This is a genomic window from Fluviicola sp. (genome assembly GCF_029266855.1).
Lineage (GTDB): Bacteria > Bacteroidota > Bacteroidia > Flavobacteriales_D > Crocinitomicaceae > Fluviicola.
Genome location: NZ_JAQSWB010000004.1, coordinates 1 through 115,343, shown reverse-complemented (window position 1 = coordinate 115,343; position 115,343 = coordinate 1). Strand labels below are relative to the sequence as shown.

The following is a 115,343-nucleotide window of genomic DNA, read 5'->3' as shown; positions in this document are numbered from 1 at the left end:
GTGTTTCGGCGGATCGGATGGATCTGTTACGGTTCAGGCTACTGGAGGTTATGGTACTTATTCTTATGTTTGGAATACCAATCCTGTTCAGGTCACCGAAACAGCATCCGGTTTGGTTGCCGGTAATTATACAGTTACTGTAACTGATGAAAACGGATGTACAAGTGATTTGGTATTGATAATTACCGAACCTCTGCCATTAATGAATAATTTCAGTATCGTTCAGCCGAGTTGCAATGGGTTTAATGACGGAAGTATTCAGACATCAGTTTCAGGAGGAACAGGTCCATATCAGTATAGCTGGAATACGGGTGCGAATACAGCTTCTGTAAACGGATTGATTTCGGGAACTTATTCAGTAACAATTACGGATTCAAACGGATGCATTTTGAATCAGAGCACTTTTGTTGCTCAGCCGGCACTTTTGACGATGACTATTTCTCAAGACACTGCTATCTGTCCAGGTAGTCCGGTTATTATAGAAACTCAGGTAAGTGGTGGAAGCAGTCCCTATTCATTCAGCTGGTCACCACAAAGCGGAAACGCTGGTCAGTTAACGGTTTCACCGCTTGTTCAGACAACATATACCTGCAGTGTTACAGATATAAATGGCTGTGTAGTTAGTTCTTCCGCCACCATTACCATGATAACATTAGACCCGGCAGATATTTATGCAACTATTTCGGATTCAATTATTTGTTCGGGAGAAAATGTGCTGATTAATGGCGCTTATACAGGCCCGGATCAAACAGTCGTACTTTCCTGGGCACATTGTTCTTCCTGTCCGATCAATCAAACACTCACACCATCCGCAACAACCACCTATACCATTTCTGCGGTGAATCAGTGCAATCAGCAAATTACATCTGAAGTATCAGTTATGGTAGTCGATCCTCCGGTTGTAGATTTGAATCCGGATTTAGGAACATATTGCCAAGGAGAATATTTCTCTGTTTCCAATTCCGGAACGAATGATCCTTTGTGGACTTATACCTGGGATTTTGGTGATGGGACAATTTCCCACGATGTGGTAGGAGTACATGTGTTCAATACTCCGGGACAATACGAGATCAACCTGACTATTGTTAATCAGTATGGCTGTCAGAGTGCCTCAGCTGCAAGTGGTACGGTAACAATTAATCCTCGGGCGATAGCCTCATTTACATCAGACAAACTGGAAGTAACTACAATTGATCCTGAGTTCCATTTCACCAATTCATCCCAGAATGCTTCGGAATATGAATGGCATTTCGGAGATAACGAGATGAGTTATGTAACTAATCCGACACACAGTTACGATACTTATGGAGAATTTTCAGTTATACTGAATGCAAATAATCAATACAATTGCCCGGATCAGGCTCATTTGGTGGTGATCGTAAAACCGTCTTTTGAATTGTTTGTTCCGAATGCGTTTACACCAGACGGAGATGAATTCAACAATACATTCACAGCAAAAGGATATGGCATTTTAGAAACTGATTTTAGCATGGAGATATACAACCGCTGGGGAGAATTGATTTTTGAATCCCACAATATGGAAATAGGCTGGGATGGTTCCTACGGATCAGGCACGGAGCAAGTTCAGGACGGGACTTATACGTGGGTAATCCGTTTCAGGGATTTGACGAATACCAAACATGAGAAAAACGGACATTTGAGTTTGTTAAGATAGTTTCACAGGAAAACAAAACACAAAAATCCCCCGTTTAATGAGGAGGATTTTTGTGTTGCTGGTTGCGAATTCGCGATATCGCGAACAGCCCAGTGTTTACGAGGATTTTGAAAGCTTTTGGATTCGTTCTTCAAACTGTTTTAAGGGCTCAGAATTCAGGTGAAGTACATCGTAGTGAATGCGATACTTGTTTAGCAAAAGATTTGCACGCCTTAAACAATTGATATGTCTGTGAATAGAAGCTTTATTAAGATTAAGGTGAGAAATAAGTGAGGTTTGAGTAACTAACATTTCCTCTTGAATTAATTCAATAATTCTGGTTCTTGCAGGATGTCCTAAGGCATTTGCGATTTTTGAAAACTTAAGTTCCTCTTTGCTGTAATTGTTCGGTTTAATTAGTCCCATTTTTAACTGATTTCTATTTAAGTTAGGAAATATTGGGCTTTATCACAATAGGATTTCAATTTTTTTTCTATCCTTGGTTGCAAGTTCGCGATATCGCGAACAGCCCTTATTTTAATTGGCTTTTAGCCAAAAAACGAAGGAAATTACACCGACTTTTTTTTGTGAATTATATGGAAACAATCATTTTGTGTAATTTAGTCTCATGCTTAGAATCCCCCCTTTTCTAATACTGCTTGCATTCCTTCTGTCTTGCGAAAGCAAGCTGGGTAAGTTTGAAGAAGATATTCTGTTTTCAAAAGCTACCAATGATTCTGTGCAGAACTTACTTCAGCAGTTAGACACCAACCAGGTCCTGAAACTGCGCGGCAAATCAAAAATGATGTTGTTGAATTTCAACATCGAATTGGGAAATGATACCCTTGATATCGAAACAGCAAAGGAAATCGATGGATTTATTCAGGCCTACAGGGCAACGGACTTCTTCACAACGGAGGTCAGACAGTTGAGAAAAGCCAACATGGAACAGCGGGAAAGGCTGCAAAAATTGCAATCGGATATTGAAACCGGTGCAGGCGACAGATCAACTTATTACGAACACGTTCAGCTGGAACGAAAGGAAGCAGGACAGATCCGGGCACATAGTTTGATATTGGAAAAACAATTTATAGATTTTAAACAATCTTACGAGCAATTTAAACCTACATTTGAGCGTTTTAAAGTTGTACACTAAATAGATCATGAAACAAGCCCTAATTCTGTGTTGTATTTTTTTGTCATTTGCATTATCCGCTCAAACGAGTACCGATCAGCAATTGGCAAATTTGTATTACAACAATGGCGAGTTTGAAAAAGCACTTCCGTATTTTGAAAAGATAATTAACAAGCAAAGCACCAAGTTTGATCAGCTGCGCTATGTGGATTGCCTGGAAAAAACAAATCAGGTTAAGGATGCCGAAAAGTTTCTGAAAAAACTGGTTTCCGCCAATTCAACCGATTTTGATTATACCATTGCATTAGGTGATCTATACGAACGGACCGAACGGATTTCCCAAACAGAAAAACTGTATAATGACCGGATTAAACAAGTCGCTTCGAATGGATATGAAGTGATTGAGTTGTATAATTCATTCATCAAAAAAGGAAAGGTAGACTGGGGTTTAAAAACCCTGGAAACGGGAAGAAAGGAACTGAAGAAAAGTTATCCCCTGCAGATTCAATTTGCTGAAGTTTATTCCATGCTTGGCAGAACGGACGAAATGATTGATGAGTATTTTGATATTCTGGATCAGTATCCGAATTATGCCAGCAATATTCAGAACGCACTTACAAAACAAATCGATTTTTCGGAAGATAAAACGGGTGTCTACCAAAAGCTGAAAGAAAAACTCCTTGTCCGGATTCAGAAAAAGCCCAACGATTTTGTGTATTCCGAAATGCTTATTTGGCTCTTTATTCAAAAAAAGGAATTCAAATCTGCTTTGACACAGACACAAGCCCTGGATCGCAGGGAGAAAGGAAACGGGAACCGTGTGATGGATTTGGCTGAAACCTGTGTGGAAAACAGTGATTATGCAGTAGCACGGTCGGCTTACAACTACGTTATTGACCAGGGATCCCAAAACCCGAATTATTATTCGGCTTACAGTGCTTTACTAAATATACGTTACCGCGAAATTACGGTGGAAAAGAAATACCAGCCACAGGATATTATTGACGCTGAAAAAGAATACCGTAAAGGCTTAAAATTATTAGGCTGGGGAAGAAATGCGGTTTACACGGCAAAGGAATTGGCTGAAATAAAAGCTTACTACGGAAATGATGCCGAGGGTGCGGCAAACTTGTTGGATAGTTGCCTGGCAGTGCAGGGATTGTCTGATTTGGAGAAAGCACAGATTAAGATGGCTTTGGCAGATGTGTTGATTTTAAAAGATGACATTTGGCAGGCGTCACTTTACTACATGCAGATCGACAAAGATTTCAAATTCGAAACCATTGGTTCGGAAGCTAAATTCAAGAATGCACGTATTTTCTATTACGACGGTGATTTCAGATTTGCCCAATCTCAACTGGATATATTGAAAGAATCTACCAGTAAGTTGATCGCCAATGATGCGATGAAATTATCTGTGCTCATCACAGACAACTTAGGCCTGGATAGCAACTATACCGCAATGTATCAATTCGCCCAGGCAGATTTACTCCTGGAGCAACATCAGTACGAACGGGCGTTTAAACTCTACGATTCCATCAATGCGGCTTTTCCTGATCATGGTTTGGCAGATGAAATCCTTTTACGAAAAGCACAAGCAATGCAACACCAGGGAAGATGGCAGGATGCCCTGGATTACCTCAATAAAATTATCACCTACCACATGGATGATATCCTGGCCGACGATGCGATTTTCACGATTGCCGAAATCTACGAGAACAATCTTCACGACAAGGAAAAAGCAACCGAGTACTACAAGAAGATCTTATTCGAATGCAAAGGAAGCTTACTGACAGTTGAAGCTCGTAAACGCTATCGTGCATTGCGCGGAGATGTATCCGATTCGGAAGATTTGTAACCTCTGTCTTGATCTGTCTTCCCCAAAGATTGGTTTGTAAATAGCTTAAAGAGGTACTATTTCCCCACCTCTTACACTGCGAAACTTTAGTGCTGAAAGCCCTGACCAAAGCGTCAGTGGAAGCAGTGTTTCACTTTCAAACTACGAAGCTCGAAAGAGCGAAGTAGGGAATAACCTACGAAGTCGAGGACGAAGTAGGTTTCACATTGTAACCTCGTGCTCCCGATGGCTATCGGAATCGTTTGCTTTGTGCTTAAATAATTACAAGTACGGAAAATCGCAACTCACATTCCAATCAAAGGACCTTTCTTTGTCTAATATCTTATGCTGGAACGGATGAAGCTTAGTATCCTTATCTTTTTATTCTTTGGTCTTGCTCTCAATAAGGTAAGTGCACAGAATGCGTTTAGAGAATTAGTGGTTTCCCCGGATGATCTGATTGGAGGGCCGCGTATCAATTACATGCAGGGAAAAGATGGATTCCTGGGACTTGCGTTTAATCTGGGATGGCATGAAACGGGTTATCTTCCGCTTAAACATGTTGGATTTGCAATTGGTTCGGACATAAAACTGTCCAACTCATTGCTTATGGCCCCGAAAATTACCTTAGAGTACAGGTACCTGGTCGGGATAGTAAGGCTCACTTATCTCTATTACACTGATTTCAACCGCACATTTGAAAATCGGGTTTCTGCAGAGATCGGATTTTCCCTGCTTGGTTTTGCCGACTTAACTTATGCCCACACTTTCGGATTCAATAATGATCCCTTCAATTTAGGGAATGACTATTTTAACTTAACTATTAGTTTTCCACTGATAATGAAGGGTCTTTGAACCGGGTATTTTTTAAAAGATCACTTTTAACATTTTAATTTTAGAATCAAAACAGGAACTAGCTGTCTCATCAATAAGCCTTTATCATCGCTCTACAAATACTTTTCTTCGACCAACGTTTTTACTGGGTTTCAAATGTGTTTTACCTGTAATTTAGATTAAATCTAAATAGGATTTTGCGCCATTTGTTCTTGTTAAAAAGTATTAAATTCGCGTGTCTTAAAAACTAGAGATTATGTCTTCTGCAGAAGATTACTTACCGATATTACTCCAGGCAGGTGTTGCCCTGGGTTTTGTTATACTTGTATTAGTAGTGGCTCCTATGCTTGGGCCAAGACTAAGAGGTAAAAAGAAAGATGCCAACTGGGAATGTGGTATTGAAGAAGTTGGAAACGCTCGTTTTCCGATCTCCATCCGTTATTTGTTAACCGCAATTTTATTCGTTCTGTTTGATGTGGAAGTAATCTTCTTCTATCCTTACGCTGTGAATTTCAAAGTTTTACAGTCAGACGGTCTGATAGCGGTAATTGTTTTCGTGGCATTCTTCCTTACAGGATTTTTCTACGTACTTAAAAAAGGTGCTTTAGAATGGGAAAAGTAGAAATTATCAATGGTGTAGAAACCATTAACGGAGAAGGGTTTCAATTGACATCGCTTGACAAAGTCATTGGAGCAGCTCGTGCAAATTCTGTTTGGCCTCTGCCGTTTGCTACCTCTTGCTGTGGTATCGAATATATGGGGACGATGGGAAGTAACTACGACGTTGCTCGTTTTGGAATGGAACGCATGTCTTTCTCTCCGCGCCAGGCAGATCTGTTGATCGTTGCCGGTACGATCTCGAAAAAATTAGCTCCGATCCTGAAACAGGTTTACGAACAAATGGCTGAACCGAAATGGGTTTTGTCTGTGGGTGCTTGTGCTTGTTCAGGTGGAATTTTTGATACTTATTCCGTGTTGCAGGGAATTGACCGCGTTATTCCGGTAGACGTTTACGTTCCCGGATGTCCGCCAAGACCGGAACAAATCATCGAAGGCTGTATGAATATTCACCGCCTGGTGAAAAGCGAATCACTTCGCCGTCGTTATTCGGACGAATACAAGCATTTGTTGAAAAAATATGATTTGAACGATGAGTAATTTGACAAACGAAATGGTTTTAGCTCGTCTGCAGGAAAAGTTTGGCGATGCTATCCGCAACCATGAAGAACCATACGGATTATTGACGATCGAAATTCAATCCGATAAAACACACGATCTGATCGCTTGGCTGAAAACGGATGAGGTATTAAAAATGTCCTTTCTGACATTGATCGGTGGAGCTCATTTTCCGAATGATAAAGGCCGTGAGATCTGTGTAAACTATCACCTTCATTCCTTAGTGAATAATGTGCGTTTGCGCGTTCGGGCATTTCTTCCGATCGAAAACCCAAGTATTCAATCCATTATTGATATTTACATCGGTGCAGATTGGCAGGAGCGTGAAACATACGATTTCTTCGGAGTGATCTTCGAAGGACATCCGAATCTGACTCGAATCCTGAACGAAGACTCAATGGATTACTTCCCGATGAGAAAAGAATATCATTTGGAAGACGCAACAAGAGAAGATAAGGATGATCGCTACTTCGGTAGGTGAGAAAGCGCAGCTTTCGAAGACCGGGCAATAGCAATCGCACATTGCGTTATGCGAGGGAAATGAGACATAAACCAAAAAGAAATTGAGTAGCTAATAAAGAAACTATGAGCGATACTCCTAATAAAAATAAAAGTTTGTTTGCCGATGAAACCATCGACGGGCAAATTGCAACACTAAACCTTGGGCCAACTCACCCTGCAACACACGGAATTTTCCAGAACGTGTTGACAGTGGACGGAGAGAAGATCCTGGGTTCGGTTCAAACTGTAGGATACATTCACCGCGCTTTTGAAAAACTGGCGGAGAGAAGACCTTACAATCAAATTACACCTATTACAGACCGGTTAAACTACTGTTCTTCTCCAATCAACAACATGGGTTGGGAAATGACAATGGAGAAACTGATCGGGGTGCAGGTTCCTAAGAAAGTAGATTACATGCGTGTGATCATCATGGAATTGGCGCGCATTGCAGATCACCTGGTTTGTAATTCGGTAATTGGTGTGGATACCGGAGCATTGACGGGATTTACCTACATGTTCCAGCAGCGCGAGTTGATCTATGAATTGTATGAAGAGGTATGTGGTGCACGTTTGACAACAAACATCGGTCGCATCGGAGGTTTCGAAAGAGATTTCTCTCCGACTTTCCACGTAAAGCTGAAAAAGTTCCTCAAAGAATTTAATAAGCACTTCCAGGAATTCGACGACTTATTGTTGCGCAACCGTATTTTCATGGATCGTACGATCGGTGCAGGCCCTATTTCAGGAGAACGCGCTTTGGATTATGGATTCACAGGTCCTAACCTGCGCGCGGCAGGAGTGGATTATGACGTACGCGTTATGACACCTTATTCTTCTTACGAAGATTTCGATTTCATAATTCCGGTTGGAACGCAGGGAGATACTTATGATCGCTTTTGTGTTCGCCAGGAAGAAGTGCGCCAAAGTTTGAGAATCATCGAACAGGCATATAACAACATGCCGGAAGGAAGCTATTTCTCACCGGATGTTCCTGAATTCTATTTGCCTACGAAAGCAGATGTTTATACGAAAATGGAAGCATTGATCTACCACTTCAAAATCGTAATGGGAGAAACACCTGTTCCGGTCGGAGAGGTTTATCATGCAGTAGAAGGAGGAAACGGAGAATTGGGATTCCATTTGATTTCAGATGGAGGAAGAACACCATACAGACTTCAGTTTAGAAGACCTTGTTTTATTTATTATCAAGCATATCCGGAAATGATTACCGGTCAAACCATCTCAGATGCCGTATTGACATTAAGTAGTTTGAACGTGATTGCAGGAGAATTGGACGCATAAGATGAGTATATCAGTTACACATAATAATACAGATCAGGCTGAACCGCAATTCAGTGCTGAGAAATTGGTTGAGGTACAACGTATCATCAACATGTTTCCGGAAGGGAAGCAGAAAAGTGCATTGATGCGTATTCTTCATTTGGCAGAAGAAGAGTTCGGAGGATGGCTGAGTGTGCCTACAATGAATTACGTTGCCGGCTTGTTGAATATTCAACCGATCGAAGTGTATGAAGTAGCAACTTTCTATACCATGTTTAATATTGAGAAACCTGGAAAAGTTGTTTTGGAAGTATGCAGAACAGGACCATGTATGTTGGTCGGTTCGGATCAGATCATCGAACACATCGAACAAAAATTAGATATCAAAGTTGGTCAGACTTCGGCAGATGGAATGTTTACATTAAAAACTGCAGAATGTTTGGGAGCTTGTGGTTACGGACCGATGCTGCAATGCGGGAAACACTACCACGAACACTTAACTCCTGCTAAAGTAGACGAGTTATTGGATACCTTGCGTAAAGAACATTCAGAGAAATAGGAATGGGAAGAAAATTATTATTGGAACATGCAAACGTTCCCGGAATTGAAACTTTTGAAGTCTACCGCAGAAACGGGGGTTACCGTTCTGTAGAAAAGGCTTTGAAAACGATGTCACCGCAAAATGTGGTAGAAGAAGTTCAGGCATCCGGATTGAGAGGTCGCGGAGGGGCAGGATTCCCAACAGGAATGAAATGGTCTTTCCTGGCAAAACCGGAAGGAGTTCCACGTTATTTATTATGTAACGCGGATGAATCCGAACCGGGAACTTTTAAGGACCGTTACCTGATGGAAAAGATCCCGCATTTGCTGATCGAAGGAATGATCACTTCTTCTTATGCTTTGGGATGCAACCAATCATACATTTATATCCGCGGAGAATACATGTGGGTTTTGGAAATTGTGGAGAAAGCAATTGCTGAAGCGTACGCAAACGGATTCCTGGGGAAAAATATCCTGGGTTCGGGATATGATCTGGACCTGGCAATTTGTCCGGGTGGCGGAGCTTATATCTGTGGTGAAGAAACTGCATTGATCGAATCGTTGGAAGGAAAACGTGGGAATCCGCGTATCAAACCACCGTTCCCGGCTGTAAAAGGTTTGTGGGGATGCCCGACGGTAGTAAACAATGTAGAATCCATCGCAGCAGTTGTTCCGATCGTAAATGACGGAGGAGCTGAATACGCAAAGATCGGTATTGGAAAAAGTACCGGTACAAAACTGATTTCTGCTTGTGGAAACCTAGTAAAACCGGGTGTTTACGAAATTGAATTGGGATTGTCTGTCGAGGAATTCATTTACTCTGACGAATGGTGCGGTGGAATCGCAAACGGAAAGAAAATCAAGGCTTGTGTGCCCGGAGGATCATCAGTTCCGATTTTGCCTGCAAACCTGATCACAAAGACAGCGGAAGGAACGGATCGTTTAATGACTTACGAAAGTTTGGCAGAAGGTGGTTTCGCTTCAGGATCGATGTTGGGTTCCGGAGGTTTTATCGTATTTGATGAAGATCAGTGTATCGTAAGAAATACATGGAATTTCGCACGTTTCTACGCACATGAATCATGCGGACAATGTTCACCTTGCCGTGAAGGAACCGGATGGATGGAGAAAGTTCTTCGTCGTTTGGAGTACGGGCAGGGTCACATGCACGATATTGATTTATTGGCTGAGATCAATAAGAAAATAGAAGGAAATACGATTTGTCCGTTGGGTGATGCAGCAGCATGGCCGGTAGCGGCGGCGATTCGTCATTTCAGAGAAGAATTTGAATGGCACGTAACTCACCCGGATGAAGCTGTAAAACGCAACTTCGGAATTGCGTCAAGTCACATGCCTTTAGTATAAAATAGAGATTCCATTATGGTAAAAGTTATCATTGACGATATCGAAGTAGAAGTAGAACCGGGAACAACGATCTTGAATGCTGCTCGTATGATCGGTGGAGATGTAGTTCCTCCTGCAATGTGTTATTACAGTAAACTGCAGGGAAGTGGAGGTAAATGCAGAACGTGTTTGGTTGAAGTAGCCGCCGGTTCTGCTGCAGATCCGCGCCCGATGCCCAAATTGGTTGCTTCTTGTTCCACTCCGGTAATGGATGGAATGATTGTGAAAAACAAAACCTCAGAACGCGTTTACGATAATCGCGCAGCTGTAACAGAGTTCTTGTTGATCAATCATCCCCTGGATTGCCCGATTTGTGACCAGGCAGGTGAATGTCATTTACAGGATCTTGGTTTTGAACACGGAAAAGAAGGAACACGCTACGAAGAGAAACGCAGAACGTTTGATCCGATCGATATCGGTGATAAGATCAAGTTGCACATGAATCGCTGTATTTTGTGCTACCGTTGTGTTTACGTGGCAAATCAATTAACGGATAAACGTGTTCATGGTGTGATGCACCGTGGAGATCATGCGGAAATCTCAACCTATATCGAGCAGGCAATTGATAACGATTTCTCCGGGAACGTAATTGATGTGTGCCCGGTTGGAGCATTGACGGATAAAACATTCCGTTTCAAAAGCCGTGTGTGGTTCCTGAAACCAATGGAAGCATCTTGTGAATGTACGAAGTGTGCAGGTAAAGCGGTTGTTTGGATGTTTGGTGATGAGATTTACCGCGTTACGGGTCGTAAAGACAGATACGGAGAGATCGAAGACATCGACGGAAAAACTGCCTGGATTTGTAATGAATGCCGTTTCGACAAAAAAGATAAAAGCATGTGGAATATTGCAGGACCACGTGTGATTAATCGTCATTCGGTGATTTCTCAAAATCAATACCTTGTTGACGAGCGAATCGAATCCAAAAAATTAACAGGAAAGTAAGATGATCATAAAATTAATCATAGTTGTTGCCTTATTCGCAATTACACTGGGGATTGCAGCTTATCTGACTCTAATGGAGCGAAAGGTTGCTGCCTGGATGCAGGATCGTATCGGACCGGATAGAGCCGGACCTTTCGGTTTGCTTCAACCGCTTGCAGATGGTGGAAAAATGTTCTTTAAAGAAGATTTCCGTCCGACAAATGCAGATAAATGGTTGTTTATTATCGGGCCGGGAATTGCCATGTTTACCTCGCTCATTACGGGTGCGGTAATTCCGTGGGCACCAGCTTTAAAAACGGCAACTGAAACAATTGCAATTCAGGTTGCGGATGTAAATATTGGAATTCTCTTTATTATGGGAGCTGTTTCCGTCGGGGTCTACGGAATCATGATCGGGGGCTGGTCTTCCAACAACAAGTTCGCCTTATTCGGAGCAATTCGTGCAAGTTCTCAGATGATCTCTTATGAATTGGCAATGGGAGTTTCAGTCATTACAATTGTAATGATGACGGGTTCATTGAGCCTGACTAAAATCGTTGATATGCAGCATGGCTTTTGGGATAACGGATGGTTTACCTGGAATGTATTCAAACAGCCGATCTGTTTCGTTGTATTCTTAATTACTGCTCTGGCAGAATGTAACCGCGCTCCGTTCGACTTACCGGAGTGTGAATCGGAGTTGATCGGGGGTTACCACACGGAATACGGTGCAATGAAATTAGGATTCTTCCTTTTTGCAGAATATGTAAATATGTTCATTTCCTGTGCAGTGATATCAGCTTTGTTTTTTGGAGGGTATAACTTCCCGGGAATGGACCATTTTTCTGGACTTACACTGACTATTCTTGGCGGAGTGGCTTTCTTCGTAAAAACATTCTTCTTCATCTTTGTATTCATGTGGATCCGCTGGACTTTACCACGCTTCCGTTACGATCAGTTAATGCACATTGGTTGGAAGAAAATGATTCCGATTGCATTGATCAACTTATTGATCACCGGAGTTGTGATTGCTTATACGGAAGGCTGGTTTTCCAAAAGCAAGGACGCTGAATCTGCAAGCAATGCCAAAACAGAGCAACCCTTAGGTGTGAATACATCCTTTGAAAAGACAAAAACTGGAAATAGCTTATAAATATTCGAATGGAAAGTTTATCAAATCGTAAAAAAGTTGTTTCGAACAAGAAGATGAGCTTCATGGAGAAACTTTACTTCCCGGCAATTTTGGGAGGTATGTGGATCACATTGAAGCATGTTTTCAAGAAACACAATACTATTAAGTACCCGGAAGTAAAACGTGAGTTTGCTCCCGTTTATCGTGGTCAGCACGTACTGAAACGCGACGAACAAGGCCGTGAAAATTGTACTGCTTGTGGATTGTGTGCAGTTGCATGCCCCGCTGAAGCTATTACAATGACTTCGGAGGAACGTAAAAAAGGAGAAGAGCACTTATACAGGGAAGAAAAATACGCATCTACCTATGAGATCAATATGTTGCGTTGTATTTTCTGTGGTTTGTGTGAAGAAGCATGTCCTAAAGAAGCAATTTTCCTGACGGATAGAATGGTTCCTACCTTTTTTGAGCGTAACGATTTTATCTATGGAAAGGATAAATTGGTTGAACCGGTGGATCAGCGTGTGGATATTAGTAAAAGACAATTAACCGGAAAAAGACCTGCGTAATGAGTTTAGATATCCTATTTTATATTCTTGGTGGACTAACAATCGGAACAGCTTTGATGGTTGTTTTAAGTAAACACCCGGTAAGAAGTGTTTTGTACCTCGTACTTACGTTCTTCCTGATTTCAGCAAACTACGTATTGATGAATGCCCAGTTTATTGCAATTGTAAACATCATTGTTTATGCAGGAGCGATCATGGTACTTTTCCTCTTCGTGTTGATGTTATTAAATCTCAATAAAGAAAACGAACCGAAACATTCTCCTTTGATGACCATTGGTGCGGCCATTGCCGGAGGAGCTCTGTTCCTGGTAGTCGTTGCAGCAATGCGGGAAGCAATTTTGGCTACTCCGATGATCGATACAAATTCCGAAAAAGTGGGATTGGTCGAAAATTTGGGTCAGGTTCTATTTACAAAATACGTGCTTCCTTTTGAAGTTTCTTCCATCTTGTTCTTGGCCGCAATGGTCGGAGCAGTTCTTTTAGCAAAAAAAGAAAAACAAACTATAGAGTAATATGTTATTAGCGACATTATTTGAATCAGGAGTAAAGATTGAACATTACATGGTACTTGCTACGGCATTGTTTGTCATTGGTGTTTTTGGAGTGCTTTACAGAAAGAATGCAATCATTTTATTGATGTGTATTGAATTAATGCTCAATGCGGTGAATTTGTTACTCGTAGCGTTTTCAACTTATTTCGGACAGGCCGACGGTCAGCTTTTCGTATTCTTCATCATGGTGGTTGTAGCCGCTGAAGCTACGGTTGGTTTATCGATCCTCGTGCTTCTTTTCCGCAATACCCGCTCAGTGGATATTCGATTGTTTAATAAATTAAAAAACTAAAACATGTCGGTATCACAAATACTTCCTTTGATTCTGCTGCTTCCTTTAATTGGGGCTTTTATTAACGGTACAATTGGAAAATCACTTTCGAAAGTTGTTGTTGGAACAATTGCAACCGGAGTAATGGCTATTTCTTTTGTGCTTGCAGTAATGGCTTTTATGAGTGTTCAGCACGGTGAACCCGTGACGGTTCAGTTGTTTACAATGATAAAAACAAGCGGTTTTTCTTTGAATGCGCGTTTGTTCGCAGATAATTTATCCTTATGGATGACTTTGATCGTAACAGGTGTCGGAACATTGATCCACTTGTTTTCCATGGGATATATGAAACACGATGCAGGGTATTATAAGTTCTTTACTTATTTGAATCTCTTCATCTTTGCTATGTTAACCCTGGTTTTGGGAAGCAACTACTTCATGTTGTTCTTCGGATGGGAAGGTGTAGGAATTTGTTCTTACCTCCTGATCGGATTCTGGTACCAGGATTTCAAAAACACATTAGCTGCGCGCAAAGCATTCATCATGAACCGTATTGGTGACTTAGGTTTATTGATCGGTTTATTTTTAATCCTTGGAAAATTCGGAACCCTGGAATATGTGGAAGTTGCGAAGGCAGTAATGATGGAAGGATTCGAAATTTCAGAATACCTGATTTTCGGAATTACGATCTGTTTGTTTATCGGTGCAACCGGGAAATCTGCACAGATTCCTTTATTTACCTGGTTACCGGATGCAATGGCAGGCCCAACTCCCGTTTCTGCATTGATCCACGCCGCAACGATGGTAACGGCTGGTATCTTCCTAACGGTTCGCTCGAATTTTTTATTCGAACTCGATGGAGCGCACCTGACAAAAGACATTATGCTGTATGTTGGTTTGGCAACTTCTATCATTGCGGCAATTATTGCAATGCGTCAAAACGATATCAAGAAAGTATTGGCTTATTCGACCGTTTCTCAGTTGGGGATGTTATTTGTAGCATTGGGAATGGGAGCTTATACAGCTGCTATGTTCCACGTTACAACTCACGCATTCTTTAAAGCATTACTGTTCTTAGGTTCGGGAAGTGTGATCCACGCTATGTCTGACGAACAGGATATCCGCAAAATGGGTGGTCTGCGCAAGAAAATTCCAATCACGCATTTCACTTTCTTGATCGGAACCTTGGCCATCTCGGGAATTCCTTTACTTTCAGGCTTTTACTCGAAAGATGAGATTATCGGTCATGCATTTGAATCGCATAAGTTTGTATACTTTGCTTTAATGTTCAGTTCTGCGTTGACTGCTATTTATATGTTCCGTTTGTATTTCGTAACCTTCTTCGGAACATTCCGCGGAACACACGAACAAGAACATCATTTGCATGAAGGACCTGCATCTATGACTTTGCCTTTAATTATTTTGGCAGTTCTTTCAATTTTTGGAGGCTTGTTGAACTTACCTGGAGTTTTCCTTCACAGCGGAACGCATTGGCTCTCTCATCATTATGCATTCAATGTAACAGGTCCTGGAATGGAGCTTGGTGAACACGGAGATCCGAATACGACTTTGATGTTGATGGCTGCTGCCGGAGCTATGGCGGTAATTATCTCAATCATCACTTACATTGTATATGTGAAAAGAAATAGCGTTCCGGTTGCCGATGATCAATTGAAAGGACTGGAGAAAGCTTCTGCAATGAAATTATACTTTGATGAGATCTATGATTTCTTATTCGTAAAACCGGTTCTTTGGCTTTCAGAAAAAGGAGCACATTACTTTGAGGGAGCATTTTTGCACCGCGGCGTAGTCGGTTTAGGAAAAGCGATTGGAAAATCGGGCGATATAGTGCGCAAAATTCAAACAGGAAGAACAGACAACTATATTTTATGGATGGTTTTTGGAATCATCGGGTTGATCGTTTATTACATTATCTATTATAAAAACTAAGACGTGGAACTACTTTTATTTATTTTACCAGTTTTCTTTGCGTTATCGGTATTAATTGTCCCGAAAAAGGGCGTTCGTGCATACGGAATTATCGGTTCGCTTGCCGTTTTAGGTGTTGTAATAGCATGTATGATGCAGTACAGCAACGATGGAACAGTTCATCTTTTTGCTGATAAAAAGGATTGGCTCTCGGGAATTACTCTGAGTTTCGGGTACGACGGGATCTCTTTACTGATGTTATTATTAACAGCCGTTTTGGTTCCCTTGGTATTGGTTTCCAATTTCAAGAATGAATTGGCTGAGAACCGCTTGTTTACAAGTATGGTTTTCTTCATGCAATTAGGTTTGATCGGTGTATTTATTTCGATGGACGGATTGTGGTTCTACGTTTTCTGGGAGATCACATTAATTCCGATCTTCTTAATTTCCTGGTGGTTTGGTGCCCCGGAAAGAAAGGCGGCATTGATGAAATTCTTCATCTACACTTTTGTAGGATCTCTTGCAATGCTGGCGGCTTTGATTGGTATCAAGGTAAACGCTGCTTCATTCTACATTGAAGATCTGAAAGCGGTTGTTTTCACTTCCAAAGCGGCTTGTTGGTTAGCGCTTGGTTTCTTCCTGGCTTTTGCAATTAAAATTCCGATTTTCCCTTTCCATACTTGGCAACCGGATACATATACAAAATCTCCGATGGCCGGTACGATGTTGCTTTCAGGTATTATGCTGAAAATGGCATTATATGGAATGATCCGGTGGATGATTCCTTTGTTCCCGGAAGCAATGGCTTGTATTCAATATCCAATTATTGTGTTGGCGACGATCGGGGTTGTTTATGCTGCAGTTATTGCAATCAAGCAAAAAGATATGAAGCGCGTATTCGCATTTGCCTCCATGTCTCACGTTGGTTTAATTGCTGCTGCGATCATGACCTGGGATTTCGATGCATTGTCGGGAAGTATGGTTCAGATCATCAACCACGGTTTGGTGGCAGTTGGCCTTTTCCTTGCGGTTGAGATCATTGAAAGAAGAACGGCGACAAGAAATTTAGCTGATTTGGGTGGATTCGCGAAACAAGCTCCGAAATTTGCCTTCTGGTTTGCAGTTTTGGCATTTGCTTCCGTTTCTGTTCCTTTAACAAGTGGTTTCATCGGGGAATTCCTGATGTTAAAAGGCTTGGTTCAGTTTGATATGATTATCGGGATTATTGCTGGAACAACGCTGATCCTCGGAGCGGTTTACACCTTCAGAGCTTACCAATTGAGTATGTATGGTCCGGTTACGAGAGATCAGTTTGCAGATCTGCATTGGTCAGAATTGATCGTACTGGCAATTATTGTTATTGCGGTAGTGATTCTGGGTATTTACCCGGCTGCGATCACGGATTTTGTAAATCCAAGTTTAAAAATAGTATTAGAAACAGTTTCAACACCTTCAGGTTTATAATATGGATGCATTATTAATTGTTTTTGCCAGTGGATTGATTTCCTTATTTGCTGCTTTTGCAAAGAAACCTTGGTTAGTTGTAAGCTCTGCAATGGCTGGTCTTTTGGCTGCCATTATCGTTATTATCGTTCAGCTTCAGACAGGAAAGGCATTTTTTGACTTCCTGACATATGAAGGATTGTCATTTGATCAGTTTGCATTACTGTTTAGCTTAGCTATCTGCGTTTTATCACTATTGATTATTGGAATCGGATACGAACGATTTAAGGAAAATCCAACACATACCGGAGAATATATCGGCTTATTGATGTTTTCTGCTACAGGTGCAATGATCATGACTGCTTATACGGACATGTTCATGTTCTTCCTGGGCTTGGAGATCCTTTCCATTCCGATTTATGTAATGGCCGGAAGTAACAAGGCAGACGTGCGATCTTCTGAAGCATCCTTGAAGTATTTCTTGACAGGTTCATTTGCGACAGGTATTTTCTTATTTGGATTGGCCTGGGTGTATGGAGCAACCGGCACATTTAAATTACAGGAAATTCAGATGAAGATCGAAGAAATGGATACCTTAAGTCCAATCCTGATGATCGGTGTTTTGTTGATCATGGCTTCATTTATCTTCAAGATTGGCGCGGCACCATTCCATTTCTGGAGCCCGGATGTATACGACGGAGCGCCACCGGCAGTAACCGGATTTATGGCATCTGTTGTGAAGATCGCTGCATTCTATGCATTCCTTAAAATGTTTGCGCTTTGTTTCGGACAAGGAGAATTATTCCTGTTCTGGAAAGGCGCTTTGGTTGTAATGATCATTATCACTTTGTTCGTTGGTAATTTATCTGCTTTGCGACAGGTGAGATTTAAACGCTTATTGGCTTATTCTTCGATTACACACGTAGGATATACTTTGCTTCTTTTCGTGTCTCAGGTTGATTTCTTTTTCTCTTCTCAATACTTGTGGTTCTACATGTTTGCATATGGATTCTCTATTGTGGGAATCATTGCGGTTGCAATCGCTGTAAATGATTCGGAAGATCGGATCGATGCACTAAGAGGATTGGGCAAAAGAAATCCATTCCTGGCGATAGTCGGAATTGTTTCCTTGCTATCCCTTGCAGGAATTCCACCAACATCCGGATTCTTCGCAAAATATATTTTATTCTCAGCAGCATGGAAAAGTGCTGCCTGGCTGGTGATTATTGCATTAATCAATTCAGGGATCAGTATTTATTATTATCTGAAAGTGATCGTTGCTATTGCTTCTCCCGCGGATCAGGAACAAGAGAAAATTAAGTTATCACCTTTAACAATAGCTGTTTTAGTAATCGCATTGGCAGGCATGCTCGGATTTAGCTTTGTGCTTCCTTTGCTTTAATTAGATTCCAATTTATCTTAAAATACTAGCTATGCTTCGAAATTCACACCATTTTTGTGTTATGTTTTTGAAGTATAGCTTTTTTTTGTTTTCTTTTTTTATTGGGTTACAGTCTTCCGCGCAGCTTTTGGAGAATACGAAAGGTCTTGCTTTCACTGATATTCCCTTCTTTAATACCCATTTTGTAAAAGGAAGTAAGATCAAAGAAATTCATGGCAAGTTTACCTTTAAGAAACAAGGTGATATCATGCGTGAATCGAATTACGTGTATGTATTCAATTTTGATACACTCGGAAATCTGGTAAGACATTACCAAACTTCAAAAGGAGATTTGGGAGCCGATACGAATGTGCGTTTTTACGATTATACCCAGGACGGAAGAATCGTTCGAAAAAGAATCAGTCAGAAGAAGGGATTTCTTTCAACCTATTACACCTATAATTCCAACGGACAAATCGTAAAGGAAGAAGTATACCGGGATATTGACACCATGAACAGCTTGTTGAACCCTTCCATCGAACGAAGTATTCTCTGGAATACGGAAACAATGGATTACCAGCTTTATGAAGGACAGTATAAAAAGAAAGTGTTCAACAGCTACGGGAATCAGTACCTTGAAGTGACGAAATACCTGGATAGTCTGGGTTATTTGGCTCGGGAAGAAGAAGTATTTACGATTACCCGTAATCGAATCACCACCAATTATAAGTATTCGGACAAGGGATGGATCGAGAAGATCTCTGTCTTTAAGAATACCGAGAAGGTTCCAACTTCTGAATCACATTTTACTTACGATACTTTTGGGAATCTGCAATCCAAATTAATTTACAAAGACGGGGTTTTTATTACGGAGTACCAGATTATTTACAGCGGATTAACAGGTTTGTTATATTCCATTATAATCCGGGACGTCAGTACGAATTTTATTTCGATCATTCGATTTTCGGAACCCACTTTCTGGGACAAACCCGCCAAATAATATGAGAACTTCCTTTTCACTGGCCGCACTGTTTCGAAACCCGATTTTTTGGTTGGGTGTGGCGATGTGTTTATTTGGGCTTGTCATCTTGCGTTTTAACGGCCCGAATTGGAAAAAGAGTATCATTAATTCGGATGGAAGAGGATATTATTATTTCCTGCCTGCATTAAGTACAGCGGATAAAACATATCAGTCTACACTGGAATCTGAAAAACAAATCGTTGGAAATTCAGCACCACAGTTATACATCCTTAAAACGGATGAGGGAAAATACACCAATAAGTGTTATCCAGGTGTTGCGGTTCTTCAAAGTCCTTTTTACCTTCTTGCAACTGGATTAGACTACTTAAGCGGAGCTGAGTTTAATGCTTATTCCGATACTCACTTATTGGCTTTTTTCTGGGCTTCAATGCTGTATGTTTTTCTCAGCATGGTGTTTTTTCAGAAAAGTCTCGCTCTGTTCTTTGGTTCTGTTAAATATACCTGGCTGATCAGTATTCTGCTTGTTTTCGGGACAAATGTTTGGTATCAGGCAGTTTTTTATTGTGGTTTATCTCATCACTACAGTCTTTTCCTGTTCTCCGTTTTTTGTTGGAATGTCCTTCGTTATAAGCGCGATCCCCATTTGAAACACCTCGTATATACCGGTATCATCCTGGGCTTGTTATTTTTGGTTCGGCCAACAAACGTAATGGTTTTGGCTTTCCTTCCTTTTTTATTGGGAAGCTGGGAATCCTTTGTGAAAGTATGGAAGCTTTTGCTTCAGTTTAGAAACACCCATTTGATCTCATTTGTGATTTCCTGTGCTGTGGTTTTATCAATATTACCATTCATTACTTATTGGCAAACCGGACATTTTTTTTACTGGTCGTATCAGGGTGAAGGTTTTGATTTTAAGGGAAAGCATTTGATCGATACCTGGTTCAGTTATCGTGTGGGAATCTTCGTATTAACACCACTTGCTTTACTGGCGCTCGTCGGGTTGTTTCATTGGTTGCGGAAAAACAGCTACTTGTTTATTACCTGGCTGCTGCCATTTGTTGCGATCACTTATATCTTATCTTCCTGGTGGTGCTGGGATTATCAGTCTTTCTTCGGGCATCGTGGGTTTACCGAATTCCAGTTCTTGTTCTCTTTTCCACTGCTGTTTTCATTTCAGGTGATCAGGAGTTCGGGATTGAAATACACCCTTTTGGGGTTGGTGTTAATGTATATGGGAATTCGTTCCTATCAAAAACTCACGGGAATTTATAATCAACAGCGGTTTACTGCTTATACATACTGGAAAAGTATGTTTGATTTTAATAGCAGGATTGGTGATAAATACTATGTTTTTGCAAATTGCCAGCCGTACGGAAGAGTTGTTTCTTCCAAAGAACTGGTTCCGGAGAAACTCCGCTACGAAGAATTTGATGAGAATAAAGAATTCGGTTCCGGGACAGATTATTTTTTCACGGATAAAAGCAAACACATTCGTTACTTCTGTGAAGTACATATCAATAAACAATTGCTGAACGACGGTGATTGGAAGGGTGTGAATGTCGTTTTTGTAGGTGAATCAGTAGCAGGAGAAATTGTTCACTACTCCTCTTTCCCGATGTACCATTTTTATAAAGAAGGCAGGAAAGAATGGAGTGTTTTTGATATTCAGGAAGAGTACTATCCCTTCTTTGATTCAAGTCACAAAATGATCGTGTACATCTGGAACAAAGGGAAGAAACAGTTTAAAGTGGATGATTTCCGGATACAGCTTAAAAAGATCGACAGTCGGAAGTAAGACAGGTCAGTTTCCGAAACGGTAACGAATAACACACCAGATAACTTTCATCCCGTCTTTCCACGATATTTTTTTTCCTTCGCTCTTTGACCGTGCTTCATATGAAATAGGAACTTCGGTGATTTTTAAGCCTTTTATTTTAGCCAATTTCATGGTTATCTCCGGTTCAAAACCAAAACGCTTTTCTTTGAGTTTTAAGTCCTGGATAATCTCTCGTGGAACCAGTTTATAACAAGTCATCATATCCGTAAGTCTCAATCCTGAAAAAAGGTTGGACAATCGGGTTAGAAAGCCATTTCCAAGGATATGCCAGACATATTTGGTTTTTGTATGTTTATCTTCAAGGAACCGGGAACCATATACAATTCTTGACGGACCTTCTAAACTTTCTTTTAAGAGGTCATTAATTTCTTCCGGTATCAATTCCAGGTCAGCATCCTGGATAATGATCAGATCTCCGGTTGCCTCCGTGATTCCGCGATGAATAGCAGCACCTTTTCCCTGATTGTATTCCTGCTTAAAATAGCGTATTTCACCGCTTTGATTTTCTTCAATAAACTGTTGAATAGCCGTTTCAGTTTGATCTTTCGAACAATCGTTCACAACGAGAATCTCCCGTTTAAGTTCTTTATATAAAGGTAGATTTGCAATTCGACTCAATACTTCTGCTATTGTTTTTTCTTCATTATAAGCAGGAATGATGATTGAAAGTTTACTGATTTCACTGGACATGGAACGAAAATAACGAATTTCCCCAATATAACGGATGGGCTTGCTTAAAACGTGCCCTTGAATTTATTATTGCAGCTAGAGCCAGACATCTCAAATAATTCTTTTAAGGTTAGATGCAATTATACAATCTCAAAAAGATTCTATGTTTTTATTTATGTATTGGAAATATGCATAGTTTTAGGACAATAAATAAACCTAAGAAGCTATGTCACAATCATTCCTGTTTCATCGAAATCGGTTAGCTCTTTTAACATCCTTTTTGATAGCATTCGTAAATGTGGGATTCTCCCAGCAGATTTCTGTTTTTGACGAATATTACAGGCAACCCGTTTTCGAGGTTCGTTTTGTTCAGGACGGACTTTTATTAGCTACCACGGATGAAAAAGGGCAGTGCATTTTGGAAAATCTGAAAACTGATAAGCCTGTAAAAGTGTACCATCCGAATTATTTTACAATTGAGGTTCTCAAAAATGATTTGAACAGTACAGATACAATTTGGCTTAGAGAAAAAGTGATTGATCTCGATGAAGAGGTGGTTTCTGCAAGCAGGTTTAGAGAAGTGAAACAGGATGTTTCCAAAAGAATCGAAATCATCAGGAAGACCGAATTGGATGAGATGAATCAGTCAAATAGTGCGGATGTATTAACTGCCAGTGGAAACGTTTTCGTGCAAAAATCCCAATTGGGAGGAGGTTCTCCGGTAATCAGAGGATTCGAAACCAATAAAGTCTTGCTTGTGGTGGATGGTGTCCCGATGAATAACGCCATTTATCGAGGAGGCCATTTGCAAAATGTCATTACAATCGATCAGGCTTCGCTGGAAAAAATTGAGATTGTCTATGGTCCGGGATCCGTGGTTTACGGTTCGGATGCCTTAGGTGGTGTCATGCATTTCTATACGCAATCACCGGAGTATTCAACGGATTCGAAACTTGTTGTCAAATCAAGAAGCTATGGACGTTACTTTTCAGCTGCAAATGGCTTTTCAGCAAATTCTACTTTAATACTCGGGTCGAGAAAGTGGTCGTCTGTTACCAGTTTCAGCTACTCTCAATTCGATGATCTTATGCAGGGAAGTAAACGAAAGTCAAAATACCCTGATTTTGGTGAGCGAAGTTTTTATGTGGAACGAATGAATGACACGGATTCTGTAATGAACAATCCGAATAAAAACCGGCAGCTTGGTTCGGGCTATTCTCAATACGATATTCTCCAGAAAATTGGCTTCAAACAAAACAACTTTGTTGAGCATAAATTGAATTTTCAGTTTTCCAACTCGTCCAATATTTCAAGATACGACCGGTTAACACAGACTAAAAACGGTTTGCCAAGATTTGCAGAATGGTATTACGGCCCACAACTAAGAGTAATGGGAAGCTATGAACTGAATTACAGTAAGAAAACAGTAATTTTTGATCGTCTCAAAGTGATTTTGAGCCAGCAGTTGGTTAAGGAAAGCCGCCATGACCGCAATTTTAACTCTGATTTTTTGAATCATCGGAATGAGCAGGTTGCGGTAAGTTCCTTGCTCCTTGATTTTGAAAAGCGGATTAAGAAGCAGGAAGTTCGGTATGGAATTTCGGGAAGTTATAATGACGTTAAATCCACCGCATTTGTTGAGGATATCATTAACGATACGACAGGAAACCTGGACACAAGATATCCTGACGGAGGTTCAAGTATGACAAGTATTGCAGCCTATCTGACTGATGCATGGCATATAAATAATAAATGGATCGTTAACGGAGGTGTTCGCGCAAACTATGTCAATCTGAAAGCCGCTTTTAAGAGTAAAGAATTTTTTCCGTTTCCTTTTGAGAGAGCAAACACATCTAATTTTGCTGTAAACGGAAATGTCGGAGTTGTTTATTTGGCAAATAAGAACCTGCGATTTTCACTTTCGGAATCTTCCGGATTCAGAGCTCCGAATGTTGATGATCTGGCGAAAGTATTTGAATCTGTTATAGAGACTAACAGCGAACAGGGGAAATTGGTCATGCCTAACCCTAAATTGAAACCGGAATATGCCTATTCAACTGAATTTTCCATTGGCTTAAGATTCAATGAAAAGTATCAGTTTTCAGTTGTGGCTTATTACACGTATATCAATAATTTAATTGCTATTTTGCCAAGTACGTTTAATGGCAGCGATACTATTTTATACAATAACAATTATGTGAATGTATATTCTGCTCAGAATGCAAACCAGGGAAGTATTTATGGTTTTGAAAGTACATTGAAGATCCAGCCCTTTAAAAATACGATCCTGACTTCCTCCATAACTTATACAAAAGGACATTTGACATTTAATGGTTCCCAGCAACCGCTGGATCATATTCCGCCTCTTTACGGAAAAACAAGTATTCAGCAGATCATTAAAAAGTTCAGAATTGAAGTGTATAGCTTGTACAATGGCTGGAAAAGATTAAAAGATTATTCGAACAGTGGTGAAGATAATTTACCGTATGCCACTGCTGACGGAATGCCCGCTTGGTTCACCTTAAATGCAAAAGTTGGTTGGCAGATCAACAAGTTTTTCTCCGTTCAGGCTGCTTGTGAAAACATTTTTGATGCGAACTATAGAACGTTTGCCTCCAATATCAGTGCGCCAGGTAGAAATTGGATTTTTACTTTGAGAATTAACACATTCAATAAATAAGACAGATTTATGAAAGCAGTTCGGGATAATTTTGGGAATTAATCACACTGCCCAATGTTCATGTTTTCTTCTAAGAGGTACACGGGGAGGACAGAAAACGGAATAAATTTAGTCCGGGCAAAATAAACGCTTTATCTGATCTAAGCCTTATTTCTATTGATCAGAGTGTGAAACTTTGTATTCTTCAGTGTTCGTCTGTGGGTAAGATAAAATATTGTGCTTTGAAAAAGCTTGGTGAGGGGATATATAATATCCAATTTTTTGCACTATTTATTCCAAATAAAAAAGGCTTCCGGAAATGGAAGCCTTTAAGATAAGATCGTCGTATTGTTATAATTGTCCGTCGGAATGATAGACACCACCTTTGTAAACTTTTACTTTAAGAAGAATTCCGTCATTGTCGTAGACATATACTTTTCCATCCCAAAGAGCACCGTTTTTAAACTCTCCGTCTTGCCAGATTTCTCCGTCATTGTTATAAACTTTGTTGTAGCCGTTCGGAGCCCATTTTACACCTTGTGTTTTTGGTGTACCGCCAATCATAGGAGCTTTTTCTTTTGATTGTCCCGGGTCTTTCACTTTAACCATCGGATTTACAGGATCCTTAGCTTCAGATTTTGTCTGATTACCTGAACCGTCATAGTAAGAGATTTCTTTTACATCACCGTTCTCATAATAACGGACTGCTTTTCCCGAAATCACTCCATTATTAGAATCATATTCGTATTCCAGTTGACCGTTCGGATAGTAATAACGGATTTTTCCGTTTTCTTTTCCTATTTCGTTATAATATCCCTGGTAAGAAGCCTGTCCGTTTTCGTAATAACGAATAAGCGAATCCTTATAAATATTCTTTTCAAAATTACCCTTTTCTTTCGGTCTGCCGTTTGCCCAATAGCGGGTAAACTGACCTTTCGGACGGTTGTTTTCGTAGTTTCCTTTGAGAGATGGAGTCATTCCATCGGTATGATATTTAATCCAAATGCCTTCTTTACGGTCATCTACGTATTTGCCTTCTTCGACTTTACCGTTTGCAGGAATACCAGAATCTGGACGGTCTTTACCGTAGTAAATCCACTTGCCTTGTTTTCTTCCCTTTTCATCTGTAACATTCAATTTGCCATCTTGATCTGTGGTTGGAGATGCTTTGGCAGTCATAAGTAGTGACAGGAAAAAAACAACGAGTCCGGCTTGTTTATACTTCCACATGTTTTGAATTAGTTTTGTAGCGCATTTTAAAGATAGAATTATTTTGTTATAGTTACCCAAATACCTTTAAAATTTCGCTGAAGTGCTTTTTTTTTTCGATTAACAATGAATAGTTTGATTTTTTTAAACTAAAATCACAAGTTATTTAACATTTCGTTAGTGGTTTTGTCCAGATCGTAGCTCTCTTTCCAGCCCCAGTTCTCGCGTGCATATGAATCATCTATTGAAGCAGGCCAGGAATCTGCAATTGCCTGTCTGAAATCCGGTTCGTAATTTATTGTAAATGAAGGTATTGCTTTTTGGATGCTTTCGAATATCTGTTTTGGGGTAAAACTTAAAGCGGAAAGATTATAACTGGAGCGGATCTTTACTTTTTCAGCAGGGGCTTCCATCAGTTCAATAGTTGCACGAATCGCGTCATCCATAAACATCATTGGAAGTGCAGTGTCTTCTTTCAGGAAACAGGTAAAATGTTCTCCTGCTTTTGCTTTATAATAAATGTCGACCGCATAGTCAGTGGTACCACCTCCCGGTAAACTCTTGTAAGAGATCAATCCGGGGTAGCGGATACTTCGCACATCCACGCCAAATTTGTTAAAGTAGTATTCACACCATCTTTCCCCGGCCTGTTTGGATATTCCATAAACAGTGCTCGGTTCCATGACTGTATATTGAGGGGTGTTAAATCGTGGAGTTGTGGGACCAAAAACAGCAATGGATGAAGGCCAGAATATCTTTGAGATATGTCCTTCTTTTGCAAGGTCAAGTATAATGAACAAGCTTTCCATGTTCAATTTCCAGGCAAAATCCGGGTTTTTCTCTGCAGTTGCTGAAAGCAATGCAGCAAGTAAATAAACATCCGAAAATTTCTGTTCGATAATATATGCACGAACCCCTTCCTTATTTAAGGCGTCTAGCTGAATGTAAGGTCCGTTTGAAAGATTCTCAGGACATTCGTCTTTTAAATCGGCTGCGACAACATTTTGAGAGCCAAATTTTTCTCTTAGCGCAAGTACTAATTCAGTACCGATTTGTCCACAGGAACCTAAAACCAGAATTTTTTTCATGGGGTGCGATTTGTCCGCAAATATACTTTTTTTTCCCACCAATAAAAGTGTTCACTTTGGTATAAAAACTGACAATTCTCATTTTTTATAACTCTTTTTGTCGGTATTTTTGCGTAACTTTCAGATACTATGTGGTTGGAATTGACGATAAAACTCATGTGGCTTCTTATTCGAAAACCCGAATGAGAGGAGCATCTTTTTGATCGTTTTACAGTTAACATTTAAATAAATAAAAGATGCCTTTTTACTATAATTTGGGGAAAATCCCGCCTAAAAGACATACTCAGTTCCGCAAGGAATCCGGTGATTTGTACTATGAACAGTTATTCGGAACAGAAGGTTTTCATGGATTTTCATCCTTGTTATACCATGTGCACCGACCTACCATGGTAAGATCCGTCAAAGAATTCAAAGATCTGACACCTGTTCCTGCAGTCAATAAAAACATTACTTCCCGCATGTTGAAGGGATTTAATGTAACTCCGAAAGATGATTTTTTAGAGTCGCGCGAAATAGTTCTCTTTAATAACGACTTGAATATTGCACTTGCTGCACCTAAAAAGTCGATGGAAAGTTATTTCTACAAAAATGCGGATGCAGATGAAGTGATTTTTATTCACGAAGGAAGCGGAAAGTTGAGAACAATGCTGGGCAACATCCCGTTCAGCTACGGTGATTATTTGGTTGTTCCCCGCGGAATGATTTACCAAATGGAATTTGAGACGGAGAAAAACAGGTTGTTTATCGTAGAATCATTTTCTCCGATCTATACTCCCCGAAACTACCGCAATAAGTTCGGACAGTTGCTCGAGCACTCTCCCTTCTGCGAAAGAGATTTCAGAGCCCCTTCCGAGTTGGAAACACACGATGAGTTGGGAACATTTAAAATCAGGATCAAAAAGGAAAACATGCTGCATGAATTGGAATATGCTTCTCATCCTTTCGATGTCGTTGGTTGGGATGGATACAATTTTCCATATGCATTTTCCATTCACGATTTCGAGCCGATTACCGGACGCGTGCATCAGCCACCTCCGGTTCATCAGACATTTGAAGCCCACAATTTTGTGATTTGTTCGTTTGTGCCGAGAATGTATGATTATCACCCGCTTTCGATTCCTGCACCGTATAATCACAGTAACATTGATTCTGATGAGTTGCTTTATTATGTGGATGGCGATTTCATGAGCAGAAACCATGTGGAAAAAGGATATATTTCTTTACATCCGGGAGGAATTCCTCACGGGCCACATCCGGGAGCTTATGAAAGAAGTATCGGACAAACGGAAACAAAGGAGCTGGCTGTTATGGTAGATACTTTCAGACCGCTAAAATTAACACAGGCAGCTGTCGATATGGAAGATGATTCCTACGCGACAAGCTGGCTGGATAAATAATTACAAATTATTTCCCCCTTTGAAGGGGGACTTAGGGGAATGGCCACCCCTCTTGATCTCCCCTCAAGGGAGAAAAGATTAAACATTTAAAGAATAACATTATGAGTAACGAGATTAAAAACGTTGAGTACGGATTAGAAAAGATATTTGAAGGAGCACAAGATTTTTTACCCTTGTTGGGAACCGATTATGTAGAGTTCTACGTAGGAAATGCAAAACAGGCTGCGCATTTTTATAAAACAGCATTTGGTTTCCAGGATTTAGCTTATGCTGGTTTGGAAACTGGTATAAAGGATCGAGCATCTTATGTATTAAAACAAGACAAAATCAGAATTGTATTAACAACTGCACTGAAGAGCGATTCACCAATTGGAGAACACGTAAAAAAGCATGGCGACGGAGTAAAAGTGATTGCACTTTGGGTAGAAGATGCCAGAAAGTCATACGAAGAAACGACCAAAAGAGGTGCGAGATCTTTCTTTGAGCCAATTGTTGAATCCGATGAGCATGGAGAAGTTGTTCGTTCCGGAATTTATGGAGCTTATGGCGAAACGGTTTTTGTATTCGTTGAACGCAAAAATTATACAGGTATTTTTATGCCGGGTTATGTGGAGTATAAGTCAGATTATAATCCGGCTCCGGTTGGATTAAAGTTCATTGATCATATGGTTGGAAATACCGGGTGGAATAGAATGAATGAAGCTGTAAAATGGTTTGAGGATGTCATGGGATTTGTCAATTTCTTATCGTTCGATGATAAACAAATTACTACTGAATATTCCGCTTTGATGTCAAAAGTAATGTCGAACGGAAATGGACGCATTAAGTTCCCGATCAACGAACCTGCGGAAGGAAAAAAGCGATCTCAAATCGAAGAATACATTGATTTTTATGAAGGTGAAGGTGTACAGCATATAGCTGTTGCAACAGATGATATTATTACAACAGTAGCAGATATGCGTTCCCGTGGAATTGAATTCTTATCAACTCCTCCTCAAGCTTATTACGATGCAATTCCGGAGCGTTTGAAAGATCACATGTCGAAATTCAAGGAAGATATTAAAGAGTTACAAAAGCTTGGTATTATGATCGATGCGGATGAAGAAGGTTATTTGTTGCAGATTTTCACCAAACCGGTAGAAGATCGTCCGACTGTCTTCTTCGAAGTTATCCAGAGAATGGGGGCCAAGGGATTCGGCGCAGGAAACTTCAAAGCCTTGTTCGAATCAATCGAAAGAGAGCAGGAGAAGCGTGGAACGTTATAATAGACTTTAGACAAAAGACAGAGATTATAGATAAAAACCTCGACTCCAATTTGATGGATTGTCGAGGTTTTTGAATTTTAACAAATCTGTCTTGAGTCTTTTGTCTTTAAAGTCTTTTCTATCCGATCATAACACCTTTGCCGCCAAGCATAGGAATTGTCGTCATGTTCTTTTCGTTAATAGTTTCCGGCAGGAAAATAAAACGTTTGTCGTACATCACATCGTCTGCCCAGAAAGATACCCAATACTCATTTGTAAGACCAAATACTTCTTCCATGATAGGTTCGATTTTAGCGGCTTCATTTGGTAAAAGGACTTCCAAAGAATGACGCAATGTGGAAGTTTTAATTTTCTCGCCCGTGTTCACATCTTCTCCATAACCACGGCTGGTGATTATAATTCCTTCCATGATATCGTCCCTTAAGTTCAAAAGATAGACGTAATGCTGTGTACCGCCTTCTTCATTGATTTCGGGAACGATTACAACTTTTACGTTTTCAACTACAGGGCCTTTCAATTCTTCTCGCATTGCTCATCCGATTTTGAATTGCAAAGTTAATCATTTGTTGGCAGTTGCTGCTTCTCTTGCCATTCGAATGTATTCAAACAAATCAGAAGGGTGCCCGATTTTTTCCTGGTTTTCTTTTGTGTTGGCAGATTTCAGAATGTCTTTTTCAATATTTGGAGCCCGGATATGGCCTGTTCTAACGATCACTAACTGTTCGCCGGGAATTGCGATAATGTATTGACCTTTGATTCCACGACAGTAATAAACGGGGTGGCCATTACTTACATAGGTCCAGATATGTAAGCCGTAACGGGTATTCGGAACGCCTTCTTCTGTGGTCATTTCCGGGTTTTTGACCATTTCATCAAAGTAAGATGCCGGAATCACTTGTTTGTCATTCCATTTCCCATGATTGGCCAATACCTTTCCGATTCTGGCAAAATCACGCGTGGTACTGTAAAGACAACAAAAGGCTTTTTCAGCACCGTTTTCCTTGTCTAAGCTCCAAAAGGCATCAGATTCTGCACCAATTGGTTTCCATAATTTTTCGGAAGCATAGTAGGAAAGATCTTTCCCAGTTGCTTCTTCAAGAATAAAAGCGAGAAGCTGAGAGTTTCCGCTTTGATAAATGAAGTCTTTTCCCGGAATCCGCTCAACATGCTGGCGCGTAACCAAACCTCTTAAATCCCATCCGTAATAAGATTCGGCATTTTCAGATAAGGGATTTTTACCGCTTTCCGTCCAGTCTAAGCCGGAAGACATGGCGAGTAAATGCCGGATGGTGATTTTTTCTTTTCCTTTTCCTGAAAATTCGGGGATGTATTTTCGAACAGGTTCATCCAGGCTTTTGATGTCGCCTTCTTCGAGTGCAATTCCTATAAGGATACTTACAATGGTTTTGGCTGCGGAAAAAGAATTGGAAACAGTTTCAGGATGATGATCGTCCCAGTACCTTTCATAAATGACCTGGTCATTTTTCACAATCAGAAAGGAAGAGGTCATCCAGGTTTCCATGTATTTCAGGTCTTTTTTATCGAGCAATTCGTTTTTGGACGTTTTAAAAACCCAGGGCTGAGTTTTCTTGGGAGCCTCTACGGTTGAATTGTAAAATTTATTCAAATCATAGATGGTTGGAGAGGTTTCTCCCTGCAAATAAGTATAATAGACGCCCTTGTAAAGGTAGAAGCGGCCACTTAGAAGAATAAAAATATTGACGGATAAAAACAGGATTAAGACAAACCAACCGGTTCGTTTTAACCATTTGAGCAGGGTGTGTTTCATGACTATTGTGCGTAAGTAAATCCGAATTGAGAGGCTAATTTTTCTTTCAAGAGGTCTTTTACCTCATGCATGTCAATAGCTCTTCCAAGTTCCTGTTGCAAGGAAGTTACAGATTTATCTTCAATTCCGCAAGGCACAATATGAGAAAAATAGGAAAGATTTGAATTTATATTGAAACCAATTCCATGCATCGTAACCCAGCGTGATGATTTCACACCCATTGCACAAATCTTTCGGGCAGTTGGTTTGTCAGCATCGATCCAGACACCGGTAAATCCTTGTGAACGTTCGCCCTTAATTCCGTAATGTGCCAGGACTTGGATGACTGCTTCTTCCAGGTATCGCATGTACTTGTGGATATCCGTGAAGAAATAGTCCAGGTCGAAAAGGGGATAGGCTACTAATTGCCCGGGTCCGTGGTAAGTAATATCTCCGCCGCGGTTGATCTTATAGAACTTTGCATCATGTTCTTCCAGCCCGGTTTCATTTAAAAGTAGATGATCTTCCGTACCGCTTTTTCCAAGTGTAAAAACATGTGGATGTTCACAGAAAAGAAGGTGATTTTGAGTTTCTTCGGTAGTAGTTTCATTTCTGCGCTCAATTTTAAGCGCAATGGTTGCTCCAAAGAGTTTTTCCTGGTAATCCCAGGCTTCCTGATAATCAATCAGTCCCAAATCTTGAAAGCGTACTTCAGGTAACATATCTTTAAATCTCGCTACTTGTTTTAATAAAAGGGTGATTGAGCGGAGTCGAAATCACCTTTTCAATTTTAGAACTCCAAATATACGAAAGGATGGAACGAATCGGAAGCTGCCTGATACAGGATAACGATAAATACTGCAATTATTAACATCTGGACAACCATATGCGTTTTTACAAAACTTGCGACCATAAAATCTTTCCATTTTTGGGGCATCCAGTGAATGAAAAATCCTAAAAGCATGACCAAAAGTGCCGGATAATAAGTATTGATCATGGCTTGGAAGGTTTCCCACCCAAAGTTGAAATTATTGAAAATGCGATCCAGCATATTACCGGGTGCTCCTTCGGTTTTTAAGCGGAACCAGATACGTGTAAATGTTATGAAGTTGAAGGTCAGCAAGATCTTCCAGAAATGGACTATCCACCAGGAACTCTTTTCATAGGGTGAAACTTTTTTCCAGTGATTGTAAATGACGAGTGCCAGACCGTTCATTGCTCCCCAGATTACGAAGTTTTGCGAAGCTCCATGCCAAAGACCGCCCAGGATCATGGTAATCAATAAGTTTAAATCGCGGTACATGAATGTTTTTACTTTCGGGCTGATAAGGATTGCAATTCCATATAAACTCATCAAACCGATATAAACGAAGATCAACTCAAACCAACCGGTGATGAAAATCAGGAAAACGAAAATGACAATAATCGCAATGAAGGTTCCAATAGTTCCCTTTTTGTTTCCTCCTAATGGAATATATAAATAATCCCGCAGCCAGGATCCCAATGATTTGTGCCATCTTCTCCAGAAATCTGCAACACTGTTTGCTTTGTACGGAGAATTGAAGTTCGGTAACAATTCGAAACCCATCAGTTTGGAAATTCCGATTGCAATATCTGTGTAACCGGAGAAATCACCGTAGATCTGCAAAGAATAACCCCACATAGCAATAACACTCCAATATCCCGGGTAAACATCCGGATTATCAACTATTGCATCAATAAAATGTGTTGCAATGAAATCAGCCAGTACAATTTTCTTGAAAAGGCCTTTCATGATCAGGAAAACCGCTTCACTGAATTCCTTTTGACTCAGTTTGAATTTTTGGTAGATCTGGGGAATAAAATCACGTGCACGAACGATCGGGCCCATAAGCACGTGCGGGAAATAAGTCACGTAAAAAGCATAATCCCAAATGTTCTTCACAGGCTCAATTTCCTTCCGGTAAATATCAACCACATAACTAATCGACTGGAAGGTGAAAAAGCTTATACCTGCCGGCATCAGGATCATTTCTTCAAAAGTCCCGGCGCCGAAAAATCCGTTCCCCCATTGAGCAAAGGTGTTGAATACTTCATATTTTGTATGAAACATCTTATTAAAGGAATCGGTAAAGAAATGTGCATATTTAAAGAAACCCAGGAAGAATAAATTGAATGTTGCGGAAAGTGCAATGATCCATTTGCGGGCCAATTTACTTTCAGACCGGAAAATCCATCTCCCGAATAAGAAGTTGACCACCACCGAAAGAATCAAAAGTGTTACGAAAAAACCGGAAGTTTTAAAATACAGGAACAAACTGGCTACAGTAATGAACATGCTTCGCACCAATTGATGTTTGTGTAGAAAACTAAACAGCACCATGAACGCCAGAAAGAAGATCCAAAAATCAAGGCGGTTAAACGCCAGATCATTGGCTGACATAGGTGTGAAACTAAAAATGCGGTGCAACGATTCCATAAAGGGACTTAAACTATTTTTTAATTGATGTATTTTCTCTTCTCCATTTGTTCCAGCCATTTTTCAAAAGCATCTATAAAAAGGTCTGCTTTTAAATGGTACCCCGGTACTGTAAAATGAACTAAATCTCCTCGCATCAGTCCATGACCTTTCCAAATACGGGAAGAACCCAATTCACCCATGATTCCGTAAAAATCCCAAACAGGACACTGATATTTTTTTGCCAGTTCGATTATTACTTCACGTTCGCGGGCTACGTTTTGGTTGAGGTATTTCTTTTTGTAGCCTGCATCATTCGGAACAGTCAATAGAATAGCACAATCCGGGTTTGCAGCCAATACTTTGAGCATCATGGCTTCCAAATTCTTCTTATATACTTCCGGGTTAAAAGAGGAGTAAGGAACATTGGCGTCATTGGTTCCAACAGAAAACGCAAAGAAATCCGGCGGGGATTCTTTCAGCTGTTCTTCAAAATTCTCATTTCCCAGGTAGGTATATAATCCTGCACCGTTGATGCCGATTGCTGTGTAGGAAATTCCCGGTGCAGCATTGCTTAACTGGAATGCATGAAGCTGAAGGTTATACGGTCCTGCGATTAACCTGGTAAATTGAAGATTGAAAGTGTCAACCGCGTCTGCAAAAACCGCTTCGGTATAACCCAGGGATTCGTTCCGGAATTTATTGACGATTAAGATCTCATCCGGACCGAAATTCAATTCATAGGGAAAAATCCCTTTGTTGTGATACACGCGTAACCTGGTGAAACCGGGCTTGACGTCCGTTTTATCATACTTAAAAGTAATTTCAACAATGGAATCGGGTGTTTCAACTACGGCACCAAGCAGTCCGAAGTTAATTCTTTCCGGATTATTGAAGTTTACGCTTCGATAAGTATTCCAATGATTTCTTGATTTGAATTCGTAGTTCCACGGATTGTTGGTCTTTGCCAGGTCAAATGGAAAAATCAGTCCCCGTTCTCCGGGAATATCCAGCCAATGTGTTTGCAAATAGGTTCGGATATCGTGAGTATAAACATCTGCCTGAAGATGCGATCCGCCGATGTGGTAAAAATTCAGCTTGCAGTTCTTTTCAGTGATCATGTTTCTGAAATCCTGGAACAAATGCTCCCAATTGGGACTTTGTGCACTGTAAAACCGGAAACAGTTGTTTTCAAAATTAATGAAAGGGTATTGGTGTTTTAAATTGCTGTCGAGATGATGAAAATTGGAATAGATATAAGTGTCCAATGGAGTTTTATCGCGCAGGATCTCCACTTGCGACTGACTGTTGCAGGCAATAAGGGAAGTAACTAATAATGCGGTATAAAAACTAAACTTCATCCAATATTTCATTTGTGCAATGAGCATGCCGCTTTTATTGAGCTCTTTGTTTCCATTTGACATACTCAGCTGCTAAAGCATCAAAGAAAAGCTGTGACGCGATACTGGCGCCACGGTTCGTGAAATGTATGTAATCATTCCCGGCTAAGCCTTTTTCAACCCAGCTGGGCATGGAATTTTCTCCACCCATTGCACTGAAAAGATCCCAGTAACAGGCACCGACTTCTTTTGAAACTTTTGTCATTTCCTGCACCAGGAAAGGCAGCATTTTATAAGTAACCCGTCCGGCTATTGATTGCATAGACATGTCACTTGGTCCGATCACCAAAATAGAAGCTGATGGACGTAGTTTTTTTATAGTGTATAATTGACCTTTGAATTGTTTTGCATATCTGCGCACAGAAGAAGAATCGCTCATATATGGAACGCCATTTCCTCCGAATTGCATAATAACCATTTCGACGTTCAGGTCTGCATACATTTTAGATGCCATGTTGTGGTCGATTTTACCAAAGAAAGTACCACTGGAACCGCGCATTCCGATATTATCTACAAAAACTCCGTAATCACTTTCTAATGAGAAACCAATAATGGTCGGGCTCACCGATGCTGAAAATTCGTACCTCAACTTGCTTGGCGTAGAAGGGAATTGCAGCGAAAGAACGTGGTATTTTCCATCATTTTCCAGACTGTCTTCATGAACCAGTGTGGTGCCGCTGTAAACTTTAATTTTACAGGGTTTGAAACAACTGGTATAGAACATTTTTGCATTGTTGTATGATCTGGCTCTCGAATAGGCTGTTTTAGTTGGTTCAATTTCAATGAACGCTTCCTTAATAGTTGTGGAAGCTGCCATTTGTGCACTATCCATTTCCGGGGTAAAGCGTGCGGCAGTATTCATCGATCCGTATTTGCGTGATTTTAAACTGGCACCGCCAAAAGCCGTGTAACGGATGAAATTAGGTGAACAGGTTTGTTTGAAAGTAATGGTGTTGTATTCGTTTTTGGCAGGAATTGTTCCCGGCCCGAATCCACCGAATTGAGTTTGCAGGCGCTGACGGATATAGGATGTCATGCGGTCTCCTTCGATTTGTGAATCACCATAATGCAAAATGCGCACCTTTTTTCCCTTTGCTGCTGCATCCAGTTTTTCGAAGAAAGTATAAAGGGCTTCCTGGCCTTTTTCATTGTACTGAATGGTTGTTGCGGCCTCTGCAGATAAAGTTCCTCCTGCCGGAGCTCCCATTTTTCCGTCAGACTCGAAGGTGTTTTTGATTGTTGTATCGGCTGAAGCTCCTTCAATATCCAAGGTATCTACTTGTACAATATTGGTAATGTTTTTCTTTTCTACCGGTTTTGGAGGAGTTAATGCTTCATTGAATGTAAGGAACCGGACATCCATACCAAAAAGGTCGATTTTGTCTCCTTTGACCAAAAAACTAATGCCGGTGAGTAATACCAGGATTCCGGCAAGGTAAATAAGAACATGAAATGGTTGTAATTGCTTCACTTACATTAAAAATTGAGGTACAAAATTAATCCAAATCCGGAATAGACAAATGATTGTTTATTATCTGCGATCATTTGGGAATTATTTGAGGGCTCAGGACAGCATCTGGTTGCAAGTTCGCGATATTGCGAACAGGCCAATGTTTATAAAGCTTTCAGAGCTTTTTTTTTAGTTTTTGAGATAAGAGTAAGATTATCCCCCATTTACCATGGTAACTAATTATTGTTTGCAAAAATCCTTCTGGAAATCCACGAATTCATTCCCCGACTTTCGTAACTTTATCTTATGGAACAGTACACAAACGAACTCATTCACGAAAGCAGTTTATACTTGCAGCAACACGCCCATAACCCCGTAAATTGGGTCCCGTGGTCGAAGGAAGCTTTTGACCGGGCGGAAGAAGAGCAGAAACTGGTACTTGTTTCCATTGGTTACTCTGCCTGTCATTGGTGTCATGTGATGGAGCACGAATGTTTTGAAGATGAAGAAGTGGCTGCCTTGATGAACAAGCATTTTGTGTGTATCAAAGTGGATCGCGAAGAACGTCCGGATGTGGACCAAGTATATATGACGGCTGTTCAATTGATGACTCAAAGAGGCGGATGGCCATTGAATTGTTTCACCATTCCGAACGGACAACCGGTTTATGGTGGAACTTACTTCCCGAAAGAACAATGGATGCATGTATTGAAATCATTACATCATACCTATACTTCTGAGCCGGGAAAAGTGTTGGAATATGCAAAAGAACTTTCTGAAGGTGTTCAGCAATCGGATCTCATTGCTGTTGCAGAACCAGTGCAACCTTTTCCAGCTGATAAATTATGGGAATTGGTTCGGAGATGGCAGCCACGGATGGATATGGTGGAGGGTGGTCCCACTTCTGCTCCTAAGTTTCCTCTTCCGAGTAACATAGAGTTTTTACTGCATTACGGAACATTGGAGAAAAACGAGTCCATTCAAAAGTACGTGGATCTGACACTCCATAAAATGGCTTTGGGAGGAATTTACGATCAGCTTGGTGGTGGTTTTTCGCGATATTCAGTTGATATGTTGTGGAAAATCCCTCACTTCGAGAAAATGCTTTATGATAACGGACAATTGCTGAGTGTATATGCCCAGGCTTATGCTCAAACCAAAACTCCGGAATATAAGCGGGTATTGGATCAAACGCTCGGATGGCTTGAACGCGAAATGCAGAGCGAAGAAGGAGGTTTGTTTGCTGCGCAGGATGCTGACTCAGAAGGAGTAGAGGGCAAGTATTATGTTTGGACAAAGGAAGAGATCGAAGCAGCTTTGGGTGAAGATGCATCCTGGTTTTGGAAATTATATAATCCTGGAAACAAAGGATTCTGGGAACATCAGCAATGGGTTCTCTTGAGAAATGAGACATGGGAGGAATTTTGTGAAATGAACCCGTCTGTAAATCCAGCAAAGATTCAGGCACAATTGGATACTTTGCTGCATATCCGCAAAAAACGCATTGCACCGGTAACGGATACGAAATGTTTAACAGCTTGGAATGCGCTTACAATAAACGGTTTGATTGAAGCATTTAAGGCTACGGAAGATCACGGATACCTGAAAATAGCTCTGCAAATCGCTAAGTGGCTCCGGAAGTACCAGGCAGCAGGTGATTTTCAATTATTCCATACCAGGCAAAACAACCGTTCGTTTATCACCGGTTTTTTAGACGATTATGCAACGGCAATCCAAGCCTTTCTTGCGCTTTATCAAATTACGGGTGATGAAGAAGATCTGGATTTTGCAAAGCACTTATGTACTTACACCCTGGAACATTTCTATGACGAGAAATCCGGGATGTTCTATTTTACACCGGATAATCACGACCTGATTGCCCGGAAAATGGAGATCAACGACAATGTGATTCCTTCCACAAATAGCATCATGGCACATAACCTCTTAACGCTTTCATTATTGATCGATAATCTCGATTACGAGGCAAAGTCAAAGCAAATGCTTCAGAATGTAATTGACGGAATGGAACAATACGGTTCGGGATATTCGAACTGGGCTTTGTTATTGCTTCGATTCCAAAAAGAGGTGCGCTTACTCACGCTTCCCTTAACTCCGGAATGGAATATGTTCAGAAAACAGAGTTCCCCGTTTTTAGTCATTCGGTATACCCGGGAAAGTGAAGCAACCGTTTGCGCCGCAGGATTGTGTTCCATCCCAATGGTACATACAAGAGAAGTAGAGGATTATTTGGAGAATTTGAATTGAATTTTTCACCGCAAAGACGCTAAGAACACAAAGGGAATATTAATCCGATCTTTGCGCTCTTTCATTCTTTGCGGTTATAATTAAGTCTGTATTGGCTTTCACTTCTTCTTTTCTTCCGTTTTCAACATTTCCGGAGCTTTAATCTTAAACTGTTCCAGTCTTGGCTGTGAAACTGCCTGCACATACCCGTTATTCGGATTCCGGCATTCGAAATTTTGATGATATTCTTCTGCCTTGTAGAAAGCGGTGTATTTAACTACTTCTGTGGTGATGGAAGGAAACTTTTTCTCCAGTAGCAATTTCTGAATGTAAGTCTTGGCATGATCGCGCTCGAAGTCGTTTTGATAAAATATTGCAGAGCGGTATTGTGTGCCTGCATCAGGTCCCTGGCGGTTTAGTGTCGTCGGATCGTGGGAGTCGTAAAAAACTTTCAATAACTCATCATATGATACAATGCTTGAATCGTAGTAAATTTTCACTGTTTCTGCATGGCCCGTTGTTCCGGTACAAACATCTTCATAGGTCGGATTTTCAACATGGCCTCCTGCGTATCCGCTTTCCACTTCGGCTACTCCTTTAACGGATTCGTAAATGGCTTCGACACACCAGAAACAGCCGCTTCCGAAATAAGCTACCTGGTATTTGGACAATTCCTTGTTGCTTTTTGGAGTTTTAGCGATTTCCTGTGATTTATCCTTCTGTCCGCAGGCACTCAAAGACAAAACTGTAACGATTAAAAAGAAAATGATGTGTTTCATAAAATATTTTTTTCAAGTTACGACACAGTTCCGAATCCGGATTTAGTTCACCGGCTTTTTAACCTTTCTTAAGGGTTTTAAGAAGGTCAAGTAATGCCGTTAAACAGGTTTTGGTAATTGCAAATCATCTGCGGAAATCTGCGAAATCTGCGGGCAAAAATAACTCACCCTCTAACTTTCACCGCAGCGGATTATACAAATTATTGACCCTGAAACAACAAAAAAAAGTAGAAAGGTTTAAAAAGTCGGCTCAACTGATTATATTCGCACCCTTAAAAGAAATTATAGAATGGCAATTATTGGGAAAATAAGAAGCATGCGTTACCTGCTTGTAGGTATTACAGGATTGGCTCTCTTGACTTTTATTCTTACAGGATTATTTGATAAAATCGGTTCTTCGGTTGATAGAGGTACACTTGGTACAATCGATGGAAACGAAGTGGATACTGCAATTTACAATGCGAAAATGAATCAGTTTGAGTATTCGGACAGACAACAGTTTCAGCAGCAGCAACGTGAATATACAGAAAAAGACCAGGAACAATCTGCTGATAAAGCATGGTCTGCAACTGTAGATGAAATTATCCTTAAGCGTGAATATGAAGCGCTTGGTTTGGCCGTTTCTGAAAAAGAATTTACTTCTTTCCTTTATGGAGAAGAAGGTTTTACCTTGTTACCTGAAATTCAGCAGGCATTTACAGATCCGGCTACGGGTCAGTTCAACGCTGCACAATTGGAAAAATATGTTCAGGACCAGGAGAAATCTTCAGATCCGACAGCAATTGAAAATTGGAAAAAGACAAAAGAAGCTATCCGTATACAGCGCATGCAGGAAAAATACTTCCAGTATTTAGGCCAGGGTTCATATGTGACAAAATTGGAAGCTAAAAATGAATATTTGGCTAAGAACGAATCCAAATCTATTTCATTTGTAATGGGTGCTTACCGCGATATTACGGATGATCAGATGAAGATTTCTGACAAAGAGGTTCGTGCTTTCTATGAAAAGAACAAGGACAAACCGAAATACCAGGTAATGGCAGGTCGCGATGTGAAGTATTTTGATGTAACAATCTTGCCGTCAAAGAAAGATTCAAGTGTTTTCAATAAAGAATTGTCCGTGGTGAAAAAAGCATTCGCTACATCAACAAATGATTCTGTATTTATTCTTGAAAACTCGGAAGTACCTTTCTCAAGAGCGTATCCTTCCGGTAGCGCGTTGACTTTACGCCCTGAAGGCGATCCGAAAGCTCGTCCGGATTTGACTTATCCTGCAGCAATGGATACTGTGTTTAAATCTGCAGCTATCGGTCAATTGGTTGGACCATACGATGACAAAGGAAAAACACGCCTTGCGAAAGTGGTTGGGTTCAATTCAACAGTGATGAAAGTGCGTCACATTTTGATCAGTGCTCAAAAAGGAGATACCAAGAAAATTGCTTCTGCTAAGAAATTAGCTGATAGTTTGGTGAAAGTGGTGAATAAGACCAATTTCGAAGAATTCGTGAAAAAATATTCGGAAGATCCGGGATCGAAAGACAAAGGAGGTGTATACGAAGATTTCATGGATTACGAAATGGTAACACCTTTCTCTGACTTTGCAAAAGAAAAACCGGTAGGAACGATCGGAGTTGTTCAGACTGATTTCGGTTTCCATATCATGGAAGTTTTGGACAGAAAGAACGATGTGAAATTCCCGATTGTAGCTTTAATTCAAAAGACATTGCTTGCATCCGAGGATACAAAAATCAAATTGAAAGATAAAGCGTACAGCTTGCTTTCGAAAATTGACAGAGAACTTTCCAAAAAAGAAGACATTACGGATAAGATCATTTTGTTTGATACGATTGCCCGCAGAGAAGGCTTCTACTCCAGACCACTTCGTATGTTCGATGAGTCTCCGAGAGTTCAGGGATTCACAACTAAAATGGCTGCTCAGTCAATTTTAGAGTTGGCATACAACGATGAAGCTGAGGTTGGTGATCTATGTTCTTCACCGATCCAGGACGATAACCGCCTGATCATTGCAATCGTTTCTTCTATCCGCGAAAAAGGTGCACCTGCATTGGTTGATACGTATGAGCGTATGAGAACGGATGCTTTGAACGAGAAAAAAGCAAATTCAATCTTGAAGAAGATCGGATCTGTTACAAACCTGGAAGTATTGGCTAAGAAATTGAAAACGGACGTGAAACAGGCAGAGGTAACTTTTGCTTCACCAAGTATTCAGGGTGGTGGTTATGAGCCGGAAGTTATCGGAGCCTTGTTCTCAGGTAAAGTAAAGGACAAAAGATCATCCAAACCAACTGTTGGTCAGTCCGGAGTTTATGTGATCCGTGTAAACAAAACAGTTAAAGCTCCTGCAGCGAAAAACTACGATGCGGAAAAAATGCAGATGTTGAGCCAGATCAAAGCAGGTATTGCTAACTCTTCTCGCCAGGCATTGCAGAAAAAATTGAATGTAATGGATAACAGAGCTTTATTGGAAGCAGGAATTGTCCGCTAATAAATAAGATTGAAAGATGAAAAGGTTGTGCGCTTCGGTGTACAACCTTTTTCATTTTCTGCATCCTTATATTGATCAATAATAGTTTATTTTCATGCTAAGATTGAAAACAAGAATGATAAGACCCCTGAAACCGGTTAATTTACTTGCCCTTACAGCGCTTGTTTCCTGGAATACTGCTTTTGCTCAGTGTTTCGACGATACCTATGCAACGATTTCCCCAAAAGAATTGATTCCGTGCAGCGACGGATCTTGGGTACTGGACTACGAAGATAATTTCGACGGGAAGGTCTTGTCGCCTCAGAATTGGATCTTTCCTTACCAGGGAGTGCTGGCGGGTTTTAACTTTGAGAACGATGGTTCCAAAACGTGGTACGCCAATACAGGTACTACACCCGCTATTCCTATTGCTAACAATGTGGTAACGCTGAATGGGATTCTCCAATTGATCGCAAGAAAAGAAAATACTCCCATTGCAGGAAAATACGTGGTGGATTGGTCTAAAGCTACTCCGGGAAAGGATTCTTCTTCGTTCCTGTATTCTTCTGCCTGGATCGAATCGCAGCGTATGTTTGGCTACGGAAAGTACGAGGCTCGCATCAAGATCCCGAAGGGAAAAGGCCTGTGGCCGGCTTTCTGGCTTTTTAACGGGGAGAATGGAAAACACAACTACGAGATCGATATTTTCGAGTTCTGGAACGAGTACAACTGTCTCGGGAGATATAAGAAAAATCGCTTGTCTCGGAATCCTCATTTTGCTATTCATGGCGATAGTATAAACCGCGGAAGTTCTCAATGTTCTGATGATCTCTATCCGTGCTACGGTAATTGGGGAAACTCCAAAACGGATCTGAGTGATGACTATCACATTTATACACTGGAATGGGATTACTACAAAATTGTTTGGTCGATCGACGGACAAATAGTTCATTCTTTGTACCGTTTTAATTCAAAGAATGGAAATCCCACGGATTGTAATACCATTAAAGAGGGACTTGAATACAAAGTAAATGAATCCTGGCCCTTTACAGATAAAATGCAGGTGCGCTTCAACCTCGGGATCCAGCATGGAAATGGGAACGATCCCAATTTGGGTGATGATTTCCCGAAAAGCATGGAAATCGATTACTTCCGGTTTTATAAAAAAGGATCGTCCTAAGAATAAATGCAACTAAATCAACTTAAATATGAAAACCATTTTAATCTTAATCATCCTGCTTCCTTTGGGAGCCAGTGCACAGGGACCAGGCTTTGAGATTCATTATTCTGTGAATCATGCCTTTAGTCTTAATGCCTCAGACAGAACGTTCTTCGGAGCAGGAGTCGGAGGTAATATTATTTTTGGTGAGGACTAGGTGGTCGGTTTTAAAACAGGAGTGGAGTTCAATTTTTTTCACCTCTGGGCTCCTACCTTGTATGCTGGGCATTATACCAGTCAAACGAATGTGCATTATCAATTTGTGGCTTTGTCTATTCCTGCGATTGTTCGGTTTTCCTTTGGAGAAGAATTTAAATTCTTTGTGGAATCGGGAGCTTATTTGGGAATTGGATACGGCAAAATCAAGTATGATTATTTCTCATGGAGTGCTTATAACAATCCTTCCGTTAAAGGACAGGAAAGCAGGGATTATTTTTCCGGCTTATCGCTTACTCCTGCAATTGGCCTTGGAGGTAGGTTTCCACTTTCAGACGGTATTGACCTCATGCTGAAACCTGAATTCGCTTTCGTGTTGAATCAGGAAAATGATAAGTTTCAGATTACACGTTTTTTCTATGGAAGATTTTGTGTAGGCATACACTTGAAATAAAAGAATAGGGAGTGAAATTTGACATCCCTTGGACTAAATACTGGTCGTTTATTGAAGAAACGGCTAAAGAATTGACCAAATCACAATAAATATGAAATCAATTTTAATCTTAATCATCCTGCTTCCTTTCGGAGTCAGTGCACAGAAACCGGGTTTTGAATTTCATTGCTCTGTCAATCATCCTTTGAGCAGCAAAGAAGACAGGACATTCTACGGAGTGGGGATCGGAGCAAATATTCTTTTACGCGATACCTGCCTGTTCAATTTTAAAACAGGAATAGAAGTGAATTACTTCCATACCTGGGATGAAGGTATTTATTCCGGTAAAATGTCATCGAAAAAAGATCTGCATTACCGGTATGCGGTGGTGTCGATTCCTGCATTTGTGAGACTTACTTTTGGAGATCGGTTTAAAGTCTTTTTAGAAGCCGGTGCTTATGCGGGAGTTTGTGTGGCTGGAAAAGTTCGATATACTTATACCAGTTACTCATCTTCTCCAAACGATCCTACCACAACCCAGGAAAGCAAAGATTCATATAATAACGGTCTGTCTATTTCGCCGGCAATTGGTCTGGGAACAAGATTCCCACTTTTAGTACGCTTAGATGTATTCCTAAAAGCGGAATTTGCTTTAGTGATAAAGGGCCAGCAGCTTTCCGGGAATACTATCGGTTCAGGTTATGGTGGAGACTATGATTTCAATTACCGCTACAAATACTTACGTTTGTGTGCAGGGATCCACCTGAAATAGAAAAAAGAAGTAATAAAAAAGTCCCGACAATGATCACCGGGACTTCAATAATTTCATTTAGCAAACGCTGCTCCATCATTCGCGTTAAGCAATTTGCTATTGCTTCGCTCAGTCTTCACCAGCTATTACTTTTCCGCTCCGCCTTTGATTTCCATTGGCGCATTTGGATTAGGGCTTGTAACAGCCGGGATAATATTCAATAACTCAATATCAAATACTAAGTCCGAATACGGAGGAATTCCTCCCGGTCTTCCTGCAGCACCATATGCTTTGAAGTAAGGAATCACGAAAATCCCTCTTCCGCCTTTACTCAGAATAGAAATTGCTTCATCATAACCAGCGATCATTTGTCCCACGTTGTGTGTGAAATCCAATGGCTGGTTGCGGTCACGTGACGAATCGAATTTCGTGCCGTTTAAGAAAGTTCCTGTATAGTGTGTAGAAACATTGTCTCCTTTATTTGCTCTTGTACCGTTTCCTTCAGTTTGAATAACGTATACCAACCCTGATTCAGTTTGTTGTGCATTCGGGTATTTTTTACGGATCTCGTTCAACAGGTAAACGCGGTATTCAGCTTCAGACATTGCAGCACATTTTGCAATACGATCTTTCTCGATTGCATCCAATTTTGCCTGCTCTGCTTTTTTAACTTCCTGTTCAGCCTGTACCTTAGCATAAGAAGATTTGAATTTTTCCGTTGCATTCCAGGATTTGTAAGCTTTTCCATTGCGGATAATCACAACTTTCGTCATGACATCGTTTGCCTCAATTTTGTTCACTACATCCTGTCCCTGAACTACATGTCCGAAAACAGTATGCTTTCCGTTTAGCCACGGAGTTTCTTTGTGTGTAATGAAGAACTGGCTCCCGTTTGTTGCCGGCCCGCTGTTCGCCATAGAAAGAATCCCTGGACCGCTGTGTGTTAAATCAGGTCTTGTTTCATCAAAAAACTTGTACCCCGGGCCACCCATTCCTGTTCCTTGCGGATCTCCTCCCTGGATCATGAAATCTTTGATCACACGGTGAAATTTCAATCCGTCATAAAACGGTTTTGTAATTTTTACAGAATCAAAAAGTGTTAGGTTTCCCTCTGCCAAACCAACAAAGTTGGCAACTGTCATAGGAGTTTTGTCTGCCTCTAATTTTACGATGATATTTCCTTTTGTAGTAACAAAAGCAGCGTAAATACCAGGATCAGAGTCTTTCGGTAATTCGACCTTTTGTGCAAAAAGCGAAGTGGTAGTAATACATAAAAGCATTAATGCTGAAATGTATCTAAGTCCTTTTTTCATATTCAATTATTTGGGTTTAAAAATAGTGCAATTTTGCGAACTGAACCGGAAAAATCAAAAATCAGTCCAAAATCGAATGAAAATTCAAAGTTCAAAATTCAAAACTCTAGAAAGGAGGAATGCTAACTTTTACATTTTGAATTCATCATTTTGAATTCTTATGAGTTAAGTCATTTTTTGCGTCGAAATAATCACGAAATTTGTTCTACAAAAATACACACATGCGCATAGAACAATTATATACCAAATGTTTAGCCGAAGCGGCATATTTCATTGAAAGCGAAGGAGAAATTGCAGTCATCGATCCCTTGAGAGAGGTTCAGCCTTACCTGGATCTGGCCAAAGAATGGAACGGAAGCATCAAATACATATTTGAAACGCATTTCCACGCGGATTTTGTTTCCGGTCACGTGGACCTGGCAAAGCATACCGGAGCGAAGATCGTTTACGGACCAACAGCAAAAACTAATTTCGAAAGCATTATTGCGGAAGATAACCAAGAGTTCAAAGTTGGAAAGCTTACCATAAAGGTACTTCACACACCGGGACATACTCCGGAATCGGTGACTTACCTCCTGATAGATGAAAACGGAAAAGAAACAGCCATTTTTACAGGCGACACCTTATTTCTGGGGGATGTCGGCAGACCGGATCTGGCAATTAAAGGCGATTTGACTCAATATGATTTGGCAGGAATGCTCTTTGATTCTTTGAGAAATCGTATTATGATCCTACCTGATTCATTAACGGTTTACCCGGGACATGGAGCAGGAAGTTCTTGTGGGAAGAGCATGAGTTCTGAAACTGTGGGAACACTCGGAGAACAGAAGCAAACAAATTATGCCCTGAGGGCAGATATGACCCGCGAAGAGTTTATTAAAGAAGTAACGGAAGGAATTTTACCTCCGCCTCAATATTTTCCTAAAAATGCCATGATGAACAAAAATGGCTACGAATCAATTGATGAAGTGATCTCGAAAGGAATCACTCCTTTAAGTGTCGAAGAAGTCAAAAGATCCATTCAGGACAACGTGCTGGTTTTGGATGTTCGCAACCAGGATGAATACATCAAGGGAGCAATCCCGAACAGTTTGTTTATCGGCTTGAATGGGACATTTGCCATGTGGGTGGGTGCATTGATTGAAAACATCAATCAACCGATAGTTTTGGTAGTTCCTGAAGGTAAGGAAGAAGAAACGGTGACGCGTTTGGCCCGCGTTGGCTATGATAATTGTATCGGGTATTTGAATGGCGGAATGCAAACCTGGATTGAAGCCGGGGAACCTGTTGAAACCATCGAATCAGTAAGTGCGGAAAGTATTGCTTCTAAAATTGATTCACTTCCGGTTCTGGATGTGCGTAAACCGGGAGAGTACGAAGCAGAACACCTGGAAAATGCAGAACATGTTGCTTTGGATTTCATGCTGGATGATCTGGGGGATCTGAAACCCAATAATCCGTATTATGTGCATTGCGCTGGTGGCTACCGGAGCGTGATCGCTATTTCATTATTGAAACAAAAAGGATTTAAAAACTTAATCGACATTGCCGGAGGATTTGCTGCGATCAAAAAAGCAGGAATTCCCACAACTGATTTTGTTTGTAGCTCGAAAAAGTAAGCACATAAATTCCATATTTAGAAATTTGGGAAGATTAAGCTCCCGCAGATTTCGCAGAAGAACGCAGATTTCATTTGTCTGGAAATATTAAAAGATGAATTCTTTTAGCCAGATGTTTAAAAAGAATCAGCGTAATCTGCGTGATCTGCGGGAGTTCCTTTATGATATAAAATCTTAAGATAAGCAGTTCATTTTCCCTTATTTCCACTAAATTTGCGCCATGGAACAGAAAGAAGATTTACTAAAAGAGGTCATTTCCCACGCGAAAGAGTATGGTTTTGTTTTCCCTTCATCAGAAATTTATGATGGATTGGCTGCGACGTATGATTATGGTCAGCTGGGATCGGAACTAAAAAACAATATCAAACAATATTGGTGGAAATCCATGGTTCAGATGAACGACAATATTGTGGGAATTGATGCGGCAATCTTCATGCATCCTACCACCTGGAAAGCTTCAGGTCACGTTGATGCGTTCAATGATCCATTAATTGATAACAAAGATTCTAAAAAAAGATACCGTGCGGATGTATTGATCGAAGAACATATTGAGAAAATCCGTCAGAAGATCAATAAGGAAGTAGAAAAGGCAGCAAAGAAATTTGCAGATGCTTTTGATGAAGCTCAATTCCGGGCGACCAATCCGAATGTGTTGCGCAACGAGGAAAAGATCAAAGAGATCGAAGACCGCATGCGAGTTACACTGGAGAATAACGATCTGGAAGGAGTGAAGAAATTGATCGAAGACCTGGAAATTGTTTGCCCGATCAGTGGTTCCAGAAACTGGACGGAAGTGCGTCAGTTCAACCTGATGTTTTCAACAGAATTGGGTTCGGTTGCGGGTGATGCAGCTACTATTTACCTGCGTCCGGAAACTGCTCAGGGAATTTTCGTGAACTTCCTGAATGTTCAAAAAAGCGGACGTATGAAGATTCCTTTTGGAATCGCTCAGATCGGTAAAGCTTTCAGAAATGAGATCGTAGCCCGTCAGTTTATTTTCCGTATGCGTGAATTCGAACAAATGGAAATGCAGTTCTTCGTTCGTCCGGGTGATGAAATGAAGTGGTACAACCATTGGAAAGCGGCTCGTTTGGCCTGGCATAAAGCGCTTGGTTTGGGAGATAAGTATTACCGCGAGCACGATCACATTAAATTGGCTCATTACGCAAATGCTGCAAGTGATATCGAATTTGATTTCCCGATGGGATTCAAAGAATTGGAAGGGATTCATTCAAGAACAGACTTCGATTTGAAACAACACGAACAGTTTTCAGGAAAAAAATTACAGTATTTTGATCCGGAATTGAACCAGAATTATGTTCCTTATGTCGTAGAGACTTCGGTTGGTTTGGATCGGATGTTCCTGGCTGTCATGAGTGCTTCTTTCAAAAATGAAAAATTGGAAGATGGTTCCGAACGTGCCGTATTGAGTTTACCGGCGCAACTGGCTCCTTATAAAGTTGCTATTATGCCTTTGACCAAGAAAGATGGTTTGCCGGAAAAAGCTACGGATATCCTGAATGATTTGCGTTTTGATTTCAATTGTCAATACGATGAGAAAGATTCTCCGGGGAAACGTTACCGCAGACAAGATGCGATCGGAACGCCTTATTGTGTGATGGTGGATCATCAGACATTGGAAGACAATACAGTTACTATTCGTGACAGGGATACCATGTTACAGGAACGCGTGGCTATTTCAGAGTTGAGAGCAAAGATTGAAGGAAAGGTAAGTTGGAGAAACCTACTTGCAAAATAAGAGAAAGCAAGCTTTCGATAACGACAAGTGTTAGCCGGATGGATCCAGGATTTGGGGATAAGTGTAAGATTATCCACCATTTACCGAGGTACATTATTTTAAATTTATAGAAAAGCCCCGAAATTGCTAGTCGGGGCTTTTTAGTTTTATACTATTTGGTAAAAAAATCAATCCCGGTTTGCCCCCTTCATTATACCTTCAAGTAAACCCTCAAATTTAATATCTCCACTGGACAAGTTGCGCGTTTCATGTATATCGAAATTCTTCCCGAATCCCATTACACTTCCGCGAACCGTTCCGTCCAGTTTCAGCTCGAATTTCTCAGCATTTGCCAACTTTGCAATACGGAACAAAGCTCCGTCACTTAAACTTAGCTTTAACGGGACAGTATAAACGTGCTCAGATTTTCTCCTGACTTTGATCTTGTTGTTCAGGTCTATTACTCCGATCTCCAGGTCATTGACTGAAACGTTCAGTTTCCCTTTCTTGATCTTGAATCCGTAACCGTTTTCATTGTCTACAGTCGCATCGAAACTCACATTCAATGTTTTTCCTTCTAATTTCCCAAATTTAAAATTGGAATACCCGGAAACTTCAGGTTCTATAAACTCACAGCTGGATACCGTGATTAAGAACGCACATATAAAAAGTATCTTCTTCATCTTATTTCATTGCTTCATTAAAATAATGGAAGAAATACGGAATGGTTTCAATTCCTTTGTAAAAATTAAATAAACCGAAGTGTTCATTGGGTGAATGGATCGCATCTGAGTCCAGGCCAAAGCCCATCATTACCGTTTTCAGTCCCAATTCTTTCTCGAATAAAGCAATGATCGGAATACTTCCGCCGCTTCTTACCGGAATTGGTGTTTTACCGAATGTCTCTTCATAGGCTTTCGCTGCACTTTTGTAAGCAATCGAATCAATTGGTGTTACAACAGGTTCTCCGCCATGATGTGGATTTACTGCAACCTTCACCCCGGCAGGTGCAATGGATTCAAAATGTTTGGCAAACAATTCAGTGATTTTTTCCGGCTCCTGGTTCGGAACCAAACGCATGGAAATTTTGGCATAGGCTTTCGAAGCAATAACAGTTTTTGCACCTTCACCGGTATATCCTCCCCAGATCCCGTTTACATCCAGTGTCGGACGAATAGAACCTCTTTCTGGTGTTGTATATCCTTTTTCACCGTAAACAGCATCTATGTTCAATGCTTTTTTGTAATCTTCCTCGTTGTAAGGCGCCTTTGCCATCTCTGCCCGCTCTTCCAGACTTAATTCAACTACATCTGCATAAAACCCCGGGATTGTAATATGATTATCCGAGTCGTGCAGTGAAGCGATCATTTTGGTTAAGATATTAATCGGATTCGCAACACAGCCGCCGTAAAGACCAGAGTGAAGATCCCTGTTTGGCCCTGTTACTTCAACTTCAACATAACTCAATCCTCTCAATCCTGTTGTGATAGATGGTGTATCGTTGCTTAACATTCCTGTGTCTGACACCAAAATAATGTCAGCTTTAAGACGTTCCTTATTTTCTTTAATGAAGACACCCAGGTTTACAGAACCAACTTCTTCTTCCCCTTCGATCATAAATTTCACATTGCACGGAAGTTCATTGGCTGCAATCATTGCTTCGAAAGCTTTTACATGCATGAAAAACTGACCTTTATCGTCACACGCTCCGCGAGCAAAAATAGCACCATCCGGATGAATATCTGTTTTTTTCAATACAGGCTCGAATGGAGGTGAAGTCCACAGGTCGATCGGGTCTGCAGGTTGAACATCGTAATGTCCATATACCAGTACGGTTGGAAGAGAAGAATCAATGATCTTTTCTCCATATACAATCGGATGACCGGCTGTTTTGCAGATTTCCACTTTTTCAGCTCCTGCTTCTTTAAGGAATTCAGCAACCTTTTCAGCTCCGCGAATCACTTCTTTGGCATAAGCACTGTCTGCGGAAACTGTCGGAATTTTCAAAAGGTCAATTAGTTCTACTAAAAACTTATCTTTGGACTTTTGTATATATTTTTGGGTATTTTGCATGATTTTTATATTTCTCAGGCAAATTTGGTTAAATCGCCGCGTTTTTTATCGAATAATTGTGATTAAAATTTAACAGTTAAACAAAATTTAATAATATTGGCACTTAAATGCAACCTTTAACACATTTTTGAGTCTAAAGGACATAAGATTATGATATGAAGAAAATTACTACAATACTTATTTTAGGTCTCATTCTTATCTGGAATGATGTAAAAGCACAAATCGTTGTGCAAAATACACAATCACCAAGTACACTGGTACAAAACATTTTAATGGGAAATGGAGTTGTTGCTTCGAACATTACCTATAATGGTTCTGCAGTGAATGCTCAGACTCCACAGGGGAATGTTACTTTTTTCAACAGCAACGGTTCTAGTTTCCCGATTTCAACCGGAGTATTGTTAACATCCGGTAATGGAAACGCAGCAGTTGGTCCGAATAACTCAGGGTCATTTTCTAATAATGTTCCGGCAACTCCGGATGTTTCTACAGATCCGGATTTGATTGCTATTTCAAATGACAATCCAACTAACGGAGTCGTTTTGGAATTTGACTTTGTTCCATCCGGAGATACCATTAGTTTCAGATATATCTTCGGGTCGGAAGAATATCCTGAATTTGTTAACGCGGGATTCAATGATGCATTTGGTTTTTTCCTTTCAGGACCTGGGATAGCCGGGCCGTATTCAAACGGTGCAATAAATATTGCTTTGGTACCCGGAACAGCAACTCCTGTAACTATTGATAATGTAAGTCCATCAACGAATTCTGCTTATTACGTTAACAATGTAAATGGCGTAGCATATGGAAATGCTATTCAATTTGACGGAACTACTGTAGTTTTAACGGCGAATGCAAGTGTACAATGCGGACAAACTTATCACATTAAACTTGCTATCTGTAATATTGCTGATAATGGTTGGGATTCAGGGGTTTTTCTCGAAGCTGATTCATTCTCTTCAGAGGCTGTGGATATCGCTGTTGCAACAGTAACCGGAGATACTACTGTAATTGAAAACTGTACAGGTGCACAATTCATCTTCTCCCGTCCTCAAACGCAATTGGGTGATACCTTATTGGTGAATTATGATATCGGCGGTACAGCTATTATGTCACCAAACGCCGGGGCAGATTATAATAATTTACCAAACCCGATTACTTTCCTTCCCGGAGAGGATACAATTGTAATTAACTTATTTCCTATCGGAGATGGAATTACTGAGACTCCTGAGACTGTAATTATTACAGCTACAACAATTACGGAATGTGGAGATACCATTATTACAACAGGAACGCTATATATTATTGACGGACCAACATTACCAATTAATGAGTCAAATCCTACGGTATTTTGTGCCAACGATTCTGTGCCTGTAACGGCTACAGCCAGTGGAGGTTTTGGTCCATACACATATCTTTGGTCTTATCTGGGACAAACCGGAAATTCGGCTTATGTACCGATTTTTCAAAACGGATCAATTGATTATTATGTCACTGCTACAGACCAATGTGGGAATACCGGAACGGATACCGTAACGGTAACCATGAATCAAACTTTAGCTATTGATACGATGATGATGTTCCCGGCCTCTGCCTGTACACCGGATGGAGCCGTAAGTGGAATGGGAGAAGGAATAACTGGCCAGCCGCAGTATCACTGGGAAGGACCAAATACCGGCGGACCATTTGAAATCGACGCTACTGTAATGCAAAATCTTCCTCCGGGATGGTATGTTTTCACACTTACGGATAATGTTTGTTCGGTTACGGATTCCATATTGTTGACTAGTGAGCCGGGTCCGATCGCTGATTTTACCTTAAGTTCGATTTCCGGATGTAATCCTTTGAATGTAACCTTTACAAACAACAGTCAGAATGCAACGAATTTTGAATGGTATTTTGGAAATGGTAATTCAGCAATGGTAAACGATTTAAGTTCCCAGAATCAAACCTTTACAGTTTCAGCTGATCAGGTGTTGATCGCAATTAACGGACCATGTAGAGATACCGCTTATGCATCCGTAGCAATTGTTGAATGTGGCTGTACTGACCCGCTTGCAACGAACTTTGATCCGACTGCAGTTCAAAATGACGGTTCTTGTATTTACCCGGAACCAACGGTTATCATTCCGAACATCTTTACACCAAATGGTGATGCAAACAACGAGGTGTTTAAATTGACAACCACCAATGCAACTGAGGTAACGATTACAATCAATAACCGCTGGGGTAATTTGGTATATGAAGGAACAGGATTAGATCCTTTCTGGGATGGAAAAATCAATGGCACTATTGCACCGGACGGAGTTTATTTCGTACAATACACCGTGAAAGGATTAATGGGCAGAGAACTTACAGGTCAAGGATTTTTACAATTGATCAGACAATAATAAGTAATACTCATAAAACAAGTAGGGCGCGATTAATCGCGCCCTACTTGTTTGTATATTTTCGGTTTTTTAATGATTTAAAGTCACCAGCGTTTTACCACTCATTTCTAAAGGAGCAGCAATACGCATGCGATCGAGAATAGTAGGGGCTACGTCAGCCAGAATTCCTGAGTTTAACCGCAAATCCTCCTGTTTTGTAACAAGAATAACCGGTACGGGATTCAATGAATGAGCTGTATTCGGTGAACCGTCAGCATTAAATGCTACATCAGCATTTCCGTGATCGGCAATGATTATTAATTCATAGTTTAAAATGGAACATAGATCAACAATCTCACCCAGGCATGAGTCAACAGTTTCAACAGCTTTTACGATAGCCTCGTAAACTCCTGTATGGCCAACCATATCCGGATTGGCAAAGTTTAAACAAAAGAAGTCGGGTTCATCTGTTCTTAATTTTTCCAGAATCCGCTCCTTTACCTCAGGAGCACTCATTTCAGGTTGTAAATCATAAGTCGCAACCTTGGGTGATTTCACCAAAATTCTGGATTCACCTTTGAATTCCTGCTCGCGCCCACCATTGAAAAAGAAGGTAACATGCGGATACTTCTCTGTTTCAGCAATTCGTACCTGAGTGCGGTCCATTTTGCTTAATATTTCACCTAATGTGTTATGCAGGTTGTCTTTCTCAAAGATTGCATGTACGTTTTTGAACTTGGCATCATACCTGGTCATGGTATAATACGACAGGTGCAGGGGTTTCATTCCGTATTCAGGATATGCCTGCTGGGTCAAGGCCTGACTGATTTCTCTCGGACGATCTGTTCTGAAGTTGAAACAAATTACGGTATCTCCATCCTGAATTCTTCCTTCTCCGGTATTGATAATGAGCGGTTGGATAAATTCGTCGGTAATGTCATCCTCATAACTTGCTTCAATTGATTTGGCTGCATGAAAGAATGGTTTACCGATTCCTCTTACCATTGCATCATAAGCCACCTGGATGCGCTCCCAGCGATTATCTCTGTCCATCGCATAATAACGCCCCACAATGGTTGCAATTTTACCGGTAGACAGCTTCATATAATCTTCCAGCTTTTCAATAAACCCTAAACCACTTTTCGGATCGCAATCTCTACCGTCTGTAAATGCATGTACCCAAACATTCTTTAGGTCATAACTGTTAGCCATATCCAGTAAGGCATGCAAATGATCCTGTGAACTATGAACTCCACCATTTGAAACGAGGCCTATAAAATGAACTTTTGTTCCGTTTTTTTTCGCTTGATGAAAGCACTCCACCAGAACAGGGTTCTGAAAAAAGACACCTTCGCGAATGGATTTGTTAATACGGGTTAGTTCCTGGTAAACTACACGGCCAGCCCCGATATTCAGATGTCCTACTTCCGAGTTCCCCATCTGGCCGTCCGGAAGACCTACTGCTTCACCACTGGCTGTCAGGGTATTGTGCGGATATTTTTCAAGTAATGAATCCATTACCGGGGTTCTTGAATTAAAAATGGCGTCGGCATTTGAACGGTCTCCAATTCCCCAACCATCCAGAATTATTAAACCAACTTTCTGATTACTCATCATAAGGCATTTGTATTTGGAAACATGCTCCGGGGCCTTCAACTTTTATGAGTTTTAGGTTTCCCCCGAGGGTTCTTGCGCATTCTTTGGCTATGAATAACCCAAGTCCGGTTCCTTTTGTGCTGCGTGTTTCTTCGTTTTCTAAACGATTGAATTTTTTGAATAAGAGATCCTGCTGTTCTGCCGGTATTCCTTTTCCGTAATCTCTTACACCTATAGAAATGTATTGATCATCTTTGGAAACCGTTAAATCAATACCTTGTTCGGTATACCCGTATTTGTAGGCGTTTTCGATAAGATTATTCAGAATATTGGTGAAAATAAGCGGATCTGTTTCGAATTGAATGTCTTTGAAGTCATTCATACGAATGGAAATGTTGAATCTTTTCTCCTGAATTGCAATTAATTTCTGCAGGAAATCTTTCAAAGAAATAGAGGTCATCAGGCGCGGCATGGCTTGTTGTTCAAGCCTAGAAGCAGTAAGTATTTGCTCGACCAAGGTTTCCAGCCTGCTTGATTCGTCCAATGCTTTTTGGATCAGTTCAATTTGTTTTTCTTCACTTAACTTATGCTTTTGAATGGTCTGAAGATAGAGCTTAGTTGCTGCAAGCGGAGTTTTTAGCTCATGCGTTACAGATAACATGAAATTATTCTGCTGGCGGGCTATCTGAATTTCTTTCTTGATGGAGCGCTTTATTTTCCAAAGACCGAAAAGCAAGAGAACCAGGAAGACTGATCCTTCACCGATGATCATTATGATTCGTTTGTTAACAGTTTGGTCTGTATGATGCGATGCGCGGGTTAAATCAATAAGATGATAACCCCACCAAAGGAATTGAATCAGTACATAAGCACCCAACAAGTATACGAAAACAGTTGTTGGTTTTTTAAGCATTTTTCTTAGTAAGCTCGTTCGTTTTTGCCTTCAATATAATTAATAAAAGCTTTGTTCACGACTTTATTCCCTCCGGGAGTAGGGTAATTCCCTGTAAAATACCAATCACCTGTGTTTCCGGGACATGCTCTGTGTAGATCCTCTACTGTTTGATAAACAATATGAACTTCTGCTTTGATGTTTTCCGGAGTAAGCATTTTGGCAATCTGAGCAGAAATTTCTTCGGCTGTAAAAGGAGCGTAAATGTCTTTTACGTAGTTTATAATTTGCTCTTTCGGTAATTTCTCCTGCTCTTTTGATTTGCGGTAACAACTGTCTATGATATGTTGTCTGCCGCTTTCTTTAAGTAAGGTAATGGCAGCGTCAAAAGCTATGAAATCTCCCATTTTAGCCATGTCAATTCCATAGCAATCGGGATAACGGATTTGAGGAGCCGATGAAACAACGAGTATGCGTTTCGGATCCAAACGATCCAAAATGCGTAAAATGGAATGTTTTAAAGTTGTTCCACGAACAATACTGTCATCAATAACAACTAAATTGTCTTTTCCGCGAACGACCGAGCCATAGGTAATATCGTAAACCTGGGCAACCATATCATCCCGCGCATCATCTTGTGTGATAAATGTGCGTGCCTTTGCATCTTTGATAGCAATCTTTTCTATACGTGCTCTGCGGTTCAGGATTTCTTTCAATTGTTCCGGAGTCGGTTTCCCGTCTATAGCCAATAATTGTTCGTATTTCTGTTCGTTCAGATAATCTTCCAAACCTTTGATCATTCCGTAAAAACTGCCCTCTGCAGTGTTTGGGATAAAGGAGAAAACAGAATTATCTAAATCGTAATCGATTGTTTTTAATACATTCGGAACAACATAACGCCCCAGATTCTTACGCTCCTGGTAGATGTCAAAATCATTTCCACGGGAGAAATAAATGCGTTCGAAGGAACATTTTGCCGGAGCTTTCGGTGCATTGATCTCAACTTCGGAAACGGTACCGTTTTTCTTAATAATCAAAGCATGTCCGGGAGTTAATTCCCTGATCTCATCATACTTTAAGTTGAATGCTGTTTGAATAACCGGTCTTTCTGACGCAACCACACAAACTTCTTCATCTTCAAAGTAAAATGCCGGTCTGATACCATTCGGATCTCGCAATACGAAAGCATCTCCGTGACCAAACAATCCAGCCATTGCGTATCCGCCATCCCAAACTTCCGAAGATTGTTTCAGAATCTGCTGAATATCAATGTTTTCCGCAACTTTTTGATAAACATCATGACTATTGTAACCCAGAGACTGGTATTTTTGAACCAGCTCATCGTTTGCAACATCTAAGAAGTGCCCGATTTTCTCAAGAACGGTTACTGTATCTGATTTTTCTTTTGGATGCTGCCCGATTTCCAATAACACCTCGAAAAGCTCATCAACATTTGTAAGGTTAAAATTCCCTGCAACAACCAGGTTTCTGGTGATCCAGTTGTTTTGTCTTAAAAACGGATGACAACTCTCAATTGAATTCCTACCGAAGGTTCCGTATCTTAAATGTCCTAAAAATAATTCTCCGGTAAATCCGGCATTTTTCTTCAGGTAATTCACGTCTTTTAGTAACTCGGGATTTTCTTCCCCGATTTCGTAAAAACGCTTATTGATATGATCAAAAATATCCTGGATTGGTTTGGGATCGATACTCCTGTAGCGCGAAATATAACGCTCTCCGGGTTCCATGTCTAATTTAATGTTTGCAACACCGGCGCCATCTTGTCCCCGGTTATGCTGCTTTTCCATTAAAAGATGAAGCTTGTTTAAACCATAAAAAGCCGTTCCGTACTTATCAACATAATACTGTAGTGGCTTTTTTAATCGAATGAGTGCGATTCCGCATTCATGTTTAATTGCATCGCTCATGGGCATCAAAAATCTTGGTGCAAAGTTACGGATTCTAAATCGATTCAGGTGAGAAATGTTTTATCAAAAAACAACTTTTTATTGAATTCATAGTCTAGTAAATACAGGTAAATAAATAACATTCTTTGTGCTTTTTTATTTTGATTAGTATTTGTAAATTCGTTTAATGTTCTATCGCATTTTTTTTGGTGTAATGTGCTTATATTCAGTTGCTTTTGGGCAGACTGAAAATGTATTGTTGCACCCAAACGAAGGACAGTGGGATTCTCGGGTTCATTTCAAAGTGGATATGCATCAGGGATCCGTGCTAATCAACGAAACCGGATTCACCTATTTTTTGAGCGATGCAATGTCTCATCACCACGATGGGAAAGAAAAAGAATCTGTCGCCGCAGAAGAAGCAGCTATTCACTGCCAGATCGTTAAATCCGAATTTCTCAATGTTTCCTGGAAAGGAGCGAAATCAAAAGGAAAACCCAGCCAGGCTTATCGAAATTACTACCAGGGAAGTGACCGGAGCAAATGGAAATCAAAAGTTTATAGTACGGATAAGGTTATCTACGATGATGTTTATAACGGAATCGATCTGATCGTAGAAGGACAGGCTGATTTTCTGAAGTATTCCTTTATCCTTGCCCCGGGAGCAGATGTAAAACAGATCATCACTAAAATTTCAGGAAGTAAAGAGGTTTTTCTTCGTGAAGGAGATTTGGTAACCCGTACTGATTTCGGTGAGATCATTGAGAAAGAACCGGTTGCCTGGAATATAAAGAATGGACGAAAATCAAAAGTTCCGGTTTTATTCAAGCTGGAAAATGGGTTGGTTTCTTATGAATTTCCAAAAGGTTATTCGGAAACGGACACGCTGGTAATTGATCCCGATATCGTTTTCTCCACTTTTACAGGATCTACGATGGATAATTGGGGGATGACAGCCACACCGGATCAGGAAGGGAATTTGTATGCCGGAGGAATTGTGTTTGCCGGACCAGGCTTTTATCCCACTGTCACCGGATCTTACGATTTAAGCTTTAATGGCGGGAATTCATATTCACTTGGAGGAGGAACAATTCCCGGGTTTGATGTAGCAATCACCAAATTTAATACGACCGGTACGGCTTTGATTTATTCGACCTATTTGGGTGGTTCCGGAAATGAATCGGTACATAGTTTAGTTACTGATCCGCAAGGACATTTATACGCACTCGGAGTTACAAGTTCGCCAAATTTCCCAACAATAACCGGGTGTGTAGATCAAAGTTTTAATGGCGGACCAACCATTATAACCAACGAGTTGGGTTTCATTGGAGCTGATATGTATGTTTGCCATTTTGATGAAAACGGTGAAAATTTGATTGGTTCGACTTATTTGGGAGGTGCGGGTACAGACGGAATTAATGCCGGGAGCCTGTATTTCAATTATGGAGATCCTTTTAGGGGAGAAATTGTTGTAAAGAATGGAGAAGTTTATGTTGCAAGTTCCTCTGCTTCTTTCGATTTCCCGGTGGCAAATGCCTTTCAAGGGGTGCTAAATGGTGCCCAGGATGCGGTTGTAGTCAAAATGAATAACGGTTTGACTTCTTTAATCTGGTCAACTTTTGTTGGTGGTTCGGGCCATGATTCCGGGAATGGGATTCAAATTTCCAGTACAGGGGAAGTTTTTGTGGCCGGGGGAACAACTTCATCCAATATGCCTTTTTCTACAGGTATGGATTTAACCTACAACGGTGGTATTGCTGATGCATATGTTATGCGTTTATCAGGTGCCGGTGCGGTTCTGTCAGGTACTTATTCCGGAACGAACGAATACGACCAGGCATTCTTTGTCCAACTGGATTTAGATGATAATGTATACATCTATGCACAATCGGCAGGCTCGATCGCTATTTCACCGGGAAAATACGGAGTTGCAAATTCGGGTCAGTTTGTGGCTAAATTTTTGCCGGATCTTTCCAATGTGCTTTGGACTACACCAATCGGTTCCGGTTCCGGGCATATTGAAATTTCACCTACAGCTTTCCTGGTTTCCAATTGCTATGAAATTTATCTTGCGGGTTGGGGAGGACAAGTAAATGTAGCTAATTCTCCGGGTGCAGTGAATAGTACAACATCCGGATTGCCGGTTACCTCAGATGCATATCAGTCCACAACTAATGGAAGTAACTTTTGGCTTGCAGTTTTGGAAGAGGATGCAACAGCCTTGAATTATGCAACTTTTATCGGGGGAACAACCAATTCTTCAAGTAATCACGTAGACGGCGGAACCAGCAGGTTTGATAAGAACGGAAATATTTACCATGCTGTTTGTGCAGCTTGTGGAAGTGTGAATAATGGTTTTACCACCACTCCGGGGGTATGGGGTCCAAGCAATCCAAGCCCGAATTGTAACCTCGCAGCATTTAAATTTGAATTGAGTACTATTGAAGCAGTTGTTGCGGCACCGGACCCTCTTGTTTGTTTGCCGGATCCGGTAGTATTTAATAACAACAGTGCGAACGGAAATGAATTTGAATGGCATTTCGGAGACGGAGGTACATCCAACCTGGTAAACCCGTCACACGTTTATAGCGGACCAGGACAATACACTGTTACCTTAATAGTGAGAGATACAACTCAATGCTTCACTCCCGACACCGTACAATTTATAGTGAATATCGGAGATTTCAACGGCGGAATCGTAAATCCACTTGCTGAAACTTGCGCCAATGTTCCATTCCAAATGGAGGCATTCGGAGGTTCGGTTTATCATTGGGAACCTGCAGCACTATTCAACAATCCTAATATTTCGAATCCGCTTGTGACATCATCTCAAAATGTACAGATCTATTGTGTTATATCTGATAGTTGTGGTATTGATACGGTTTACGCCCAGGTGAATATTTTAAACGGAGCGCTCAGTATTTCAAATGATACCGCGATTTGTGCAGGCAATTCGGTCAATCTGTTTGCGAATGGAGTTACCCAAATAACATGGAGTCCTGCCACTTATTTGGATAATCCATCCAGCCTGAATCCGGTTTCAACCCCTTTGCAATCGATTACTTATTCGGTGGTTGGAACAACTTCTGATGGCTGCGAATTGACAGGGAATGTTCATATTCATGTAGATGCGGATATGCCTGATCCTGTTATGCCGGATAGCTTGGTATACTGTCAGGGAGCATCTGGAGTCGTCAATGTTTCCGGAGCAACTTCTTATAACTGGTCACCACAAACAGACATCAATCCTGTTACCGGCCCGCAAGTTACGATCAGCACTCAAACTAGCCAATACTATTACTGCGATTTTTCGAATGCCTGTGGAACAGTCAGAGACAGCATCTTTGTGGAAATTAATGTTCCAATTATTTTGGCAGGAAATGATACGACGATCTGTCCCGGAGAAATTGCATCCATTTTTGCATCCGGTGGCGTTTCATATACCTGGTCACCTGGTCCGTATGGCTTATTACAGCCAAATGGTGCAGTGGTTCTGGTAAAGCCCGGAATATCAACGACCTATGTAGTGGTTGGGGTTGACCAGTATGGCTGTTCGGACACTGCATCGGTAAGAGTTGAATTATTTCCTTCACCGTTTGTACAGACAAACCCCGATGTTTATGCCATTTTCGGAGAAGAAGTTCAGTTAAATGCAATTTCGAATACTGCTATCAGTTATGTATGGAGTCCGGCAGAATATTTGTCTTGCAATGTTTGTCAAAATCCGGTTACGGAGCCCAACAAACCCATGACATTTACGGTCACGGTTTACGATATCAACGGTTGTTCTGCGACGGACATTGTGCGCATTTATTACGATGCCCTGATATATGTTCCAAATACCTTCACACCAAACCATAACGGGACGAATGAAATGTTCTTTGCTCTGGGAGTAAACATCCGTGATTTCCGTTTAGAGATCTTCAACAGATGGGGCGAACTTATTTACAGCGGAGATGCACTTTCTCAAATGTGGGACGGAACCTATGCCGGGAAACCTTCTCCTGACGGTGTTTATACCTGGAAGATCGAATATGGTGAAATGATTTCAGATGAAAGACATCAAATCGTAGGTCATGTTAATTTGCTGCGATAGACTTTCGTTTATGAACCGTCAATCTGCTGTTTCGATCCAAAAAAAGTAATCTATAGTTTTTGTTTGGGGTCCATTCATTCTGAATCAATAAATATTCAGCTTCGTGCTTAATTTCATCTCTGAATACTTCCTGAACCGGAACCTGATATTCCAATCGGTAATAATTGATAAGAGGCTCGTAGAACCACGAGCATTCCGCAATATGTATTGAATTGTCCTTAATATCGTCCTTGATCAATAGCATGGCTGTTTTAATTGCGCTATCTTCTGACCAGGTCATGGTATTGTTGAAATTGTAAACCGGCAGACTTACAAGTATAAAAACCCAGGAGCAAAGAAGCACAGTGATACTTGCCAGTTTTATTTTCAATCCATCAATATTTAAAAGGAATGCCAAAAGAATGACCGGATACAGATATAAGGAAGAACGGTTAATAGGGTAAAGTGCTTCGAATAAATAATGTTCGGATACCAACGCAATAAAAATACTGACCAGAACAATGAAAGTAATTGTACCAGGATTGAATAATTGCTTTTTTCGGACCGTAAGAAACCCTGCAAAAAGAAGCAGAGCGTAAAGCCCATAACGAAGTATGCTGACTCCCCCGAAACCCTCTCTGAAATAGAAACTGGAATAAATGAGGTTGTCTATGCTTGAATTTAAATCTCCTGTTCCGAAATACAATTCATTCCGGTCTCTTAGGAAGAATAATCGGTCCAACGAAAAATAAAGGGAAACTCCACTTAGAATAATTATGACAATCAACAGAATGATCCGGTTCTTTGGTTTGAAAACGATTGCACTCAGGAGAATTAAAGCCTGAAGGATTAAAAAATAGTTAAGAGTGTTCAGGTTTGCACTTAAAGCCAGGATTGAAAAAACGGTGGATAAGTAATAATGAATAGGCCTGGATTCACTCTTTAACGCAGTAATTTGAAAAAGGTAAAATAAAGAAGCTGTTACAAAAGCAAGAGAAAGTCCATATCCACGGCATAGTGAGAAGAAATCAAGAATGAAGGGATTTCCACAAAGAAGCAGGAGCAGGGCAACTTGTGTGTATGAAGATTTTAGAAAATTCCCGGAAATGCGAAACAGGAAAAACCAAAAAACAGCAAAAGACAAAATGTTTGGCAGCCGAAGAGCGAATTCCTTTGCTCCGAAGATTACAGAGCTTAGAGAACTCAGCTGTGTGTTCAACCAATGATGGTTGGCCGTTCCCTTTAGAATTTCATCACCCTGGATGATTTTGTATGTCAACGCTTCATCGTGTGTAATTCCTAAGATAAATCCACGAATGACGACGTAACTGAATGCAAGAATGAACCCTAAATAGTAGATTATTTGAGAATTCCGGTTCATCTTAGATGAATTCACATTTCAGAACACCATCCCGGTCAATTTCCGTAAGTTGTACATTCTGCATCTGATTTACGAGTTCCGGGTTAAAGGCTGTTTTCACCTTCACATAATTTTCGGTAAAGCCGTACATGATTCCTTCATCTTCTTCGGCTTCAAATAAAACGGTCCGTTTTGAACCAACTTGTGATTCATAAAACGCTCGTTTTTTCTTATCGGAAAGAATGTGTAATTGTTTACTGCGTTGTGCTCTGATCTGATTCGGAACCGGTTCTCCTAATTTTACGGCTGTTGTATTTGCGCGCTCTGAATAGGTGAAAACGTGTAAATAAGAAACATCCAGGTCTTTTAGGAAATCCACAGTTTCCAAAAATTCTTCATCCGTTTCTCCCGGGAATCCTACGATTACATCTACACCGATCGCACAATCGGGACGTAGTTTCTTGATGTGCTGAACTCGCTCCACATACAATTCCCGTAGATATTTTCTCCGCATTGCTTTCAACAAGCGGTTACTGCCGGATTGAAGCGGAATATGAAAATGTGGAACAAAGCGTTTCGAATCCTTTAAAGTAAAATGGATGATCTCATCGCTCAATAAGTTGGGTTCTATAGAAGAAATGCGGTAACGGTCTATACCATTAACCTGGTCAAGTGCTTTTACCAACTCGAAGAAATTTTCATCTTCCCCCTGGCCAAAATCACCGATATTTACACCGGTAAGAACAACTTCTTTGATTTTAGTATCCGCAATTTTCTGTGCCTCCAGTACTGTTTCTGAAATACTGGCATTTCTGCTTTTACCACGTGCCAAAGGAATGGTACAAAAAGTACAAAAGTAATCACAACCATCCTGCACTTTTAAAAAAGACCTGGTTCGGTCTCCCATGGAGTGGGAAGGAATAAAGCTGGTCGTTTGTTTGATGTTCTCAAATTTTACAACTGCTCCCTGTTCCTCTCCGGATATCAATTGGGACTCGATCTCATTCTGCTTCTCCAGGTGTTCAACAATGTTAAACTTTTCGTTTGCGCCAAGCACAAGTGATACTCCAGGAATTTGAGCAATTTCAGTAGGCTTCAATTGTGCATAACAACCAATGATTGCGATGTAAACCTCCGGATTTATTTTTTTTGCGCGTCTGACTAATTGCTTGCATTTCTTGTCTGCATTTTCAGTAACGGAACATGTATTGATAACAAGAATATCAGGTGTTTCTTCAAAATCGACTTTTGCAAAACCCGCATTTTCAAAAAGTCGGGATATAGTAGATGTTTCTGAGAAGTTCAGTTTGCATCCGAGGGTGTAAAAAGCGACTTTTTTATACTGTTGCATTTTTTTGCAGAATTGAGGGCACAAAGATAGACAATTTCGAGTCTGTAAAAAAACACCCTTATAAGTATTCGTTATATTTGTTAGTGTATGAAAAAGCAATTGAAGATTGATTACGAATGGTTTGATCATTGGAAGGAACTTCCCGGCTCTGAATATCTTTTAATTGAGAAGGCTTACGAAGCGGCGAAGAATGCTTACGCTCCGTACAGTAATTTCAAGGTTGGAGCGGCGGTTTTACTGGCTGATGGCACGATTGTGAAAGGAAATAATCAGGAAAATATTGCTTATCCGAGTGGTCTGTGTGCCGAACGTGTCGCTTTGTTTTATGCAGGGGCAAACTATCCGAATACAACGGTCAAGACAATTGTTGTTGTGGCCGAAGGAGATTTAATCATGGAAGATGAATGCGTTTCTCCATGTGGTTCCTGCAGACAGGTTATTGCAGAATCCGAATCGCGCCAGGAAGGTGATATCCGGATTATTTTGGTCGCACAGGATGGCAAGACCTGGGTTTTCAATAGTATTAAAGATATTTTAGTATTTCCATTTGGGGTAAAGCAGTTATGAACGAAAAACGTCTTGAAGAATGGTTTTCTTCCCGGAAGAGAGTACGGGAGAATCGTACAGCGACAAAGCTGTTTGATGCTATTCGTTTGGGAGACCGGACTGCCTTGAGTGGTGCGATAACCTTGCTTGAAAGTACGCGTGAAGAAGATCAGGAAACCGCAAAAGATTTGATCCGTCGCTGTCTTCCATTTTCAGGAAATTCCCTGCGAATTGGAATTACCGGTGTTCCGGGAGTGGGTAAAAGTTCATTTATTGAAAAATTTGGACAAACCATTTTGACGAATCGTAAAAAAGTGGCTGTTCTGGCAATTGATCCAAGCAGTGAAAGAACAGGGGGCAGTATTTTAGGTGATAAAACCCGTATGGAAACCTTGTCTCAAAACGAAGATGTATTTATCCGTCCTTCTGCTGCCGGAAGTACCTTGGGTGGAGTTGCCCGAAAAACCCGGGAAACAATTATTCTTTGTGAGGCTGCGGGTTATGATGTTTTGCTGATCGAAACTGTTGGCGTCGGACAATCGGAGATCATGGTTCACTCAATGGTCGATTTTTTCCTTTTACTTCTTCTTGCCGGTGCCGGAGATGAACTCCAGGGAATTAAGAGAGGGATCATGGAAATGGCTGATGGGTTGGCGGTTACAAAATCTGATGGAGACAACATAAACAAGGCGAAATTGGCAGCGCGGGAATTAAAGAACGCAATTCACCTTTTCCCACCAACTTCCAATGGATGGATCCCGGAAGTAAAAACATGCAGTTCGTTGGAAAACACCAATATTGATACCGTTTGGGAGATGATCGAACGTTTCGAGCGTCATACCAGGTTGAATGGTAGTTTTGACTCCAAGCGAAAACACCAGGATTTGAACTGGATGCACGAAGCCTTGAAAGATTTATTAATTCAAGGCTTATGGCTTCATGAAAAAATAAGTGCCAAAATCAAAGAAAAAGAAGTGGAAGTAGAAAATGGAACGATCTCTGCCTTTGAAGCTGCAGAAGAAATTTATGGTCTATATCGAAAAGGTGTAGAATAAGCTTGGATCGTCCGTAATTTCAGGAAACATGATTTAAAGCGATATATTTGCAGTATGGAGAAGATTGAATTTACAATCAACGGAGAATTTATTGAGTTACTAGGCCTTTTAAAGGCTACCGGAATTGCTCAGACGGGTGGTCATGCAAAAATGATCGTGGAAGACGAAGAAGTGTTCCGTAATGGAGAACTGGAAACAAGAAAGCGTGCAAAATTAGTCTCCGGTGATATTATTGAAGTGGGTGACGAGGTTCGGATTGTTTTGAAATAAATCCTGTTGATCTCTCACTTTTATCAGAGAATCCAAAACAAAAAATCCCGGACGAGACCGGGATTCATATCAGAATAATTCCTGCAATTCTTTTCGCAGATACTCAACGGTAATTTCTGTAGGTAGTTTACCTACTTCGGCTACGACTTCGAATATTTTTGCGGCTAAATCCGTTGAAAGAGCTGTTGCATCCATTTGGCTTCCTGCCAAATTAATGATCTTGATCGTTTCCTCTTTGGAGTTTCTTACCATATCCCAGGCTTGCGGGGAAACGAACATTTGCTGTGAAACATTGTGATCGTATTCTTCGCGAATGGCCTGTAATAAATCTGTTTGAAGCTTTTTAGCAGGAAGTCCTGCATTATGAAGACGCATTACTAAACTTCCGGGATGGATGCGTTCCATTAAAAGGGCAGCTCGCTGATAAGCCTCCACTCTCATCGGAAGAAAATGTTTTTGACGTTCTTTTTTTAATTCAATCTGGCTAGCTCTGATCTCGCGGTCTCCGGTTTTCTTTAAAAATAAGTAAGCCATCAGTAAAACTCCTCCTCCGGAGATTATAGAAATTAGGATAGGAAAGATGATTCCAACAAAAAAATGCATATCAATTGTTTTTCTAAGTGAATTCGTTTTTGGGTAAAAGTAACAATTAACCCAGATTAAGGATTAAGTGAATTTTGGATCTGCTTCCATTTGATGTCCGCAAACGGAACAAGTTCTCATTTCTTCAGAATTATAGAATTCCTTAAAACGTGGAAGAAAATCCTTTTCAATATTGTCGAGCTTAAAACGGTAATGTTTTAATTCATGATTGCATTTTTCACAAAACCAAAACAATCCGTCCTGCATGTCTGTGTTCTTACGCACTCGCTCAATAACAAGTCCCACGGTGTTTTCTCCACGACGTGGATTGTGAGGGATTCTGGCCGGTAACAGGAACATTTCTCCTTCTCTGATAACAATATCCTTTGCTTTGCCCTCATGTTGGATACCAACTGTAATGTCCCCTTCGATTTGATAAAAAAGTTCTTCACTTTCATTAAAGTGATAATCTTTTCTCGCATTTGGACCTCCGACGATCATTACGATGAAATCACCAGCCTCTTTATAGAGATTTTTGTTTCCAACAGGTGGTTTCAACAACTCCCTGTTTTCCTCAATCCACTGATGTAAATTAAATGGCATTAACATATCCCGTGTGTTTTTATCAAAAGTACCAAATGAATGAGCTATTTGCAATATTAAGTGTTATAAAAAGAAAGCCCCTTGTAAATTTTACAAGGGGCTCCATATAATTAACGTTAACGTTATTGTATTACTACACGGAATACTTTTTCAGCATTCTCTGTAGAAAGTTTGAAGAAGTAAGTACCTCTTTCAACTTCTTTCAGGTTTACTGTATTTGTACCGGAAACAATATTTTTTCCAGTTTGAATAGTACGTCCGTTGATGTCAGTAACCACTAAATCAAAGTTTCCTGTGAATGTTGATTCAACGAATACAACACCTGTAGAAGGGTTCGGATAAAGTGATACTTCTTCCAATGCATTTTCATCAATTGATAAGAAATTACAAGATAAAACAGTTACAACAACGTTTGCTGTATCATCCGGACAAACATTATTTCCTGAAATATAATCGTAGTTATATTGTCCAGCAAAGTTTGCAGTAGTAACCTGTGAGTTTGCCATCAATGCATTTGAAGGATCATACCAGTCACCATTCAAGTCAGCATTTCCATTCAATCCGGCTAACAAGTCGATCGGCTCGTTTCTACAAGCTGTGATCGTACCGTCGATTCCCGCGTTTGAAGGAGCATAAACTTTTACCTGTGAAACGATTGAATCGTAAGCACATCCGTCAATAACTCGGTATTCCAAATCAAATGTCGTATAAGCTAAACCGTTTGATTCAAAATCTGAACCGGTAATGCTTGCATTCACTGATGGAATAGAAGAAGACCAAGTACCTCCTGTATTGTTACCTGTAATTGTTGTGAATAGATTCACGTTATCACCGTAACAAATCTCAGTTAATGGCAGTGCTGTTCCTCCTTCAAGAACGATCTCAGTTACTCTTAAGCTAAAGTTACCTGATGTACCATCGAACTTGTCGTACATGATGTAATAAGTAGTACCTGGCGTTAAACCACAAACTGTAAAGTTTGGAGCTAAGCTTGTTCCACCGATTTCATTGTCATTTGCTGCCAATAACGTAAATGTGTTAAAGTCAGCACAGTTGTTTGCTGTATATACACCAGCCTGACCGTTGTACGAAATCGCATTTGAGTTGATTCTTACAGAACCGGATGCAGGAGCTACGAATGTGTACCATAATGTACCATTCAATGTAGAGTTAGCCCAACCGTCAGTTGTTTGAGTACCTGTTGCAGGAGGAGCAATCGTTGTTTCATTTAAAGAAACACCTGCACCATTGTTATTGAATGTGTAAGTATTGTTTAACTGAATTGCTTCTTGTGAACAAACAACATCATTCGTTACAGGCATTACAATTGTAATCGGTCCTACCCAGTTAGATGTGTCGTTAGTACCGTCACACTCAGCTTGTACGTACACTTGATAAACCCCTGAACCCATTAATGTTACGTCAAAGATTGTGTCAGCAAAGTTGATGCCAGTTGCAGGAGAGATTTCTCCTGAACCAATTGTAAATCCTGTCATTCCGTATTGAACTTTGAATCCTGTAACAGGATAAATAGGACTTGATTCAACCCAGTTCCAAGTTAATTCAAGTGAATCCGGATCTGAAGTACCAGCAAGGGAAGTAATATCAGCACAGTAAGGCTTAGTACAGAAGTTTACTAAGAAACCGTCTGAAGTAAGGTTGTCTGCCTGACATTCTGAATAGATATAGGCATCATAACAAGTCAATTGCTCTAATGTACCACCGAAGTTTACATCAGAAGAAGTTACTTCCAATGTATCGATTGCTTGTCCTGGAATTGCAGGATCAAATCCTTCTTCACCGTAGATTACTGTCCATGAAGTTTCACCGTACATACCTGCATCCCAGTTTAACTGACCGTCATTGGTAGATGTAAGTGTTACCATGTTTTGAACGTTCGGGCAAAGAGCCGTATAGAATCTAACACATGAATTGTTTTGTAAGTATGTTTGGCTGTTGTAAGAAACAGTCAATGTAGACATTGGTCCTGATGCAGAAATAGTTGCAAAATTCCCCGCGTAATCGTATGCACTTTGAGAACCACCGAATACTTTATCATCATACAGGTAGAAAATCTCACCTGTTGTTTGGTTAATTGCGATTTCAAATGTGACATTTTGACCTGAAACTGTTACATATTTAGGTCTGTTGTACCATTCAACGATTAAATAATTGTCACCGCCGATAGTAGTTTCTTGCCAGTAAACATTCCCTTCTTCATCGTCAATGTCAACTTGCCATGCATTTAGAGTTACACCACCGAATTGAATCCATCCGTTGTTGCTAACTGTAATGTTGTTTGAAGTTACTCCCTGGAAATTAACAGGGTTTACAGTTGTAATTCCAATAGTTGCGTCATCTGTAAGGTTCAAAGCTGTTCCTGTTGTATGGATTGGAGTAAATCCAGGACCACACTGACTGTCCCAAGCTGAGAAAGGTACATCTGTAGAGAATGCGAAAGGTCCAGCCCAGTCAGAAGTTGCAATACAACCTGCCTGTACGTAGAATTCATAATCCGTATCTTCAGTAAGTCCGGTAATAGCAACCGTATCATTGTTTGCTACCAAGATTCCAGTTCCCGGAGTAAATCCTGCAGGACCAAATTCATAGTTCCATGTAGTTTCATTTCCTTGTGGAGTCCATGTCAACATTCCGTTAAAGAATGTAACATTATAAGCATTTAAAGCTGTTGGAGCAGAAGGCTCTGTAATTGTAATTGAAATCGGAGCACTGTTTAACATGTTCGCATCTTGCATTACAATGGAATGTATTCCAGGAGTAAGGTTAGTTGGAATCGGACCGAAAGCACCACCATCCACAGAGTATGTAAACGGAGCGGTACCACAAGTAACTGTACCTAATGTAAATGTACCGTTATCCAATCCGTTACAAGTAACATTCACAGGATTTAAAACAGCAAGTACATCAGTAACATTTAAAGTAACCAAAGTGCGTGGACTTTCACATCCTCCTTGGTTGTTAGCAACATAAAATTGGTAAGATCCGTTTGCAGCAACAGGTAATACCGGAGTTCCGATTGCTTCTACAGGAGATCCTGTTGCAAAAGAAGAACCACCGCTTGCTGCGCTGAACCATGATAAAGAGTATGGTTGTGCAATGTGCGTTACCGTAACTGTTAAGTTCATTGTAATGTTATCCGCGAAAACGTCTTCATCAACAGAAACAACAGAAACAGATGTTAAAGGTAAATACGGAGTCAAATCAAAATTTGACTGGTTACATTGGTTTGTTGCAACAGTAACACCGTTTACAACAATGTTGTAAGAATACCAGTTAGTACATTGGTTTCCGATTGTAGCGGATAATGTAGCACTCATAGGAGTTCCCGTTACACAGCTGAAGTTATTAACTGTTGCTGTTACGCCGCTGTTATCAGGACCTGATGCAAGTGCATTGGAAACACATGTTAATACGTTTGTACTCGGTGCCGGTGTAGCAGCCGAAACCGGCATTGCAGGAGCACTTGTACAATAGTTAAAATACGTAGGATTAACAACCGCACTTGGTGGGATTATTGTATGAACATTAACTGTAACACTTGATGTATTTGACCAGCATTGTGTAGCTGTTTCATATGCCGCAACAGTATAAGTTCCTGTAGCAGTAACATTGTAAGGAACAGTTGCAGGGTTTGCATTACTTGATCCGTTAACTACAGTACCTTGCCAGTAATATTCTGTTCCGGCAGGCGCAGCCGGCATTGAAATCGTTGTCCCAGGCGTACAAGCAGGATTTACTGCTGCAGTTGGCGCCATTGGCGTCGTTGCCGTAGGGAAATTGCTTACCACAACGGATGAAGCACTTGACCAACCATTATATGTGCTATTGAAAGCATTTGCGTAGTAAGTTCCATTTGCTGAAATCGTAAGAGGACCAACATATGGATTTGCGGTACTTGTACCGTTTGCACTTGTTTGCCAGTACCAGGTTGTGTTAGCAGGAGGTGTTCCTGTTAGGTCAACCGTTGAACCTGAAACACAAGTTGGTGTTCCTGCTGCTTGAACAGGAGCCGGAGGAGCTGGAAGCTCGCTTAAAGTAACATTGTCAAAATTCAGGTAATAATCTCCTGAAGTCCACGTACTGTTGAAACGAACAAAAACAGCACCTGCCGGAGCAGTAAATGCAACTTGTTTAGTAACACAGCTACCTGATACTACGTGGTTTGTTTGATTGATTGCAGAATTGGGCACTAAAGTCCATGGTCCAGCAGCAGATGAAGCATATTCAACAGTGAATTGTCCCCATGGATTTGTTGTCCCTGTAGTATTTGCACTCCAGTTTGCAACCTTGTAGTCATAAGACATCACAATCATACCGCCTGTAGAAGTTCCAACAGTTGGAGATTCTAAAATTGCAGCTGTGTTGCCTGAATAAAGATTGGTGCGGACCGCTCCAACCGCACATGCCGTAGCACCTGTGTATTGGCTGAAATCAGATCCAGGTGATGTCCAGCTTTGCATGCCGGCATCAAAATTGGCGGTGTAATTTATTTGTCCGAATGTCATGTTTGAGTAACTCAGCGTCACAAACAAACATAATAAAGACAAATACTTTTGTAGTTTTTTCTTCATAAGTTGTAATTTATTTACGTTCAAACAAATGTAAAGAATTAACAGTTCATTAATACCAATTTCTTTTATTTTTTATTCAGAGAACGATATGAGTTTCTTATATGCAGAGTTTAGTTGATGAACGGCATATTTTCACTGAATCATTTGAATTTATTGGGTTCTGAGAGCTTAGTCAGATTGGATTAATTTGATTGATCAATCAATCGTTAAGTTAATTTTATATCAACTATTGTTTCAATTATTGATTAATCAACAAAAAAGGCCCTTACTACACGTAAGAGCCTTTTTTTTAAACTAAAGTTGTAAAATGAATTATTGTATTACCACACGGAATACTTTTTCAGCATTCTCTGTAGAAAGTTTGAAGAAGTAAGTACCTCTTTCAACTTCTTTCAGGTTTACTGTATTTGTACCGGAAGCAATATTTTTCCCGGTTTGAATACTACGTCCGTTGATGTCAGTAACCACTAAATCAAAGTTTCCTGTAAATGTTGATTCAACGAATACAACACCTGTAGAAGGGTTCGGATAAAGTGATACTTCTTCCAATGCATTTTCATCAACTGATAACCAGTTACAAGATGTAACAGTTAAAACTACATTCGCAGTGTCATCAGGACAAACTCCATTTCCGGAGATATAGTCGTAGTTATATTGACCCGGGAAATTTGCAGTTGTGATTAATGAACTTGGCATCAAAATATTTGAAGGATCATACCAGTTACCATTCAAATCAGCTGTTCCGTTCAATCCGGCTAACAAATCAACAGGCTCGTTTCTACAAGTTGTAATCGTACCGTCTATACCTGCATTTGAAGGAGGGAAAATTTTCACTTGTGACATAATCGAGTCATATGCACATCCGTCTGTTACACGATATTGGATGCTGTATGTTTGGTAAGCAATCGCATCTGTAACTAACAATGAATCATTAATACTCGAGTTTACTGCAGAGATGGAAGAAGACCATACTCCTCCAGTATCATAACCCGAGATCGTATTGAATAGATTTACGACATCACCGGTACAAACGTTCGTTACCGGATTTGCTGTACCTCCGTCCAGAATGATATCTGATATACGGATTGCAAAATTACCATTCGTTGCAGCGAACTTATCGACCATTAAATAGTAAGTATTCCCTGGAGTTAATTCACAGACCGTAAAATTAGGTGCAAAACCTGGTCCGCCAATCGCATCATCATTTGCTGAAATCAAGGTAAATGTATTAAAGTCAGCACAGTTTGTTGCTGAATATACAGCAGCCTGTGAATTGAAATTAATAGCTGTCGCATCTATGCGTACTTGGCCTGTTGCCGGAGCAACAAATGAATACCATAATGTACCATTCAATGTAGAGTTTGCCCAACCGTCAGTTTCCTGAGTACCTGTTGCAGGTGGTGCAATATCCGTCTCATTCAGAGACACCGTTGCTCCTGTAGTATTGAATGTGTAATCTGTATCCAGCATCAATGCTTCCTGTTCACAAACGATGTCGTTTGTACCTGGCATTGCAATCGTAATTGGTCCGACATAATTAGAAGAGTCATTTGTACCAGCACAAACTGCTTGTACATATACCTGATAAACTCCGGAACCAATTAAAGTAGTATCAACAATGGTATCTGAAAAATTGATCCCGTTTGCACTTACTTCAGTTCCTGAACCCAATTGGAATCCATTCATTCCATACTGGATATTGAAAGATGTTACCGGGAATATAGGAGAGGTTTCTGTCCAAGCCCACGTCAACGCTAAAGAATCGGGGTCAGATGAACCAATTAAACCTGTGATATCGGCACAATTTGGTTTTGTAGTAAACTGTACGAAGAATCCTTCGGAAGTTAAGTTGTCTGCCTGACACTCCGAATAAATATATACATCGTAAGTAGTCATTTGCTCCAATGTTGCACCGAAGTTCGTGTCAGAAGATGTCAATTCCAATGTATCAATTGCTTGTCCCGGAATTGTAGGATCGAATCCTTCTTCACCATAGATTAATGTCCATGAAGTTTCACCGTAAAGACCTGCATCCCAGTTTAGCTGTGCGTCATCCGTGAATGGGATAACAATCATGTTTTGCACATTTGGACATAATGCATAGTAGAAATGAACACATGAATTATTCTGTAGATATGCCTGGTTGTTGTTAGAGACATTAATGTCTGTTGTTGGACCGGACAAACCGATGTCAGCATTTCCAGCGTAATCATCTGCAGTTTCAGTACCTCCGAATACAGCATCATCGTAGACATAATAGATCTCTCCTGTTGATTCGTACATTTGGATTTGGAACGTAACTGAACCGGCACCATTACTGAAGTTGTTTTGATTATCCCATTGGAAAATGGCGATTTGATTCGGAGATGTTCCCGTTACTTCATAATAAACATTCCCTGTTTCGTCATCCATATCATCTCCCCATGCGAAAAGATAATCACCTGTTATGGTCGTCATGTTTCCACCATAACCAACAGCTCCCGTTAGAGTGTTTAATTGAATTCCACCGTTGTTTCCAACTGTCAAAGTTGTAACTGAACCTCCTTGATAAGGGAAAGCAAATGGAAGTGTTATTCCCGTTTCCGTATCATCAGTTAAATTCAAATCAGTTCCTGTTCCTGAAATATCAAAAAACCCGATGGTCGGACATTCATTGTCCCAAGCTAAGAATTCAGGGTCTGTTGAAAACGAAGCCGGACCTGCCCATTCAGATGTAGCGATACATCCTGCTTGTACATAGAAATCATATTCCGTATTTTCTGTTAAACCTGAAATGGATATTGTATCATTGCTGGCAGAAATCATTGTTCCTGTTCCAGGAGTAAATCCTGCAGGACCATATTCTACATTCCAGGAAGTTTCAGTTCCCTGTGCTGTCCATGTTAACTGAGCATTGTAGTAATTAATGTTAAATGCAGTCAGGTTTTGAGGAGCAGTAGGCTCTATAATTACGATTGTATTCGGAGCACTCACAGCCAAAGTTGCGTCTTGAGCAACAACTGTGTATGTACCGGCAACAAGGTTTGTTGGTATAGCCCCGAAAGCACCACCGTTAACAGAGTATAAAAATGGAGCTGTTCCACAATCAATACTGTCTAAGGCGAATGAACCATCTGTAAATCCATTACAAGAAACATCAATCGGAGAAAGGTGTACAACTACAGGGTTTACGTTAACTGTTACTAATGCACGGTTTACGCTATAACAACCACCCAGTGTTGAAGCTGCATAAAAGTTGTATGAACCTGCAGTAGCTGTCGGTAAAACAGAAGAACCAACTGTTTCAAAAGGTGTTCCGGTTCCAACAACGTTTCCTCCTGAAGCCGCATTAAACCATGTTGCAGAAGAGGCAATAGGAATGGTATAATTGACAGTACCGTTGAAAGCCCTATTGGCATTTACACCTCCAAATAATGAACAAAGTCCTGCTCCTGCAGTGATGGTCATATCTGCGTTTGTGTAATTCGTTGCACCTGCTATAGTTGTGTACTGTGCTCCATAGTTTACATAAATAGCATAAAGTGAAGAGGCAGGGATTAACAAATCTGTGATATTTACGTTTACAGGAGTTCCGGTAACTGCAGTGATAGGATAAGTTCCCATAGAAGTCCATGCCCCTGCTGTTGTTTCACTTCCTACATAAGTACCTGTTTTATAAAATACCTCTACAGTTTGAGCGCCGTTAACGTTTGGAATAATATCCAGACTCGTGATATTAACAGCATTTGTATTCGTGGTAATATTGAACATTGCACCACCTCCGCAGCCGTTTCCACCCGCTGAAGTTGTTGCTAAAGAACCAACAGCATTCGATGTAGTTATTGCTGAGATCATACCAGTTGTTGCTCCTGTACAAATATTTAAATAAGGAGTATTAACAGTTGGGTCGTTTGGAATTTGACTATCGATTGTGACAGTTAAACTGGTTGTCGGAGACCAACATTGTGATGCTGTTTCGTAAGCAGCAACATGATAAGTTCCCGTCGTAGCAACAGTATATGGAGTACTAGCGTTATTAGCCATACTTGATCCATTTACTGTAGTACCTTGCCAGTAATATTCAGTACCTGCGGGTGCTGCCGGAACCGAAATAGTTGTTCCCGGGACACAAGCAGGGTTAGCTGCTGCAGTAGGAGCAGGAGGCATGGTTGCAACAGGAAAGTTTGATACAGTAATAGAAGATTCTGTTGACCATGCATTAAGCATCGTATTGAATGCGCGCACATAATACGTTCCATTGGCAAAAACTGTCCACGGAGTAGAAGCGGGTTCTGTTGTACTTGTTCCAGTGGCAGTTGTTTGCCAATACCAAATCTCATCGGTATTAGCTGGCGATCCTGTCATACTTAATTGAGACCCTCCAGAACACGTTGGTGCTCCTGCTGCTTGAACGGGTGTTGGTGGAGCTGTTGGAGCAGTGCCCCAGATAAAATAACTTCCAGATGTAGGTGCAGTAACAGCCGCACTTAGAGTAATACCTTGACTGTTTGCTGTTCCAGCTGTTGTTGCTAACCAGGAGGTCGTGGAGGTACGGTTATTATAGTCAGTTGCCGTAGTTCCCCCAAGTCCAACGTGTGTTGCAGTGGAAGAAGTTGCTCCGAATGTACAAGCTCCATACATGATTTGTACATAGTTGGAAGTTTCGAATAAACGGATTTGAAAATCAAGTATATCTCCTGTTCCTGTTGCTCCATTGCGTTTGTAACCTAACCATTGAACCACACAAATACGATTGGGAGCGGTGCCGATAGTTTCTACACGGATCTCGGAACCAGTCTGACCTTGTAAGTCGCGTGCCATACCAGCAATACGATTACGCAAAAGTGCTGGAGTGTTAGTAGCAGTCGATGATAACGCTGTATATGAACTAGTTGATGCGATATCCACAGAGGGAGTCAAGGAGGATTGACCCAATGAGATCCAACCATTTGTGTTAATCGCCAAACGGTCAAATACAATTCCATTATATGTAAAGTTAAACCCTATTGGAATACCAACACCAGTGGTTGCTGTTCCACCTGCAGGGACAGCCGGATCGACAAACCGCTGATCGGCAGAGGTTATTGTCCCGTAGACTGTTCCCCCTGTGATAGGCGTGAATGTTCCACTTGATTGATTAAATAAATAGCTCGAGACTTGAGCTTGCGCATTTTCTCCGAAAAGGACAAAGGTCCATAGCATAAGCCAGGAGAAAATGTGATAGTAATTTTTCTTCATAATTTCAGTTTTAGCAAAGATAAATATTCGTTAATCTATAATTTCAGGGGATTAGACTTGGCTAAATTTTAGGCATTGATTGACAAATCAATAACTATAATTTTGAAGGGATGATCTTTTATTTTTAACGATTAAACATTTCATTTTTCCGACTAACTAGCTTGTTAATTCGATTAAAAATATAGTTGGTAATTTCGTTCAATTTTAAGAAATAAACAAGTTATTATTCATTTATTTTTTTTAAAACAAAACCCCTCCGCAAGGGAAGGGTTTTTGCTCTAAAAACATCAATCTTATTTCAGATTATTGCAGTACAATTCTGAATACTTTTTCAGCATTCTCTGTAGAAAGCTTAAAGAAGTAAGTTCCTCTTTCAACTTCTTTCAGGTTTACAGTATTTGTTCCGGAAGAAATGATGTTCTGTCCGGTTTGAACTGTACGACCATTGATGTCTGTTACAGTCAGGTTAAAATTACCTGTACTGAATGTAGACTCAATGAATACAACACCTGTTGAAGGATTCGGATAAATAGTTACTTGCTCCAATGCATTTTCATCAACAGATAACCAGTCACAAGTCCCTAGTGTTACAACCACATTCGCGGTATCATCCGGACAAATCCCATTTCCGGAAATATAATCGTAGTTATATTGTCCAGGGAAATTTGCAGTAGTTATCTGCGAGTTTGGCAATAAGGCATTTGATGGATCATACCAGTCACCATTCAAATCTGTATTACCATTTAAACCAGCCAATAAATCGATAGGTTCATTTCTGCAAGCGGTAATAACACCGTCCTGACCTGCATTTGATAATGCGTAGATTTTCACCTGCGAAACAATTGAATCATAAGCACAACCATCTGTTACACGATATTCAAGGTCGAATGTTTGATATGCAAGACCCGCAGTGTTGAACATGGAATCCTGAATACTCGCATTAACGGATGCAATTGAAGAAGACCATTCTCCTCCGGTGTTGTTACCGTTGATTGTGGTAAACAAGTCTACAACTGTACCTGTACAAACTTCAGTCAAAGGGTTGGCTGCTCCACCTTCAAGAACAATTTCACTTACATTCAGGCTAAAATTTCCTGAAGTAGCATTGAATTTGTCATACATGATATAGTAGGTAGTCCCTGGCGTTAAATCACAAACTGTGAAGTTTGGAGCCAAGCTTGTTCCATCAATTTCATCATCATTTGCTGCAAGCAAAGTAAATGTGTTAAAGTCGGCACAGTTTGTTGCTGTATATACTGCCGCCTGACCGTTATACGAAATTGCATTTGAGTTGATTCTTACAGAACCGGATGCAGGAGCTACGAACGTGTACCAAAGGGTTCCGTTCAAAGTTGTATTTATCCAACCGTCGGTCTCCTGAGCACCTGTTGCAGGTGGAGCGATATCTGTTTCATTTAATGAAACACCTGCACCATTGTTGTTGAATGTGTATGTTTCACCTAATTGTAGGGCTTCCTGATCACAAACGATGTCATTTGTAACTGGCATAACAACAATGAAAGGTCCTGAGAAGGCAGAAGTGTCACCAGTTGTACAAACAGCTTGTACGTACACTTGGTAAACTCCTGACCCCATTAGAGTCGTATCGTAAATCGTATCAGAGAAATTAACACCATTTGCTTCTACAATGGTTCCGCTTCCTAATTGGAAACCACTCATACCGTATTGAATATTGAATGACTCGATAGGGAAAATAGGACTTGATTCTGTCCATGACCAGCTTAATTCCAATGAATCCGGATCTGAAGATCCATTGATTGATGCCGGGTTAGAACAATATGGCAATGTTGTGAAGTCGTGAATCAATGCCAATGAAGTATCTCCGTTTGCACAATTTGCATAAATGTAGATCGTATAATCGGTCAATTGAGTTAGGGAAGAGATACTGGAGAAACTATTTGTTTCAAGTAAGATATTACCTGTTCCTGGTGCAAAGCCTGCAGGACCGTACTCAATGATCCAGTTTGTTTCATTCGAGTAACCCGGAGTCCAGCCAAATTGAATTTCTTCAGCTCCAAGGAAAGTTGTTACGAAACTTTGTGGTTTCGGGCAATCTGTATAGTAGAAGTGAACACATGAGTTGTCCTGCAAATAAGCCGTACTGTTCATGGAAACATTAATGTTTTGATTACCACGTGCACCTATTTCTGCATCAGCTCCATTATCGTATGAAGCATTGTCATGATTTACATCCTCATATACAAAATAAACTTCATGAGTAGCTTCTTCGATAATTAATTCGAAAGTAGTTCCGTCTGTACCCAATGAAGAGAAGAAATGAGCCAAATCCGACCACATTACAACAAATTTGCGATTTGGTGCAACACCCAATGTCTGATAATATACACCGTCATATGGAGTGTTCATATCTTGTACATAAGGGTATAAACCGTTTCCAGCTACCATATTGTAACCTATTTGTGCTGTTTGAGAACCTAATACGACACCACCGTTGTTACCGATTGTAATGTCATTGATTAAACTTCCCTGATATAACAATGGGAATGGTAATGCTAATCCGAATTCCGAATCATCGGTTGTGTTTGCATTTGTTCCTGTAGTGGAAATATCTACGAATCCGGAAGTAGGGCAGTCATCAGACCAATCCATGTAAATTCCCTGATTGTAAGTGTTGAAAGAAAGAGGTCCTGTATAGTAAGATGAATCAGTTGATGAACAAACTGCCAACACATAAACCTGGTAGAATGAGTTTGGAGTTAAATTGGTAAGTGTAAACGGATTTGTCGTAGCAATAACAGAATCACCTGTTCCAAGTGCGAATCCCGGAGGTCCGTACTGTACTTGCCATGACGTTTCTGAACCACCTACTGTCCATCCAAGCTCAATTTCCGTATCTGTTGCACCAAGGTTTGTGAATACAGTTGGTTGAGGACATGTTGGAGCCGGAGCAATGTTTACAAAGTAGTCTTCAGTTTCTCCCCATGTATATGTTCCACATGGGCTGATGCTTCCAATAACTGTTGTTTCAACATTAATGACACGCATCCTGGTGGTTCCAAGAGTTGCTGTCAACGGAATCGTAATTGATCCGATTTCATTATGCGGGCCAACTACAGCAGTTGCTGAAGCATAAACTTCTTCCCCAGGATCTGAGAATAATCCATTTTGGTTATAGTCGATATAAACTTTAGTCATGTTACTAAAACTACCGCCACAAGAACCAACCTGAACATTCAATCCGTAGTTAACGGTTCTTGCAAGAATAGTTGCCGGTAGCGCAGTGTAATTGGAATATTGGTTCAGCATAGATCCTGCACCACCGGTTGTTGAACAGGTAGAGCTATTATTCAATGTTCCGATACTTACATTCAGAATTTCTTCATCGAAGGTACTGGTTGCATTGCTGGTACAATAACAGTTAATGAAGTTACTTGTATTCACGAGAAGTCCGGCTGTTGTATCGGACAATCCGCCACAGGTCATATAAACGCGGTAATAGGTATCAACAGTTTGACTAGCAATGTATGTGCTGTTCGTAGCACCTGAAATATTTGTATAAGTTCCAAGAGCTCCTGTTGGAGAGCTTTGCCATTGGTAAGTTTGTCCTGTTCCTCCTGTTCCTCCTAACAAGGAAAGTGTATTGTTTACAGAAGGACAGATCGGATTATTCGCTGCAGAAACTGTTCCTGCAGTTGGAGGTGATGTACATGGTACGGCCGGAATGAAAGTAATTCCGCCAATAAGCCCTCGTGGATAATTCGCCGGTGTGGATGGATATGCGACCCCTCCCCAGGAAATCCCGTCACCTGTAAGTAAGTTGACACCGCCACCGCTAAAGGTATTGGTACCCGCTCCGCTTGTTAAGGTAGAATATTGCATGGTTGTCGCTGACAAACCGAGCTGGTAGGTAGCTCCTGCAGGAATTGTTAGTGACAAGGATGTTAATGCAGGAACGATCCCGTTTGCAGTATTGGAGTTTGAAACAACTCCCGTACCTGCAGAGATCCACCCGTTTTGTCCTGCTCCAACAGTTCCGAAATCCCATGGAGCGGCATTGTCTACAAAAGGTGTAGTGCGATAAAGTAATTCAATGTTGTTTGTTGTTGTAGACCCTAAATGACATTGGACACCTGTGATAATGATGTCAAAAGCATTGGTGTTTTGCACATTGAAAGTAACGGATCCGTTTCCGTTATTGTTCGGATGATTCGTGGTTATCGTCGTTTGGCCGTAAATGAAACAGCTAAACAGGCAGAATAGACCCAGCCAGAGTAATTTTTTTTTCATAATCTTAGAGTTTCCACAAAAATAGGTAAACTGACATTGTTAAAAAACGTAAAAGGCAGTTTCAACTAATAGATAGTGAGTCTATTAAGTGCAGTGAAAAGGGGCGGATTTTGTATTTTCCACTTGCGAATGAATATTTGATTGTTTCCAATTAACAATCGAGTAATTAACACATCATTAATTTTTTATCAACAAGTTGTTTATTTAACAAAAAATCACTTGCCTTATCAATTAATAACATTGCAATTAAATAATTTACGCTTAGCTTACGATAAATTAATTATTAATATGATTTCCTGGTAATGCAATCGTCAATGGTAAGATGTCTATGAATGCCCAGAATGATTAATTTTGTTTCATGAAAGATTTAAACGGTAAAGTTGCTCTTGTTGCAGGAAGCACTCAAGGTATTGGGAAAGCAGTTGCATTAAAATTGGCGGCTATGGGCGCTAATGTAGTATTATTGGCACGTAATGAAGAAAAATTGAAGCTTGTGAAAGAAGAACTTCCCCGGGAAGATGCTCAAACACATGATTATTTAGTTGGCGACTTTACAAATCCTTCTGATTTAAAACAGAAAATCACGGACTATCTTTCAAAAGGAAAGTCAATTGATATTTTAATAAATAATACCGGGGGACCTAAAGCAGGACCCATCATTGACGCGGATATCAGCGAGTTTCTTTCAGCTTTTAACCAGCATTTGATCTGTAACCATATCCTGGTTCAGGCTGTTGTACCGGGGATGAAAAAACAAGGCGGCGGAAGAATTGTGAACATTATTTCTACTAGTGTGAAACAACCTCTTCCCGGATTAGGAGTTTCAAATACGATTCGCGGTGCTGTAGGAAATTGGAGCAAAACCCTGGCAAATGAATTGGGACAGTTTAATATCACTGTAAATAATGTGCTTCCCGGAGCAACTAATACCACAAGGCTTCAGGAAATTGCATCCAATAAGTCATCAAAAACAGGAGATTCGGTAGATACTATTTTCGAAGAAATGGCTGATGAATCACCAATGAAACGAATCGCTAAACCTGAAGAGATAGCGGCTGCCGTAGTATTCTTGGCATCTCCAGCAGCAAGTTATATCAATGGAATTAACATTCCCGTTGACGGTGGAAGAACCAAATCACTTTAAAACATTTACGTGACCGATAATTTGTTCTGAAATATTTGATCTGGATGTGTATTTGATCTTATACGTGTAAGTTCCGTCAGGAACCAATAAATCCTTATAGGTTCCATCCCATTCCCAGCGAATACTGTTTGAGTGGAATACCAGCAGTCCCCAGCGATCGTAAATACTAACCTCGATCTCTTTGATATTGATCATAGAGGCTTTGAATGTATTGTTAAACTGATTGCCATCCGGTGTAAAGGTATTCGGAACATAAATCCAGTATTCTTCCTGGATAGTTATCGGTCTTACGGCTGTATCCTTACACCCAAGGTAATTGGTTGCAATTAAAGTAACATAATAGGTTCCGGGAACATCGTATGTGTTATTCGGATGTACCAGGGTAGAAGTCTGTCCGTCACCAAATTCCCATTCGTAGGTATTCCCGCCCGAAGTAAGATTTTGAAAAGTAATGGGAAGATCTTCAAATAAAGTATGACTCGAAATAATAAAATTTGCGATCGGTTCTATGACTGTTATATTGGTCGTTCCTTCAACTGTAAATGTTTGACATTCATCAGAAACGGAAACAGTATAGGACGTTGAAGTGTACGGATTGACAAAAACCTGGGAAGTCGTTTCTCCGCTATGCAGCCAATTGTAAAAATACTGACCATATCCTCCTGTCGCACTTACACTGATCGGAACAGTATCTCCCGGACAGATGATTTGATCAGGAGACATCGTAAGCACCAAAGGAGGACTTGTAATGATATATAAAACACTGTCAATGGCAGAAACGCCACATTGATCAGTCACTTCAACAAAATACATAGTGCTGGTACTTGGGATAACATCCAGCGTATCATTTGTTCCCAGAATAGTTCCATTTGCCAGGCTCCATGAATAAACAAAATTTCCTGCACCACCCGTAACCTGAACAGTCAGTTCTTTCGGAACATAAGGACAGATTTCTGTAATATCAGGAGTTGTAATTAAACCGATTGGCTGGTAGACAGGAACTGTTACCGTAGCTGTTGCATTCGCCGTTTGTTGTAAACAGGCATCTGTGACAGAAACAGTATAGTTTTGTGTTGCAGGTGGATTGACAATAATAGAAGCCGTAGTTTCTCCCGTACTCCACAAAATGGTATATGGTCCCGAACCTCCGCTTGGAATAGCAGTAAGTTCTGCTTCATCCTGCGGACAAAGTTTAGTAACAGAGTTTACAGTGACCTGGACAGGCTGAATATCATTAATTTTAAGATTAATTTCCAATGGATTAGAACCACCACATGGGTCCGGAACCGCAAAAATCAAATCAACGGTTTCAACTCCTTCGGTGAGGCCGTCTGTCAATGCATTGAAATTGAACTGAGCGGTGGATTGACCAGGAGCGAATGTAACTGAATTGGGAATATTGGAATAATCTATACCTTCCGTAGCAGTCCCGCTAACTGTAATCGGAACTGTCATTGCAGCAGCTGTAGAACCATTGCGGGTTAATGTGACAGTGGTATTTACACAGCCTTCTGCCATGGTGACGCCATCATTGAAAGCATCAAATGACATTGCATAATCAACTTCAACCGGAACTTTGGAAGTAAGACTGTTTGCTTCAAGGAAAATTCCCGAATCAAAGATTCCATCACCCGCGTCTGCAATTGCAATGATCAAATGATATGTTTGCCCACATTGAACTTTCGAAACAGCTTCCAGTACTTTGGTAAAACCGTCGTATTGAATATAGCTGGAAGATCCGTTGTAAGGAGCTTGATTTCCATTTCCATTGTTTACAAAATAAGCTGGATTACTAGCTCCGCATGCATTTACCCCGCTTCCGGTTCCTCCGGGATTCCCGTTGTTCACATTGTTGATCGTAACGGTCGACCCATTTGGCAGTTTTGCTATATTCTGAGCTCCTGAAATTCCGGGACCACTAATGAAGAAGGCAAAAACATCATTGAATTGGGAACAGACATATTCTGGGTATTCTTCTGACCCGAATACATATTTGAAACGAACTGTATCGGAATAAGGAATGAAGTCAAATTCAAGGATTGCAGCATTGTGAGTACTTGAATTAGGGGCTAATAAATTTGTTAAAGCAGAGAAGCCGGGATAATTGTTGTCGTAACCTGAATTGGACGAGTTATTTGGTCCTTGTGGCCCGTTTCCGTTATTGGCGATGGTTCCGGTTGTGATTACAACACCGGAATTGATTCCGAGATTTGTACCGTTAGCTGTAAATTTTCCAATTGCTACGGATGCTCCGGAGTAGCTAATGTTTGAAACAGTAACTCCCGGCCCGAGAAGTGTGTTTTGAACCAAAGACGCAGCACTTTGTGGTGATGTGACCAATTGACTCATCAGGGAAAAAGGAAAAAGAAGTGCTATTATCCAAATTAGCTTCATATAGTAAATAACGTTCCTTAAATGGAATAGTTGTTTGTTCAAATACAAAAAGCGAACCAAAATGGAAATATACTGATTAAACGGTAGGGATCAATGATTTATCAGTGAAAAATTCACAAATTAATTGAAGATTCCCTGAAGTCCGCAAAGGTTTGCATAAGTGCCTCCCAATGCGATCAGATCCTGGTGTTTTCCCCGTTCAATGATTTGACCTTTTGACAATACCAGGATTTCGTCTGCGCTAATGATCGTACTCATTCTGTGTGCAATGATCAGGGAAGTACGGTCTTTCATTAATTCATCCAATGCTCCCTGAACAATACGTTCGCTTTCTGTGTCTAGTGCAGAAGTTGCTTCATCCAGAATAAGTATCGATGGGTCTTTTAAAACGGCACGGGCAATACTTAGACGCTGTTTCTGGCCCCCGGAAAGTTTATTTCCGCGTTCCCCGATTACAGTATCGTATCCGTTTTCCAATTGTTCAATAAAGGAATGTGCATGTGCGATTTTTGCAGCCTGAATAATCTGTTCCATGGTAGCTTCGTCTCTTCCGAAAGCGATATTGTTTCGAACAGTATCATTGAATAAAATAGATTCCTGTGATACGATCCCGATGTTTTTATGTAAATCTTCCAAACCGTATTCTTTGATGTTGATATCATCAATATAAATAGCTCCTTCGTTAACATCATAAAAGCGCGGAAGCAGATCGGCAATGGTAGATTTTCCGCTCCCCGATTCTCCGACAAGAGCAATTGTTTTACCGCGTTTCAGATCAAAATTGATGTTCTTTAGAACCCATTCGTCTTTGTATTTAAAGCTGACACCTTCCAATCGGATCTCATTCTTCAAACCGTTCAGGCTTTTTGGATTTTCAGCTTCGTAAATGTTTTCATCCGTATCGAGGATTGCGTTGATACGATCTCGGGAAGCTTCTGCTTTATTGAGGTTACCGACAGCGGTCGCGATTCCCTGGATTGGTCTAAGCAGTTGAGAAAAGACAATAATGAAAGTAATGAATTCAGCTCCCGTCAGACTGTTTACATCCTTGTCCAGGATCATGATACCACCAAACCATACGAGGCAGATCATAACCGTTGCACCCAAAAATTCATTGAGTGGCGGAGAAAGGTCTTTCTTTCGGAAAGTACGGGTTATCAACTGCTGATGTCTTAAGTTAATTTTACGGAAGCGTTCCATCATGAATGGGATGGCATTGAATGCTTTGATCACTTTGATTCCGCCCAATGCCTCTTCAATTGTTGAAAAAACAATCCCGTTTTGTTCTTGTCCCAGTTTGGCAGTACGTTTCAAACTTTTACCGATTCTGGAAATTACAAAGGCAGAGACAGGAAGCAGGATAAAAGAAATAAGGGTTAGTTGCGGGCTGATATATAACAAAGCTCCCACCGCTGTGATAATAGCAAAAGGTTCTCTGTAAATCAGTTCCAAAATGGCCACAACGGCAATTTCAATTTCTCCCACATCGCTGTTCATTCGCGACATCAGATCTCCCTTGCGCTCCTCCGTATAAAACGAAAGCGGAAGTTTCATTGCTTTGGAGAAGATTTTGTCTTTCACATCCCGGACAACAGCCATTCGTAATTGCGACTGATGCCAGATTGCACCGTAACGGGTTAAATTCTTAAGGAAAAAGGCAGCAAGTACGGAAACACACACAAAGAAAAGCGCATCTTTCGGGTCCTCCTTTACCATTTCCTGCATGGTATAATTAAATAAATCTTTGCAATAATTGAAAAATGCAACAAATCCTCCATGATAAACCGGTTTTGGGTAATTCGTAATAAGATCCGGTTGGAAAATCAATTGCAGGAACGGGATAAACAACACCATGGACAGGAGATTGAATATCACAAAAAGAAGGTTAAACACAATCGTAAGTATCGCCGGAGCTTTATACGAAAATGTGTATTTGTGGAATGCTAATATCGATTTCATGCAGTACAAAGATATGTTTTTGTTGTCCTTTGTGTATGAACGAGTTTACAATTCTTAACTTTGCAGCATGAGTTCAATTAGACAAAACCGGATTGAGGGTGTAATTCAAGAGGAATTAGCGACTTATTTTCAACGCAATGCAAGTGAAATTTGCCTTGGTGCAATGGTGAGTGTAACGATTGTAAGGGTAACTTCTGATTTATCTTTGGCGCGCATTTACTTGTCAGTTTTTGCTGGTCCCGATAAAAAAGAAGTATTGGAAAATATTCAGCAAAATTCACGCAAAATCCGTGGGGAAGTAGGGAAACGTTTAAAGAATATGCATAAAATTCCGGATCTTCAATTCTATATTGACGATTCATTGGATTATGCTGAAACCATTAATAAACTGCTGAAAGATTAAGGTTTCATTTTTCATAGCGAGAAGATACCTTCGGTATACCAGGAAACAGCGCAATCTTGTAAATTGGATTACACGGATTTCCGTTGTGGGAATTGCAGTTATTACAGCTGCATTGGTGATTATTTTGTCTGCCTTTAATGGAATTGAACAAATGGTTTCCAAGTTGTATTCCGACTATGATCCTACAGTTACCATGCGTTCACTGGAAGGGAAAACATTTGATTCCACGACTGTAAATCTGAGTGATCTTCGTAAAATTCCCGGTGTAATTTCATTGTCCAAAGCTATTGAAGAAACCGTAATTATTAAGCATGGAAAAAAATGGGTAAATGCCCGCATGGTGGGTGTGGATTATTCATTTGTCGAAGCCTGTAACCTGGACAAACACATGGTTGACGGTTATCCTTATTTGGAAGAAAACGGGGAACCAACTGCAGTCATCGGTGCAAGCTTGCTGGATAAGATCGACGGGTACATTTCGGAATTGGACGGCTACGAAGAGTTGACTTTATATACACCGTTGAGAGATGCTTCCATGGCCCGTTTGAAAAGTCCTTTCAAAGTTTCTCCATTGAAAGTAGTGGGGAGAATGAATTACAATAAAGATGTAAATGCTTCAGATCTATTGGTTCCGATCAATTATGCGGAAATTCAGCTGAATTATGGGACCGATATTACTGCAATTTATTTCCATGCGAATAAGGAACAGGTTGAAAGTGTTAAAGAAGTTCTTATTGCCAGATTCGGAAAGAATTTTAAGATAAAAACCGCTGCTGAAAAGAATGAATTAATTTTCAAAACGAGTGAAAGTGAAAAGAAAATCGTGGTTCTAATCTTGCTTTTCATTTTCGTACTGGCAGCATTTAACCTGGTTGCTTCGCTGAATATGTTGTTCATTGAGAAAAAAGACAACATAGAAACGATGGAACGTTTTGGTGCTACCAAACAATTTATTTTTCAGATCTTCTTTTTTGAAGGAATTTTAATTGCTTTTAAAGGAATTGTCATCGGATTGATCCTGGGAGTTGGAGTTTGTTTGCTCCAGGTTCAATATGGATTATTGCAGATGCCGAATTCAGACGGAGAAGCATTCCCAATCATTCTACAGGTTAAAGATGTGCTGTTTATCTTCGGGACGGTGGCTATTTTAAGTATTCTGTCGGCTTATTTTCCGGTGCGTTATTTGGTGAGGAGAACCATCGACGAGATATAATCGAGCGTCATTGTGAACGAATTAACTAAATGGTTTACAGTTTTGAGCTAAAGAATTGTATTTCAGTGAATTAATGCCAGATAGTTAGCAAGTTAACTAAATGGTTTACAGAGATTGGTGTGAACTAACTGATTGATACTTGAAAAACAGCGGGGTTTAAACTTCTTCACATGACTCTTTCGACCGGTATTTTTTCAAACCAATAATTGTAATGTCGTCTGTCTGTTCATGACCTTCAGACCAATTCGACCAAGCATTCTCAAAGTATTTCTTTTGCAGCGGCATGGATTCAACTTTGATCTTTTCCAGGAGCTCCCGGATTCGTTTGAAAGAGAACTTTTTGTTCCGGATCGATCCGAACTGTTTTTGGAAACCATCCGTAATCAAATAAAGCTGGTCACTGTCTGCAAGTGAAATCTGCCTGTTTTCATAAATCAATATTTCTGTTTCGCTTTCTTTTTTGGTAGACCGGTAGAGCATAAAATCTTCTTCGTGAATGTGAATCAGGGCAACTCCACTAGTTGCAAATTCAATGGAATCACCTTCAAAGACGGTCACTAATGCGTCCATCCCTTCTGTAGTCAGGGAATTGGCACCATGATGCAGTAATTTGTGTAGTTCATTATTCAGGCCGTTCAGAATTTCTGCCGGGTCATCAATTTTCCGTTCGATTACCAATTGATTCAGCAGGTTGATTCCAAGAATGGTCATGAAAGCCCCGGGAACACCGTGTCCTGTGCAATCCGCAAGAACAAGGATCAACTTGTCTCCGATGCGGTGTGTCCAGTAAAAGTCTCCGCTGACAATGTCTTTCGGTTTGAAGATCACAAAATAATCTTCAAAGTGACTCCCGATCTCGGAAGCCTTCGGAAGCAAACTGTATTGGATGCGTTTTGCCGAATTGATACTGGAAGTAATGTCCTTGTTTTGTTGTTCGATCAACAATTCATTGGCCCTTTTCTCCGTAATGTCTCTTGCCAAAGCTGTAAACCCGATAATCCTTTTCCGGGAACCGGGTTCAAATACGATGGATGCGTTTTGCCCCAGCCAGATAATTCGTCCTTCTTTCGTGCGGATCGGGAATTCCAGGTAGGTGTTTTGGATGCGGTTAATGATCTGATTACGGAAGAAATCCTTGACGATGTCCCGGTAGTCCGGGTGAACGATAGTAACAGAATCTTTTCCTACCAGGTTTTCATTCTTGTAGCCAAAAGTCCTGCTGCTCATTTCATTCAGATAGGTGAAGTTTCCATCGATATCTGTATTGAAGATCATATCATGTGCATTTTCTACCAGTGATTGATAATTGGTTGTCAGTGTCAGTTTTTCTGTCACATCTTGCCCCATGATGACCCGAACAGAGTCAGAGAAATATTTGCAGGACCACTCGATCCAAACAACTTCCCCTTTTTTGTTATACATAGGGACCAGGAATATTTTTCCGTCTGAAAATTCATTTCCCAGCGAAAACTCACGCATTTCGGCAGAGACAACAATTGGATTCAGAGTAGACAGGGATTTCCCGACGATCATATTTGAATCGATATGAAGTAAAGTTGACAGGTTTTTACTGCAGTAAGTAATAATGCCCTTTTGATCAAAAGAGATCGCCATCATGTTTCCCTTGTTCAAAATGTTACTGACGAAAAACAACTTCTCCAGGGAATCGTTTCTCAAATAGGTAACCATTACGGTCAGCGCAGAAGAAACACCGATCGTCAGAATAAACAGGACACTGTCGTAAACCGGGTTTTCAATCCAGATTAGCATCAGGACGGAAACAAAGATCTCCAGCAGGCATATAATTATGATTGAACGGATCGTGTTCAGCATATAAGGCAAAGCGCTGGAGATAAGCGTAATTGCAATGATTGGATAAGGATGTATATTGGTTATGAAGAGCAGATAGAAAAACTGCACGAACAATACCATAAGAGATAGGTACAAACTTAAATTATTGATCGTATCCAGACGATTTCTGCGCCCCGAAATCTTATGAATAAAATAACCGATAAGAAGAACCGAACTGGCGACCAGGTTAATGGTCATGTTACCGAGTCCCTTGTCTACGAAATAATGGATGATCAGCCCAACCAATGAATTGCTGATCGCACCGAACAATAGTAATTTGGGAACGAATCTCGCATCCAGTGAATTGTAACTTATCTCATAGAGATTGATCCGCATTCCGGTCCGTGTCCATTCCAGGTAACCGATATTTAATAATCCCAGGAATAAGATGATAATCACAATAAACCACTTGGATTGCCAGATAGGGTTGTGAATCAGGATGGGGTAGTTCGAGATTTCGGAAAAGTTGATTCCGTCAAAAGTTGATTTCACTTCCAATTGGTACGAACCATTTTCCAGCTCAGGCATTTTCATTTCACCAGAACTATTGAGTTTGATCCAAAATTTGTGGTATCCACTGATTTTATAATAGTATTCCAGCCCACTGTTTTTGGATAAAATGGTTTTGAAGGTTAGGTATTTTCCTTGATCTACATCGCGAATCACGCCGTTTTGGAACAGGCGGCCCTTAATGATGATCGGTTTTGGGGGGACGGGATAATTTTTTAAGATTTCAGTATTGATCAAAAATAAACCTTCGGATGTTCCGACAAATGATTTGTTTCCATCCTGGAAGACTGCCCGCATATTGGTTTCATACCCCATGAAACCATTCTTTTCATTGTAGTTTTTATGGTGGACAACTTTTCCCTCTTTGTTCATTTTGAGAATATGAATTCCCAAATTGGTCCCTAAAATCAGGTTTCCGAGCTTATCTGATGAAAGCGTATAGAACAGGTAAGAAGGGAGGAATTTCTTGTCATCGATCACTATCAGGCGATGTTCCCGGTCAATTCCGGCAATCCCGCGATCTAAAGTAAACCACAGATTTCCATACATATCCATGGTAGAGTTACCTGCATATGCCCCAATGATATTAAATCGTTTGAGCTTACTGATTCGGTTTGTGGCAAGGTCTAATTTTTCGATTCCTTCATTGGTGCCGAAATAAATGAACTTCCCGTCGGCAGATCTTTGTCCGCAGTAATAATAATCCGCGGATGAGTTCATTTTTAATTTTTGGGAGGTCCTAAGTTTTGGATCGTAAGAATAAAGGCCTTTTCCAACCGGTGCAAACCACAGTTTTTCTCCGTCCCAAATGGCAAATTTGATCTGTTCGCCTTTTTGATTGGGAATAGAAGTTGCCCTGATCGAGCCACTTTTTAATTCATAGATTCCGGTTTCAGCACAAATGATCGTACCCATCGGGCATTCTAAAATATGAGTCGCCCGAAAATTGATCTTCCGTTTGAAATCGCTAGAGTACAGTGGTCCGTAGTACAATTCATTTTTTCCGTTTCCCAACAGGAATTCATTGTTCCTGGTGCGGAAAATCCGAAGAATCAAATGATCCTCGAAAATGGGGTCGAGTTTCACTTTTGTGAATGGTTCTATGCTTATTTTGACGATCCCCTGTGATGTGTTTACCCAGTAATCTCCTGATTTATCAATGAAAAGATGGTAAATACCGCCAAGGTCCTGGTCGTAATTCCGTGCAATTCTTTTAAGGTTGCCATCTTGAATTGAAAACAACTGATTATCGGAATCGTTGAATAAAATGTGATTGTTTTTTGAATAAGCATTTTGGATTGGATTCAGTGAGAATTCAAACCCGGTTTCTTCTTTGGTTTGTCTGAAAACATGTCCATTGTTGGAAAAGTAATAAGTGTATTTGTTTTTCCCTTTTTCATCAAACAGAACCAGTTTTTTTTGATAATAGGAAGCCAGTTTGAAATCTACTTTGGGGGAGTTAAGCCACTTACTCAAAGGTGTTATTTCGGTTGAGCTGATGAAATAGGAATCTTTATCGGTGATCAAAATACTTCCGTAAGGGGTCTCCAGTAATTGAACGCATTTACTGATATACCTGGACAGATAGGATTTCTTTAAAAGCAGTTTGCCATTTAAATCCGTTACGATAATGGAATTATTTGTAATAATGGCAAGCTTATTCTGACATTTACCGATTCTGAGAGCAGAGCCTTCGAGGTTGGGGTTTATCTTATAAAATGTATGGATTCCGTTATTGTAATAATTTAGGATTCCTGCATAGAGGGTTGTAAAATAAATTTCCCCGTTTACAATCGAAATTCCGGTAACATGATAAGGTTGGTCGAGGCCTTTGGATCCGTGAATCGACTCGAAAGTAGTCCCGTTAAAGCGGACAATTCCATTTCCATCCGTCCCGATAAGCAAATGTCCGAGGTCATCCTGAGTAGTGGTAAGCGTGGTTGTTATTTTCAAACCATCCTGGTGACCGAATTTTTGAAATGTATACAGCTGAGCATTAAGCTGTTGGCTCAATACAAATACTGAGAGTAAGAAAATAACAATGCGTAGTTTCAAAGTTTCTTAAATGGTGGTTCAAAAGTAGTAATTCTGGGAGAATAAAATGATTTATGCTTTGATTTTTAATTCTTTAGCTACCATTCTTCCGGTTGTTTTCAATTCTTCCAGGTGCGGACCGTAAATGGTAACATGTCCCATTTTTCGAAAAGGTTTGGTTGTTTGTTTTCCGTAAAGATGAACACTCACTCCTTCCTGTGAAATGATTTTTTCCAGGTTTTCGTATTTGGCGGTTCCCTCAAAACCGGGTTCTCCAAGTAAATTGATCATGACACCGGGTGTGATCAGTTTTGTAGAACCCAAGGGTGCATTCACAATACTTCTCAGATGCTGTTCGAATTGAGAGGTGTAACAGCATTCGATTGTATGGTGTCCGCTATTGTGAGGTCTGGGTGCTATTTCGTTAATTAGGATCTCATTGTCTGCGGTCAGGAAAAGCTCCACTGCCAGGATTCCGACCATTTTTAGTGATTCGATGACATGGAGAGCAATCTCCCGGGCTTTTTTCTCTACTTCTGCGGAGATATCAGCCGGTGAGAACAGGAATTCGACCAGGTTTGCAACCGGGCTGAACTCGCATTCAACTGTTGGATATACGACACTTTCTCCCTGCTCATTTCGTGCAACGATCACCGCTAACTCTTTCGTGAAAGGAACCAGTTGTTCAACTACAAACGGGGTATCGGTCAAATTATCGAGGTCTGCAGCAGATCTCATGATCTGAACACCTTTTCCGTCATATCCGCCTTTGCGCCATTTCAACACGTATGGAAACGGGATGTTTTTGGAAATCAATTCTTCTTTCCCGCTTACCAAAGTGAAATCGGCAGTGGGAAGATTGTTTTCCCGATAAAATTCTTTTTGCAGGCCTTTATCCTGTACAATTGCTAATACGGCAGGTTGAGGGAACACTTTTACTCCCTTGTTTTCCAAAGTGTACAGCGCATCTACATTCACATGTTCTATTTCTACGGTAACAACATCCTTATCGCTTCCGAATTGGACAACCGTTTCGTAGTCCTGTAATGAACCGTGTTGAAAAGAAGTTGCCAGGTATCTGCATGGCGCATCTGAATCCGGATCCAGGCAATGGACATGAACATCATAATTAAGTGCTTCCTGGATAAACATGCGGCCCAATTGACCACCACCCAGCATTCCAACCTTATATGAGTTTCCGTTCCATTGTTTTTTCATGGGCACAAAGATAGTTGGTTTTGACCAACTATTTTTCCGTTAGATTCAACGAAATAATTCTGTTCAAGCTATTTCTTTGTGATTTAAGCCGATAATTCCCTTAAAAATCCTACTTTTGCCCTTAAAATTAGAGAACAAAGTGCTTCAGCTAAACGATAAAACATTTGAGATTTTTATCCGAAAAGAAAAAATTCAAGCAGAGATAGCCTCTTTAGCTGCAAGGTTGGAGCAGGATTACGCTGGAAAAGAAATCGTGTTTATTGCTGTTTTGAACGGAGCATTTATGTTTGCAGCTGATTTAATGAAATCCTTTCGTGCTCCTTGTGAAATTACCTTTGTAAAGGTAAGCAGTTACCAGGGAATGCATTCTTCCGGACGTGTTGATGAGGTTATCGGTTTGACCACATCTGTCAAAGACAAGCATGTTGTTATCCTGGAAGACATTGTTGATACGGGAATTACAATGGAAAAACTCTTTACTTTACTATCGGTGGAAAAGCCGGCAAGTTTGGAGATTGCAACCTTATTATTTAAGCCTGAAGCATTTAAAGGAACACATACCCCAACATATATTGGTTTTTCAATCCCTGACAAATTCGTAGTAGGCTATGGCCTGGATTACGATGAATTAGGGCGGAATACCGAACACATTTATCAACTAAAGGGGTAAAATCCCATTAAAAGAAAAACGTATGTTGAACATCGTACTATTTGGCCCTCCTGGAGCAGGGAAAGGAACACAATCGGAAAGATTGATTGGAAAATACAATCTGGTGCATTTGTCAACAGGAGATATTTTCCGTGCAAACATCAAGGGTGAAACCGAATTGGGTTTGTTGGCAAAAAGTTATATGGATCAGGGAAATTTAGTACCGGATGAGGTTACAATCAACATGTTGAAAAGTGAAGTGTTAAAGCATGAAAATGCAAAGGGCTTTATCTTTGACGGATTCCCGAGAACAAACGCTCAGGCACAGGCACTGGATGCTTTTTTAAGTTCTATCGGTACGGAAATTACTATGATGGTTGGTTTGGAAGTGAAAGAAGAAGAGCTTCGCGAGCGTCTGAAGAAACGTGCAGAGGTAAGTGGAAGACCGGATGATGCAGATCCGGAAGTGATCCAAAACCGGATTAATGTTTACAAAAACGAAACAGCACCGGTAAAAGATTACTACGAAAAACAAGATAAATACATTGCGGTAGATGGTATAGGAAGTATCGATGATATTTCAGACAGGCTGTATGCTGCAATAGATAATAATTAATACAGGAACAACATTAAACGTTAACCGCATTCGAACAGAGTGCGGTTTTCAAGTCTAATGAAGTTTCGTTTTAAGAAGGTTTAAATAGTTTAACAGTTCAAAACCTGAACTCTCTGAACTATTTTGGAACTTTGTTCGAACAGGTTGGTACTATTGCCTGGTGCCTGTTCACTAAATAACTAATAAATATGGCATCTGATAACTTCGTTGATTATGTAAAAATTCATTGTACTTCCGGGAACGGAGGTGGTGGTTCAGCACATTTTCGACGCGAAAAGTATATCCCGCAGGGAGGTCCGGATGGAGGTGATGGAGGACGTGGTGGTCATATTATACTTCGCGGAAATAAGCAATTGTGGACCTTACTCCATTTGAAGTTTCAAAAACACCTGAAAGCCGGTCATGGAGAACATGGTTCCGGTCAATTGCAAAAAGGATCCCAGGGAGAAGATAAATACATTGAAGTTCCTCTTGGAACCTTAGCAAAAGATGCTGAGACCGGAGAAGTGCTCTTTGAAATTACGGAAGACGGAGAGGAAAAAATCCTGGTTCCGGGCGGACGGGGAGGTTTAGGAAACGATCATTTCAAATCGTCGACCTACCAGACACCTCGTTTTGCGCAACCCGGAGAACCCGGAAAAGAAAGCTGGATGGTTCTGGAAATGAAGATCCTTGCGGATATCGGTTTGGTTGGAAAACCAAATGCAGGAAAAAGCACCCTGCTTTCCGTATTATCTTCAGCCAAACCGGAAATCGGAGATTATCCTTTTACAACTCTTCGCCCCAATTTGGGGATTGTGAAATACCGCGATTACCGTTCGTTTGTAATGGCTGATATTCCCGGAATTATTGAAGGAGCTCACGAAGGAAAGGGATTGGGCTTGCGATTTTTGCGTCACATTGAACGCAATTCCTGTTTGCTCTTCATGATTCCTGCGGATGCAGACGATATTCATGCGGAATATAAACTTCTGCTGAACGAGTTGAAACAATACAACCCGGAATTACTGCATAAAGAACGTTTGCTGGCAATTTCAAAATCAGACATGCTGGATGATGAATTGAAAGAGGCGATTAGTAAAGATTTACCGAAAATACCGTATGTCTTTATATCTTCTGTTGCCCAGCAAGGATTAACGGAATTGAAGGATCTGATCTGGAAGCATTTGAATCATGTTTGAATACCTGGAATCCATTGACAGAAGCATTGTCCTGACAGTGAACGGCTGGAATACGCCGTTCCTGGATCAGTTTTTCTGGATTGTTACAAAAACAATCACCTGGATTCCTTTTTATTTAGCCATTTTCTATCTCATCTGGAAAAATTATGGTTTAAAGACGACCTTCATTTTCCTGGGAATGACTTTGCTGATGGTTGCAATTGTAGATAGTTCGACGACTTTTTTCTTTAAGGATACCGTGATGCGTTATCGCCCATCTCACAATCTTTTAATGGAAAAACAACTGCATTATTTTGTGAAGAATAATGGTGACCTGTATGTGGGCGGGAAATACGGATTTTTCTCATCACATGCTTCCAATAATGCTGCATTAGCCCTCCTGAGCTGGTTCTTTTTACGCAGGTTCTATCCGCGTTTGAAGTGGATCTTAATCGCTTGTGTTGCATTGATCGGCTTAAGCCGGATCTATTTAACGGTCCATTATTTATCCGACGTACTCTGCGGCGTGATTTGGGGAATACTTTGGGCTTTTGTATTTTGGAAGCTGTATCAGCGGTTTTTCACCAGAAAGTTAGAGTCGGAATGAATACTTTGTATGTTTTTTTAGGCGGGGGAATCGGAGCGATCATGCGCTTCGGGTTGACACATCTGATCCATAAATTTCCGAAATCAGTTTTTCCTATAGCAACCTTGGCTTCCAATCTGATTGCGTCTTTATTGGTTGGTATGTTCCTGGTGCTGATGATGAAAATCAAGCCGGCAAATGCGGAATCCTTTCAGGCATTCTGGATCATCGGGATCTGTGGCGGATTCAGTACCTTTTCGACTTTTGCAAAGGAAAACCTGGAACTCATGGAACGGGGCCAGTGGCTGATCGCTGTTCTGAATATTTTGATTTCCGTTGCCTTCTGTATTTTGATGGTTTACTTTGGAAGAAAATTACTTGCCTGATTTGGATTAAATGGTATTACCAACCTTTGAAGTCACAACTCAATTCCAAACACACAAATATCATCCACCTGTTCCAATTCCGCTTTCCATTTGGTAAAGGTATCCCTCAAAAAGACCTGCTGTTCTTTTTCCGATTTCTTACTTGTATTGAGAAGTAATTCCTTGAGTTTACTGTATTTGAATTTTTTGCCTTTTTCACCACCGAACTGATCTGCATATCCATCCGTGAAGAGGTAAAGCCAGTCACCGGTTTGGTAGGGCAACACATGCGTTTGAAAGGTATTTGTCCGAATCCCGTTTCCTACAGGCATTTTGTCGTAGGTTAATTCGATCACCTCTTCATCCCGCACAATCACAGGGCCGTTGTTTGCTCCTGCGTAACGGATCTCGCGGCTTACCAGATCCATAGCAAGGATAATTCCGTCCATTCCATCAAAATGCTTGTCCTGGTCGAGGTTTTCAATCAGGCGATTCCGTACGAAATCAAGGATCATCCCGGGGTCAGTCAGTTGTTTTTCCGCGATTGCTTCGGTTAGAAAATTAATGTTCAGCAAGCTCATAAATGCTCCCGGAACTCCGTGTCCTGTGCAGTCGCAAACGGCAAGGAAGAAGTGTGATTTGGTTCTTATTGCCCAGTAAAAATCCCCGGAGACAATGTCTTTAGGAAGAAAGAGCACAAAGTATTTATTTAAATTGGCCTGTAATAAGTGATCATGTGCCAGGAGTGTATATTGGATCCGCTTCGCATAATTGATACTGCTCAGGATCTCTTGCTGTTTTTCTTCAATGATCCGGTTCTTTAAAGCGAGTAATTGATAGGTTTTGTGTTTTCTTCTGTTGGATCTCCAAAGTACGATACCAATTGCAATAAACAGGATCCCTGAAAATGCAAATGCCCAGATCAGGGATTGTTTCCGTTCGAGTTCACTTTTATTCAGAGCATTTGTTTTGCTCAACAATTGAATTTCGGCATCTTTTTTTTCAGTTTTGTACTGCTCTTCAATTGCGAGTAATTGCTGGTTGCTTGTCTCGTTGAAAACCTTGTCTTTATAGCGCAGATGCATTTTCAGAGCACTCAGTGATTCTTCAAATTGTTTATTTTTCTCATATGCAGCGGACAAAGATTTGCAGAGATCCGAGATATTGTGATTCGCCTTGTCCAGAAGCGCCAGGTCAAGTGCAGTTTTATAGGCTGGGATCGCTTCATTGTACTTCTGTTTGTACATCAACTGGTCTCCAATTTCCATGTAATACCCCAGTTTAGCATAGTTGTTATTGCTGAGTCGGATGTTTTCTTCAGCCTCTCCGAGTATCTTTTCAGCCTTATCAAGTTGCTTTAACTTACGGTAATTCGTTGCAATATTTACGCGTATTATGCCGCTGGCGAGGTGATTGTTGAGCGAATCAAACTGTTTTAATGCTTTGAAATTCCATCTGTTGGAAGAGCGGTAATCAAAAGCGCTGGAGTAATAATTTCCCAATCCGGTGGCACCGACAGCCATGGTCATCGGATTCTTAAGTTTAACTCCGATCTGGTAGCATTTCCGAAAGCTTTCCTCCTGTTTTTTTGAAACTTTCAAACCTAAATAGGTATTCCCCATCAGGCTGTAAGTACTGCCTAATAAATGACAAAGAGGAATACGTTTGAGCCGTTTTTCAGCAATGATCTCGTATTTCAGCGCTAGTGAATATTCACCTGTTCCATTGGATTTGTTGCCGATAAAGATAGCTGTTTCAGCCACTTTTTTATGATTGTCCGTTGGTGCTATAAGGCTATAAAGTCGCTCGGCCCTGGCAATTAGCGAATCTGCTTCATCAGTATCTGCTCTTAGTTTTTCCAAATACGAATTTACAAGGTTTGTGTCAGTTGGAGTTTGTTTGATTTTCCATAATAGGGTATGGTAACCTGGAGATTGTGAAAAGCAGGGTACGCTGATCCAAATAAGTAATATTCCAAGTGATAATAGTTTCAAGTTATTCGAATTCGGTACTAAGTAAAGATAAGCTTTCTAATTGATTAAGCAACAGGAATCAATTGTTGAATACGTTCCTCCAGTTCAGCACGTTTTTCTTCAAACTTTGACAAATCTACAGACTTCATTTTTTGCTTCAGGCGAATTTCCCTGAACTGTCGGGCATACTCATAACTCAAGCGCCACAATACCGGGATCAGGAAATAATACAAAATCCCCAGTGACCAATGAGGAAGGTACCATTTAGTAATTAGAACGATTATAGGAATATTATAAAGAGAACCGAAGATCTTAGCCATCATCATTTTTACGGACCCCCAAAATACTTTGCGTTTCATGATCTTTTCCGTTATCTTCTTGGCGATGATATAAGGAATGAAACCATGGATAAATCCTGCAATGGCAAAGGGCCACATCAGGATTAAATAGAGCCAGTTGTTTAGAGTGCTTACTAGCCCGGGATCTTTCTTTGCAGCTACAAAACGATCTTCAACCTTCATTCTTTTTTCCAGATTGAAATAAGCATCGAGGTCTTTTTGTAGCGCCAGGATCTCTGTACTTTCGCCCGTAACATGCTGATTGATCCAGCTTGCTAAATTCTTCGCGTATTGCCAGCGTTTTAATAAGGGAATACGGTCATCGTGATTTGCATGATTGATCCCTTTCCGGGTAATCTGCATAATTCCTTCCAGGAGGGAATAACGTGCAGGATCGGCAACATAGACAATGCACTCCTGCATGTTTTTTTCAACGATCCGGGTTACTTCATTGATTACCCTGCTTGGATTTGCCAAATAAGATTCTTTGTAATCATTCAGGCAGATTTTCGGGCCACTATCCAAGACAAACTCAGAATTGATCGTGTTTCTGTCTGAATAAGTGATCCCTATTCCGGAAATGTAAATCTTTTTACTCCAGTTAATAGCTTCCAGTGCGCCAAAGCCCATTCGGATAGGGCCTTTTTTCACGGGCTTCAGTCCCCTGATCGGGGTGTCATCTGTGAAGCCTTCCCCAAAGATCAGGATATTGCGGCCTTTTCCAAGAGATGAATTGACCTTATCGAAAACATCCGAGTTCTTCCCTTTCGTGTCTTTTCCATCCTGCTGACGGTAAATAGGAAGCATATGTGATGCCCAGAGAATAGGTTTTAACCACCATACAAACACATCCGAACGCGTCATGAAATGTACAATCGGGCGGTTCATCGATCCGATCAGAATCGGGTCCATGAATGAATTCGGATGATTGCTAACGTAGACCGTGCTGCCGAATAACTCTTTGTGCTTGTTTAATATGAGGAAACGTTTGTAAAAGAGTCTGAATGAAATATTTAAAGAGATTTTAAGCAATAAATAAAACGGACGCATAGTAACTGTACTTTTTTACAAAATTAGCAATACTTAAAAATTAGCATTTATTCTTCCGGTTTTGTTTCTGTTGGGGCAGGGTTTAGCTTCTCGTCCTGCTTGAATTCTTTGTTCATGTTCCTTTTGTGTCCGAATATAAATCCAAGACGGATCTCGTGGGAAGTATTCCCAAACTTCTCGGTAACTCCGCTTCCGAATTCAAAACAATAAGAAACATTGAAACGCGACAATAAGTTGATCCCGAAACCAACCCCGATTGCTGACTGTCTTCTGTATGAAAGACTTAGCCAGCCTAAACGCTGGTAATGTAAGCGCATAGCGACATCGTAGCTTACCGGAGCATGTTTTACTGATCTGAACTGGACGATCGGTTCCAAACCGTAGTTTTTACCTATGTCAAAGCGGTAACTTGCCAGCATAAAAAGATGCGGCTGGAAAGTGCTTTCCGTTGTGACATCACTCAGTCGCATTTTATTGTTGAATATCTGGCTTCCACTGAGACTAACCAGTAGGCGGTCATTATAAACAACCAGGCCTGCCTGGGCGTCCAGGTAGTTTTGTGAAGCAGCAATTCCAATGTAATTGGCATATGCTTTGTCATTCGCTGTTCCAAGAGTCACTTTGGAATTATCAATTCCAAAATTCGACCACCCGATACCAATACCGATCCCGGCACTCAGTTTTTGGGATAAAGGAATATGAACACCTATGTTTCCTTTGACACTTGTTCGTGTAAAAGGACCGATAATATCATTAATGAAAGTCAAACCTGCTACCTGCTTGTAAGCAACCGTTCTTTGCGGTGTACTGTAAAAAGTCTGTCCGATCGAAGAAAGTTCGCTTAACAGTGCTTTCGATTTGCGTTTCTTAAAGCGTACCATGCTTTGAATTCCTGCAAAGGTGGTCATCGGTCTTCCGTCAATGCCTGCATATTGCATGCGGTTTCCGAGCACAACTTCAGCAACGTTCATGAGACCTCCTGCGGCAGGGTTGATCAAAAATGGTGAAGATGCTGTTTGTGTGAATTGAATATCCTGTTGTCCGAATGTTAATCCTACAACTGAAATAAATACGATAGATACTAATTTTTTCATGAGTAACAGGGATTAACGAATAATACTGATTGATCCTTTAATTGCTTCAAAATCACCATTCGATGAAACGATTTCGTAGAAGTAAGTCCCGAGCGGAAGATCATCTCCTTTAAAAGTTCCGTCCCAGGGTTCGGCATAACCGACAGATTCGAAAACTTTAGATCCCCAACGATTAATAACAATGACCTTACAGTCAGGATAAGATTCATACAGGTTCGGAATTACGAACAGGTCGTTATCTCCATCGTGGTTTGGTGTAAAGACAGTCGGAATGTCAAACGTAGTTTCGCCGCACGAATTTAAGTGGATCCGCAGGGTGTCCTGTGTGGGGCCGCAAAAATCGTGAACAAGCCTGTAAATGAGAACCAATTCCCCGGCAGAAGCTCCTGTAAGCTGGGTATTTGCATTGTATTTGTTTGTCAGAGTACCCGAACCTGCGAGCTCAATCCAATAGGTTGTCTGATCATTTCCTGCCTGGTTTCCATGTAAACTAACCGGCAACTGATTTAAACAAAGCGTTGTGTCATTTGTGAGGACCTGTGCTGTTATGGGTGCATAAATAATGCTGCTGTCTACCGTACTCGGACATCCATTGGCAGAAATAGTCCAGTAAAGAGTATGGTATCCGTCCGGTATAGAAAGTATGGTTGCTACCGGAGCGTGGATGTTATTGAAAGTAAGAGCAGCATCGCTGGACCAGGTTCCCTGCGCTCCGGTTCCGGGATTATTTCCCTGGATAAGGAAGCTGGTTGTTGCACAGGCATACATGGAATCCTGCAGAACAGCCTGGGGTGGCGGCATATTCACCACAATACGCACGGTATCTCTTCTCGATCCGCAGGTTGGAGATGTTACAAGCCATTCGAAGGTGTTGTTGCCTAAAGATAAATTCTGAACAGTCGTCTGAGTTGCATTCGGGTTGCTGATCGCTCCTCCTCCGCTTAACATACTCCATGAACCGGTTCCTGACTGGATTGCCTGCGCTTCAATAGTTGTTGTATAAGTATCACACAGGTAGATCAGGCTGTTTGGAATAAATGCCGTATCCGGATACTGAATAACCTCAACGGTAAAAGAACAGTTGTTGGTATTTCCCGAAGAATCTTCGATCTGGTAAGTTTGTGTTGTTGTACCGATCGGGAAAATATCTCCGGATGAAAGTCCTGATAAATCGGTTTGCGAAATAGTGAAAAAACAATTATCGGTTCCGATCGGGTTGGTATAGGTAACAAGCGGGTTACATGTTGAGATATTCCCCGGACAAGTTACAAAAGGGATCTGGGTTTCAATGATCGTATAGCTGGTAGTACAAGAAGAACTATTTCCTGCCAGGTCAGTTGCTGTGATAGTTACCACATGTGTTCCCGCAACCAGGTTTGTTCCGGCAGCAGGCAGCTGAGTCAGGGAATATCCCGTACAATTATCAGTTACTGTTGCCAATGCGGTGATATCAGTCATTGGTGCGTTACAGGAAACCCCGTTATTTACAGTTTGTGCCGGTGGACAAGTAATTGTCGGGTCAACAGATTCAATCGGAATGGTTTGGGTAACACAGGTACCGATATTTCCCGAAGTGTCAGTATAGGAAATAACGATTCCAACCGGGTTTGCAATCACTGTTCCCGGAAGGGGATTCTGAGAAAAGGTAAGTATATTGGATGGTGCACAATTGTCAACTGCGCTGTGAGTTCCCGCAAGATTCGGAACAGTCATGGAGCATGTTCCTGTAACAGCCAGGTTTGTTGTGCCTAAACAGGTAACAGCCGGAGCCAGTGTGTCAATTGCTTCGATAAAAATCGAACAGCTTCCGATATTTCCATTCAGGTCAGTTGCCGTCATTAAAACTGTAATGCTGTCTGAAAACAAAAGCGTTGCAGGAGTGTTTTGTGCCAATACAAGCAGGTTGCTCGCCGTACAATTGTCTGTTGCCGATACCAGGGGAACCAGGTTTCCGACCAGTGCCAAACACTGATTATTAACAGGAACAGTAATTGACGAAGGACAAGTGATCACAGGTAAAGTTCCGTCCTGGACAGTTAAGCTGAATTGACAAACCTGGGTATTTCCTTCCTGGTCCATTGCCTCGATAGTTACTGTGTTTATACCGATCGGTAAGGTGTTGCCCACAGCCGGGCTCTGATTTAACAGGAATACAGTAGAGCAGTTGTCAGTGACAGTTGCCTGGGATGTAAAGCTGGCAATATCATAGGTACAGCCATTGTTTGTAGAAACGGTCTGGTTGGCCGGGCAGCTTACCTGGGGCGAAATGGTATCATAAAACAGTACGTGTGTAAAGCAGCTCCCGGAATTTCCTGCCAGGTCGGTTACAGTAACAAATACATTTTGTGTAGCGTTTATCGTAGCTCCGGCAGGTGGCATTTGACTAAAAACCAGGGATGCAGCAGGCGTACAAGCTTCTATTACCGTCACTGCCGGGATCAGATTCGGAACGATTGCACTGCAGGCAGCGGAAGCATAAACAGAATCAAGACCGGGACAAGCCGGTTTGGGCACAACCGTATCCAATACCGTCAGCAGGAAGTTACAACTGGAAGTGTTTCCCGAAGGATCCACTGCCTGGATGGTAATGGTTGTATTGGTACTTACAACTGTTCCCGGAGCAGGATTCTGGATGGTGGAAACGATCCCACATCCGTCGTTTACTGTTGCAAGAGCGCCATAATTGATCAGGGTCAAAGCACATAATTCATCCGTATAATCGGTAGCCGGTGAAGGACAGGTGATCGTTGGCGGAGTGACATCATTCGATGTTCCCTGGATTCTGAAGTTGTCAATTGCCGGAGCTTTATTCCCGATGTTCGTATTATTATACGTAAACCTGAAACCAAGCCAGAAGACCGTATTGTCGTAAGCTCCCGGAAGCAATTGGCTAAAGCCGGAATAAGTTGCATTTGCAAATAGTTGGGTGGAAACAGGAATCCATGTTGCTCCGAAATCCGAACTGTGAACCAATTCCAAATAGTCCGAACCGTTTTCACCTTCAACCTGTATGTCGGCCAGAACAGTCATGGCGCTGAAACAACTTGCATTGACTTCTCGGTAAACGATTGCGGTTTGTGTTCCTGCAGCAGCATTTGCATAGCCGTAATGCGTAATTCCCGTTGGTGTACAATCATTGGTAGTTCCTCCGGGTGTGATATACAAAGCAGAGCTTCCCCCATTGTTTGTACACGAACCCTGGATCCATTGATTTGGTCCGGAAGTACTTACCGTATTCCAGGAGAAAGTTCCTTCGAAATTATCGGTTATGAAAGTGGTTTGAGCAAGTACCTGTGAACTCCATTGGGTAAAAATGGCGAACACAAAGATGAGTATCGATTTATTCATAATGTGTATTGGAAGAAGATCAAAACTAACAGAAAATTCAATAAAAATGAGTGAAAATAGTTCAAATGAAGGAATAGTTTTCAACGATGTTTAATAATCGTTAGATTTGCAAACAAAATTGACGGAAATGGTTGGGATTATCATGGGCAGCACTTCAGACCTGCCAATTATGCAGGATGCAGCAGATATTTTAAAAGAGTTTGGAATAGCTTATGAGTTAACCATCGTTTCTGCACACAGAACACCGGAGCGCATGTTCGAATATGCCAAAACCGCAGCCTCAAGAGGAATCCAGGTAATCATTGCCGGGGCGGGGGGAGCAGCGCATCTTCCGGGAATGACAGCAAGTTTAACACCACTTCCCGTTGTAGGTGTTCCGATCAAATCGAGCAACTCAATTGATGGCTGGGACAGTTTACTTTCCATCGTACAGATGCCGAACGGGATCCCGGTTGCAACTGTTGCAATCAACGGGGCGAAGAATGCGGGAATTTTAGCCGCAAAGATCCTTGGGGCAACTAATCCTGAAATCCAGCAAAAGCTTAGTGCTTACATGGAATCGATGAAAGAAACGGTATTGGAAGGCGCAAAGAAGGTGGAGCAATCGGGTAGATAATTCTTAATTCCGAATTCCGAATTACGTCCCGATAGCTATCGGGATACGAATGAATGGAATCTGAGATAAACTTGCAATTGTTGGCTTATTAAGGCTAATATTGACACGAGCCTGAGGCTCGCGCCAGCAAAGTGTAAGATTGCTTCCACAGTCGCTACGGTCAAGGTTTCCAATACTGACGCTTTGGTCAGGGCTTTCAGCACTGAAGTTTCGCAGTTTGAAACTACTTCGCTCTTTTGAGCTTCGTAGTTTGAAAGGTGGGGTATCTGCGCTTTACCTATGCTTTACCTATACTTAATCCATACTTTACCTATACCTGGAATATAGAGTAAGGGGCAGGTAAAATCTTTACGAGCAGTAAGCAGCATTAAGAATAAATATTGCTCACATGTGTGTATTAATGTGAAAAAGTGATTATATTTGAGGAATCTAAAATGCTATTCATTCAAATGAAACCATTCATTCATTCACTTATACTATTCACCCTCCTTGTTTTTACGACCGGTTTTTCGATTGGTCAGGAAATTTGCAACAACAACATGGATGATGATGGAGATCGGTTAATTGATTTGTATGATATAGAAGATTGTCCGTGTACTCGTACAGATACATTCAAGATTTCACTGATTCCAAATCCTTCGTTTGAAAACACAAATTGTATTCCTACCGATTATAGCCAGTTAAATTGTGCAGAAGGTTGGGAACAAGCAACTTTGGCAACGACTGATCTTTTCTCTACCAACGGATATATCTCTAATCTGGTAAGTTTACCAATTCCTGATGGGACCAATTGTGTAGCGACTATTTTTCATTGGGATTGGATGGAATACCTTGGAACCTGTTTAAACGGACCTTTATTAGCAGGTCAATCTTATTTATTAGAATTCAATGTTGCCGCAAATGTAGCACTTCCATTATCAGAAATAGAAACACCTCCTATTTCCCTTAATCTGGTAATATTTGGAAAAACCAGTTGTAATCCATTTCCGCTTCAAACTTATGACTGTCCTGAAAGTTTTGGTTGGAAAGAACTTGGAAGGATGAGGTATACAATGCAGGAGTCATGGGGTACATCCTATTTGTTTTTTACACCTCAAGAAGATATTTATTCTATTATGCTTGGAGGTCAATGTGGTTATGTTGATGTTGAACAACACACTGCATTAAACGGAGGGCAAGCTTACATTTTCTGGGACAACCTTCAATTGAATCTTGCAGACGACGAAATCATCTACTATGTCCCCAACACCTTCACTCCCAATGGAGACGAACACAACAATGTTTTCAATCCTGTTTTTGTTTGTGGCTACGATCCTTTGGAATACCGTTTTGATGTCTATAATCGTTGGGGAGAGATCGTATTTACTTCTCAAGATGCCGGAACGGGCTGGGATGGAACCTACAACGGCTTGCCTGCCAAAGAAGGTGTTTTCGGATGGAAATTGGAATATAAAGCTGCCAATACAAGCGAAAAGAAGGTTTTGACGGGGCATGCAAATCTCTTAAGGTAAATTGCAAGTAAATTACTTCGGCATTAATTTTAACGACTTGATTAAAAGTTAGTTGTGTTCTTATTTTTTTTGCTGTTCAACAAAAAGTTGTATATTTTAGGTCTTAAATCTCCACACCATGAAAACACTTCTCTTTTTATTTATTTCCTGCTTTAGCTTGAAAATGAGTTATGCACAACCAAGTAATGCACAGATCTACGATTTCGATATCGGGGATGTGTTCCAGGTAAATTCTATGGGATCATACCCAGGTCCGCCAATCCCTTTGATCCAAACGGATACGGTAATCGCTAAGTATTATTCGAATGGGATGGATACGCTGTATTATGTCATCAACAGGCTGGACTATGTACAGGGATTTATGCAAACCCCCTCTTTTTATGATTATTATATTGATACACTGGTTGTTACCAATTTAAATGCACCGGCAGCACATTTCACTTCTACCAGTTGCCTTCCTGTAACTGATACATTACTCGTGTCTGCCTGCGGAGTTACATACGAGAGGTTGCATTCAAATCACGATACTTCCTGTTTTGAACCGCAAATATGGTATTCCGATCTGTACCTGGGTCTTGGCGGCCCTTATTATTACAGATTTGATCCTACTGCACCGATCCAGGGTGGGGATTGGTTTTCAAAAACACTGATATATTATCATTCTGCTCAGCACGGAGAATGTGGCGTTTTCCAATCTGTTGCATCGTTGGATGATCTCTCTTTGGATTTTGAAGTGAAAGTTTTTCCCATTCCTGCATCAAAAGAGATTCGGATAGAAAGTGCTTTTCCACTCACTGCTTATCGTATTTATTCGTTTAATGGTGCGGAAACCATGCAGAAAGGGATGATCGGTTCGGATGGAAGTATAGATATATCTTCGTTGCACCCAGGGGTTTACTTCCTTGAAATGAGTAGTTCTGACAGCATGAAAACCGCCCGGTTCATCAAACAAGATTAGTTAGGGTCATTTGTTCTTGAGGCAAAAGCTTGCTTTGTACCACTCAAGACAGGTAATTGCAATGCGGCATTAAAATTTGTATTATCAAAAACAGCTTTTTCTTCTCTTCAGGAAGGAGAGGCATATTTCATTTCCTGTTGGGAGGACAAAAAGTAGCAGCTGCGGTTATCTGTAAATTATGTACTTCTGGTAGGTGATCACGAACGATCAAATTCCGGCCTTCCGCGTTTATTTGATCTCTTTTGTCACGTCGTGCTTTGGCTGTGATCAATTGTGTTATCCCCGAAAAACTACATTTTCACTGTAATTTTCATTTGGCGAACTATTTTTTTTGAAATCAGGGGCTTACCCTTGCTCTATCCGCTCAGTAAGGGTTCCAGCGGGTATATTCCATCATTTTCACTGATTTTCATGCCAAAGCCTACCTGAAACAATTTCCGAAAAATTGTTACCCCGAACTTAGCTCTACCTTCGCGGGGAAATAGTTTCAACCACTGTCACATTCTTGTTTGAGACAAAAACATACATTATGAAAAGAAAAGTACTTTTTCCATTATTCGGAAAAAAAGAGTTCCCAGCAGGACTAAAAATGTTTTTACTCCTGCTCGCGGTATTTCTATGGAGCGGAAACACCTTCTCCCAAAACTGGGATCAAATTATTAAAACGGTCGCGTCCGACAGGGCTTCCGGTGAGCGCCTAGGAGCTTCCGTAGCTATTTCGGGGGATTATGCAATTGTTGGTGCTCCCAATGACGGCTCGGGATCTGCCTATATTTTCCAGAAAAGCGGTGCAAACTGGATACAGATGCAAAAAATAGTTGCTTCAGACGGCAATTCCGATGATCATTTTGGGGTCAGCGTAGCAATTTCCGGCGACTATGCAGTTGTCGGGGCTGTTTATGATAATGAAAACGCGGTAAATGCAAGTCCTTTATCGGATGCCGGTTCTGCTTATGTTTTTAAACGAACAGGCGCAAGCTGGGCAGAGGAACAGAAAATCGTTGCTTCGGACAGACAGACGGGGGATTACTTTGGAATATCAGTAGCGATTTCCGGTGACTACGTTGTTGTGGGAGCTTTATTACAGGATTTAAATGCTTCAGGCGCGCTTGGAATTTCAGCTGCAGGAGCTGCTTATATTTATAAAAGAACGCTCACAACCTGGGCACAAGAGCAGAAAATTGTTGCTTCAGCCAGGAACGCCGGTGATAATTTCGGTCACGCAGTAGCCATTTCTGGAGATTATGTAGTTGTTGGTGCTATTAACGAAGACCAGGATGCTGCAGAAATCAATACACTTACGGATGCAGGATCTGCTTATGTCTTTTTCAGAACGGGTACAAGCTGGGCACAGCAACAGAAAATTGTTGCTTCAGACAGAGGTACTCTTGACGCATTCGGCTGGTCTGTATCCATTTCCGGCGCCGATCTGATAATCGGAGCTCAAAACGAAGATGAAGATGCGGCAGGTGGAAACTTAGCCTCTAGCGCAGGATCTGCCTATGTTTTTACAAGAACAGGTACGACCTGGGCACAGCAACAGAAAATCGTTGCTTCAGACAGAGCTGCAAACGATAACTTTGCTAATTCCGTATCTATATCGGGAGACTATGCCATTGTGGGTACTCAATACGAAGATGAGAATTCATCAGGAGGTGCTACACTTTCCAGTTCAGGATCGGCTTATGTTTTTAGCAGAGCAGGAACTATCTGGACACAGAGCAATAAAATTGTGGCTTCCGACAGAGCGGCAGACGATAATTTCGGTAAATCAGTAGCCATTTCAGGAGATTATGCAATTGTTGGCGCTCCTTACGAAGATGAAGATGCTGCCGGAGCAAATACACTTGGGGATGCAGGTTCCGTTTATATTTTCAAAAGTTGCGGAACTATTACCGGAACCACTTCTGTTACTAACAATACCTGCAACGGCGGGGCAAACGGAACCATTAACCTTACACCTTCCGGCGGAACACCCGGTTATACTTTTAGCTGGGTAGGCGGAGCCACAACGGAAGACAGAACAGGACTCGCTGCGGGAACTTACACGGTGACTATCAGAGATGCCAACGGATGTCCGGGAACAGTTTCCGGAATAACGATCACCCAACCAGCAACGGGTATTTTGTTAACCGCCAATTCCCAAACAAACATTGCATGTTTCGGAGGCAATACAGGTTCTGCAACGGTAAATGCTGCAAGTAACGGTGTTGCGCCTTATACTTATGACTGGACACCGGGAACTCCAACAGGTGATGGTACAACTACCGCATCGGGACTTACTGCCGGAACATGGACATGTACGGTAAGCGACAACATCGGTTGTACGGCTGCGGTAAACTTTAATATTACTCAAGTAGCTGCTATTGTAGTTACTCCAAATACACAAACCAACGTAAGCTGCTTCGGCGGATCAAACGGTGCGGCTGCTATCAATACACCAACAGGTGGATTAGGCGGTTATTCGTATAACTGGGCACCAGGAAATCCAAGCGGAGACGGAACGGTTTCCGTAACAGGACTCACTGCTCAAACGTATACATGTACTGTAACAGACGGTTTAGGTTGTTCAAAAACTCAGACATTTAATCTTACTGCACCTCCAATTCTTAACGGAACTACCGTTGTAACGAACGTTGCCTGTAACGGAGGAACAAACGGAGCTATCAACCTTACATCTTCCGGCGGAGCCGGGGGGTATACTTATAACTGGGGCGGTGGAATCACTACCGAAGACCGCACGGGTCTTGCTGCAGGTACTTATGCTGTAATCATTACTGATGCAAATGCATGTACCCGCAACGTTACCGGTATTACCGTAACACAACCTACAGCAGCAGTTTCAGGAACAACAGTTGTAACGAATGTTTCTTGCAACAGTGGAACAAGTGGAGCAATTAACCTTACTCCTACCGGCGGAACAGGACCATATACTTTCAATTGGGCCAGCGGACCGACAACAGAAGACCGTGTAGGTATAGCTGCAGGCACTTACTCCGTTACAATCACTGACGTGAATGCTTGTACGGGAACGGTTTCAGGAATAACAGTTACACAACCAACATCAATTTCCGGTTCTACTGTAGTAACGAACGTTTCCTGCAACGGAGGTACAAACGGAGCGATCAACCTCACAGCTTCAGGTGGAGCCGGAGGCTATACTTATAACTGGGGTGGCGGAATCACGACAGAAGACCGCACGGGCCTTGCCGCAGGTACGTATGCTGTAATCATTACCGATGCCAACGGGTGTACGCGTAATGTGACCGGTATTACCGTAACACAACCTACAGCAGCAGTAAGCGGAACAACAGTTGTAACGAATGTTTCTTGTAACCCTGGAACCAACGGAGCCATTAACCTTACTCCTACGGGAGGAACAGGACCATATACATTCAATTGGGCCAGCGGACCAACAACAGAAGACAGAACGGGTCTTGCCGCGGGAACTTACTCAGTGACAATCACAGATGCAAACGGATGTACCGGAGCAGTTTCCGGAATAACGGTAACTCAACCGACAGCTATCTCCGTAACTGCTTCATCCCAAACAAATGTAGCTTGTAACGGTGGTTCGAATGGAGCCGCTGCTATCAATACCCCAACGGGCGGTACTCCGGGTTATACCTATGACTGGACACCAGGAACTCCTACCGGTGACGGATCCACTACCGTAACAGGATTGACAGCTGGAACATGGACATGTACTGTAACAGATGCAAACGGATGTGTTGCTTCACGAATTTTTACAGTAACCCAACCAACGGCTCTTTCGGTAACAGCTGCTACACAAACAAACATTGCTTGTAATGGCGGTGCAACAGGTGCTGCTGCGATCAATACACCAACAGGCGGTACTCCGGGTTACACATATAACTGGACACCGGGTAACCCGACAGGTGACGGAACAGTTTCCGTAACAGGACTTACTGCAGGAACATGGACTGTAAACGTAACAGATGCAAACGGATGTGTTGCTTCACAAAGTTTTACAGTGACTCAAGCAACAGCTCTTTCAGTAACAGCTGCTTCACAAACAAACATTGCCTGTAACGGCGATGCAACAGGTGCTGCTGCTATCAACACACCAACAGGTGGGACTCCGGGCTACACTTACGACTGGACTCCGGGAACACCAACAGGTGACGGAACAGTTTCCGTAACAGGACTTACTGCAGGAACATGGACTGTAAACGTAACAGACGCAAACGGATGTGTTGCTTCACAAATTTTTACAGTGACCCAACCAACGGCTCTTTCGGTTACAGCTGCTACACAAACAAATGTTTCTTGTAACGGCGGTGCAACAGGTGCTGCTGCGATCAATACACCAACGGGTGGAACTCTAGGCTACACATATGACTGGGCTCCGGGAACACCAACAGGTGACGGCACAGTTTCCGTAACAGGACTTACTGCCGGAACGTGGAATGTAAACGTAACAGATGCAAACGGATGTGTTGCTTCACAAAGTTTTACCGTGACCCAACCAACTGCTCTTTCGGTAACGGCTGCTACACAAACTAACATTGCTTGTAACGGCGGTGCAACAGGTGCTGCTGCGATCAATACACCAAGCGGTGGAACTCCGGGTTACACATACAACTGGACACCGGGAACACCAACAGGTGACGGAACAGTTTCCGTAACAGGACTTACTGCCGGAACATGGACTGTAAACGTAACAGATGCAAACGGATGTGTTGCTTCACAAAGTTTTACAGTGACTGAGCCTACAGCTCTTTCGGTTACAGCTGCTACACAAACAAACATTGCTTGTAACGGCGGTGCAACAGGTGCTGCTGCGATCAATACACCAACAGGCGGTACTCCGGGTTATACTTACGACTGGGCTCCGGGAACACCAACAGGTGACGGGACAACTGCTATTACGGGTCTGACTGCAGGGACTTACACTGTAACGGCAACAGATGCAAACGGATGTGCTGCTTCACAAAGTTTTACAGTGACAGAACCACCGGCTCTTTCGGTAACAGCTGCTACACAAACAAACATTGCCTGTAACGGCGATGCAACAGGTGCTGCTGCTATCAACACCCCAACAGGTGGAACTCCGGGTTACACTTACGACTGGGATCCGGGAACTCCAACAGGTGACGGAACCACGTCTATAACTGGCCTTAATGCTGGAACATGGACTTGTAATGTAATGGACGCGAATGGTTGTAATGCATCTCAATCATTTACGATTACACAACCTGCTGCAATTACAAATACACTTATTGTAACTTCTTGTGACAGTTATACTTTGAATGGAACGACATACAGTTTTTCAGGAACGTATACACAAGTATTGACAAGTGTATCAGGTTGCGACAGTACGCTTACATTGAACTTGACGATTAATTATTCTACAACTGAAACGTTAAACGCAACTTCATGTAGCTCTTATACCTTAAATGGTACAACATACACCACTTCCGGAACATACACTCAACTATTGACGAATGCTGCAGGATGTGACAGTACGATTACATTGAACTTGATTATCAACCAACCAACTTCGGCATCACTGACGGAGTCGGCTTGTGATAGTTATACTTTGAATGGAACGACATATACGACTTCCGGAACATACACTCAACTATTTACGAATGCTGCAGGATGTGATAGTACACTTACCTTGATTTTGACAATCAATATGTCTACTGTATCAACATTAACAGAAACAGGTTGTGATTCATACTCATTGAACGGATCAACTTATACTACAAGTGGTGTTTATACACAGGTAATTGGGAACGCCGCAGGATGCGACAGTACAATCACGTTAAACTTGACAATTAACAATTCAAGTACTTCAACACTTGTTAATGCAGCTTGTGAAAGTTATACCCTAAACGGTCAAACTTATACTGCAAGTGGTACATACACACAAACACTGACTAATTCTATGGGATGTGACAGCATTATCACACTGAATTTGATCATCAATTCAGCGGATGCAGACACCACTTTAGTAATGGCATGTGATTCCTATGTTTGGAACGGACAAACGTTCACGACAAGTGGCTTTTACACTGTAGCGTTTACCAATGCAAATGGCTGTGACAGTATTGAGAACCTGGATTTAACGATTGTTACGACTCCGGTAGCCGGAATTACATCTTTG

General features: G+C 41.0%; 79 protein-coding genes (1 of these 79 running past the window's edge). 48 read left to right on the top strand and 31 right to left on the bottom strand.

What is annotated here, in order from left to right; all coding sequences use genetic code 11:
- The 20 genes from K0S23_RS10770 to K0S23_RS10675 form a co-directional block, all read left to right on the top strand.
- A protein-coding gene (locus K0S23_RS10770) for a PKD domain-containing protein (RefSeq protein WP_300357046.1) crosses the window boundary here: on the top strand, positions 1-1,675 show its 3' portion. It extends 1,469 nt beyond the left edge of the window; the window shows 1,675 of its 3,144 coding nt (coding positions 1,470-3,144); its start codon lies beyond the left edge, outside the window; it ends in the stop codon at positions 1,673-1,675.
- A 607-nt stretch (positions 1,676-2,282) separates the two neighbouring features.
- Positions 2,283-2,810 (top strand): hypothetical protein, encoded by a 528-nt coding sequence (locus K0S23_RS10765; RefSeq protein WP_300357044.1) that lies wholly within the window; start codon positions 2,283-2,285, stop codon positions 2,808-2,810.
- A 7-nt stretch (positions 2,811-2,817) separates the two neighbouring features.
- Positions 2,818-4,647 (top strand): tetratricopeptide repeat protein, encoded by a 1,830-nt coding sequence (locus K0S23_RS10760; RefSeq protein ID WP_300357042.1) that lies wholly within the window; start codon positions 2,818-2,820, stop codon positions 4,645-4,647.
- Between the two features lie 336 nt (positions 4,648-4,983).
- Positions 4,984-5,481 carry a hypothetical protein gene (locus K0S23_RS10755; RefSeq protein ID WP_300357040.1) on the top strand — a complete coding sequence of 166 codons (498 nt, stop codon included), beginning with the start codon at positions 4,984-4,986 and terminating at the stop codon, positions 5,479-5,481.
- Positions 5,482-5,716: 235 nt separating this feature from the next.
- Complete coding sequence (locus tag K0S23_RS10750) at positions 5,717-6,082, top strand: NADH-quinone oxidoreductase subunit A (RefSeq protein WP_300357038.1); 366 nt, start codon at positions 5,717-5,719, stop codon at positions 6,080-6,082.
- A complete protein-coding gene (locus tag K0S23_RS10745; protein WP_300357036.1) occupies positions 6,070-6,618 on the top strand; it encodes an NADH-quinone oxidoreductase subunit B in 549 nt (182 codons plus the stop codon). The genes K0S23_RS10750 and K0S23_RS10745 overlap by 13 nt, the downstream gene beginning before the upstream one ends.
- Positions 6,611-7,117, top strand: a complete 507-nt coding sequence (locus K0S23_RS10740; RefSeq protein ID WP_300357034.1) for an NADH-quinone oxidoreductase subunit C — start codon at positions 6,611-6,613, stop codon at positions 7,115-7,117. Before K0S23_RS10745 ends, K0S23_RS10740 begins: the two co-directional genes overlap by 8 nt.
- 104 nt (positions 7,118-7,221) lie before the next feature.
- Positions 7,222-8,442, top strand: a complete 1,221-nt coding sequence (locus K0S23_RS10735) for an NADH-quinone oxidoreductase subunit D (protein ID WP_300357032.1) — start codon at positions 7,222-7,224, stop codon at positions 8,440-8,442.
- A 1-nt stretch (position 8,443) separates the two neighbouring features.
- Positions 8,444-8,980: an NAD(P)H-dependent oxidoreductase subunit E gene (locus K0S23_RS10730; protein WP_300357030.1), complete on the top strand. Its 537-nt coding sequence runs from the start codon at positions 8,444-8,446 to the stop codon at positions 8,978-8,980.
- A 2-nt stretch (positions 8,981-8,982) separates the two neighbouring features.
- Positions 8,983-10,326 (top strand): NADH-quinone oxidoreductase subunit NuoF, encoded by a 1,344-nt coding sequence (nuoF, locus tag K0S23_RS10725; RefSeq protein ID WP_300357028.1) that lies wholly within the window; start codon positions 8,983-8,985, stop codon positions 10,324-10,326.
- Between the two features lie 15 nt (positions 10,327-10,341).
- Positions 10,342-11,310 carry a 2Fe-2S iron-sulfur cluster-binding protein gene (locus K0S23_RS10720; protein ID WP_300357026.1) on the top strand — a complete coding sequence of 323 codons (969 nt, stop codon included), beginning with the start codon at positions 10,342-10,344 and terminating at the stop codon, positions 11,308-11,310.
- Position 11,311: 1 nt separating this feature from the next.
- Entirely contained in the window at positions 11,312-12,442 is a 1,131-nt protein-coding gene (nuoH, locus tag K0S23_RS10715; RefSeq protein WP_300357024.1) for an NADH-quinone oxidoreductase subunit NuoH, read from the top strand.
- A gap of 8 nt (positions 12,443-12,450) precedes the next feature.
- Positions 12,451-12,990, top strand: a complete 540-nt coding sequence (locus K0S23_RS10710) for an NADH-quinone oxidoreductase subunit I (protein WP_300357022.1) — start codon at positions 12,451-12,453, stop codon at positions 12,988-12,990.
- Positions 12,990-13,502, top strand: a complete 513-nt coding sequence (locus tag K0S23_RS10705) for an NADH-quinone oxidoreductase subunit J (RefSeq protein ID WP_300357020.1) — start codon at positions 12,990-12,992, stop codon at positions 13,500-13,502. The genes K0S23_RS10710 and K0S23_RS10705 overlap by 1 nt, the downstream gene beginning before the upstream one ends.
- 1 nt (position 13,503) lies before the next feature.
- Positions 13,504-13,833 carry an NADH-quinone oxidoreductase subunit NuoK gene (gene nuoK, locus K0S23_RS10700; protein WP_300357018.1) on the top strand — a complete coding sequence of 110 codons (330 nt, stop codon included), beginning with the start codon at positions 13,504-13,506 and terminating at the stop codon, positions 13,831-13,833.
- Positions 13,834-13,836: 3 nt separating this feature from the next.
- Positions 13,837-15,762: an NADH-quinone oxidoreductase subunit L gene (nuoL, locus tag K0S23_RS10695; RefSeq protein WP_300357016.1), complete on the top strand. Its 1,926-nt coding sequence runs from the start codon at positions 13,837-13,839 to the stop codon at positions 15,760-15,762.
- A gap of 3 nt (positions 15,763-15,765) precedes the next feature.
- A complete protein-coding gene (locus tag K0S23_RS10690) occupies positions 15,766-17,205 on the top strand; it encodes a NuoM family protein (protein WP_300357015.1) in 1,440 nt (479 codons plus the stop codon).
- Between the two features lies 1 nt (position 17,206).
- On the top strand, positions 17,207-18,586 hold the full coding sequence (locus tag K0S23_RS10685; protein WP_300357013.1) for an NADH-quinone oxidoreductase subunit N: 1,380 nt from the start codon (positions 17,207-17,209) through the stop codon (positions 18,584-18,586).
- A 31-nt stretch (positions 18,587-18,617) separates the two neighbouring features.
- Complete coding sequence (locus K0S23_RS10680; protein ID WP_300357011.1) at positions 18,618-19,565, top strand: hypothetical protein; 948 nt, start codon at positions 18,618-18,620, stop codon at positions 19,563-19,565.
- Between the two features lies 1 nt (position 19,566).
- Positions 19,567-21,342, top strand: a complete 1,776-nt coding sequence (locus K0S23_RS10675; protein WP_300357008.1) for a hypothetical protein — start codon at positions 19,567-19,569, stop codon at positions 21,340-21,342.
- A 6-nt stretch (positions 21,343-21,348) separates the two neighbouring features.
- Here K0S23_RS10675 and K0S23_RS10670 read toward each other — a convergent pair whose 3' ends face one another.
- Positions 21,349-22,074 (bottom strand): glycosyltransferase family 2 protein, encoded by a 726-nt coding sequence (locus K0S23_RS10670; protein WP_300357006.1) that lies wholly within the window; start codon positions 22,072-22,074, stop codon positions 21,349-21,351.
- Positions 22,075-22,333: 259 nt separating this feature from the next.
- On the opposite strand from K0S23_RS10670, the gene K0S23_RS10665 reads away from it, so the two are divergent.
- A complete protein-coding gene (locus tag K0S23_RS10665; RefSeq protein ID WP_300357005.1) occupies positions 22,334-24,733 on the top strand; it encodes a TonB-dependent receptor in 2,400 nt (799 codons plus the stop codon).
- Positions 24,734-25,063: 330 nt separating this feature from the next.
- Here the strand turns inward: K0S23_RS10665 and K0S23_RS10660 are convergent, their stop codons facing one another.
- A complete protein-coding gene (locus tag K0S23_RS10660) occupies positions 25,064-25,942 on the bottom strand; it encodes a hypothetical protein (protein ID WP_300357003.1) in 879 nt (292 codons plus the stop codon).
- A 134-nt stretch (positions 25,943-26,076) separates the two neighbouring features.
- On the bottom strand, positions 26,077-27,009 hold the full coding sequence (locus K0S23_RS10655; protein WP_300357001.1) for an NAD-dependent epimerase/dehydratase family protein: 933 nt from the start codon (positions 27,007-27,009) through the stop codon (positions 26,077-26,079).
- A gap of 236 nt (positions 27,010-27,245) precedes the next feature.
- Between K0S23_RS10655 and K0S23_RS10650 the strand changes: the two genes are divergently transcribed.
- A complete protein-coding gene (locus tag K0S23_RS10650) occupies positions 27,246-28,406 on the top strand; it encodes a homogentisate 1,2-dioxygenase (RefSeq protein ID WP_300356999.1) in 1,161 nt (386 codons plus the stop codon).
- A 101-nt stretch (positions 28,407-28,507) separates the two neighbouring features.
- Positions 28,508-29,671, top strand: coding sequence for a 4-hydroxyphenylpyruvate dioxygenase (gene hppD / locus K0S23_RS10645; RefSeq protein ID WP_300356997.1), 1,164 nt, complete (start codon positions 28,508-28,510; stop codon positions 29,669-29,671).
- A 118-nt stretch (positions 29,672-29,789) separates the two neighbouring features.
- On the opposite strand, the gene K0S23_RS10640 is transcribed toward hppD, so the two are convergent.
- From K0S23_RS10640 to K0S23_RS10615, 6 genes are all read right to left on the bottom strand, one after another.
- Positions 29,790-30,200: a hypothetical protein gene (locus K0S23_RS10640; RefSeq protein ID WP_300356995.1), complete on the bottom strand. Its 411-nt coding sequence runs from the start codon at positions 30,198-30,200 to the stop codon at positions 29,790-29,792.
- A 30-nt stretch (positions 30,201-30,230) separates the two neighbouring features.
- Positions 30,231-31,460 (bottom strand): serine hydrolase, encoded by a 1,230-nt coding sequence (locus K0S23_RS10635; RefSeq protein ID WP_300356993.1) that lies wholly within the window; start codon positions 31,458-31,460, stop codon positions 30,231-30,233.
- Positions 31,461-31,462: 2 nt separating this feature from the next.
- Positions 31,463-32,161: a lipoyl(octanoyl) transferase LipB gene (gene lipB, locus K0S23_RS10630; protein WP_300356991.1), complete on the bottom strand. Its 699-nt coding sequence runs from the start codon at positions 32,159-32,161 to the stop codon at positions 31,463-31,465.
- Positions 32,162-32,229: 68 nt separating this feature from the next.
- Complete coding sequence (locus tag K0S23_RS10625) at positions 32,230-33,957, bottom strand: MBOAT family O-acyltransferase (RefSeq protein WP_300356989.1); 1,728 nt, start codon at positions 33,955-33,957, stop codon at positions 32,230-32,232.
- The gene (locus K0S23_RS10620; protein ID WP_300356987.1) at positions 33,918-35,300 is read right to left on the bottom strand and encodes a GDSL-type esterase/lipase family protein; all 1,383 of its coding nucleotides are present in this window, start codon (positions 35,298-35,300) and stop codon (positions 33,918-33,920) included. The genes K0S23_RS10625 and K0S23_RS10620 overlap by 40 nt, the downstream gene beginning before the upstream one ends.
- Complete coding sequence (locus K0S23_RS10615) at positions 35,272-36,747, bottom strand: hypothetical protein (protein WP_300356985.1); 1,476 nt, start codon at positions 36,745-36,747, stop codon at positions 35,272-35,274. Before K0S23_RS10615 ends, K0S23_RS10620 begins: the two co-directional genes overlap by 29 nt.
- A 285-nt stretch (positions 36,748-37,032) precedes the next feature.
- Between K0S23_RS10615 and K0S23_RS10610 the strand changes: the two genes are divergently transcribed.
- Entirely contained in the window at positions 37,033-38,991 is a 1,959-nt protein-coding gene (locus K0S23_RS10610; RefSeq protein WP_300356983.1) for a thioredoxin domain-containing protein, read from the top strand.
- 98 nt (positions 38,992-39,089) lie between these two features.
- Here K0S23_RS10610 and msrA read toward each other — a convergent pair whose 3' ends face one another.
- On the bottom strand, positions 39,090-39,749 hold the full coding sequence (msrA, locus tag K0S23_RS10605) for a peptide-methionine (S)-S-oxide reductase MsrA (protein ID WP_300356981.1): 660 nt from the start codon (positions 39,747-39,749) through the stop codon (positions 39,090-39,092).
- A gap of 289 nt (positions 39,750-40,038) precedes the next feature.
- On the opposite strand from msrA, the gene K0S23_RS10600 reads away from it, so the two are divergent.
- The 5 genes from K0S23_RS10600 to K0S23_RS10580 all read left to right on the top strand — a co-directional run bounded on the left by K0S23_RS10600 (position 40,039) and on the right by K0S23_RS10580 (position 44,814).
- Positions 40,039-42,255 carry a peptidylprolyl isomerase gene (locus tag K0S23_RS10600; protein WP_300356979.1) on the top strand — a complete coding sequence of 739 codons (2,217 nt, stop codon included), beginning with the start codon at positions 40,039-40,041 and terminating at the stop codon, positions 42,253-42,255.
- Between the two features lie 115 nt (positions 42,256-42,370).
- Positions 42,371-43,414 carry a glycoside hydrolase family 16 protein gene (locus K0S23_RS10595; RefSeq protein ID WP_300356977.1) on the top strand — a complete coding sequence of 348 codons (1,044 nt, stop codon included), beginning with the start codon at positions 42,371-42,373 and terminating at the stop codon, positions 43,412-43,414.
- A gap of 28 nt (positions 43,415-43,442) precedes the next feature.
- Positions 43,443-43,610, top strand: coding sequence for a hypothetical protein (locus tag K0S23_RS10590; protein WP_300356975.1), 168 nt, complete (start codon positions 43,443-43,445; stop codon positions 43,608-43,610).
- A gap of 21 nt (positions 43,611-43,631) precedes the next feature.
- Entirely contained in the window at positions 43,632-44,063 is a 432-nt protein-coding gene (locus K0S23_RS10585; RefSeq protein ID WP_300356973.1) for a hypothetical protein, read from the top strand.
- 91 nt (positions 44,064-44,154) lie between these two features.
- Positions 44,155-44,814 (top strand): outer membrane beta-barrel protein, encoded by a 660-nt coding sequence (locus K0S23_RS10580; RefSeq protein WP_300356971.1) that lies wholly within the window; start codon positions 44,155-44,157, stop codon positions 44,812-44,814.
- Positions 44,815-44,939: 125 nt separating this feature from the next.
- Here K0S23_RS10580 and K0S23_RS10575 read toward each other — a convergent pair whose 3' ends face one another.
- Positions 44,940-46,106: a peptidylprolyl isomerase gene (locus K0S23_RS10575; RefSeq protein WP_300356969.1), complete on the bottom strand. Its 1,167-nt coding sequence runs from the start codon at positions 46,104-46,106 to the stop codon at positions 44,940-44,942.
- 221 nt (positions 46,107-46,327) lie between these two features.
- Between K0S23_RS10575 and K0S23_RS10570 the strand changes: the two genes are divergently transcribed.
- Positions 46,328-47,725, top strand: coding sequence for a rhodanese-like domain-containing protein (locus tag K0S23_RS10570; protein WP_300356967.1), 1,398 nt, complete (start codon positions 46,328-46,330; stop codon positions 47,723-47,725).
- 220 nt (positions 47,726-47,945) lie between these two features.
- Positions 47,946-49,484, top strand: coding sequence for a glycine--tRNA ligase (locus K0S23_RS10565; protein ID WP_300356965.1), 1,539 nt, complete (start codon positions 47,946-47,948; stop codon positions 49,482-49,484).
- A 167-nt stretch (positions 49,485-49,651) separates the two neighbouring features.
- On the opposite strand, the gene K0S23_RS10560 is transcribed toward K0S23_RS10565, so the two are convergent.
- The gene (locus K0S23_RS10560; protein WP_300356963.1) at positions 49,652-50,146 is read right to left on the bottom strand and encodes an LEA type 2 family protein; all 495 of its coding nucleotides are present in this window, start codon (positions 50,144-50,146) and stop codon (positions 49,652-49,654) included.
- A gap of 1 nt (position 50,147) precedes the next feature.
- Entirely contained in the window at positions 50,148-51,536 is a 1,389-nt protein-coding gene (locus K0S23_RS10555) for a dipeptidase (protein ID WP_300356961.1), read from the bottom strand.
- Between the two features lie 155 nt (positions 51,537-51,691).
- Between K0S23_RS10555 and K0S23_RS10550 the strand changes: the two genes are divergently transcribed.
- Entirely contained in the window at positions 51,692-53,926 is a 2,235-nt protein-coding gene (locus K0S23_RS10550; protein WP_300356959.1) for a choice-of-anchor L domain-containing protein, read from the top strand.
- Between the two features lie 69 nt (positions 53,927-53,995).
- Here the strand turns inward: K0S23_RS10550 and gpmI are convergent, their stop codons facing one another.
- Genes gpmI through K0S23_RS10535 form a run of 3 tightly spaced genes read right to left on the bottom strand, consistent with a single transcriptional unit; the run spans position 53,996 to position 58,321 of the window.
- Positions 53,996-55,522, bottom strand: a complete 1,527-nt coding sequence (gene gpmI / locus K0S23_RS10545; RefSeq protein ID WP_300356957.1) for a 2,3-bisphosphoglycerate-independent phosphoglycerate mutase — start codon at positions 55,520-55,522, stop codon at positions 53,996-53,998.
- Entirely contained in the window at positions 55,512-56,414 is a 903-nt protein-coding gene (locus tag K0S23_RS10540; protein ID WP_300356955.1) for a HAMP domain-containing sensor histidine kinase, read from the bottom strand. The genes gpmI and K0S23_RS10540 overlap by 11 nt, the downstream gene beginning before the upstream one ends.
- Before the next feature lie 5 nt (positions 56,415-56,419).
- Positions 56,420-58,321, bottom strand: coding sequence for an amidophosphoribosyltransferase (locus K0S23_RS10535; RefSeq protein ID WP_300356953.1), 1,902 nt, complete (start codon positions 58,319-58,321; stop codon positions 56,420-56,422).
- Between the two features lie 166 nt (positions 58,322-58,487).
- On the opposite strand from K0S23_RS10535, the gene K0S23_RS10530 reads away from it, so the two are divergent.
- Positions 58,488-62,396 (top strand): gliding motility-associated C-terminal domain-containing protein, encoded by a 3,909-nt coding sequence (locus K0S23_RS10530; RefSeq protein ID WP_300356951.1) that lies wholly within the window; start codon positions 58,488-58,490, stop codon positions 62,394-62,396.
- Here the strand turns inward: K0S23_RS10530 and K0S23_RS10525 are convergent.
- The gene (locus K0S23_RS10525; protein ID WP_300356949.1) at positions 62,380-63,756 is read right to left on the bottom strand and encodes a hypothetical protein; all 1,377 of its coding nucleotides are present in this window, start codon (positions 63,754-63,756) and stop codon (positions 62,380-62,382) included. The genes K0S23_RS10530 and K0S23_RS10525 overlap by 17 nt on opposite strands.
- Before the next feature lies 1 nt (position 63,757).
- A complete protein-coding gene (mtaB, locus tag K0S23_RS10520) occupies positions 63,758-65,086 on the bottom strand; it encodes a tRNA (N(6)-L-threonylcarbamoyladenosine(37)-C(2))-methylthiotransferase MtaB (RefSeq protein WP_300356948.1) in 1,329 nt (442 codons plus the stop codon).
- An 87-nt stretch (positions 65,087-65,173) separates the two neighbouring features.
- On the opposite strand from mtaB, the gene cdd reads away from it, so the two are divergent.
- From cdd to K0S23_RS10505, 3 genes are read left to right on the top strand one after another with little or no spacing between them, the layout of a single operon-like run.
- Positions 65,174-65,653: a cytidine deaminase gene (gene cdd / locus K0S23_RS10515; RefSeq protein WP_300356946.1), complete on the top strand. Its 480-nt coding sequence runs from the start codon at positions 65,174-65,176 to the stop codon at positions 65,651-65,653.
- The gene (meaB, locus tag K0S23_RS10510; RefSeq protein ID WP_300356944.1) at positions 65,650-66,687 is read left to right on the top strand and encodes a methylmalonyl Co-A mutase-associated GTPase MeaB; all 1,038 of its coding nucleotides are present in this window, start codon (positions 65,650-65,652) and stop codon (positions 66,685-66,687) included. Before cdd ends, meaB begins: the two co-directional genes overlap by 4 nt.
- A 54-nt stretch (positions 66,688-66,741) precedes the next feature.
- Positions 66,742-66,957, top strand: coding sequence for an RNA-binding S4 domain-containing protein (locus K0S23_RS10505; protein ID WP_300356942.1), 216 nt, complete (start codon positions 66,742-66,744; stop codon positions 66,955-66,957).
- 69 nt (positions 66,958-67,026) lie between these two features.
- On the opposite strand, the gene K0S23_RS10500 is transcribed toward K0S23_RS10505, so the two are convergent.
- From K0S23_RS10500 to K0S23_RS10480, 5 genes are all read right to left on the bottom strand, one after another.
- Positions 67,027-67,560 (bottom strand): hypothetical protein, encoded by a 534-nt coding sequence (locus K0S23_RS10500; RefSeq protein ID WP_300356940.1) that lies wholly within the window; start codon positions 67,558-67,560, stop codon positions 67,027-67,029.
- Between the two features lie 63 nt (positions 67,561-67,623).
- The gene (locus tag K0S23_RS10495) at positions 67,624-68,148 is read right to left on the bottom strand and encodes a 3-hydroxyanthranilate 3,4-dioxygenase (RefSeq protein WP_300357483.1); all 525 of its coding nucleotides are present in this window, start codon (positions 68,146-68,148) and stop codon (positions 67,624-67,626) included.
- Positions 68,149-68,264: 116 nt separating this feature from the next.
- Positions 68,265-72,734 (bottom strand): T9SS type A sorting domain-containing protein, encoded by a 4,470-nt coding sequence (locus tag K0S23_RS10490; RefSeq protein WP_300356938.1) that lies wholly within the window; start codon positions 72,732-72,734, stop codon positions 68,265-68,267.
- Between the two features lie 312 nt (positions 72,735-73,046).
- A complete protein-coding gene (locus K0S23_RS10485) occupies positions 73,047-77,951 on the bottom strand; it encodes a T9SS type A sorting domain-containing protein (RefSeq protein ID WP_300356936.1) in 4,905 nt (1,634 codons plus the stop codon).
- 303 nt (positions 77,952-78,254) lie between these two features.
- On the bottom strand, positions 78,255-82,220 hold the full coding sequence (locus K0S23_RS10480; protein WP_300356934.1) for a GEVED domain-containing protein: 3,966 nt from the start codon (positions 82,218-82,220) through the stop codon (positions 78,255-78,257).
- A 358-nt stretch (positions 82,221-82,578) separates the two neighbouring features.
- Between K0S23_RS10480 and K0S23_RS10475 the strand changes: the two genes are divergently transcribed.
- Positions 82,579-83,364, top strand: a complete 786-nt coding sequence (locus K0S23_RS10475) for an SDR family oxidoreductase (RefSeq protein ID WP_300356932.1) — start codon at positions 82,579-82,581, stop codon at positions 83,362-83,364.
- Here K0S23_RS10475 and K0S23_RS10470 read toward each other — a convergent pair.
- On the bottom strand, positions 83,356-85,758 hold the full coding sequence (locus K0S23_RS10470) for a choice-of-anchor L domain-containing protein (RefSeq protein WP_300356930.1): 2,403 nt from the start codon (positions 85,756-85,758) through the stop codon (positions 83,356-83,358). The genes K0S23_RS10475 and K0S23_RS10470 overlap by 9 nt on opposite strands.
- A gap of 120 nt (positions 85,759-85,878) precedes the next feature.
- Entirely contained in the window at positions 85,879-87,717 is a 1,839-nt protein-coding gene (locus K0S23_RS10465; protein WP_300356928.1) for an ABC transporter ATP-binding protein, read from the bottom strand.
- A gap of 67 nt (positions 87,718-87,784) precedes the next feature.
- On the opposite strand from K0S23_RS10465, the gene rbfA reads away from it, so the two are divergent.
- Both rbfA and K0S23_RS10455 read left to right on the top strand, forming a co-directional pair.
- Complete coding sequence (gene rbfA, locus K0S23_RS10460; protein WP_300356926.1) at positions 87,785-88,120, top strand: 30S ribosome-binding factor RbfA; 336 nt, start codon at positions 87,785-87,787, stop codon at positions 88,118-88,120.
- An 85-nt stretch (positions 88,121-88,205) separates the two neighbouring features.
- A complete protein-coding gene (locus K0S23_RS10455) occupies positions 88,206-89,333 on the top strand; it encodes an FtsX-like permease family protein (protein ID WP_300356924.1) in 1,128 nt (375 codons plus the stop codon).
- Between the two features lie 156 nt (positions 89,334-89,489).
- On the opposite strand, the gene K0S23_RS10450 is transcribed toward K0S23_RS10455, so the two are convergent.
- Entirely contained in the window at positions 89,490-93,749 is a 4,260-nt protein-coding gene (locus K0S23_RS10450; protein ID WP_300356922.1) for a PAS domain S-box protein, read from the bottom strand.
- 51 nt (positions 93,750-93,800) lie between these two features.
- Entirely contained in the window at positions 93,801-94,946 is a 1,146-nt protein-coding gene (locus K0S23_RS10445; RefSeq protein ID WP_300356920.1) for a 5-(carboxyamino)imidazole ribonucleotide synthase, read from the bottom strand.
- Between the two features lie 115 nt (positions 94,947-95,061).
- Between K0S23_RS10445 and hpt the strand changes: the two genes are divergently transcribed.
- The 5 genes from hpt to crcB all read left to right on the top strand — a co-directional run bounded on the left by hpt (position 95,062) and on the right by crcB (position 98,343).
- Positions 95,062-95,616, top strand: coding sequence for a hypoxanthine phosphoribosyltransferase (gene hpt / locus K0S23_RS18550; RefSeq protein ID WP_366944305.1), 555 nt, complete (start codon positions 95,062-95,064; stop codon positions 95,614-95,616).
- 22 nt (positions 95,617-95,638) lie between these two features.
- Complete coding sequence (locus tag K0S23_RS18545; RefSeq protein WP_366944304.1) at positions 95,639-96,211, top strand: adenylate kinase; 573 nt, start codon at positions 95,639-95,641, stop codon at positions 96,209-96,211.
- A gap of 188 nt (positions 96,212-96,399) precedes the next feature.
- Entirely contained in the window at positions 96,400-97,392 is a 993-nt protein-coding gene (obgE, locus tag K0S23_RS10435) for a GTPase ObgE (RefSeq protein WP_300356918.1), read from the top strand.
- A complete protein-coding gene (locus K0S23_RS10430; RefSeq protein ID WP_300356916.1) occupies positions 97,385-97,978 on the top strand; it encodes a phosphatase PAP2 family protein in 594 nt (197 codons plus the stop codon). The genes obgE and K0S23_RS10430 overlap by 8 nt, the downstream gene beginning before the upstream one ends.
- The gene (gene crcB / locus K0S23_RS10425) at positions 97,975-98,343 is read left to right on the top strand and encodes a fluoride efflux transporter CrcB (protein WP_300356914.1); all 369 of its coding nucleotides are present in this window, start codon (positions 97,975-97,977) and stop codon (positions 98,341-98,343) included. The genes K0S23_RS10430 and crcB overlap by 4 nt, the downstream gene beginning before the upstream one ends.
- A gap of 32 nt (positions 98,344-98,375) precedes the next feature.
- On the opposite strand, the gene K0S23_RS10420 is transcribed toward crcB, so the two are convergent.
- From K0S23_RS10420 to K0S23_RS10405, 4 genes are all read right to left on the bottom strand, one after another.
- Positions 98,376-100,184, bottom strand: coding sequence for a SpoIIE family protein phosphatase (locus K0S23_RS10420; RefSeq protein WP_300356912.1), 1,809 nt, complete (start codon positions 100,182-100,184; stop codon positions 98,376-98,378).
- A gap of 176 nt (positions 100,185-100,360) precedes the next feature.
- Positions 100,361-101,683 (bottom strand): 1-acyl-sn-glycerol-3-phosphate acyltransferase, encoded by a 1,323-nt coding sequence (locus K0S23_RS10415; protein WP_300356910.1) that lies wholly within the window; start codon positions 101,681-101,683, stop codon positions 100,361-100,363.
- 47 nt (positions 101,684-101,730) lie between these two features.
- Entirely contained in the window at positions 101,731-102,777 is a 1,047-nt protein-coding gene (locus K0S23_RS10410) for a type IX secretion system membrane protein PorP/SprF (protein ID WP_300356908.1), read from the bottom strand.
- 12 nt (positions 102,778-102,789) lie between these two features.
- Entirely contained in the window at positions 102,790-106,125 is a 3,336-nt protein-coding gene (locus K0S23_RS10405; protein ID WP_300356906.1) for an HYR domain-containing protein, read from the bottom strand.
- Between the two features lie 127 nt (positions 106,126-106,252).
- Between K0S23_RS10405 and purE the strand changes: the two genes are divergently transcribed.
- The 4 genes from purE to K0S23_RS10385 form a co-directional block, all read left to right on the top strand.
- The gene (gene purE / locus K0S23_RS10400) at positions 106,253-106,741 is read left to right on the top strand and encodes a 5-(carboxyamino)imidazole ribonucleotide mutase (RefSeq protein WP_300356904.1); all 489 of its coding nucleotides are present in this window, start codon (positions 106,253-106,255) and stop codon (positions 106,739-106,741) included.
- 449 nt (positions 106,742-107,190) lie between these two features.
- Positions 107,191-108,252 (top strand): gliding motility-associated C-terminal domain-containing protein, encoded by a 1,062-nt coding sequence (locus K0S23_RS10395; RefSeq protein ID WP_300356902.1) that lies wholly within the window; start codon positions 107,191-107,193, stop codon positions 108,250-108,252.
- A gap of 118 nt (positions 108,253-108,370) precedes the next feature.
- Entirely contained in the window at positions 108,371-109,210 is an 840-nt protein-coding gene (locus K0S23_RS10390; protein WP_300356900.1) for a T9SS type A sorting domain-containing protein, read from the top strand.
- Positions 109,211-109,739: 529 nt separating this feature from the next.
- On the top strand, positions 109,740-115,343 hold a 5,604-nt coding region (locus K0S23_RS10385), incomplete at its 3' end, for a hypothetical protein (RefSeq protein WP_300356898.1).

Excerpts from the sequence above, each read along its gene's own strand:
- K0S23_RS10750 (WP_300357038.1), top strand. The coding sequence starts at position 5,717 with ATGTCTTCTGCAGAAGATTACTTACCGATATTACTCCAGGCAGGTGTT.
- K0S23_RS10600 (WP_300356979.1), top strand. The coding sequence starts at position 40,039 with ATGGCAATTATTGGGAAAATAAGAAGCATGCGTTACCTGCTTGTAGGT.
- K0S23_RS10525 (WP_300356949.1), bottom strand. The coding sequence starts at position 63,756 with ATGAACCGGAATTCTCAAATAATCTACTATTTAGGGTTCATTCTTGCA.
- K0S23_RS10720 (WP_300357026.1), top strand. The coding sequence starts at position 10,342 with ATGGTAAAAGTTATCATTGACGATATCGAAGTAGAAGTAGAACCGGGA.
- K0S23_RS10650 (WP_300356999.1), top strand. The coding sequence starts at position 27,246 with ATGCCTTTTTACTATAATTTGGGGAAAATCCCGCCTAAAAGACATACT.
- msrA (WP_300356981.1), bottom strand. The coding sequence starts at position 39,749 with ATGAAACACATCATTTTCTTTTTAATCGTTACAGTTTTGTCTTTGAGT.
- K0S23_RS10680 (WP_300357011.1), top strand. The coding sequence starts at position 18,618 with ATGCTTCGAAATTCACACCATTTTTGTGTTATGTTTTTGAAGTATAGC.
- crcB (WP_300356914.1), top strand. The coding sequence starts at position 97,975 with ATGAATACTTTGTATGTTTTTTTAGGCGGGGGAATCGGAGCGATCATG.
- K0S23_RS18545 (WP_366944304.1), top strand. The coding sequence starts at position 95,639 with ATGTTGAACATCGTACTATTTGGCCCTCCTGGAGCAGGGAAAGGAACA.
- K0S23_RS10540 (WP_300356955.1), bottom strand. The coding sequence starts at position 56,414 with ATGCTTAAAAAACCAACAACTGTTTTCGTATACTTGTTGGGTGCTTAT.
- K0S23_RS10395 (WP_300356902.1), top strand. The coding sequence starts at position 107,191 with ATGAAACCATTCATTCATTCACTTATACTATTCACCCTCCTTGTTTTT.
- nuoL (WP_300357016.1), top strand. The coding sequence starts at position 13,837 with ATGTCGGTATCACAAATACTTCCTTTGATTCTGCTGCTTCCTTTAATT.
- K0S23_RS10555 (WP_300356961.1), bottom strand. The coding sequence starts at position 51,536 with ATGCAAAATACCCAAAAATATATACAAAAGTCCAAAGATAAGTTTTTA.
- K0S23_RS10660 (WP_300357003.1), bottom strand. The coding sequence starts at position 25,942 with ATGTGGAAGTATAAACAAGCCGGACTCGTTGTTTTTTTCCTGTCACTA.
- K0S23_RS10755 (WP_300357040.1), top strand. The coding sequence starts at position 4,984 with ATGAAGCTTAGTATCCTTATCTTTTTATTCTTTGGTCTTGCTCTCAAT.
- K0S23_RS10730 (WP_300357030.1), top strand. The coding sequence starts at position 8,444 with ATGAGTATATCAGTTACACATAATAATACAGATCAGGCTGAACCGCAA.
- K0S23_RS10740 (WP_300357034.1), top strand. The coding sequence starts at position 6,611 with ATGAGTAATTTGACAAACGAAATGGTTTTAGCTCGTCTGCAGGAAAAG.
- K0S23_RS10710 (WP_300357022.1), top strand. The coding sequence starts at position 12,451 with ATGGAAAGTTTATCAAATCGTAAAAAAGTTGTTTCGAACAAGAAGATG.
- meaB (WP_300356944.1), top strand. The coding sequence starts at position 65,650 with ATGAACGAAAAACGTCTTGAAGAATGGTTTTCTTCCCGGAAGAGAGTA.
- K0S23_RS10480 (WP_300356934.1), bottom strand. The coding sequence starts at position 82,220 with ATGAAAAAAAAATTACTCTGGCTGGGTCTATTCTGCCTGTTTAGCTGT.
- nuoF (WP_300357028.1), top strand. The coding sequence starts at position 8,983 with ATGGGAAGAAAATTATTATTGGAACATGCAAACGTTCCCGGAATTGAA.
- K0S23_RS10760 (WP_300357042.1), top strand. The coding sequence starts at position 2,818 with ATGAAACAAGCCCTAATTCTGTGTTGTATTTTTTTGTCATTTGCATTA.
- K0S23_RS10565 (WP_300356965.1), top strand. The coding sequence starts at position 47,946 with ATGGAACAGAAAGAAGATTTACTAAAAGAGGTCATTTCCCACGCGAAA.
- rbfA (WP_300356926.1), top strand. The coding sequence starts at position 87,785 with ATGAGTTCAATTAGACAAAACCGGATTGAGGGTGTAATTCAAGAGGAA.
- K0S23_RS10765 (WP_300357044.1), top strand. The coding sequence starts at position 2,283 with ATGCTTAGAATCCCCCCTTTTCTAATACTGCTTGCATTCCTTCTGTCT.
- obgE (WP_300356918.1), top strand. The coding sequence starts at position 96,400 with ATGGCATCTGATAACTTCGTTGATTATGTAAAAATTCATTGTACTTCC.
- purE (WP_300356904.1), top strand. The coding sequence starts at position 106,253 with ATGGTTGGGATTATCATGGGCAGCACTTCAGACCTGCCAATTATGCAG.
- K0S23_RS10745 (WP_300357036.1), top strand. The coding sequence starts at position 6,070 with ATGGGAAAAGTAGAAATTATCAATGGTGTAGAAACCATTAACGGAGAA.
- K0S23_RS10620 (WP_300356987.1), bottom strand. The coding sequence starts at position 35,300 with ATGTCAAATGGAAACAAAGAGCTCAATAAAAGCGGCATGCTCATTGCA.
- K0S23_RS10590 (WP_300356975.1), top strand. The coding sequence starts at position 43,443 with ATGAAAACCATTTTAATCTTAATCATCCTGCTTCCTTTGGGAGCCAGT.
- K0S23_RS10625 (WP_300356989.1), bottom strand. The coding sequence starts at position 33,957 with ATGGCTGGAACAAATGGAGAAGAGAAAATACATCAATTAAAAAATAGT.
- K0S23_RS10490 (WP_300356938.1), bottom strand. The coding sequence starts at position 72,734 with ATGAAGAAAAAACTACAAAAGTATTTGTCTTTATTATGTTTGTTTGTG.
- lipB (WP_300356991.1), bottom strand. The coding sequence starts at position 32,161 with ATGTTACCTGAAGTACGCTTTCAAGATTTGGGACTGATTGATTATCAG.
- K0S23_RS10580 (WP_300356971.1), top strand. The coding sequence starts at position 44,155 with ATGAAATCAATTTTAATCTTAATCATCCTGCTTCCTTTCGGAGTCAGT.
- K0S23_RS10505 (WP_300356942.1), top strand. The coding sequence starts at position 66,742 with ATGGAGAAGATTGAATTTACAATCAACGGAGAATTTATTGAGTTACTA.
- K0S23_RS10390 (WP_300356900.1), top strand. The coding sequence starts at position 108,371 with ATGAAAACACTTCTCTTTTTATTTATTTCCTGCTTTAGCTTGAAAATG.
- K0S23_RS10675 (WP_300357008.1), top strand. The coding sequence starts at position 19,567 with ATGAGAACTTCCTTTTCACTGGCCGCACTGTTTCGAAACCCGATTTTT.
- K0S23_RS10485 (WP_300356936.1), bottom strand. The coding sequence starts at position 77,951 with ATGAAGAAAAATTACTATCACATTTTCTCCTGGCTTATGCTATGGACC.
- K0S23_RS10575 (WP_300356969.1), bottom strand. The coding sequence starts at position 46,106 with ATGAAAAAAGGACTTAGATACATTTCAGCATTAATGCTTTTATGTATT.
- hppD (WP_300356997.1), top strand. The coding sequence starts at position 28,508 with ATGAGTAACGAGATTAAAAACGTTGAGTACGGATTAGAAAAGATATTT.
- K0S23_RS10445 (WP_300356920.1), bottom strand. The coding sequence starts at position 94,946 with ATGAAAAAACAATGGAACGGAAACTCATATAAGGTTGGAATGCTGGGT.
- K0S23_RS10475 (WP_300356932.1), top strand. The coding sequence starts at position 82,579 with ATGAAAGATTTAAACGGTAAAGTTGCTCTTGTTGCAGGAAGCACTCAA.
- K0S23_RS10610 (WP_300356983.1), top strand. The coding sequence starts at position 37,033 with ATGGAACAGTACACAAACGAACTCATTCACGAAAGCAGTTTATACTTG.
- K0S23_RS10470 (WP_300356930.1), bottom strand. The coding sequence starts at position 85,758 with ATGAAGCTAATTTGGATAATAGCACTTCTTTTTCCTTTTTCCCTGATG.
- K0S23_RS10595 (WP_300356977.1), top strand. The coding sequence starts at position 42,371 with ATGATAAGACCCCTGAAACCGGTTAATTTACTTGCCCTTACAGCGCTT.
- mtaB (WP_300356948.1), bottom strand. The coding sequence starts at position 65,086 with ATGCAACAGTATAAAAAAGTCGCTTTTTACACCCTCGGATGCAAACTG.
- K0S23_RS10430 (WP_300356916.1), top strand. The coding sequence starts at position 97,385 with ATGTTTGAATACCTGGAATCCATTGACAGAAGCATTGTCCTGACAGTG.
- K0S23_RS10705 (WP_300357020.1), top strand. The coding sequence starts at position 12,990 with ATGAGTTTAGATATCCTATTTTATATTCTTGGTGGACTAACAATCGGA.
- K0S23_RS10570 (WP_300356967.1), top strand. The coding sequence starts at position 46,328 with ATGCGCATAGAACAATTATATACCAAATGTTTAGCCGAAGCGGCATAT.
- K0S23_RS10530 (WP_300356951.1), top strand. The coding sequence starts at position 58,488 with ATGTTCTATCGCATTTTTTTTGGTGTAATGTGCTTATATTCAGTTGCT.
- K0S23_RS10550 (WP_300356959.1), top strand. The coding sequence starts at position 51,692 with ATGAAGAAAATTACTACAATACTTATTTTAGGTCTCATTCTTATCTGG.
- K0S23_RS10410 (WP_300356908.1), bottom strand. The coding sequence starts at position 102,777 with ATGAAAAAATTAGTATCTATCGTATTTATTTCAGTTGTAGGATTAACA.
- K0S23_RS10560 (WP_300356963.1), bottom strand. The coding sequence starts at position 50,146 with ATGAAGAAGATACTTTTTATATGTGCGTTCTTAATCACGGTATCCAGC.
- K0S23_RS10465 (WP_300356928.1), bottom strand. The coding sequence starts at position 87,717 with ATGAAATCGATATTAGCATTCCACAAATACACATTTTCGTATAAAGCT.
- K0S23_RS10655 (WP_300357001.1), bottom strand. The coding sequence starts at position 27,009 with ATGAAAAAAATTCTGGTTTTAGGTTCCTGTGGACAAATCGGTACTGAA.
- K0S23_RS10405 (WP_300356906.1), bottom strand. The coding sequence starts at position 106,125 with ATGAATAAATCGATACTCATCTTTGTGTTCGCCATTTTTACCCAATGG.
- K0S23_RS10535 (WP_300356953.1), bottom strand. The coding sequence starts at position 58,321 with ATGAGCGATGCAATTAAACATGAATGCGGAATCGCACTCATTCGATTA.
- K0S23_RS10635 (WP_300356993.1), bottom strand. The coding sequence starts at position 31,460 with ATGAAACACACCCTGCTCAAATGGTTAAAACGAACCGGTTGGTTTGTC.
- K0S23_RS10495 (WP_300357483.1), bottom strand. The coding sequence starts at position 68,148 with ATGTTAATGCCATTTAATTTACATCAGTGGATTGAGGAAAACAGGGAG.
- K0S23_RS10415 (WP_300356910.1), bottom strand. The coding sequence starts at position 101,683 with ATGCGTCCGTTTTATTTATTGCTTAAAATCTCTTTAAATATTTCATTC.
- K0S23_RS10735 (WP_300357032.1), top strand. The coding sequence starts at position 7,222 with ATGAGCGATACTCCTAATAAAAATAAAAGTTTGTTTGCCGATGAAACC.
- K0S23_RS10640 (WP_300356995.1), bottom strand. The coding sequence starts at position 30,200 with ATGCGAGAAGAATTGAAAGGCCCTGTAGTTGAAAACGTAAAAGTTGTA.
- gpmI (WP_300356957.1), bottom strand. The coding sequence starts at position 55,522 with ATGATGAGTAATCAGAAAGTTGGTTTAATAATTCTGGATGGTTGGGGA.
- nuoH (WP_300357024.1), top strand. The coding sequence starts at position 11,312 with ATGATCATAAAATTAATCATAGTTGTTGCCTTATTCGCAATTACACTG.
- K0S23_RS10685 (WP_300357013.1), top strand. The coding sequence starts at position 17,207 with ATGGATGCATTATTAATTGTTTTTGCCAGTGGATTGATTTCCTTATTT.
- K0S23_RS10500 (WP_300356940.1), bottom strand. The coding sequence starts at position 67,560 with ATGCATTTTTTTGTTGGAATCATCTTTCCTATCCTAATTTCTATAATC.
- nuoK (WP_300357018.1), top strand. The coding sequence starts at position 13,504 with ATGTTATTAGCGACATTATTTGAATCAGGAGTAAAGATTGAACATTAC.
- K0S23_RS10670 (WP_300357006.1), bottom strand. The coding sequence starts at position 22,074 with ATGTCCAGTGAAATCAGTAAACTTTCAATCATCATTCCTGCTTATAAT.
- cdd (WP_300356946.1), top strand. The coding sequence starts at position 65,174 with ATGAAAAAGCAATTGAAGATTGATTACGAATGGTTTGATCATTGGAAG.